This window comes from Variovorax sp. 01T432 (assembly GCF_056398605.1).
Map to the genome: position 1 here is coordinate 54,063 of NZ_JBFTPS010000008.1, position 114,179 is coordinate 168,241.

General features: G+C 63.8%; 100 protein-coding genes and 8 pseudogenes (2 of these 108 cut by a window edge). 64 read left to right on the plus strand and 44 right to left on the minus strand.

The window, feature by feature from the left end; genetic code table 11:
* From AC1DNF_RS08920 to AC1DNF_RS08935, 4 genes and pseudogenes are all read left to right on the plus strand, one after another.
* Positions 1-134, plus strand: partial view of an extracellular solute-binding protein gene (locus tag AC1DNF_RS08920; protein ID WP_478148316.1) — the 3' end only. The gene continues 943 nt to the left of window position 1, outside the view; the window shows 134 of its 1,077 coding nt (coding positions 944-1,077); the start codon falls outside the window, past its left edge; it ends in the stop codon at positions 132-134.
* Between the two features lie 6 nt (positions 135-140).
* A pseudogene (locus AC1DNF_RS08925) lies at positions 141-957 on the plus strand (ABC transporter permease).
* Positions 908-1,456: an SLOG cluster 4 domain-containing protein gene (locus tag AC1DNF_RS08930; protein ID WP_478148214.1), complete on the plus strand. Its 549-nt coding sequence runs from the start codon at positions 908-910 to the stop codon at positions 1,454-1,456. The pseudogene AC1DNF_RS08925 and the gene AC1DNF_RS08930 overlap by 50 nt, the downstream one beginning before the upstream one ends.
* Positions 1,457-1,492: 36 nt before the next feature.
* The gene (locus AC1DNF_RS08935) at positions 1,493-1,744 is read left to right on the plus strand and encodes a hypothetical protein (RefSeq protein ID WP_478148215.1); all 252 of its coding nucleotides are present in this window, start codon (positions 1,493-1,495) and stop codon (positions 1,742-1,744) included.
* A 402-nt stretch (positions 1,745-2,146) separates the two neighbouring features.
* Here AC1DNF_RS08935 and AC1DNF_RS08940 read toward each other — a convergent pair whose 3' ends face one another.
* The 3 genes from AC1DNF_RS08940 to AC1DNF_RS08950 form a co-directional block, all read right to left on the minus strand.
* Positions 2,147-5,767, minus strand: a complete 3,621-nt coding sequence (locus AC1DNF_RS08940) for an AAA family ATPase (RefSeq protein ID WP_478148216.1) — start codon at positions 5,765-5,767, stop codon at positions 2,147-2,149.
* A complete protein-coding gene (locus AC1DNF_RS08945; RefSeq protein ID WP_478148217.1) occupies positions 5,751-7,571 on the minus strand; it encodes a hypothetical protein in 1,821 nt (606 codons plus the stop codon). The genes AC1DNF_RS08940 and AC1DNF_RS08945 overlap by 17 nt, the downstream gene beginning before the upstream one ends.
* Positions 7,572-8,083: 512 nt before the next feature.
* The gene (locus AC1DNF_RS08950; RefSeq protein ID WP_478148218.1) at positions 8,084-8,287 is read right to left on the minus strand and encodes a hypothetical protein; all 204 of its coding nucleotides are present in this window, start codon (positions 8,285-8,287) and stop codon (positions 8,084-8,086) included.
* 10 nt (positions 8,288-8,297) lie between these two features.
* Here AC1DNF_RS08950 and AC1DNF_RS08955 point away from each other — a divergent pair, with 10 nt between their 5' ends.
* Positions 8,298-13,307: a RecQ family ATP-dependent DNA helicase gene (locus AC1DNF_RS08955; protein ID WP_478148219.1), complete on the plus strand. Its 5,010-nt coding sequence runs from the start codon at positions 8,298-8,300 to the stop codon at positions 13,305-13,307.
* A 162-nt stretch (positions 13,308-13,469) separates the two neighbouring features.
* A complete protein-coding gene (locus AC1DNF_RS08960; protein ID WP_478148220.1) occupies positions 13,470-14,225 on the plus strand; it encodes an NYN domain-containing protein in 756 nt (251 codons plus the stop codon).
* A 33-nt stretch (positions 14,226-14,258) separates the two neighbouring features.
* Here the strand turns inward: AC1DNF_RS08960 and AC1DNF_RS08965 are convergent, their stop codons facing one another.
* The 6 genes from AC1DNF_RS08965 to AC1DNF_RS08990 form a co-directional block, all read right to left on the minus strand.
* Positions 14,259-14,645, minus strand: a complete 387-nt coding sequence (locus AC1DNF_RS08965; RefSeq protein WP_478148221.1) for a restriction endonuclease — start codon at positions 14,643-14,645, stop codon at positions 14,259-14,261.
* A 55-nt stretch (positions 14,646-14,700) separates the two neighbouring features.
* Positions 14,701-15,639 carry a hypothetical protein gene (locus AC1DNF_RS08970; RefSeq protein ID WP_478148222.1) on the minus strand — a complete coding sequence of 313 codons (939 nt, stop codon included), beginning with the start codon at positions 15,637-15,639 and terminating at the stop codon, positions 14,701-14,703.
* A complete protein-coding gene (locus AC1DNF_RS08975; RefSeq protein WP_478148223.1) occupies positions 15,639-17,507 on the minus strand; it encodes an ORC-CDC6 family AAA ATPase in 1,869 nt (622 codons plus the stop codon). The genes AC1DNF_RS08970 and AC1DNF_RS08975 overlap by 1 nt, the downstream gene beginning before the upstream one ends.
* Positions 17,508-17,511: 4 nt before the next feature.
* On the minus strand, positions 17,512-18,765 hold the full coding sequence (locus AC1DNF_RS08980; RefSeq protein ID WP_478148317.1) for a metallophosphoesterase family protein: 1,254 nt from the start codon (positions 18,763-18,765) through the stop codon (positions 17,512-17,514).
* A gap of 1 nt (position 18,766) precedes the next feature.
* Positions 18,767-19,681 (minus strand): DNA adenine methylase, encoded by a 915-nt coding sequence (locus AC1DNF_RS08985; RefSeq protein ID WP_478148224.1) that lies wholly within the window; start codon positions 19,679-19,681, stop codon positions 18,767-18,769.
* Positions 19,682-19,862: 181 nt separating this feature from the next.
* Positions 19,863-20,897: a site-specific integrase gene (locus AC1DNF_RS08990; RefSeq protein WP_478148318.1), complete on the minus strand. Its 1,035-nt coding sequence runs from the start codon at positions 20,895-20,897 to the stop codon at positions 19,863-19,865.
* A gap of 318 nt (positions 20,898-21,215) precedes the next feature.
* Here AC1DNF_RS08990 and AC1DNF_RS08995 point away from each other — a divergent pair, with 318 nt between their 5' ends.
* From AC1DNF_RS08995 to AC1DNF_RS09050, 12 genes and pseudogenes are all read left to right on the plus strand, one after another.
* Complete coding sequence (locus tag AC1DNF_RS08995; RefSeq protein ID WP_478148225.1) at positions 21,216-21,458, plus strand: hypothetical protein; 243 nt, start codon at positions 21,216-21,218, stop codon at positions 21,456-21,458.
* A gap of 147 nt (positions 21,459-21,605) precedes the next feature.
* Positions 21,606-22,319, plus strand: coding sequence for a hypothetical protein (locus AC1DNF_RS09000; protein ID WP_478148226.1), 714 nt, complete (start codon positions 21,606-21,608; stop codon positions 22,317-22,319).
* A complete protein-coding gene (locus tag AC1DNF_RS09005; RefSeq protein ID WP_478148227.1) occupies positions 22,316-24,277 on the plus strand; it encodes a hypothetical protein in 1,962 nt (653 codons plus the stop codon). The genes AC1DNF_RS09000 and AC1DNF_RS09005 overlap by 4 nt, the downstream gene beginning before the upstream one ends.
* Positions 24,235-25,230, plus strand: a complete 996-nt coding sequence (locus tag AC1DNF_RS09010) for an ATP-binding protein (protein WP_478148228.1) — start codon at positions 24,235-24,237, stop codon at positions 25,228-25,230. The genes AC1DNF_RS09005 and AC1DNF_RS09010 overlap by 43 nt, the downstream gene beginning before the upstream one ends.
* Entirely contained in the window at positions 25,227-26,666 is a 1,440-nt protein-coding gene (locus AC1DNF_RS09015; protein ID WP_478148229.1) for a hypothetical protein, read from the plus strand. Before AC1DNF_RS09010 ends, AC1DNF_RS09015 begins: the two co-directional genes overlap by 4 nt.
* Before the next feature lie 42 nt (positions 26,667-26,708).
* Positions 26,709-27,008: pseudogene (locus tag AC1DNF_RS09020) on the plus strand (copper chaperone PCu(A)C); the annotation flags it as partial.
* Between the two features lie 35 nt (positions 27,009-27,043).
* Positions 27,044-27,400 (plus strand): DUF2946 family protein, encoded by a 357-nt coding sequence (locus tag AC1DNF_RS09025; protein ID WP_478148230.1) that lies wholly within the window; start codon positions 27,044-27,046, stop codon positions 27,398-27,400.
* A gap of 136 nt (positions 27,401-27,536) precedes the next feature.
* Positions 27,537-29,750, plus strand: coding sequence for a TonB-dependent receptor (locus AC1DNF_RS09030; RefSeq protein ID WP_478148231.1), 2,214 nt, complete (start codon positions 27,537-27,539; stop codon positions 29,748-29,750).
* A 10-nt stretch (positions 29,751-29,760) separates the two neighbouring features.
* Positions 29,761-31,353 (plus strand): PepSY domain-containing protein, encoded by a 1,593-nt coding sequence (locus tag AC1DNF_RS09035; RefSeq protein WP_478148232.1) that lies wholly within the window; start codon positions 29,761-29,763, stop codon positions 31,351-31,353.
* 156 nt (positions 31,354-31,509) lie between these two features.
* Positions 31,510-31,863 (plus strand): hypothetical protein, encoded by a 354-nt coding sequence (locus AC1DNF_RS09040; protein WP_478148233.1) that lies wholly within the window; start codon positions 31,510-31,512, stop codon positions 31,861-31,863.
* Between the two features lie 237 nt (positions 31,864-32,100).
* Entirely contained in the window at positions 32,101-32,451 is a 351-nt protein-coding gene (locus tag AC1DNF_RS09045) for a hypothetical protein (RefSeq protein WP_478148234.1), read from the plus strand.
* 270 nt (positions 32,452-32,721) lie between these two features.
* On the plus strand, positions 32,722-33,435 hold the full coding sequence (locus tag AC1DNF_RS09050; protein ID WP_478148235.1) for a MotA/TolQ/ExbB proton channel family protein: 714 nt from the start codon (positions 32,722-32,724) through the stop codon (positions 33,433-33,435).
* A 150-nt stretch (positions 33,436-33,585) separates the two neighbouring features.
* Here the strand turns inward: AC1DNF_RS09050 and AC1DNF_RS09055 are convergent, their stop codons facing one another.
* The 3 genes from AC1DNF_RS09055 to AC1DNF_RS09065 all read right to left on the minus strand — a co-directional run bounded on the left by AC1DNF_RS09055 (position 33,586) and on the right by AC1DNF_RS09065 (position 36,679).
* Entirely contained in the window at positions 33,586-34,425 is an 840-nt protein-coding gene (locus AC1DNF_RS09055) for a DUF4198 domain-containing protein (RefSeq protein ID WP_478148236.1), read from the minus strand.
* A gap of 102 nt (positions 34,426-34,527) precedes the next feature.
* Positions 34,528-35,667 carry a trans-sulfuration enzyme family protein gene (locus AC1DNF_RS09060; RefSeq protein WP_478148237.1) on the minus strand — a complete coding sequence of 380 codons (1,140 nt, stop codon included), beginning with the start codon at positions 35,665-35,667 and terminating at the stop codon, positions 34,528-34,530.
* A gap of 49 nt (positions 35,668-35,716) precedes the next feature.
* A complete protein-coding gene (locus AC1DNF_RS09065) occupies positions 35,717-36,679 on the minus strand; it encodes a tripartite tricarboxylate transporter substrate-binding protein (RefSeq protein ID WP_478148238.1) in 963 nt (320 codons plus the stop codon).
* Positions 36,680-36,822: 143 nt separating this feature from the next.
* Between AC1DNF_RS09065 and AC1DNF_RS09070 the strand changes: the two genes are divergently transcribed.
* The gene (locus tag AC1DNF_RS09070) at positions 36,823-37,725 is read left to right on the plus strand and encodes a LysR substrate-binding domain-containing protein (protein WP_478148239.1); all 903 of its coding nucleotides are present in this window, start codon (positions 36,823-36,825) and stop codon (positions 37,723-37,725) included.
* Positions 37,726-38,139: 414 nt separating this feature from the next.
* Here AC1DNF_RS09070 and AC1DNF_RS09075 read toward each other — a convergent pair whose 3' ends face one another.
* Positions 38,140-39,024 carry a LysR family transcriptional regulator gene (locus AC1DNF_RS09075; RefSeq protein ID WP_478148240.1) on the minus strand — a complete coding sequence of 295 codons (885 nt, stop codon included), beginning with the start codon at positions 39,022-39,024 and terminating at the stop codon, positions 38,140-38,142.
* A gap of 75 nt (positions 39,025-39,099) precedes the next feature.
* Here AC1DNF_RS09075 and AC1DNF_RS09080 point away from each other — a divergent pair, with 75 nt between their 5' ends.
* Genes AC1DNF_RS09080 through AC1DNF_RS09090 form a run of 3 tightly spaced genes read left to right on the plus strand, consistent with a single transcriptional unit; the run spans position 39,100 to position 42,193 of the window.
* Entirely contained in the window at positions 39,100-40,167 is a 1,068-nt protein-coding gene (locus tag AC1DNF_RS09080; protein ID WP_478148241.1) for a four-carbon acid sugar kinase family protein, read from the plus strand.
* 29 nt (positions 40,168-40,196) lie between these two features.
* Complete coding sequence (pdxA, locus tag AC1DNF_RS09085; RefSeq protein ID WP_478148319.1) at positions 40,197-41,159, plus strand: 4-hydroxythreonine-4-phosphate dehydrogenase PdxA; 963 nt, start codon at positions 40,197-40,199, stop codon at positions 41,157-41,159.
* Between the two features lie 20 nt (positions 41,160-41,179).
* Positions 41,180-42,193: a cupin domain-containing protein gene (locus AC1DNF_RS09090; protein ID WP_478148242.1), complete on the plus strand. Its 1,014-nt coding sequence runs from the start codon at positions 41,180-41,182 to the stop codon at positions 42,191-42,193.
* Positions 42,194-42,351: 158 nt separating this feature from the next.
* On the opposite strand, the gene AC1DNF_RS09095 is transcribed toward AC1DNF_RS09090, so the two are convergent.
* From AC1DNF_RS09095 to AC1DNF_RS09110, 4 genes are all read right to left on the minus strand, one after another.
* Positions 42,352-43,293 carry a tripartite tricarboxylate transporter substrate binding protein gene (locus AC1DNF_RS09095; protein ID WP_478148243.1) on the minus strand — a complete coding sequence of 314 codons (942 nt, stop codon included), beginning with the start codon at positions 43,291-43,293 and terminating at the stop codon, positions 42,352-42,354.
* 245 nt (positions 43,294-43,538) lie between these two features.
* Complete coding sequence (locus AC1DNF_RS09100) at positions 43,539-44,708, minus strand: NAD(P)/FAD-dependent oxidoreductase (protein WP_478148244.1); 1,170 nt, start codon at positions 44,706-44,708, stop codon at positions 43,539-43,541.
* Positions 44,705-46,087, minus strand: coding sequence for an FAD/NAD(P)-dependent oxidoreductase (locus AC1DNF_RS09105; RefSeq protein WP_478148245.1), 1,383 nt, complete (start codon positions 46,085-46,087; stop codon positions 44,705-44,707). The genes AC1DNF_RS09100 and AC1DNF_RS09105 overlap by 4 nt, the downstream gene beginning before the upstream one ends.
* Positions 46,069-46,386, minus strand: coding sequence for a (2Fe-2S)-binding protein (locus AC1DNF_RS09110; protein ID WP_478148246.1), 318 nt, complete (start codon positions 46,384-46,386; stop codon positions 46,069-46,071). Before AC1DNF_RS09110 ends, AC1DNF_RS09105 begins: the two co-directional genes overlap by 19 nt.
* A gap of 167 nt (positions 46,387-46,553) precedes the next feature.
* On the opposite strand from AC1DNF_RS09110, the gene AC1DNF_RS09115 reads away from it, so the two are divergent.
* On the plus strand, positions 46,554-47,471 hold the full coding sequence (locus AC1DNF_RS09115) for a LysR substrate-binding domain-containing protein (protein ID WP_478148247.1): 918 nt from the start codon (positions 46,554-46,556) through the stop codon (positions 47,469-47,471).
* Here AC1DNF_RS09115 and AC1DNF_RS09120 read toward each other — a convergent pair.
* On the minus strand, positions 47,452-48,333 hold the full coding sequence (locus tag AC1DNF_RS09120; protein ID WP_478148248.1) for a GNAT family N-acetyltransferase: 882 nt from the start codon (positions 48,331-48,333) through the stop codon (positions 47,452-47,454). The genes AC1DNF_RS09115 and AC1DNF_RS09120 overlap by 20 nt on opposite strands.
* Entirely contained in the window at positions 48,330-48,734 is a 405-nt protein-coding gene (locus tag AC1DNF_RS09125) for a RidA family protein (RefSeq protein ID WP_478148249.1), read from the minus strand. Before AC1DNF_RS09125 ends, AC1DNF_RS09120 begins: the two co-directional genes overlap by 4 nt.
* 348 nt (positions 48,735-49,082) lie before the next feature.
* Here AC1DNF_RS09125 and AC1DNF_RS09130 point away from each other — a divergent pair, with 348 nt between their 5' ends.
* From AC1DNF_RS09130 to AC1DNF_RS09220, 19 genes are all read left to right on the plus strand, one after another.
* A complete protein-coding gene (locus AC1DNF_RS09130) occupies positions 49,083-50,216 on the plus strand; it encodes a DSD1 family PLP-dependent enzyme (RefSeq protein WP_478148250.1) in 1,134 nt (377 codons plus the stop codon).
* Between the two features lie 4 nt (positions 50,217-50,220).
* A complete protein-coding gene (locus AC1DNF_RS09135; RefSeq protein WP_478148251.1) occupies positions 50,221-51,741 on the plus strand; it encodes an aldehyde dehydrogenase family protein in 1,521 nt (506 codons plus the stop codon).
* The gene (locus AC1DNF_RS09140; RefSeq protein WP_478148252.1) at positions 51,738-52,457 is read left to right on the plus strand and encodes a cupin domain-containing protein; all 720 of its coding nucleotides are present in this window, start codon (positions 51,738-51,740) and stop codon (positions 52,455-52,457) included. The genes AC1DNF_RS09135 and AC1DNF_RS09140 overlap by 4 nt, the downstream gene beginning before the upstream one ends.
* 19 nt (positions 52,458-52,476) lie before the next feature.
* On the plus strand, positions 52,477-53,802 hold the full coding sequence (locus tag AC1DNF_RS09145; protein ID WP_478148253.1) for an NAD(P)/FAD-dependent oxidoreductase: 1,326 nt from the start codon (positions 52,477-52,479) through the stop codon (positions 53,800-53,802).
* Positions 53,803-53,822: 20 nt separating this feature from the next.
* Entirely contained in the window at positions 53,823-55,532 is a 1,710-nt protein-coding gene (locus AC1DNF_RS09150) for a peptide ABC transporter substrate-binding protein (RefSeq protein ID WP_478148254.1), read from the plus strand.
* 2 nt (positions 55,533-55,534) lie between these two features.
* The gene (locus tag AC1DNF_RS09155) at positions 55,535-56,491 is read left to right on the plus strand and encodes an ABC transporter permease (protein ID WP_478148255.1); all 957 of its coding nucleotides are present in this window, start codon (positions 55,535-55,537) and stop codon (positions 56,489-56,491) included.
* The gene (locus AC1DNF_RS09160; RefSeq protein WP_478148256.1) at positions 56,488-57,375 is read left to right on the plus strand and encodes an ABC transporter permease; all 888 of its coding nucleotides are present in this window, start codon (positions 56,488-56,490) and stop codon (positions 57,373-57,375) included. Before AC1DNF_RS09155 ends, AC1DNF_RS09160 begins: the two co-directional genes overlap by 4 nt.
* Position 57,376: 1 nt before the next feature.
* The gene (locus tag AC1DNF_RS09165) at positions 57,377-58,447 is read left to right on the plus strand and encodes an ABC transporter ATP-binding protein (RefSeq protein WP_478148257.1); all 1,071 of its coding nucleotides are present in this window, start codon (positions 57,377-57,379) and stop codon (positions 58,445-58,447) included.
* A complete protein-coding gene (locus tag AC1DNF_RS09170) occupies positions 58,447-59,439 on the plus strand; it encodes an ABC transporter ATP-binding protein (protein WP_478148258.1) in 993 nt (330 codons plus the stop codon). The genes AC1DNF_RS09165 and AC1DNF_RS09170 overlap by 1 nt, the downstream gene beginning before the upstream one ends.
* Before the next feature lie 9 nt (positions 59,440-59,448).
* Entirely contained in the window at positions 59,449-60,777 is a 1,329-nt protein-coding gene (locus tag AC1DNF_RS09175) for an NAD(P)/FAD-dependent oxidoreductase (protein ID WP_478148259.1), read from the plus strand.
* Between the two features lie 62 nt (positions 60,778-60,839).
* Positions 60,840-61,193, plus strand: coding sequence for a cupin domain-containing protein (locus AC1DNF_RS09180; RefSeq protein ID WP_478148260.1), 354 nt, complete (start codon positions 60,840-60,842; stop codon positions 61,191-61,193).
* A 5-nt stretch (positions 61,194-61,198) separates the two neighbouring features.
* Complete coding sequence (locus AC1DNF_RS09185) at positions 61,199-62,125, plus strand: 2-hydroxyacid dehydrogenase (protein WP_478148261.1); 927 nt, start codon at positions 61,199-61,201, stop codon at positions 62,123-62,125.
* A 4-nt stretch (positions 62,126-62,129) separates the two neighbouring features.
* On the plus strand, positions 62,130-63,281 hold the full coding sequence (locus AC1DNF_RS09190) for an amidohydrolase (RefSeq protein ID WP_478148262.1): 1,152 nt from the start codon (positions 62,130-62,132) through the stop codon (positions 63,279-63,281).
* 31 nt (positions 63,282-63,312) lie between these two features.
* Complete coding sequence (gene thrC / locus AC1DNF_RS09195) at positions 63,313-64,728, plus strand: threonine synthase (RefSeq protein WP_478148263.1); 1,416 nt, start codon at positions 63,313-63,315, stop codon at positions 64,726-64,728.
* Between the two features lie 7 nt (positions 64,729-64,735).
* Entirely contained in the window at positions 64,736-65,695 is a 960-nt protein-coding gene (locus AC1DNF_RS09200) for a homoserine kinase (RefSeq protein WP_478148264.1), read from the plus strand.
* A 37-nt stretch (positions 65,696-65,732) separates the two neighbouring features.
* Entirely contained in the window at positions 65,733-66,935 is a 1,203-nt protein-coding gene (gene kbl / locus AC1DNF_RS09205) for a glycine C-acetyltransferase (RefSeq protein WP_478148265.1), read from the plus strand.
* Positions 66,932-67,912, plus strand: a complete 981-nt coding sequence (locus AC1DNF_RS09210) for an NAD-dependent epimerase/dehydratase family protein (protein WP_478148266.1) — start codon at positions 66,932-66,934, stop codon at positions 67,910-67,912. The genes kbl and AC1DNF_RS09210 overlap by 4 nt, the downstream gene beginning before the upstream one ends.
* Before the next feature lie 43 nt (positions 67,913-67,955).
* Positions 67,956-69,425 carry an NAD-dependent succinate-semialdehyde dehydrogenase gene (locus tag AC1DNF_RS09215; protein WP_478148267.1) on the plus strand — a complete coding sequence of 490 codons (1,470 nt, stop codon included), beginning with the start codon at positions 67,956-67,958 and terminating at the stop codon, positions 69,423-69,425.
* A 639-nt stretch (positions 69,426-70,064) separates the two neighbouring features.
* Positions 70,065-71,486, plus strand: a complete 1,422-nt coding sequence (locus tag AC1DNF_RS09220) for an aspartate ammonia-lyase (RefSeq protein ID WP_478148268.1) — start codon at positions 70,065-70,067, stop codon at positions 71,484-71,486.
* Between the two features lie 297 nt (positions 71,487-71,783).
* Here the strand turns inward: AC1DNF_RS09220 and AC1DNF_RS09225 are convergent, their stop codons facing one another.
* Entirely contained in the window at positions 71,784-72,029 is a 246-nt protein-coding gene (locus AC1DNF_RS09225; protein WP_478148269.1) for a hypothetical protein, read from the minus strand.
* A 284-nt stretch (positions 72,030-72,313) separates the two neighbouring features.
* On the opposite strand from AC1DNF_RS09225, the gene tnpA reads away from it, so the two are divergent.
* The 4 genes from tnpA (at position 72,314) to AC1DNF_RS09245 (ending at position 75,084) form a co-directional block, all read left to right on the plus strand.
* Entirely contained in the window at positions 72,314-72,742 is a 429-nt protein-coding gene (gene tnpA, locus AC1DNF_RS09230) for an IS66-like element accessory protein TnpA (protein WP_478148270.1), read from the plus strand.
* Positions 72,718-73,068 carry an IS66 family insertion sequence element accessory protein TnpB gene (gene tnpB, locus AC1DNF_RS09235; RefSeq protein ID WP_028250660.1) on the plus strand — a complete coding sequence of 117 codons (351 nt, stop codon included), beginning with the start codon at positions 72,718-72,720 and terminating at the stop codon, positions 73,066-73,068. The genes tnpA and tnpB overlap by 25 nt, the downstream gene beginning before the upstream one ends.
* Before the next feature lie 104 nt (positions 73,069-73,172).
* Entirely contained in the window at positions 73,173-74,738 is a 1,566-nt protein-coding gene (tnpC, locus tag AC1DNF_RS09240; RefSeq protein WP_478148271.1) for an IS66 family transposase, read from the plus strand.
* A gap of 28 nt (positions 74,739-74,766) precedes the next feature.
* The gene (locus tag AC1DNF_RS09245; RefSeq protein ID WP_478148272.1) at positions 74,767-75,084 is read left to right on the plus strand and encodes a calcium-binding protein; all 318 of its coding nucleotides are present in this window, start codon (positions 74,767-74,769) and stop codon (positions 75,082-75,084) included.
* Between the two features lie 220 nt (positions 75,085-75,304).
* On the opposite strand, the pseudogene AC1DNF_RS09250 reads toward AC1DNF_RS09245, so the two are convergent.
* Together AC1DNF_RS09250 and AC1DNF_RS09255 are read right to left on the minus strand one after the other, a co-directional pair.
* Positions 75,305-75,409: pseudogene (locus tag AC1DNF_RS09250) on the minus strand (IS30 family transposase); the annotation flags it as partial.
* 162 nt (positions 75,410-75,571) lie between these two features.
* Positions 75,572-76,039, minus strand: a pseudogene (locus AC1DNF_RS09255) (winged helix-turn-helix transcriptional regulator).
* Between the two features lie 52 nt (positions 76,040-76,091).
* Between AC1DNF_RS09255 and AC1DNF_RS09260 the strand changes: the two are divergent.
* From AC1DNF_RS09260 to AC1DNF_RS09280, 5 genes and pseudogenes are all read left to right on the plus strand, one after another.
* On the plus strand, positions 76,092-77,468 hold the full coding sequence (locus AC1DNF_RS09260) for a D-amino acid dehydrogenase (protein ID WP_478148273.1): 1,377 nt from the start codon (positions 76,092-76,094) through the stop codon (positions 77,466-77,468).
* Positions 77,465-78,628 carry an alanine racemase gene (alr, locus tag AC1DNF_RS09265; RefSeq protein ID WP_478148274.1) on the plus strand — a complete coding sequence of 388 codons (1,164 nt, stop codon included), beginning with the start codon at positions 77,465-77,467 and terminating at the stop codon, positions 78,626-78,628. Before AC1DNF_RS09260 ends, alr begins: the two co-directional genes overlap by 4 nt.
* Positions 78,629-78,705: 77 nt before the next feature.
* A pseudogene (locus AC1DNF_RS09270) lies at positions 78,706-78,858 on the plus strand (HAD family hydrolase); the annotation flags it as partial.
* A 20-nt stretch (positions 78,859-78,878) separates the two neighbouring features.
* Complete coding sequence (locus tag AC1DNF_RS09275) at positions 78,879-80,060, plus strand: M20 aminoacylase family protein (RefSeq protein ID WP_478148275.1); 1,182 nt, start codon at positions 78,879-78,881, stop codon at positions 80,058-80,060.
* 27 nt (positions 80,061-80,087) lie between these two features.
* Positions 80,088-80,438, plus strand: a complete 351-nt coding sequence (locus tag AC1DNF_RS09280) for a hypothetical protein (RefSeq protein WP_478148276.1) — start codon at positions 80,088-80,090, stop codon at positions 80,436-80,438.
* A 51-nt stretch (positions 80,439-80,489) separates the two neighbouring features.
* On the opposite strand, the gene AC1DNF_RS09285 is transcribed toward AC1DNF_RS09280, so the two are convergent.
* The gene (locus tag AC1DNF_RS09285) at positions 80,490-81,470 is read right to left on the minus strand and encodes a threonine ammonia-lyase (protein ID WP_478148277.1); all 981 of its coding nucleotides are present in this window, start codon (positions 81,468-81,470) and stop codon (positions 80,490-80,492) included.
* Positions 81,467-82,462, minus strand: coding sequence for an ornithine cyclodeaminase family protein (locus tag AC1DNF_RS09290; RefSeq protein ID WP_478148278.1), 996 nt, complete (start codon positions 82,460-82,462; stop codon positions 81,467-81,469). Before AC1DNF_RS09290 ends, AC1DNF_RS09285 begins: the two co-directional genes overlap by 4 nt.
* Before the next feature lie 990 nt (positions 82,463-83,452).
* Here AC1DNF_RS09290 and AC1DNF_RS09295 point away from each other — a divergent pair.
* Positions 83,453-83,992: pseudogene (locus AC1DNF_RS09295) on the plus strand (class II aldolase/adducin family protein).
* A 133-nt stretch (positions 83,993-84,125) separates the two neighbouring features.
* On the opposite strand, the gene AC1DNF_RS09300 reads toward AC1DNF_RS09295, so the two are convergent.
* The 17 genes and pseudogenes from AC1DNF_RS09300 to AC1DNF_RS09380 all read right to left on the minus strand — a co-directional run bounded on the left by AC1DNF_RS09300 (position 84,126) and on the right by AC1DNF_RS09380 (position 97,499).
* Positions 84,126-84,665 carry an Lrp/AsnC family transcriptional regulator gene (locus AC1DNF_RS09300; protein WP_478148279.1) on the minus strand — a complete coding sequence of 180 codons (540 nt, stop codon included), beginning with the start codon at positions 84,663-84,665 and terminating at the stop codon, positions 84,126-84,128.
* A gap of 78 nt (positions 84,666-84,743) precedes the next feature.
* A complete protein-coding gene (locus AC1DNF_RS09305) occupies positions 84,744-86,096 on the minus strand; it encodes an aspartate aminotransferase family protein (protein ID WP_478148280.1) in 1,353 nt (450 codons plus the stop codon).
* A complete protein-coding gene (locus tag AC1DNF_RS09310) occupies positions 86,093-87,133 on the minus strand; it encodes a phosphotransferase (RefSeq protein ID WP_478148281.1) in 1,041 nt (346 codons plus the stop codon). Before AC1DNF_RS09310 ends, AC1DNF_RS09305 begins: the two co-directional genes overlap by 4 nt.
* On the minus strand, positions 87,130-87,795 hold the full coding sequence (locus AC1DNF_RS09315) for a haloacid dehalogenase type II (RefSeq protein WP_478148282.1): 666 nt from the start codon (positions 87,793-87,795) through the stop codon (positions 87,130-87,132). Before AC1DNF_RS09315 ends, AC1DNF_RS09310 begins: the two co-directional genes overlap by 4 nt.
* A gap of 174 nt (positions 87,796-87,969) precedes the next feature.
* Positions 87,970-88,362: pseudogene (locus AC1DNF_RS09320) on the minus strand (class II aldolase/adducin family protein); the annotation flags it as partial.
* 24 nt (positions 88,363-88,386) lie between these two features.
* Positions 88,387-88,733 (minus strand): annotated as a pseudogene (locus AC1DNF_RS09325) (four-carbon acid sugar kinase family protein); the annotation flags it as partial.
* Positions 88,730-89,029, minus strand: a complete 300-nt coding sequence (locus tag AC1DNF_RS09330) for a hypothetical protein (RefSeq protein ID WP_478148283.1) — start codon at positions 89,027-89,029, stop codon at positions 88,730-88,732. The pseudogene AC1DNF_RS09325 and the gene AC1DNF_RS09330, both read right to left, overlap by 4 nt.
* Positions 89,030-89,063: 34 nt before the next feature.
* A complete protein-coding gene (locus AC1DNF_RS09335; RefSeq protein WP_478148284.1) occupies positions 89,064-90,389 on the minus strand; it encodes an NAD(P)/FAD-dependent oxidoreductase in 1,326 nt (441 codons plus the stop codon).
* Between the two features lie 21 nt (positions 90,390-90,410).
* Entirely contained in the window at positions 90,411-91,130 is a 720-nt protein-coding gene (locus tag AC1DNF_RS09340) for a cupin domain-containing protein (protein ID WP_478148285.1), read from the minus strand.
* A gap of 46 nt (positions 91,131-91,176) precedes the next feature.
* On the minus strand, positions 91,177-92,658 hold the full coding sequence (locus AC1DNF_RS09345; protein WP_478148286.1) for an aldehyde dehydrogenase family protein: 1,482 nt from the start codon (positions 92,656-92,658) through the stop codon (positions 91,177-91,179).
* Positions 92,659-92,800: 142 nt separating this feature from the next.
* Entirely contained in the window at positions 92,801-93,295 is a 495-nt protein-coding gene (locus tag AC1DNF_RS09350) for an Lrp/AsnC family transcriptional regulator (protein WP_478148287.1), read from the minus strand.
* A 77-nt stretch (positions 93,296-93,372) separates the two neighbouring features.
* Positions 93,373-94,776, minus strand: coding sequence for an aminotransferase class III-fold pyridoxal phosphate-dependent enzyme (locus tag AC1DNF_RS09355; RefSeq protein ID WP_478148288.1), 1,404 nt, complete (start codon positions 94,774-94,776; stop codon positions 93,373-93,375).
* Between the two features lie 170 nt (positions 94,777-94,946).
* Positions 94,947-95,105, minus strand: a complete 159-nt coding sequence (locus AC1DNF_RS09360; RefSeq protein WP_478148289.1) for a hypothetical protein — start codon at positions 95,103-95,105, stop codon at positions 94,947-94,949.
* Entirely contained in the window at positions 95,102-95,239 is a 138-nt protein-coding gene (locus AC1DNF_RS09365; RefSeq protein WP_478148290.1) for a hypothetical protein, read from the minus strand. Before AC1DNF_RS09365 ends, AC1DNF_RS09360 begins: the two co-directional genes overlap by 4 nt.
* Positions 95,240-95,290: 51 nt before the next feature.
* Positions 95,291-95,485: a hypothetical protein gene (locus AC1DNF_RS09370; protein ID WP_478148291.1), complete on the minus strand. Its 195-nt coding sequence runs from the start codon at positions 95,483-95,485 to the stop codon at positions 95,291-95,293.
* Between the two features lie 182 nt (positions 95,486-95,667).
* Positions 95,668-96,603: a 2-hydroxyacid dehydrogenase gene (locus tag AC1DNF_RS09375; RefSeq protein ID WP_478148292.1), complete on the minus strand. Its 936-nt coding sequence runs from the start codon at positions 96,601-96,603 to the stop codon at positions 95,668-95,670.
* A 5-nt stretch (positions 96,604-96,608) separates the two neighbouring features.
* A complete protein-coding gene (locus AC1DNF_RS09380) occupies positions 96,609-97,499 on the minus strand; it encodes a GNAT family N-acetyltransferase (protein WP_478148293.1) in 891 nt (296 codons plus the stop codon).
* Positions 97,500-98,133: 634 nt separating this feature from the next.
* Between AC1DNF_RS09380 and AC1DNF_RS09385 the strand changes: the two genes are divergently transcribed.
* The 11 genes from AC1DNF_RS09385 (at position 98,134) to AC1DNF_RS09435 (ending at position 110,869) form a co-directional block, all read left to right on the plus strand.
* The gene (locus tag AC1DNF_RS09385; protein WP_478148294.1) at positions 98,134-98,490 is read left to right on the plus strand and encodes a cupin domain-containing protein; all 357 of its coding nucleotides are present in this window, start codon (positions 98,134-98,136) and stop codon (positions 98,488-98,490) included.
* 198 nt (positions 98,491-98,688) lie between these two features.
* The gene (locus AC1DNF_RS09390) at positions 98,689-99,354 is read left to right on the plus strand and encodes a haloacid dehalogenase type II (RefSeq protein WP_478148295.1); all 666 of its coding nucleotides are present in this window, start codon (positions 98,689-98,691) and stop codon (positions 99,352-99,354) included.
* Positions 99,355-99,385: 31 nt separating this feature from the next.
* Entirely contained in the window at positions 99,386-100,678 is a 1,293-nt protein-coding gene (locus AC1DNF_RS09395) for an NAD(P)/FAD-dependent oxidoreductase (RefSeq protein WP_478148296.1), read from the plus strand.
* Positions 100,679-100,730: 52 nt separating this feature from the next.
* Positions 100,731-102,350, plus strand: coding sequence for an ABC transporter substrate-binding protein (locus AC1DNF_RS09400; RefSeq protein WP_478148297.1), 1,620 nt, complete (start codon positions 100,731-100,733; stop codon positions 102,348-102,350).
* A gap of 16 nt (positions 102,351-102,366) precedes the next feature.
* Positions 102,367-103,323, plus strand: a complete 957-nt coding sequence (locus AC1DNF_RS09405) for an ABC transporter permease (protein WP_478148298.1) — start codon at positions 102,367-102,369, stop codon at positions 103,321-103,323.
* A gap of 11 nt (positions 103,324-103,334) precedes the next feature.
* The gene (locus AC1DNF_RS09410; RefSeq protein ID WP_478148299.1) at positions 103,335-104,210 is read left to right on the plus strand and encodes an ABC transporter permease; all 876 of its coding nucleotides are present in this window, start codon (positions 103,335-103,337) and stop codon (positions 104,208-104,210) included.
* Between the two features lies 1 nt (position 104,211).
* Positions 104,212-105,840: an ABC transporter ATP-binding protein gene (locus AC1DNF_RS09415; protein ID WP_478148300.1), complete on the plus strand. Its 1,629-nt coding sequence runs from the start codon at positions 104,212-104,214 to the stop codon at positions 105,838-105,840.
* Between the two features lie 13 nt (positions 105,841-105,853).
* Positions 105,854-106,942, plus strand: coding sequence for a tartrate dehydrogenase (locus AC1DNF_RS09420; RefSeq protein WP_478148301.1), 1,089 nt, complete (start codon positions 105,854-105,856; stop codon positions 106,940-106,942).
* A gap of 23 nt (positions 106,943-106,965) precedes the next feature.
* Positions 106,966-108,435: an NAD-dependent succinate-semialdehyde dehydrogenase gene (locus AC1DNF_RS09425; RefSeq protein WP_478148302.1), complete on the plus strand. Its 1,470-nt coding sequence runs from the start codon at positions 106,966-106,968 to the stop codon at positions 108,433-108,435.
* A 124-nt stretch (positions 108,436-108,559) separates the two neighbouring features.
* Entirely contained in the window at positions 108,560-109,894 is a 1,335-nt protein-coding gene (locus tag AC1DNF_RS09430; RefSeq protein WP_478148303.1) for an NAD(P)/FAD-dependent oxidoreductase, read from the plus strand.
* A 297-nt stretch (positions 109,895-110,191) separates the two neighbouring features.
* Positions 110,192-110,869: a response regulator gene (locus AC1DNF_RS09435; RefSeq protein WP_478148304.1), complete on the plus strand. Its 678-nt coding sequence runs from the start codon at positions 110,192-110,194 to the stop codon at positions 110,867-110,869.
* 558 nt (positions 110,870-111,427) lie between these two features.
* On the opposite strand, the gene AC1DNF_RS09440 is transcribed toward AC1DNF_RS09435, so the two are convergent.
* From AC1DNF_RS09440 to AC1DNF_RS09450, 3 genes are read right to left on the minus strand one after another with little or no spacing between them, the layout of a single operon-like run.
* Complete coding sequence (locus AC1DNF_RS09440; RefSeq protein ID WP_478148305.1) at positions 111,428-111,847, minus strand: hypothetical protein; 420 nt, start codon at positions 111,845-111,847, stop codon at positions 111,428-111,430.
* Positions 111,844-112,455, minus strand: a complete 612-nt coding sequence (locus tag AC1DNF_RS09445; protein WP_478148306.1) for a hypothetical protein — start codon at positions 112,453-112,455, stop codon at positions 111,844-111,846. The genes AC1DNF_RS09440 and AC1DNF_RS09445 overlap by 4 nt, the downstream gene beginning before the upstream one ends.
* 1 nt (position 112,456) lies before the next feature.
* On the minus strand, positions 112,457-112,762 hold the full coding sequence (locus tag AC1DNF_RS09450; RefSeq protein ID WP_478148307.1) for a DUF4258 domain-containing protein: 306 nt from the start codon (positions 112,760-112,762) through the stop codon (positions 112,457-112,459).
* A gap of 979 nt (positions 112,763-113,741) precedes the next feature.
* Here AC1DNF_RS09450 and AC1DNF_RS09455 point away from each other — a divergent pair.
* Positions 113,742-114,179 carry the 5' end (the start) of a DNA-binding protein gene (locus tag AC1DNF_RS09455; RefSeq protein WP_478148308.1) on the plus strand. It continues 699 nt past the right edge of the window, so 438 of the gene's 1,137 nt are visible here — the first part of the coding sequence; it begins with the start codon at positions 113,742-113,744; the stop codon falls past the right edge of the window.

A 114,179-nucleotide genomic window follows, 5' to 3' on the forward strand; every position in this document is an offset into this window, starting at 1 on the left:
CGCCGCTCGGCGCCGACGTCGCGGCCAAGATGCCATCGGCGCCGCAGATTCGCCCGCTCGACGTGTTGAAGGCCTCGGAGCGCAAGGCCGAGGTGGACCGCCTCTGGGCCCAGGCTGCGCTGGGCAGCAGGTAAGCCGCCATGCCACGCTTTGGGGCCTGGCCTGCCTGGGCTTTCATGGCGCTGTTCTTCGCGGCACCGCTGGCGGCGCTGCTGCCCGAGGCCTTCAGGGGGGGGCGGCAGCGCCTTCGACCGGCTGTTCGGCAACCCGCTGTTCTTCGGCGCGCTGCGCAACACGTTGGCGCTCGGGCTGGCCGCAGGCGCGGTGTCGGCGCTGTTGGGCACCTGCATCGCAATCGAGCTCGCGCGCCAGCCTACGGCGCGGCGCCAATGGATGATGACGCTGCTGGGCCTGCCACTGGCCTTCTCGGGCCTGGTGATCGCCTACGGCTTCATCCTGGCCTTTGGGCGCGCGGGCTTCGTGACGCAGCTACTCGCGGGGCTGGGTGCCGACCCCGCAGCTATCGGCAGCTGGATCTACAGCGTGTCGGGCCTGGGGTTCGCCTATGCCTACTACCTGATTCCGCGCGTGGCGCTCTCGCTGTACCCAGTGTTCGCCAACCTCGACCTGCGCCCGGCACAGGCGGCGCGCACGCTGGGCGCGTCGAGGGCGCGCGCTTTCTGGGACACGGTGGTGCCCGAGGTGGTGCCCTCGGTGCTGTCGAACGCCTGCATGGTGGCCGCGATCGCGATGGGCACATACGGCACGGCGCTGGTGGGCACGCAGCTCAACATCCTGCCGCTGATGCTGCTCGCGCAGGTGGGCGACGGCGGTTCCGATTTCGCGGTGGCAGCGGCCTTGTCGCTGGTGCTGATGGTGGTTTGTGTGATCGTGATGGGAGTGGGCGATGTCGTTACGCGAGAGCGCGAGCGCGGTGCTGTCGGCGCCGGTCATTGAGGCGCTGGCGCGCCTCGCGCAGAAGCAACGCGGGCCGGCGCGCCATCGTCAGCCGGTGGCCATCCTCGGCCCCGGGGACGGCGGACCGGCCGAATGCGCGGCCGCCCATGCGGTGGCGCATGCGCTGGCCGGCGCCGGCATGGCAATGGTCTGCGGCGGCCGCGGCGGCGCGATGGCCGCGGCCTCGCGCGGCGCCACCGAGGCGGGCGGCATCGCCGTCGGCATCCTCCCCGAGGATGACGACCGCAATGCCAACCGCCGGCTCAGCGTAGCCGTCCCCACGGGCATGGGCGAGATGCGCAACGCCATCATCGCGCGCAGCGGGGTGTGCCTGATTGCCATCGGCGGCAACATGGGCACGCTGTCGGAAATGGCGCTCGGGCTCAAGTGGGGTAAGCCGGTGTTTGTGATGCATGGGGATGTGGAACTTCCGGGGGCGGTGCAGGCCGTCGGCGTGGACGACATGCTGGCGAAGGTGCTGGCCACGCTACTCGACTGAGTCGCGTTCGCGCGCGCGTCAAAATTTCACAACGAGATGGTCGAACACGATCATCGAGGGGTGAATTCGCGTATCGAGCTCATGCCGGGCTTCAAGGTCTTCGTCCGCGCGGCGATGACGATCGCTGGCGTCGAGTTGCTGCATCGCGTAGGCGAGGGACGATTCAATCTTCGTCGACTGCGCCCTCAAAAGCCAAGCCTCCCCTGCGATCTGGAGAGCGATGCCTTCGTCCTGACCGACCCCACGTATTCCCGACGCGGTCCCGCCGACGACGGCCCGGCAGGCTAGCGCGCCGACAGGGGGACCAAAGCCGGAGATGGAGCGCGATGGTGTCGGTTGAGGCTACTGCTTAGCCGCCTTGTGTCGGCAGGGCTACGTTCTCAGCGTCGGAGGCTCGCCAACCACTTGGTCCGCTAGCACCGCCTCTCGCAATTTGTCAAAGGCGTCGCACGAATTCTCGCCATGGCGGTGGCGTGTCGATGTCAATGCTGCTCTCAAACGTCGCAATTGAAGAGCAAGCACAATTATGTAAAACGGCATAGGGAACGCCGCGACTGCCGCGCGAGGAGGGCGATCGGCATTTCCATCATAGACAAGAGGACCGCTGTGCGGGTGCGGATTCAACCGGTCGATGCAGCGATTTGACTGAACATCTCCAGCCGAAGTGCAACTGCAGCCGGGGTCAGCGGGCTATGCCGAGAGCTCCGAGACCATTGGCCCGTCTGCTCCGATGGCTTGGAAGCGATAGAATTTGGCCGCGGACCCAAGATGCCGGAGCTTGTGCCGAGCGAGCTGCAGCAGCTTTTCATCGCACGTTGAGATGACGAACTGACGCTCACCTTCCGACGAACTCTGCAGACCAAGAATTAGATCGAGGAGGGCATAGGTGTTGAGGTCATCGAAGTGGGTGACCGGGTCGTCCATCATGATGGACGAGAACCCCGACCAGGTTTGCGAGCTGCACGCCGTGAGAAACAGGCCCAGGATGAGCGTTTGCACCTGCGATTGGCTGAAGTAGTCCGCGGGGCGGAGCCTCTCGGCCTTGCGCTGGACACTGATGCTGATAGTCTTGTCCTTGCTCGTAAGTTCAATTCCATCGAATCCGTAGACGGGACGGAGTCGCTGTTGGATGACGGCGGTCCGGGGCCCGTACTCATCGATGAAATGGTCGGTGGCAGAGGACTGCTGCGTGCTGAGAAGCTTCGTGACTTCGGTGAAGTATCCGACCCAAGGCTGGACGCTTTGAGCGCGGACCGTCGCCTCTTGAACTCGTTGCTCGTGCTCCTGAATACGTTGACGGATGCTCTGGAACGCAGCGGACGTCGCGGCGGTGTCAACAGCTACCTCAAGTTCGGCGACTCGGTCCCGTAGGGCCAGCGCCGACACCCCTCGTATCGTCGAGACCTCCATCCATTGCCGAAGCTCGTCCTGCGTCACCGAAGTGGAGAACTTCGCAGCCGCCAGTTGCGACAAGATGGACTGCACCTGGGTCTCATGCGAAGTCCACGCCTGGCTTGCCTGCTGGTGGGCTGCACGAGAGGCTGCGGTTACTGCCTTCGCGGCGGCGTGCGCAGTCTTATGTTGCGTCACTTGCTCCTCGGCGCCAATCGAGGCAGCATTTGTTGAAGCTCGCTGGGCTTCAGCTGCGTCTCTCGCGTTCGTCAATTCCTGTAAGGAACTTTCAAGGGTCAACGAGCCTCGATTGGCCTCCTTGACCAACTCACTCAAGCGCTGCCTCGCCGCGGTTAATGCCACATCGGTTGTCTGATGCAGGTCCTGGATTGCCTGCAGTCCCGCTTGAGCGCCGGCAACCACAGTCTCCGCAGATGCCAAGGATTGCCGCGCCGTGCCCACGGCCGCAGCAGCTAGCAATTCATCCTCATGCACTTTGTCGCTCAGGCTTTGTAGCTGGGCGGACGTCTCGTCGGGCAACGAGAGTCCGACCGAGTTCAGCGACGCCGCATAGTTCGCCTGCTGCCGCTCGAAGAGAGCGCGCTGAGCTTGAGCTTGTTCGAGACTCTGCTCCCCCTGCCTTGCTCGCTCAGAGAGTGCTGCCTTCTGGGTGACGAGTGTCTGATGAGCAAGGCGCTCTCTCGCTGCCGCCTCACTCAGCTGAAGTAAACGGCCGCCTTGATTTAAGCGTTGGTCGATGGCCGAGAGCAAGGCTTCAATGGTTCCATGGTCATGTCCACACAACTGGCAGCTAGGACCATCCACATGCCCGCGAAGTTCGGAGATGAGCGCTTTCAGCCTGGAGTCGTTGCTCTTCGCCGCCTCCAGTTCGCGCTCCGCTTGTGCCAACCGAAGCTCTTGAGCTTGCACCGCCTGTTGGCTATTGCTCAACTGCCCTCGCAAGGTCTCCAGAGACGACTGAAGCTGAACTTCGGTAACCAGGACCTGGGCGAACGTCGAGGCGGATTGCTCCCAAAGGGCGGCGACATCCTTCACCGCCTGAACGCGGGAACGCATGTCCGATGCCGCTTTAAGCGCCGCTTCAGAAGTCTGCAATGTCGAAGCCGCCTGACGTTGTGTCGCCTGAGCCTGCTCGAGAACGGTACGCTGTTGAGTTGCCCGTGGAGCGAGGGCGCTTAGGGCTGCCGAGAGTTGCTTCGCCTCCTCATTCAGCCGTGCGTACTCGGGTTGAACCGACACCGCCCAGGTGAACCACTCCAGTCGGTTCTGGAACGAGCCCTCTTGAGACTTGAGCTCAGCGAGTTGTGTCGACTGGCTGTTGAACTGGTTCAGCGCCGTTGTTTCCGCCGCCTGCGCCTGCTGAAGACCCGCTTTGCGCTCGGTCAGTTGGGTTCGTAGAGGCTCGAGTTGCTGGTGAAGCGACGCGAGCGAGGCGACCTGGTCGATTGCGCGCGCCAAGCTGTTTCGCCATGTGACCGTTTGGGCTGCCGAGGACTCAAGCATGGCCCTGACACCTCTGGTGTCGCGAAGTTCAACGCCGGCAAGCTCGAATCCGGCAGACAAAATATCTTGCCTTAAAGCATCGAAGCGAGCCTCTAGTGCCTCAGGCGACGTGTCCACCGCAGCCAAGCCCTGAAGGCGTTCAAGCTCGGCGCGTTCTTGCGCAATGGCACTCTTAGAAGCTGCGATTTTGTCCACAGCAACTGCGTGTTCTTGCGTAGCTAGCTTGAGTACATCCTCGGCCTTCTTGAGACCACGCGCGTAGTCTTCGAACGCGAGCATCTTCGTAACGAGCCCGTGCGAAAGCTCGCTCTTCGAGGCTACGTCTCGTGTCAGCTCTTGGTCTTCCTGGCTGAACAAGTGTGTCGCGCGGAAAAGGTCGACCATGCTATTCACGTGGTCTGCATCAGGCGTCGCTCCGCCGGTCATCAAGCTCAGCACCTCCTTGCGCTGAAGAGATTTGCCGTCCACCGTCGCGTGGTTTTGGTTCGCAAGATTGCGCGTGACTATATGCTCTTTGCCATCGCGCACAAGCGTCAATGCAACTTCGGTTGTGTCGTCCTCGCAGTCCAGATGCTTCGCAAGCTGAACCAGACCGGAACTCGCCTTCTTCAATCTGCCGATGCCGCCGGTGACGACGAAGTCGATGGCATCGAAGAACGACGTCTTCCCGAATCCGTTGGGGCCATATAGGACCGTCACTGCAGAGCCGAGCTCGAACTCCTTCTTCTTGCGATACGCACGGAAGTTCTGAATGGAAATCGACTTCAGCTTGGTTTGAACGCGGTCGTCATTTGGCAAGGGTGACGATGGAGCCGCAGCCGTTGTCTCCAGTGAATGAGGAGGACCGTAGTTGTTTGCCAAGCAGGCCGTCAAGATTGTTGCCGCGCTGCTCTTTTGCGGAAGGACGAGCGCAGTGGCGAGCTCCGCTTTGAGGTTGCGCTGGCGAAGAAGCGTTTGAGCCGTCGGTGGCCTTACCTGCACACCAGGGGCGATAGGAGCCAGGGGAAGGAACGGGAGCCTAGCCAGACTCGCGCCCATGTTGCCGTCCAAGCGGACCGCGTACTTCCTGCAAAAGTACACATCGACTTCTACTTGGGAACAGAACTCAGGGGAAACCTCGACACCTTCTGGGATGCAGTAGACGAACGCGAGGTCCTTCGCTGACCACTGTGCGCTGTGCTTCAGATAGTGCTTCTTGAAGGCCTCGTACAGCGGGCGGTAGTCCTCTTGGTCTCCGACAGCAAAAGCCGTTATTGCGTGCGGGCGTTGCATAAGAACGACCGGCACGCGCGCCTCACTAAGCACTTCCTCGGTGAAGGTCACACCTTCGAGCAAGTCTGCCAAAGTTGCTTGAAGGTCTATCAGCAACTCGAGCGTTTCAGGAGAGCTTTGCATCGAGTGCCTCCCTCAACTCAGCTTTGTTGGCTGCGCTGCGATAAGCGTCCATCACGTCTCTGTAGCCTAGGCGCACGATGGCGCTCGTCGGTTCGGTGAACCTCGACTCCGCCGAGGGCTCGTCGGGGACCTGATCGTAGATACGCTGGAGTCGTGCGTCCCACGGCGTGTTCTCTTCATCTCGACTCACCAGTAGCAGGCGCCCCTTGTGATCCGGCAGGCGTGCGAGAACATGCTTATCGCAGTCTTCGTGGCTGAGACCGGAGACTGCGATGACCTCCATGCTGGAGTCACCTCTGACGACAGTTGCTTGCGAGCCTAGCCCGTGAAAGGTCGGTGGGTACTGAGCCACGTCCAAAATCGCGAAGGTGTGTAGGACGTGCTTGAGAGCCCGGCCCTCACCCATGTCCCATTCATCAGGGCTCCGCCTTTTGGCCTTCGGATTCTCGATTCGAGCCGTCGCGATTCGGACCGTTGCGTCGAGACCATTGTCCTTTAGCTTTCGAAGCTCGTTGACGGTTCGCACATGAGCTGCGCTGGCCACCGCCCTAAGCGGTGCATGTGAGTGAGTGGAGGCCAGCGATTTTGAAGGATCATCGAGCTCATCGTTCACCCACTTAACGACCGCGGGGACGGTACCTCCTGGCGCTCGAGGGTCAACCACGCCATTTAGCGGGTGCACCATCGCTTCGCGCAGGGGGAATCGATGCCCAGCAGACCCGATTGGGAGCGAGGATGGATGCGTGACTAGGAACGAGTGAATACAGGCGCCACTCTCCCTAAACAGGGCATCGCGCAAATTCTCTAGCGGCGCTCCTGGACGCCCCTGCGGTCCGCCGTTGCAATAGGTCGGCATGCAATCGGGCACCGAGAAGCGATTCGGCATAACGATGACGGCCGACTGCCCGAAACGATTGGCCCTGCCCGGGGCAGCTTTCCCGGCGACGTTCGCCATCACAAGGCACGTCTCATCCCGATTCACTTGCGGATAACTGTCCTGCTCAAAGAACGCGGGGACCTGACCCATGAATGAAGCATGGGAGGGGGCGGCGTTGCACTGTGCGACGAACAGCCATGTGAGAGGAATCTGCCCGCCATTCGGGCCTGCGACTGTAGTCAACCCTTCGAACAGCCATTCCCAGACGCGCTTTTCCTCAGTCTTCGCAATCCAGTCAAAGCAAAGGAGTGTTGCGAATCGATACCAGGCAGCGACGTTGGAATAGCGCCCCTTGAACACGTAGACGGAGCGCCCTCGGTACATCGACATGTACGTGACGTCCAACTCAATGCGGGCGGGAGAGAGTTTCGGCTGCACCCAACTGCGCACCTCTCCTGAGGGGAGCTTTGCCCATGTCACGGAGCAGTTCACCCAGTGTTGGTCGTGAATGAGGTCTAGCCGGTTGTTCACCGCATCATGAGTGATGTTGGGGCGCTGTACCAATTCGACGAAATGGTCCTTGGTTAGTCCGTCAATACCGCCGATGACGACCGTCCCGACGGGCCACGCTTCTGCCTGCATAGCTTGCGTGACGCGGTCCACTCCTTCCAGCCCCGGCAGCATGCACTCTGGGAACACTGTGAAGTGCGTCTTTCCGGCCCCCTGTGGAGCCTTCAACGACACAGCCAAGGTGGCGTCGATGCACTCAAAAGCTCGCGCCTTAGACTGTTCGGTCCAAGTAAAGGGCTCCTCGTGGATGAAGTCCGCTTCAATGTCCACGAATGGCTGTGCGACCACCATGGCCACCTCACCGCGCGGGAAATGGACGCCGAGGGCGCCCAAGTCGATTTCAATAGTCGCAACCATCCGCTCCACCTGTTTTTTGGGGCGATTCTGACACGGTTGGTAACAGGATCTCATCCTGGAGATTACTTTCCCTGAATTGCGCGGGAAACAGGCATGGGATGTCAGGGTGGTCATCGCTGCCGGACAAGTCTGTTCTGGTTTTGGAGGCGGCCATAGCAAGCGAAATCAATGAGATGTCGTTCCAGACCAGAAGGAGTTCGTGCGCAAGGCGACGGAGAACCGGCCAAGCTCTCTCCCCTGGTTCTCGGGGCGCCGCCGCACGCGCGGGCCAGCGGCAGCTGGCGCCGGCGCGGTCTCGGCCTGTACTTGGTCCGTCCGCGCCTGCGGCGCCGGGGCGACCTCCTGCAGCCAACTCGAGCGTGACTTCCGTCATGGATTACGTGCCGGGGACCTGTTGGGTTCTCGGTCGCGCTGACCTGACAGCGAGATCTGCCAAGTCGTCAGGGGACAGTTGCAGCCAAAAAAGAATACTTGCGTAATAGTGTCACTTTCGGTTACAAGTGACCACTTCCTCACTCTTGGCAGCCTGCCTCGCCTTCGTTGGAAACGCCCGTCGTCGATTCCTTGCGCGAACGTGCCAGGCGCATCGCCGCCGACGGCCGATTCGTTTCCGTCGATGTCGAAGCCCATCCGGAGAAGGGCGAGCGGATCTTCGCGGTCGGCGCCGTCCGCTCGGACAGCGCGGACGCTTTCAACAGCGCCTGCTCGCCAGCCAAGGCGCCCTCGGTGGCCGCCTCTCTCAACAACTTCGCCCGCGAGGGCAGGGTGCTGTTGGGCCACAACCTCCGGCGCCACGACATTCCCTTGTTGAGAGATCAACTCCCTCAACTCGAATGCTTGAGCTGGCCCGTGCTCGACACCCTGGAGCTGTCGGCACTCGCCTTCCCCAGCAATCCCTACCACCGGCTGGTCAAGGGCTACAAGCTGCTCACCGACGAGCGCAACAACCCGACCAAGGATGCTCGGGTGGCGCTGAACGTGCTCGAAGAGTCCGTAGAAGCGCTTCTAGAGACAAATGAGCAGGAGCCCTGGTGGCCGGCACTCCTGCATTTCTTGCTCCGCGACGACGAGGGCATAGCCATGCTGCTGTCCCAAGTCCGGGAGCAGACGGCGCCGGGCAGCGAAGCGGCCGGGCACATCGTCGCGAGCCGCTTCGCTGGGCGCTGTTGCGCCACCCACTTGCGCGATCTGGCGTATGACGTCTCAAGGGCGGTCGACAACCATGATCCTTGGTCGGTTGCGTTCGCCCTCGGTTGGATCCGGGTCTCCGGCGGGAACTCGATCCTCCCTCATTGGGTTTTTCATGAGCTGCCCGCCGTCCGGCAGTTGATCGCCGACCTGCGGGAGATCGACTGCGGACACCCCGCCTGCCTGTACTGTCGCTCGAATCATCACGCCGAATCGCTGCTGTCGATGCTGTTCGGCAAGCCGAGCTTTCGGCCGCTGCCGGCGGCGCCCGATGGCAGTTCCCTGCAGCGCGCCATCGTCAGCGCAGGTCTGGCGCGCGAGAGCCTGCTGGCCGTGCTGCCGACCGGCGGCGGCAAGTCCATCTGCTACCAGCTCCCTGCGCTCGTCCACTACCGCCGCTCGGGTCGATTGACCGTGGTCATCTCCCCGCTTCAATCGCTGATGCGCGACCAGGTGGACAACCTCATGAAGGCCGACATCCAGTGTGCAGCTACGGTCAACGGGATGCTTACCCCCTTGGAGCGTCGGGATGTCCTGGATCGCATCCGTCTAGGCGACATCGGCATCGTGCTGGTCTCGCCCGAACAGTTCCGCAGCCGAACCTTCGTCGAGGCGATCCGCATGCGGGAGATCGCCGCCTGGGTGTTCGACGAAGCGCATTGCCTGTCCAAATGGGGCCACGACTTCCGAACGGACTACCTGTACGTTTCCCGCTTCATCCGAGAGCAGTTTCCGGGTCAGGCACCTGTCGCCTGCTTCACCGCCACCGCCAAGCCCGACGTCATCGAAGACCTGTGCCGCCACTTTCAGGAGGGCCTTCAGATCGAGCTGAAGACTTTCCTCGGTGGGCACGAACGGACAAACCTGTCCTACGCGGTCGTGCCCACCTTGGGCGGAGAGAAGCCGCAGCGCATCGTCGAGCTGCTGCGCGATGGCCTGCGCCGGGAGGACGCGGCCGTGGTGTTCTGCGCCACACGCAAGAACGCCGAGACCCTCGCCCAGATCGTCGCGCAACAAGGCATCTCCTGCGGCTGCTACCACGGGGGACTCACCGCGGACCTGCGCAAGGAGGCCCAGCGGCAGTTCCTCGACGGCGAACTGCAGGTGATCGCGGCCACCAATGCCTTTGGCATGGGTGTGGACAAGCCCAACGTGCGCCTAGTCATTCACGCGGACATTCCTGGCTCCCTGGAGAACTACCTGCAGGAGGCGGGCAGGGCAGGGCGCGACGGCGAGGAAGCCCGGTGCGTCCTGCTGTTCGACCCGCAGGACGTGGAGACCCAGTTCAAGCTTTCCTCCAGCTCACAGCTCTCGAAGCGGGATTTCAGCGGCCTGCTGCGCGCCCTGCGGGACCAAGCGAAGAAGCTCGGCAAGGACGAGATCGTGGTGTCGGCCAAGGAACTCCTTGCGCAGAGCAGCGGGACCGGCATCGACGTCGATGCGCCAGACGCCTCCACCAAGGTGACCACCGCCATCGCCTGGCTCGAGCGAAACGACTTTCTCAAGCGCAACGAGAACGCAACCAAGGTGTTTCCCGCAAGCCTGCGGGTGGCCTCCCTGCAGGAAGCCAAGGAGCGGATCGACAAGGCGAACCTGCCGGCCAGCAAGCAGCAGAAGTTCCTGGCCGTCGCGATCGCGCTGTTTCGCTCCGACACGCCGGAGGGCCTGAGCACGGACGAGCTCATGCTCGATGCCGGCATCCAACCAGAAGAATGCTTCCGCATCGTCCACCAACTGGCCAAGCTCGGGATTCTCGTCAACGACCTCGGGTTGACGGTGCGCCTGGTGCGTGGCGTGCGAGGTGCCTCTCCCACTCGCCTGGAATTCCTGTGCGTCCTGGAAAAGGAACTCCTGGACCTGATGTCGGAGCACGCACCCGACGCCGATCAGGAGGAGTCGCACCAGCACCTGAATCTGCGGGCAGTCTGCACCGAACTGCGCACGCGGCTCATGGGAGACGGCGAGACTGTGCAGGTGGATCCGACGCAGGTGCGGGCCTGCCTGCGATCGATGGCCGACGGGTTCGGCTCGGGCAATGACAAGCGCAGCATGATCCAGCTGCAGCCCTTGGGCGACGACACCCTGCGCGTGACCTTGCGCCGCTCGTGGGCCCAGATCCGCAGGATCTGCGAGCTGCGACGCGCCGTGGCGCAAGTCACGCTCGATCGCCTGCTTGCAGAGGTGCCCGAGGGCGTCAAAGGCGCCTGCATGGTGGAATGCAAGGCCCAGGCGCTGATCGACGCGCTGAACGACGACCTGGTCCTGAAAACACAGCTGCGGGAACCCGAGGTCGCTCTCGAGCATGCGCTCTTGTACCTGCACCAGACCCGGGTGCTCGAGCTGGACAAGGGGCGCTCGGTGTTCCGCTCCGCGATGACCATCCAGATGCAAGGCGAAACCTCCAGGCAGTTCACCGTGGCCGCCTTCGCGCCGCTAGAGGAGTTCTACAAGGAGCGGACCCTGCAGACTCATGTCATGCACGAGTACGCCAAGCTCGGCGCGGAAGATCCGGCCAAGGCGCAGGACCTGGTCAAGGCGTATTTCACGCTGCCGCACAAGCAGTTCATCAAGGAGTTCTTCCGCGGCCGCACGGACCTGCTGGAGCGCAAAACCACCGATGAGTCCTATCGGCGCATCGTCGACGATCTTCAGCACCCGGTGCAGGAGGCGCTCGTCACTCAAAAGAAATCGGGCAATTACTTGGTCCTGGCGGGGCCCGGATCAGGCAAGACACGGGTGATCGTGCACCGCATCGCCTACCTGTTGCGCGTGCTTCGCGTCAGCCCGGGCCGCATCATCGCGATGGCCTACAACAGGAGCGCTGCGGTCCAGCTGCGCCGACGCCTCCAGGCCTTGGCCGGGGACGACGGCAGGGGGGTGCTGGTGATGACCTACCACGCCATGGCGCTTCGCTTGACCGGCACCAGCCTGGCGGGGGCCGAGCGCGCGGCCAGCGCGGTCGACTTCAAGCAGATGCTCCAGGATGCGATCGATCTGCTCGAAGGCAGGAGTTCGGCGCTGACCGATGCGGACGAAATCCGTGATCGGCTGCTGCAGGGGTATGAATACATCTTCGTCGACGAGTACCAGGACATCGACGAGCAGCAGTACGCCCTGGTCAGCGCCTTGGCCGGCCGACGGCGCGTCGATGCGGACAGCAAGCTGAGCATCATGGCGGTCGGGGACGACGACCAGAACATCTACTCGTTCAAGGGCGCGAACGTCGAATTCATCCGGCGCTTCCGGGCTGACTACGAAGGCGAGCTCACGTACCTGGTCGAGAATTTCCGCTCCACCCAGAACATCATCTCGGCGGCCAACCATGTGATCCAGCGCGGCGCTGACCGGATGAAGGTCGATCATCCGATCCGGATCGACGCCCGGCGGAAGGACGATCCGCACGGGGGGCGATGGGCCGAGGTGGACCCAGAGAGTCACGGTGCGGTGCGGCTCCTCACTAGCCCGACCAGCCCGAACCTTCAGGCCCAACTGGTCTATGCAGAGATCCAGCGCATTCGGCGCATCGACCCTGCCGTGAAGCTGTCGGAGATCGCGGTGCTTTGTCGCACGCACGCCCCGCTGGAGAAGATGCGTGCCATCTGTGATGTCGAGGGGTTGCCCTGCGAGATCACGGGGCCTGAGGCGGCAAAGGGGCAGATCTCGCTGATGCGAACGCGTGAGGGTTGGGCACTTGCCCAAGCACTTCGCCGGCGCCAGGTGCGCATGGTCCGCCTTGACGCGTTGCGTAGGCAGTTGAATCGGCAACGGCGCGCGCAACCACGGAACGCCGCGCTGCAGGACCTGCAGGAGATCGTCGAGGACATTGCCTCGACGCTTCAGGCGGACGTCGTTCCCGCGGCCGAGGTGTTGGAGCTTTTCTATGAGGCCGCGGGGGAGATGCGACGCGACGGCCGGGATAGCGCCATCAAGCTGATGACAGGGCACGCCGCCAAGGGCCTGGAGTTCGACCACGTCATCGTGATGGATTGCGCCGACTGGCGCTGGGACCATGAGGACGAGAGGCGGCTGCTCTACGTTGCCTTGACACGCGCGCGCCAGACGCTCACCTTGATGCGGGCAGAAGGCGGGCGCAATCCCTATCTGGTCGATCTCGGAACAGTTGGCGGGGTGCAGGACTGCTTTCCGGCCAGCCGGCCTCAACATCGCGCGGACCTCGAGCGCCGGTACCTCATGCTCGGGGCAGCCAACATGGACATTGGGTTTGCCGGGCGAAGCCCGCCTGGTCATCCGATCCATCGGGCGATCGCAGCCCTACGTCCCGGGGATTCGGTTGAACTGAGAGACCGATTCGTTCATTCGACTAATGGCCCAATCGTTGGGAGGCTGGCCGCGAGCGTCGATGAAGTCCCATTGCAAGGGGGCGCCGCCGCGGTGGTGGCAATCATGGTGCGCACGCGATTCCAGACGTCCGAGAAGTACTGGCCTTCCTTGCAAGCGGATCACTGGGAGACGCCACTCGTGGAGGTCCAGCTGGGCAGCATGGATGCGCGCAAAGCCCAAACGCAAGGCATTGAGCCAAAGGTCTGACGAAGGTCCGCAGACTATCCACGGCCACACTCGAAACAATGGAGGACATCGTGCTTTCGAAAACCGCATCCGCGCATCAACTGAATCATTCGCCAGGCGTTGCGTTCAACCCAGTGCTGACCGCGCTCACCCACCACGCCGGGTGGCAGACAGGAGCATTTGATGGCGCAGTTTGACACTGGCCCTGACTCCAAGGTTGCGGTCTTGGTGGACTGCGACAACACGACACCCGAAACCCTGGAATACGCCCTTCGTGTCGTAGCTCAGTTCGGTCGGGTGGTGCTGCGTCGCGGTTACGGGAACCACGGCACGCTGGCCAACAAATGGCAAGAGGCGCTGGTCCGCCTTGCCTTCACCCCGTGTCTGCAGTACCAGTACGCCGCCGGCAAGAACACTTCGGACATCGCGCTCGCACTCGACGCACTGGAAGCCTTGTTCGATGAGCGCGCCGACACCTTCTGCCTGGTCACGAGCGATTCAGATTTTGCGTACCTGTGCCGCAAGCTGCGCGAGCGCAACGCGACCGTGCATATCGTCGGCGAGGCCAAGACACCGGATGCATTGCGAAACGCGAGCGATCAGTTTTTCGAGTGGACTTCGCCCGAACCTACGTTGCCAGCAAGCGCTATCGCTCAGGCGGCGAAAGCCGCACCGCTCTCGAAACCCAAGCTCCGGCCCAAGACCGTTGTCAACGCGGTGAAGTTGATGGCTGCCGACACACCGGATGGCCGCGTCCACGTGGGCTCACTCGGTTCGTACTTGCGTCGGACGGATCCTGCGTTTTCGCCGGTGACCTATGGGCACTCGGGCCTTGTGAGCATGCTCAAGACATACGATCTGCTAAGTCTTCGCCAAGAGACTGGCGGCCATTGGACCGTGGCACTTTCTGCCACGAGAGAATCTGTCGCAGCGAATTGAGTGGACTCGGATTTGACGTCTTCCCCGAGACAATCAAACCACAATCCGCGCCGCAGTCCCCGCGTGCTCACGCAAGAGATATAGCAGCCCGCCGCCGTCGATCAGTTCAATCGGCTTGTCTTTCGAAAAGTTATACGCATCGGGGCCGTAGCCGCTGGTGCAAACCAGGATGCCCTTGTTGGCGCCCTCGTTGAGCATGGTTCCGTACAGATCTCTGTCGACCATGTCGAATTCAACGATCGGCTTAGCCGCCTGTAGCTCGTCCGGACGGGTGGACACCTGAGCGCCGAGATTTCGCAAACAGGCAACCTTGTCCACCTTATCCAGCTGCAGGCCCAGAAACTCCATCTTGGGTGCTCGGACCGACACGACCGGCACTCGAACTTCGCGCCCGCTGGCCGGGTCGTGCGAGTCCACCATGCTTTACGGAAAGACTCGGCAATTTCACTGAGCCTTGAGTCCTACTCGTACCGAGTCAGAGATAATTCAAACGGCATCCGACGAATGTCCCCGAAGCGGAGACTGGAACCGGAGTCGCACGAACTCCACGTGCATGAAGGCACGATACTTTTGGCATTACCTGAGATAAGATAAGACTCGCAAGAACATGAGGTTTCGGGCCCATTGGCACCGCTACAAGTTCGTTGTCTTCGCCGTACAACGAGGCGTATTCGTGCATGACACGAAAGGCGTCGCCAACGCGCCCCAATGGAAGAGCCACCGGCTCAGTGCCCGCCATTTCGATAATTTCGCGATTCGCGTCAGCAACGTGCTCGGCTTTCTCATCGTTAGGAGATTCTTTCGCGATAAAACAGACGATTGAATCCGGTTCGATTTGGTCCACTACTGCAAGCGTCGCGTATCTGTCGTAGCCAAGTCCCAACAGAGCAATGGATCGACGAGCCCCAGACGAATGCCCTTCGAATCCCGGGACGGAACATAGCTCACGAATATGCAATGGTTCGAAATCACGTTCGTAAATACCGAACGAATAGTAAAGATCCATCGAAATCTTTGGATGCAGGCCCGCATATTTAGCCCAAGTGAGCAGATATCCGTACCAACTTCGAGTCATCGTAGAGTAGTCCACGAATACCTTGAGTGTCCGCGCTGTCCCAACTTCTTGCGATACGGAAACGAGTCGAGAGCGCAGAAGCTCTTCGTAAGCCGAGACGTCGGCGCACATGATCACATCTAACCCTGCAGCTCTAAAGATTGCGTCATTTTTCGGCCGACTGAGCGTATTCAAGTTGTCCGAAAATCCTAAAACGAGGCAACGCTCAGGCGGCGGATTTATGCGCTCGAAAATTGCAGTGCTCCGTTCTTCGAACCCCGAAGAAAACACGTATAGGTCGTACTCATGCTGCTCAGGCGGCCATTGAAGCTGAACAACATCTCGCAAGACGATACTCATCAGAGTAAACTCCGCTGCACGCTAGTATCTGTGATTTGTTCACTGTGAGATAGCACCCTAGGCAATCTCACCGAATCGTTACGTCGCGGAAGAATTCTGAAGTATGGCGCAAACAGAAATGCCAAATGAAATGTTCCGACACAATCTTGATTGCCCACACTAAATGGCACCGCCTTTGCCGGTATCATAAGTGACAACTGAATGGCTTGTTTAATAAATTGTTGCGCTCGTGGACCATCTTCGCTGCGAATTTCCACCGAAGTAACTTGATCGGTTCCAATGCGACGATGGCTGCTTGAAAAATTCCAGCGCATAAATGCCCCGATGGCACTCAGAAAGGCATGTGTAATTTGGCCTTCTGGCGGTTCGCTCTGAGTACGATTGAGTGTGTCGCGCGCTATCCTCTCCAGCACTTCATTCTGCGCTGCTGGCTCGATTGGTATTAGAGCGACACCACGCCTTTCATCAAACACCATTTTCTGAATGAGCGCGTTGATGATACGCATCAACCTGCGAGGATTTCCATCTGAGCAGCGAACAACTAGCAGTTCGCCGCTGTACACTCTCATGCGAGAGTTCCCATGTGAGCCATCAATCGCATCTCTGAGGAACAATGCCCCGTTCATCTTGCGAACGATCTCACTCTTGAATTTTTCTGAGTTTTGGAGTCGTTCAGCACGAGTGACGGTAGCGGGATTTGCGTGTCGTCGAAGTAACTGCATGAATTTTTCACGGTCTCCCGCAAATTGTGTCGGTCTATCATCAATCAGCGGGGAGGGGCCGAGCAGGTCCTTCAAAGTTAAGGAGCCAAGCTTTGGTGCGCGTGACGCGATTCGGTGCTGGAATAGCTCACGTGCGAAACGCAGGAAGTCGCTCTCCGCCTGATTTCCACGGCTGTCGATAGCTTCGTGGTCGACATAAACGTATTCGAAGTCATTTCCTTCACGAACAGGGTCGCCGATATTTGTTGCCAAGGTATGATGAGCAAACGGCATTGTTGCAAGTTTAAAAACCAAATTGCCACTTGCTGTTCGGATTTGAGTATTGAGGATGCGGTGGTGCAATGGAGTCAGATACTCTACCTCATCCAAACAGACCATCCAAACCGCGCCTTCTGGCACACTTAGTCGCTCTGAAATGACTTGTATAGCGTACTTTAATGGCTCAAGCAGGTCTACGCTGAAGTAGTCGACGTGGGGCTCGGCGTCCGCATTTCCTACGGTGCGTTTCCGCAGCGCCAACTGATGGGCCATCTCCACACTTGACAGTCTGAGACGCAAGCCCTGCGGAGTAGAAGCTGGATCTCGGTCGCTCCCATCCCACTGGGCAGATAGCGCATGACATATGTCCAACACTGCCTCTAGACGCGCCGCGCGATTTTCAACATATTGTTCTACGCAACTCTCAATAATATGCGTGAGTGCCGAGCAACTATGCAAATTCAAACGCCAGACAAAATATTCCTCTTGCTCCTGTTCGGTTTGCCAAGGCTTATTTTTAAGATCACCCGCGAATGCCGCACTGGCAGGAATATAGATGCCAATCAGATTGTCCCGCAAAGCATCTCGCGCATAGCTAAATCGCGTATTGGAATTTTTGGCTGCCAGTTTGACATGATCATGCGCCATCATACGGATCCAAGTCGTTTTTCCAGATCCGCGTGACCCAAGAAGTATATGATTCTTCGCGCTAAAAAGCTGAGCAAAGTTTTGTTGCGGGATAAAATACTTAACAGCGTCTGATCGAGGAAGTTGCTTCGCGTTGTCAATGCCAAAGACGGACTTTACCTCGCGCACAACGTCATTTGAGTACATCTCTTCCGGAGTCGACGCGGATTTCGTCTGACGGGCAACTTGGCGGCGTGTCATGCTATCAAGCGCTCCTTTGAAAAACTGCCCAATGCTCTTCGGAAGTCTCCGGATCGCCAATCATTTTCAGCTTTTGCTCGTCACTAATTGATTTTAGAGCGTTGAAAAGAGAACTTCGCCTAACGTGCTTTAGGCTTGCGTCTGCGCTCTCGATATCCGCGATGCTACAAACTGGGTCCACCTTGAGTCGCTCCAGGACAGCTCCGCGAACCCTTGTTTCGATCTCATTTGGCGCGTAATTCGTTCCAAAAACTTCTATGTGAGGCATGCCCACCTTATGATGACTTTTTTGCCATTTATCCCGAGGGTTATACATCCAAGTTTGAACGCTTCCTTCGATGCCATTCGTGTCCGCATTTCGTCCACGCACGTTTACAATGTGGAAGAGATTAGACAGCGATCCATAATAAGTTGGAGACAATGTAGCTGAGAAGCTGCCCGCGCCAAGTGTGACGTAAGGCTGCGAGTTGTTTCCACTGTGGGTGTTCAGGCGGGGATGATGTTTGTGGCCATGCAACAGAAGGTCGAATCGGAAATCCGTCAGAACAGATAGTAGATTTTCGGCGTTGGTAACAATGCTGACGTCCTGCGCGTCCGGGGTGGGCTCTGAATATTGAATTGGATGATGATGAATTAAGCAGAGTCTCAAACGCTGGTCATCTTGCCTAAGAGACGTCTCCAAGCTGGATTTAAGGGCCTCCACGCTGGCTTGTTTAACAATACCCGAATGATTTTTCACCTCCGGTCCGTCGTAAGCCGCAGAATTGATCGCGACGACAAAAACCTTTGTATTCTCCCAAAGCACAAAATGCGGATGCTCGTCGAAGGCGCCACTCGTTTTTCGCGCGAGATGCTTTGCAAGTTTAAGATTATTTTGCAGTAGTGGCGCATATTTCATTCGCTCCCAAAAAGCCGTTGGCTCTAGCTTCATCACAGGCCAATGGATGTCGTGATTTCCAGGAACAAAAAAAACTCCATCATCGGGCACACCCAATCTCGCAGCAACTCTCGAGATGATTTCATCAGCCATTCTGAATTCGTCGACGTGACCACCGTTACTGATATCGCCTGTGATGCAGAGTAGGTCGATCGGGCCGCGATCCTTAGTTTCGGTTCCGTCTAGAAAATTATCAAAGGAATCCATGTAGTTGGATTCCTTGGCGACTTTTTCGGAATCGGACAATGGATGAGGACACATGTCCAAGCCGCGCGCATGCTTACCGACATGCAGATCGCTCATAAACGCTATACGCAACATATTAAATATTTGTGATGAGAAGCTCCGTGGCGCGGCCACGGTGGCTTGCGCTAGCGGCGATCGTCCGCCTTACGGACACCTGCTCGTAGTTCCAACCCTCGGCAAGGCTACTCGCCTCTGGGCAATCGGCATATGAAATCACAAACTTCGCCCCTACGCGATCGATGTGATGAACCAGGGCGCTCAAGCGCTCGAGATCTCTAAGACCAAATACATCTGGGCCGTACTGATTGTCTAAATCCGCATTGCGCATGGCATAGGGTGGATCCAAATATACAAAATCAGTCTTTTGAATACGCGGCAGCAAGAGTTGCTCGAAATCACCGCAAAGCAATTCAGTAGCCTGAAGAATTGAAGATGCAGACCTCAATTCCAGAAGATTAGGAAGCCTTCCATTTTTTTGCCCACCAAATGGCACGTTGAACTTGCCGGCCCGGTTAGTCCTATAAAGTCCATTGAAGCAGAATCTATTGAGATAGATAAAATGAGCCGCCCTCTTTTCAGCCGTAAATTTTGAATCGTCGAGTTGGCGAATTTTGTAGTATGTGGACTCGTCGCCCCTAAGCGGACGCAGGTATCCAAAAACACGTTCAGGGTCTTGCTTGACGGCACTCATGCACTCATGCAGGCGACTGTTGACGTCGACCAGAAGGGCGTGGCGCGGCCGAAGCTCAAAGCACAGCGCCGCTGAGCCAGCGAACGCTTCGACGTACCTAGTCGCGCCGGTCAACCGGGCTGCGTGCCAACAGTGAACTAGGGTGTCGACTAGTTGGACCTTGCTACCGGCCCATCTCAGAAACTTCATTCGTGGACGATCTTGCGCGCAGCGCGCAGAGTTACGGGACCGTAAATTGTTACACGCTGGCCGCTGTGTGAGTGCTTTTTCCGACATGCAAGACGCACGTGTGGATCCCATTCTCGGCGTGCGGGCGCCGGCGCGGCGAGTGAGTGGGCGGCAAGTGGGCCGCCTTGCACCTCCCTCGCTGTTTCACGCCTCCGACGATGGGTCGGAGGCATCGCCTTCGGGCTGATGAGTCAACCGGGCTGCATTGACTGCAACGTGTAGGTTGCGCACCTTGCCTGACGGCGGTTCAGTCTCAAGCCTTTGTTGGCCCATGGCCTATTGAATCCATCATCCGAGCCACCTCGCTGACCTGGGCGGCCCCGGCTCTGAAATACCCCCCGATCGTCTCCACACTCCGATGCCCCGTCATCGCCATCGTTTCCTGAAGTGGCATGTTCTGCCGTCCCGCTTCGGTCACGAACCCCGACCGCAGCGAATGCGCCGAGAAATCCTCCCCCACGCCCGCAGCCGCACAGCGCGCCTTCACGATGTCCCGCACCGCCGTCCCCGAGAGCCCGTCGGTGCCCAGTTTCCCGTTCTTGAGGATGCGACGGAAGAGGGGCCCCGAGGTGATCCCGCTGGCCTTGAGCCAGGCCTCCAGCGCTTCGGCCGCCGACCCCACCACCGGTTTCACGTCTTCCGGGCGGATCTTCCCGTTGTGGTTCGTCTTCGAACTCGCCAGCGTGTACAGATAGGCGCCTTCATCCCCGAGGTGCAGGTTCTCGAACACAGCCTCTGAGACCTCCGAGCGCCGGCGCCCGCCCGAGGCCCAGGCGAAGAGGAGAAGGGCGCGATCGCGTTTCCCCTTGAGTGAGTCGTCGCAGGTTTCCAAAACCGCCTCGAGCGGCTCCTTGGTCAGCGCGCGCTGCTTGTGAGGCAGGGCGTTGCGCTTGGCGTAGGCCTTTCTCGTCTTGCTCAGCAGCGCCTTGACCGCCGGATCCACACACGGATTGGGCTGCTTAGAGACGTGGTGCGCCATCGAGAGCACCGAGACCCGGTGCACCAGGGTGTTCAACGCCGGCGCGCCGAGCTTTCCCTTGAATCCGGCTTCCACCAGCGCCTGGTCGATCTCGGGCGGCAACTGGTGGTCGAGGCCTGCCTTGGTCGAGCGCTGCGCATGGTCGACGATGAACTGCACGACCACGGGGACGGCCACCGGCAGCGCCATCTGCTGGCCATAGCGCGCGCCGAACCATGCGGCCCAGTAGCGCATGGCGGCCCGGTACGCGAGACGGGTGTTGTCCGACTCGCCCTCGGCCATCAAGTCGTGCGCGGCTTCCTCAGCCATTCCGGACAGCTGAGTGGGATCGAGCAGCGCGTGATCGCTTTTCAGAGGCACCAAGGCCTTGGACACCTTGGATGGCGACACTTTCTCAGCAGACTTCATGGACGATCTCCAGCGGCATTGGCTTGACGGACGAGGATGGATGTAGTTCTAGTAATTCGTTTGACATTTCGCATCGGTCCAAGACTTTCCCCTCGAGGGGAATCAGTGCGGTCAGAAGTTGCTGTCAACAAAATTTCCTGAAATTAGTCAAGGTAATGTCTTTGTCAAACTAAAACTTGAAGGCAATTTCTTTGGCAAACATCAAAAACAATTGAAGGCATGGTCACCGAGAAGTCGGGACTGCGCTCCATCGATAGGTCGTGGCGATGTTCGCTGTTGGCACGCTACCGTCATGACGGCGCAGGGCACACAGAACGCAAGGTGAGCGATCCACATGCGCTGAAAGCCGTGTGCCGACCGAGCGAGGTTCGCGTTGCCGAGATCGAACACGACAAGACTTGCCAAATCGTGGGGCGTCGCCTATTTTTATTTTTTTCGAAAGGCTCGGTCATGCTGACGTAGACGAAAACTGAGAGGGGCAGCTCGATTGCGGCGAGCTGCCCCTTTTTGCCTCAGAAGCTTTCCTGGACGGAATGCGCTGTAAATATAGCGCAGAGGGAAGCCTTTTTCCAGTTTTCTCAACGACGTGAGCATGGTCGTGAATGCGCCATGGATGCAGCGACCATCAAATCTGCTCGCGGACGCTCTCCGCTCAAGGCTGCAAGTACTGTTCGCGCCGAAGTACAGAAGCGGGGAAAACGGCCCGGCAACCTCTGCTACTTTTACGGTGCGAAGGTAGATCGGGATTGGGTGGCAAGAAGCTCGCTCGAGCTCGCGGCCATGCTGCACGCCGAGGCCTCCCAGGACATCCTCACGTACAGCTGCGACCTCGATCTGATCTGGTCCGAGCTGTCTTCGGGAGGCTTCCGGGGTTCCAAGCCGGACATGCGGCTTCAGCGCCGCGGAGGTCCGCCCGAGTTGTGGTCAGTGGGCCATCAAGGTGACACGGGCAACGACCCTTGCGTCGAAAAGCAAAGGGAAACGCAGGAAGGTCACGCAAAGGCCGTCGGCTACGCCTGGAAGCGGTACACGGCGGCCGATGCAATGCGAGAGCAGGTGATGCTGATGAACTGGCTCAGCGTCAATCCGGTCCTCCTTCAGTTTCGCCACCTCGAGGTTGACGCGCTGCGCGAGGAGATCTCCAGGCTGGTGATCGCCCGCGATGGCACGACGGTCCGCGACGTCTATGCCGAGATCAGCATGCCACGGGCCCATATCTTCGTCGCATTGATGCGCGCTCATCACCAACGATCGCTCACCGTCGAAATCACCAAGAGAGCGTTTGGCCTGTCCACGGCTGTCATCCCTTGGAGGGACAAATGAGACACACCGCAAGCCGGGAGATCCGCCTCGAAGAGCTGGACCTGCAGCACGCGCCCCTGCCCGACACCGAGATACTGACGCCCAGCAAGAGAGCGAAGTACCACAAGCTTCGGTCCGCCCTGGAGGCTTACTGGGGTGGTATGCCACCCAGGGAGGTGCTGCGTATTCACGGGGTCAGCCGTCAGCGACTCAGCTACCACGAGGATCGCTTTTTCCTGCCGCACGCCGATGGACGCGTCTGGGGGTTCCGCGCGCTGATTTCGGGCACCCGAATCAAGCAGTACGACCGCGAGCAGCCATCGAACGGAGAGACGATCAACGACGGCGCTGGTGCTGCAGGCAGCTTCACCCAGCTTCTGAAAGCCTATCCAACCGCCAAGGCAGTCCTCGACAAGGCAATCGCCAGGCAAGAGGGGAGGGAGCCTGAATCCATCGCGCTCAATCTGGCTGCGCTGCATCGAACGTTCTTAGGCGTACTGCGCCATGAGGGGGTGGGGCCGACCCAGTATCCCCTTTGCACTGTCACATGTGCCTATCAGGCCATGCGCAGCTACGTCCTGGACGGAATCCGAGACCGAGGCACCGGCGCTGCGCGCAATGGGCTTTTTGGACAGGAGGCGAATGATGGTTTGGACGGCGGCAGTGGCAAGACCGGCTGGCTTCAGCCGCTCTTGCCCTGCGACATCGCCTGCTACGACGAGCAACAACTCCCGGCCATCGGCACGGTCACGTTCGAGCACGAAGGCCACCGGTTTGTCCTTCCCATGGAACGCATGTCGCTGTGCGTGCTGGTCTCCCAGCACCCGAAATGCGTCCTTGCATATCACCTCTCCCATCGTTCCCGCGTGTCATCGGCGGATTTCCTCGAGACATTCAACAACCTCTTGACCCCATGGAGCCCGAGGGAGTTCAAGGCGCTGCCAAAGCTCGTTTACAAGGACGGTGCAGGCCTCCCGAACGGCTTGGTCCCGGGCTTTCTCGAGGGTTTACGCATTGCCCTGATCAGGCTGGACAACGATCTAACGCACTACGCCGATGCGATCCTCGTGTACCTGCGGGAGTTGCTGGGCGCCGCGATCGAGTTTGGGAAGGTCGGACGCTGGCTGACAAGGTACGCGGTAGAACAGGTCTTCGCGGCGCTTCAGAAGGAAATATCGCGACTCCCATCGACCACCGGCAGCGGCCCTGCGGATCGCCACGTTCATGACCCGGTCGGCAATGCCGTGAAGTGGAACATCTCGCTCGAGGAACTGTCCGAGCTGGTCGAGGTCATCGTCGCCAACTTCAACGGCGCCCCGCGAAGGGAGTTGTACGGCGCGACGCCCATCGAAGCTCTGCGACGTGAATGGGCGGGCAGGCACGCCGAAGGAAGCGCCATTCCCGGCTACCTGCCGACTTTGGCAGAACACATCCCCTTGCCGGTGGGCATCTGCAAGGTCACGATCCGCGGCAGCGAGAAGAAGGGCGTTCCTCCATACATCGAACTGGATCATGCCAAGTACACGAGCGACCTGCTCCATTGTGCCTGGCACCTGATCGGCACGCCGATGATCGCCCTGCTTCAGAGGGATCATCGCCTGATTCAGATCAGGTACCGCAATGGCTCAAGCTTCGGCCCCGTCAATGTCACAGGACACTGGTCGCACAGCTTTCACGATCGCGCGACGCGACAGGAAATCGTTCGGCTTCACAAGCAGCGGACCATTCAGTACGCTGGCTCGGACGATCCAATCGAAGTCTTTAAGGCCCACAAGATGGAGCAGATGCGCGCCCATGCCAACAGGAACCCAGGCAAGGTCGTGCGGGGGTCCAACAAGGTCCTTTCCACACTGAGCGGCGGCACGCCGATCGGCCCGATTTCGAGCGCGCCCGCGGCACCCGTCGCACCCGCTCACGCTCCGGACACGACCGATCTTTGGACCAGCACTCGGCTGGCAGCGCAGGAGAGTCTGAAATGATCGAGGAACTTGCCTACCGTCAGGCCCACCAGGCCAAACATCCGATCGCCAGACGCAACGGTTATCTGCTCTCGACGACGATGCTCGAAGTCGCCAGGAAGCTCATCTTCACCTGGGTCGAGCTCGGCAAAAGTGGCCTCGCTTTCGCCGGCTCATCGCGGGCGGGGAAGTCGACAGCGCTGCGTGCCATCTCGGCTGCGCTGCGCGACGCATTCCCGGACCTTCTGTTCGTGGACTTCAGTTCCGAAACGCAGACCCCGATGGACCGCTATGAGCGCCTGTTCACCCAGTTCATGGAGCAGCTTGCCAAAGGCAGTTCCCTGCGGCGACGCACCCAAGACTGCCACGCCTTGGCCAATTGCCTGATGTCGATGTGTCGCGACAGCGGTGCCGCCCACTGCGTCGTTCTACTCGACGAGGCCCAGAGGCTGGGCGTGCACCAATGGGAAGCACTCTCCATCCTGTGGAACCGCCTGGAGATGAACAACTTCGGGATGTGCGTCTTCTCCTTCGGCAGCGAGGAACTGCGCCACAAGTCCAAGCTCATCCAGGATGGAGCGGGCTCGCAGGGGGTGGCCGGACGCATCTTCGTGAAGGTGTTCGACTTCGATGGCTTGCGCTCGCGCGACGAGCTCAAGCTGCTTCTGGCGCAATTCGACGAGAAGCTCCAGTTTCCGGATGCGCAATGGCCGTTCACGCGGTATTTCGCTCAGGCGGCTTACGACGGAGGTTGGCGCCTGGCCTGCGAGGCAGACTCGTACTGGCAGGCACTATGCACCCACTCGTGCATTGACAACCTTGGAAACGGACGGGGCATCTGCATGGAGTGGGTGGTCGATCCGATCCACTTTGTCCTGAAAGACTGCCTGAACAACCCGAACTGCATACCCGGAACCACTCCACTGAACTGGGCCCGAGGCCTGGAGTTGCTGTGCCCCAAGAAGATCTATTGAAGCGTTCGATCTGGATCTGGCCAAACTCATACTGGCGGCCTGCGGAAAGCGCCTGGCTGACGGCGCACAAGTTCGGCTTCCTGAACGGGATCGACGGAAGGGTCCTCGGTCGCGTCTTGGCGAGCGTCGACCCAAGCGGGGAGCAAGTACCAAGGAGCGCGCCGGTACGGCTGTTCAACCGCATCGCCGAAGAACGACGATACGGCAACAGGCCCGGCGGGCGGTACGATGTGCTACGGGCTCATACGCTGGACGAGGTCTTCGGGCCACATCGGCGCGAGATCTGCGCGCCCTACCTGCGACTTTGTCCTGTATGCATCGAAAAGTGGTTTCATTCGAGCATCCATCAGATCGAGGGACTGCGAACTTGCCCGCTTCACGGTGTCGACCTCGTTTCGTCCTGTCCAGGCTGCGGAATGAAGATCTTTCTGGACGATACACCCGAGTGCCTGCGGCATCCTCTCTGCTGCCATAGGTGCGGGCGACCCTTCGCGGGCCGCGAGCCCCTGTTTTCAGACCTTTTTGCCGCTGATGAGGACAAGGCTTCGAAGTCGGCAGCTTGCATCCAGAAAGAGATCGCGAGCATCTGTCGATCAAGGTCCGTGTCCGGCGTGGATGCGAGCAGAGCACTCCCAGGGGGCGATGCCGCTTACTTCGAAGTCCTGTTTGCTGGAACGCCTGTACGGCAACGGCTGGAAACGGCGAATGATTCGAGATGGCTAAAGGTTCAAGTGCATGAGGTGCCCTTGCTGCCCGTCCGACGAGCGACCTTGAGATCCGACTTCGCTGCAGCCGTCGCCTGGCTTCGTTCGATCGGGCGGCATCTCGCAAGGCGAGTGCAAGGTCACTGCGGGCATCGTCAGCCGAAGCCACTTCTCATCGATCGCGGTGAATGTGAATTTGTCGAACCTTGCTGGCTCAGCACCGGCGTCCCGATCGGCTCCGCGACGGGAAAGCCCGGTCTTTGCGCATGCTGCCTCGTACTGGCGCGCTGGCGCGTTTCGTTCTCGCTCGTCTTCCACATGTATGAAAGATATCGGACAGGTGCTTGGATGGGCGCGGATGAAGCGAAAGCGTGCCTTGAAGAGGCGTCGACTGCGCTGGCGGTGTTCTCGCTTTGTGTGGTTCAGACTGCCCATGCGATCGGGCTGGATCTTTCGGCCGCAGGCAATCCCGATGGCCGCGTGCAGAACGACGAATTGACGGACTGTCTTCAAGTCTGGCCACCTCTTTCCTGGTCCATCCCGCGCAGGGAGGACAAACAAGTCCTTCACGTCGCAGGGTACAGCGCCGCTCGGGTAGATGATCTTCTAGCCAGACTGGCGAGGGTCAGCCTGCGGCCACAAGCCCTCCAATTGACGATCTCCCTTGGATCGACATTGACTTCTACGTGGGGGCAGTGCATTGCGGAACACAAGTTGAAGCTCACTCGTTGAACGCTCAGCAAGGCGCTGGGGTCCTCTTCATCGTGTCGCGGCGCCTCCCCGATCACGCCCGTCGTCGAAGTCCACGAGATGGCCATGCAGGACAACGTCATGAAGATGCGTCAGATCCGCGCCGTGGAACTGCCTGCCGGAAAGACGGTCGAGTTCAAGCCGGGCGGCTACCACGTCATGCTCATGGACCTCAAGGAGCAGGTCAAGGCCGGCGATACGATCCCCATGACCCTGGTGTTCGAGGGCAAGAACGGCAAGCGTCAGTCGATGGAGGTCAAGGCCCTCGTTCGGCCGCTGGGTGCAAATGGCGACAAGCCTGCAGCAGATTCACGCAAGCATTGACGTCGAGACGCGGTTGATCCGGCGATAATTCCGAGATGCCCTCCTTGCGCCGCATCCACCTCCTGCATCGACTGGTGCTCGCGTGGTTCATGCTGTCGCTGGGCGTCGCCATCGCGTCTCCGATGGTTCACCCGAAGTCGATGCAGTTCGTCTGTTCGGCCAGCGGTGCCGTGATGGTCAGCTTTCAGGCCGACGATGGCGACCGCGAGACGCAGTTCTCTGCGGCCGACTGCCCGCTGTGCGCTGCAGTGGGCGCACCGCCGCCCGTGGCGGCCAGCAAGATCTCCATGCCGCTGCCGCTGGGCCGCGCGCTCCAATCGATTCCGGCGGCTCGGCTAGCCGCCGCGACGGCCTCGCCCTTGCCCGCGCGCGGGCCGCCCGCTCTTCTCTGATTCTGTCCCCCTTGTAGTTCTTCGCTCGGGCCGCCGGTCCGAGTGGAGCCGTCATCGACAGCGCCGCATGCGCCCGCCATCCAGCGTGGCCCCCGGCGGCACAGGTGTCCTTTCGGATGCCGTTCAAGAGAGATCCATGTTCCATCGCCCCCGTCTCGCGCGTGCAACGCGCGTCAAGAATCCGCCCTTCACGCTCTCTGGCGCGACCCTCGGCGTCCTTTCCCTTCTGCTTGCAGCCTCAGGCACGGCGAGCGCCCAGAACGCCTCGGGGACGTTGACCCAGGTCGATGTCGTCGAGGAGGCGACTTCGGCCAACGGGCGCCTCGACCTCGACACGCCCGCCGAAACAGGCAGTCGCCTCGGGCTCACGCCGCGCGAGACGCCCGGATCGATCACCATCGTGGACCGTGCCGCGATCGACGCTCGCGGCGCGCAAGACACGCAGGAAATCCTGCGTGGTGTCCCGGGCATCACCGCGCACAACGCGCCGGGCAACATCGGCGTGAGCTACCGCGGGTTCGGAACCGGCTCGATCAGCCAGCTGTTCAATGGCATCAACGTCCAGTACTCGATTGCGGCGCGGCCGGTGGACAGCTGGATCTACGACCGTGTCGAAGTCCTTGGCGGGCCGTCGAGCTTCCTGTTCGGCTCGGGCGCCGTGGGCGGCTCGATCAACTACATCACCAAGCTTGCCCAGCGTGCCGACATCAGCGAGGCACAGCTTCGCGTGGGCACCGAGAACCTCGTGGAAGGCTCCGTCGGGCTGAACCGGCGCATCGCGGGCGACGGCGGCGCGGGCAGCCACTACTTGCGCATCGACGCGAACCACCGCGACAGCGACGGCTGGACCGACGGTACCGGCTCCAAGTCGACGCAGGTCGCCACGTCGCTGCTGTCCGACTTCGGTGGCGGGTTCACCCACACGCTGGCCTACGAGTACCAGAAGGAAAAGGTCGATCGGCCCTATTGGGGGACGCCGGTACTCAACCCGATCGCCGGCACCCAGCGCGTCGATCCCGGCATCCGCTTCAAGAACTACAACAGCGCGGACGGCCTCTACGAGCAGGAAGTCCAGTGGCTGCGCTCGATCGCCGATTGGCGCATCAACGATGCCTTCCAGATTCGCAACACCTTCTACGCCTACGACGCGCTGCGCGACTACCGCAACGTCGAGACCTACCGGTACAACCCCACGAACACGGCGGTGATCCGCTCGAGCGCACTCCTGCAGCGCCATGACCAGGACCTGGTCGGGGACCGCATCGAAGGCATCTATCGAGGCCAGCTCGGCGGCACGCGCAGCGACTGGTCGTTCGGCCTGGACTACAGCGTCAACAAGCAGACGCGCTTCCCGAACAGCGGGACCACCACGGTCAGCACGGTGAACCCGTATTTCTTCACGACCGGCAACTTCACCCAGGAGACCGGCATTCCTCGCATCTTCGTTCCGGACCGCGACAACGAGGTCACGACCACGGCTGTGTTCGTCGAGAACCGCACGGCGCTGGTGCCGACGGTCAACCTCGTGACGGCCTTGCGCCATGAGCGCATCGACCTCGACCTGACCAATCGCCGCGCGGTGACAGCGGCCAACCCGGCCAGCTTCAGCCGCAGCTACGAGCCGACGACGGGTCGGATCGGCGTCGTCTGGGATGTCGCGCCCGGCGCCAATCTGTATGCGCAGTACGCCACCGCGGCCGACCCGCCTTCGGGCATCCTGACCACGGCCTCATTCGCAGACGTTCGCAACAACAGCGAACTGACGACCGGCCGCCAGGTGGAGATCGGCAGCAAGCTCGACTTCTGGGAGAAGAAGGGCAACGCGACCCTGGCGCTCTACAACATCGAGCGCCAGAACATCGCCACGCAGGACCCGAACAACAGCGCGCTGACGGTGCTGGTCGGCGAGCAGTCCTCCAAGGGGGTCGAGTTGGCCGTCGGACTGCAGCCGACGCCGCAATGGTCGATCCAGGCGAATGCGGCCTATGTTGACGCCCAGTACGATCGGTTCAACCAGGGCGGCGTCTCGCTGGCGGGCAAGACACCCACCAACACGCCGTCCACTGTGGCCAACCTCTGGGTTTCCTACGCGTTCACCCCCAAGCTGGAAGGCAGCGTCGGCCTGCGCTATGTGGGGCAGGTCTACGCGGACGCGGCCAACACCCTGACCTGGCCCTCCTACACGCTGGTCGACCTGGCGCTGAGCTGGCAGGTCAACAAGTCGGTGGCGCTGATCGGCCGCGTGCGCAACGCGACCGACAAGCTGTATGCCTCCAACATCGCCAGCGCGACCCAGGTGTACCTGGGCGCGCCGCGCACGGCCGACGTCACGCTGCGCGTCGCCTTCTGAGGGCGCTCCCATGCTGCACGCCAAGCGATGGCTGTTCCTGATCCACCGCTGGCTCGGGATCGTCGTCTGCGCCTTCTTCGCGATGTGGTTCGTCTCGGGCGTGGTGATGATGTACGTGGGCTATCCCAAGCTCACGGCCGCCGAGCGGCTGGAACATCTGCCGCCGCTGGATCCGGCAGCGGCTCTTCTCGGCCCACGGGAGGCACTCGACGCCGCCGGCCTCCATGGCCCACTGCAAGAGTTCCGACTGGCGGCAGCGAGCGGGGGGAGACCGGTGTACCTGGCGGTTCCGCTGCCCGACAAAGCCGCAGTCCAGGCCGGTCAGCGGCGACGCTCGCCGGGCGCCGGGACGGTGGTCATCGACGCTGGCTCGGGCGTGGTGCTGAACGGCGTCGACAGCGCCCGCGCCCTGGCGAGCGCCGTGGCGTTCGCCGGGCCGGGCATTTCGATGGCCTACGAGGGCACCATCGGCGAGGACGCCTTCACCCATTCGAGGGGGCTCGACAGCCACCGGCCGCTGCACCGGGTGCAGCTGGACGACCCCGCCGGGACCCTGCTCTACGTGTCGGGTACGACGGGCGAGGTGGTCCGCGATGCGCCGCGTGCCGAGCGCCTTTGGAACTACGCGGGCGCGTGGATCCACTGGCTGTATCCGTTCCGGGGCAACTTCTTCGACCCCTTCTGGGCCGACATCGTCAACTGGCTGTCGATCGTCGGCATCGCGGTCACGCTCACCGGGACCGTCGTCGGCATCATGCGCTGGCGCTTCAAGGGCACGTACAAGCGGGGGTCGCACTCTCCCTATCAGGGCTTCATGATGCGGTGGCATCACATCACGGGATTGCTGTTCGCGGCCATCACGCTGACCTGGATCTTCAGCGGCCTGATGTCGATGAACCCCTGGCGGATCTTTGACAACGGCGCGCCCGCGCTGCGTACAGAAGCGATGGCAGGGGGGAGCTTGGTGATTGACTCCGATGCCGCGCCGCCGGCGGCGTTGATGGCCGACTTGCCGCGCGGGGTCCGCGAGCTACGCTGGACGATGGCCGAAGGGCGCAACTTCGTCCTGGCAAGCGGCCCGACTGGCAGGCCGGCGGTACTTGATGCAGTCAACGGCCACGCCCATGCGATCGACACCGGGCAGCTCGGCGCCGCCGTCGCGCGCCTGCTGCCGGACCCAGTCGCACGAATCGAAGTTTTGAACGCCTACGACACCTACTACTACGAGCGGGACGCCCACACGATGACCGGTGGCGGCGAGAAGCCGTTGCCGGTCTGGCGCGTGGTCTTTGCGGACGCGCATGACACCTGGGTGCACGTTGATCCGCATACCGGGGCGGTGCTGGGTCGCACCGACAGCGGTCGCCGCTGGAGCCGCTGGCTGTTCGCGATGCTGCACAGCTGGGACTGGCTGCCGCTGCTGGAGCGGCGTCCGCTGTGGGACATCGTCCTCGTCGTCCTGAGCATCGGCGGCGCCGCACTCAGCCTCACTGGCGTAGTCATCGGCTGGCGACGACTCGGGCGCAAACTGCGGACGACACGCCGCTCGTCTCGCGCAAGGCCGTTCGGGCACTTTTCTGAACGCCCACATTCGAATCGTTGATCGTGTCTGACTGCTTTTCCCCGCCGTCATCGACCGCTGCGCCGCGCCGGCGACCTGGCCATCTCGGTCGGGATCCTCAGCGAGACGATCCAGCGATTCGAATATGTTCTTGGCAATGCGTTGCGCAGCGGCGCTGAGCGGCGGGATAATTGCCGCATGTTGATCCTGCGCCGCGCTCGCAGCTTCGCCAGTCTTGTACTGGCTTGGTTCGTGCTGTCGCTCGGGGTCGCGGCGGCTTCGCCAATCCTTCATCCGCATGCTGCGGAACTGGTCTGCGCCGGCGGTGAAATCAAGGTGGTCGTGCAAACCGACGACGGTTTCCAGGAGATCGACGCCGCACACCCGACTTGCCCACTCTGCATGCCGTCCGCCGCGCTGCCCCTCATGGCCGCCGTCACCATGCCGGCAGTCCTTCCGCTAGCCCATGCGGTGCACCCCATCCCGGCGGCGCGTATCGCCGCGGCCACTGCAGCGCCCTTGCCAGCGCGCGGGCCCCCGCACCTCCTCTGAGCTTCTGTCATTGAGCTCGCCTTGCGCCCGCCACGGGCATTGGCGTTGATCTCGTCTGGCGATTCAGCGGCGCCCTTGGGCGGCGCTGAGTGGCGCTGACCCAATCACCACACGACCGTGCTGTCGCTCGCCCCGGCGCTGGCAAAACTGACCCGACTGTCGGTTGCTTGCCTCCAGCGGAAGACGCATGCCTGGCCCACAGACGTTGATCAAAGAGATCAACTTGGAGATCTGACCATGAACCACACGAATAGAAGAAAAGAGTCCACCGCCTGGCATCAGCAATTGCAGTGCCAGTGCTCCATCGATGATCCGGACAATTGGCCGATTGAATCGGACAGGCTTCACACCATTGCGTGCTCCATCATCCTGGAAGCTCTGACGACCAACGACCTTGAGATTCCCGGTGAAGCGGCATTCGTCTGCCGTGAAGGCCACCGCTTTCTGCTGTTGCTCGGCAGGGACGACGAACAGGTGTTCGCCGTCTTCGAGTTGAACTTTGCGGCAAGGGACAGATGCACCGCGCGCTCGCTGTCGGCGCAGGAAACGCACGCGGTTTTCTTTGACGCCGAAGAGTACCTTCACTAGATCGGCAGATCTGTGTCGCGCGAGCCCGTTGGCGATACGAAGATCGTATGCGACGGGCGGCGTTGTCATCATCTCGGCGCGATCTCGTGGACCGAAGGGCGCACGCGCCGAGATTCAATACGGCGAGTAGACACGCTTGCGGACGACGCCTGGTACGGGCAAGCGGTGAACGAGAAGCCAAGGTCGCTGATCGCTTCGCAGCGGCGGTAGCCCTGCGGCATGGCCCACAGCAAGGGGTAGAGGCGCGCAGATTCACTGGAGTAGCTTCGAATGGAATCCCAACTCGGCCTGATTCAGGTATGGCAACAGGGCGACTTCGTCACCAGGGCCGTGGCGTTGCTGCTGATCGGCATGTCGCTCGCTTCCTGGATCGTGATCCTGATCAAGGCAATCGACCTCATCCGATACAAGCGGTTCGCCCGGCAATCGCAGGATTTCTGGCACAACTCGGACTTCGCCGCCGCCCTCGACAAGCTCGGCAAGGACGAGGGCAACCCGTTTCGCGTACTGGCCCTGGAGGGTCGCGAAGCGGCGGCACACTATCGCAGCATCAAGACTCAGCTGCACGATGCGCTCGACGTCAGCGACTGGATCACCCGCGCGCTGCGCAACGGCATCGACGAGTTCACCGCGCGCTTGCAGACCGGTCTGGCGATCCTCGCATCGGTTGGTTCAACCGCGCCTTTCATCGGCCTGTTCGGCACCGTCTGGGGCATCTACCACGCGCTCATGAGCATCGGTTCCGCCGGTCAGGCGACCATCGACAAGGTGGCCGGCCCGATCGGCGAGGCGCTGATCATGACCGCGCTCGGCCTGGCGGTCGCCATTCCCGCGGTGCTGGGCTACAACGCGCTGGTGCGTGGCAACAAGTTCGTGCTGACCAAGCTCAACAGCTTCGCGCACGACCTGCATGCCTACTTCGTGACCGGCGCCCGCGTCCAGAGCGGCGGCGAAGCCACCGTCGTTCCGCTCAAGAAAGTCTGACCGTCCATGGCATTCTGAACACAGGACGCACCTCACGCGGCCACGCGGTCATGAACGCGTGGCGAAGGCGATGTCGGCGGCCCGCGAAGCCTGCGTGCGCAACATCGGCTTCGTAACCGGGCCGGACTTGAGGTGGCTTGCTGGCCTGGATCAGCGCGAGACCGGAATCTCGAAGACGAGCGTCGAGAACTGGCTTTCCCAGTCGCCCTTGGACGCATCGACCGCTACCAGGTCGGTTGCGCTCAACATCCATCGACCTGCCTGAGGAGACTTGAAGATCGCGCGCCCGCTCGCATCGGTGCGCTGGCGTTGGATCGGCCCGTCGTGCTCGCCCGTGAGCGCGATCGAGAGCCCCTCCCGCGGCTTGCCATCGAACAACACGAGCACGGGCAGTGATCCGTCCGAGGGTGTCGCAGTCGGATCCTTCAAGACCACCAGCTCGAGTTTCAGGCCGACGGGTGCTGCCGCAGTGCTGGGACCCTCCTTGAGCGTGCCGGGCACCATCACCTTGGCGTTCTTGGTGTAGGTCTCGCTCCATCGCCGCGGGGGCTTGGCAGCTGCCCAGGCGCCTCGCACCGTTGACGAGGCGTCGATCTCGTCCAGGTAGTGCGCCACGGTCGACTCGTCCAACTCCAGCGTGCGTGACTCGAGTTGCACCCAGCAGGTGACCGGATCGCTCGTCGGAGTCTTCGTGATCAGACGCAATGCCTTCGGCTCGCGCTTGGCATGCTTGAGCGGGATGATGTCTGCTCCTTGTCGACAGGCCGAAGTCTCGATCCGGCGGGGGGCGATCAAGGATCCCAGAGTCGGAAAGCGCTCGCCCGATGTCATCAGAAATTCGAGCGAAGTGCCCGCCCGCACCGCTCGTTGCTCGGCCGCCAGCCAGGTGTCGTGTGCCCATACAGCCATGCTCGAAAGCGCCAAGCTGATGGCCGCTGCCACCCTGAGCACACGCCGCTGCACACTCTTCGGTCCCGTTCCAATATCCATGCACAATCCTTGAAGCCGACATTTGAAGCGTGCATTAGACCAAGTCCGCTCGGACGACGCCGCGGACTTTGGCGCAGGGTACAGCTCGGCGGCCGTGACGAATCAGGCAGGCATTTCGGCCGAAGCAAGGGCCTGCTCGAGATCTGCGACAAGCTGATCCACGGGCTCGACCCCTACCGACAGCCGCACGATGCCGCCGACGATCTGGCAAAACTGCCGCCTGGCCTGTTCGGCCTCTGGGTAATAGGCGGCCAGGCTATGCACCCCGCCCCAGCTCGCGCCGATCTGGAACACCTCGAGGGCGCCGAAGAAGCGGCTGATCTGCTCCGTCGACTGGAACTGCGGTACGAAAGAAAGGACGCACCCACCCCCCTGGAACGAGGCCGCCCAGCGGTTGTGACCGCGATCACCTGGCCGGGGAGGGAACAGGACGGCTTCGACCCGTTCATCGGCGGACAGATGCGAGGCGATCTCGAGGGCGGAGGCGCATTGATGTGCGTAGCGCAGCTGCAAGGTTTCCAGGCCCCGCAGGGCAAGAAAGCAATCGTCGGGACTCACGGCCTGGCCCAGCACGCTCTGGGCGGTCCGAAATTTCTCGTACAGGCCGCGGCTGTCGGTGGCGATGGAGCCAAGGAGCAGGTCCGAGTGACCGCTGAGAAGCTTGGAGGCCGCTTCCACCACTACGTCGACACCGGCCGGTACACCCTGGAAGCCGAGCGGCGAAGCCCAGCTGTTGTCGAGCACGGTCAGGATGCCTGCGGTCCGAGCGACCTTCACGATGGCTGGAATATCCTGCATCTCCATGGTGATCGACCCAGGCGATTCCATGAAGATCACCTTGGTGTTGGGCTTGACCAGCGATGCGATCTCCTCGCCCGTCGCCGGGTCGTAGGTTTCGGACTCGATGCCGAAACGCTGCAGGTAGTCGCGCGCAAAGGTGCGCAGCGGACCGTAGGCGGAGTCGGCAATCAGCACGTGGTCGCCAGCGCTCAGAAGCGCGAGACCTACGAGGCAAAGGGCCGCCTGGCCGGATGGCGCCGCGACACAGAAGCTGGCGCCCTCCAGTGCCGCGATGCGTTCCTCCAATGCGCGTGTCGTCGGCGTGCCTGTGACGCCGTAGGTGTAGCCGTCGAACAGGCGCTCCTTGCGCGTCGTGAAGTCTGCGATGTTGTCGAACAGCACCGTCGACGCACGCCACACGGCCGGAGACAGGCTCCGGAATCCATCGATTCCCTTGTCCAAAGTTCAGCTCCTTTTTCTCTTGTTTGCTCTACTCTGTCGGCGCCCGCAATCACTCGGGCTTGATACCGAGCTCAGCTGTGACCCTGGCCCACTTCGCCACCTCGGCGCGCACGAATGCCATGGTGTCGTCCGGCGCCTTGCTGCCCAGGTTGATGGCGAGGCTGGAGATGCGGTCTTGCACACGTTTGTCGTTCAAGGACGCGGCAGTGGCGCGGTTCAGGGCGTCGATGATCGGCTTGGGCGTCTTGGCCGGAACCACCAGCGCCCACCATTGCCCGAAATCCATGCGGTTGAGCCGCAGTTCGCTCGCGCACGGCGTGTTGGGCAGTTGGGGAATGCGGCGATTGCCCGAGACCATGAGCGGCACGATCTTTCCTGCGCCGAGCAGGGCGCTTCCACTTGCGAGGGTGCAGAAATGCCCCCTGACGATCCTCGATGCGACATCCGTGAGCGCCGGGGCGGACCCCTTGTAGGGAATCAGGTCGAGCGGGATTCTTGTTTCCTTCGAGAACAGGCCGGCTGCCAGGTGGCTGATGCTGCCATTGCCGCTGGTGGCGATGGCGAACGGCTCTGGAGATTTCTGCGCATCGGAGATGAACTTCTGAAATTGCCCTTCCTTGTAGGTCTCGGCATCGACAAAAAGAATCAACGGCGATTCACCCAGCATCGATATGGCGGCGGTGTCGTTCAGGATGTCATACGACATCTTTTGGAAGACCGAGGGCGCGATGGCATGCGCCAACTCGATGACGGCGGCGGTATAGCCGTCCGCGGGCGATTTGGTCATGGCCTCGATACCCAATCGACCCGACGCGCCCGGCCGGTTATCGACAACCACCGGCTTTCCAAGAGCTTCTCCGAGATTTTGTCCCACGGCGCGTGCGAGAAGATCGGTGCTGCCGCCGGCCGACCAGGGAACGATGAGTTTGATCGCCCGGTCCGGATAGGGCGCGTTCGCCCACGTCAGACCCTGCGGCACCAGCGCGCCGAGAGCGGCGCCACCGAGGCCCATCAGTACTTTTCGGCGGTGAAGAGGTTCATTCATTTGAGATCCGTTGGTGGAAGTGTTTCGGTTGGATGGCCGAAACTTTAGAATCCCAATCGATAAGAATCAATGATCTGGCTGCCAGACTCCATGCACAAACCTTATAGGCTATGAACTTCCGTCAAGTCGAAGCTTTCCATGCGGTGATGATCACGGGCTCGGCCTCACGCGCTGCCGATCTTCTGCAGGTCACCCAACCGGCAATCAGCCGCAGCATCCTGGAGCTTGAGAAGACGAACGGCTTCAAGTTGTTCGACAGGGTGCGCGGACGCCTGGTGCCGACCGCGGAAGGACAACTGTTCTTCCGGGACGTGGAGAGCACATTCCAGGGTCTGGAGAGGCTGCGTATCAGCGCCGCACGCATCAGGGACTTCGGTACGGGTGATATTCGTGTCGCCAGCCTGGCCGCCATGGGCTCCACGCTGGTGCCGCACGCGTTGCGCCTTTTTCGCAGGACCCACCCGTCCATCGCGGTGACCCTGCAGGTCGGGGCGTCGTCAACGGTTCGGGAACTGGTGATGAGCAGCCGCTTCGACGTGGGCCTGGCCGCTGATGAAATCGATGTTGCCGGGCTGGAGCATCAGCTCTTCGCCACCCCGAAGGCGGTGTGCGCCATGGCCAACGGCCACCGGCTTTGCGAGCGGAAGGTCATCACACCCGAGGATCTGCAGGACGAAGCATTCATCGCCCTCTCGCCGGAAGACACGGTGCGGCGGAATCTCGAGAAAGTCTTCCAGGCGAACAGCGTGCGGCCCAAGGTGGTGGCTGAAACCCCAAACTCATCCACTGTGTGCGCGCTCGCCATGGAGGGCCTGGGAGTAGGCCTGGTCAACCCGTACGCGACAGACGGCTACGCAGCGCGCGGCGTCACCTTCAGACCGTTCTCAGCCGCGGTCCACTTTCGCACCCTGCTCATCTTTCGCCCCGACCTGCCCAAGTCACGCATCGTTCGTGACCTGGCGGCATGTCTACTCGAAGCGCGCAACGCCCGCGCCGAGAGATTGGGGGGTTAGGGACCCACACCGTGGCAAGACCGCCTAGGTCGGAGTAAGCGTCGGTTTTTCGAGAAACACGTCGCTCTCGTGATTGACGTCGTACTCGCGCCCGCAGGATCTGATGCAGCAGGGCGATGCTGGTAGCACCTTGCACCATAGGGTGCAGCTAGATCAGCAGGGCAGGCTGATACCGCGCAGCGCAGCACAACGCGCAGTTGCAGGACCAAGAAATGGATGCCCTCCGATTTGGCTGTCGAGCCGAGGCACGTGACTCATCGCCGCAGCACGTGCATCTCGTCATTGGTCGCGCTTCTGGTAGATCCCAGGCACGCTGCTAGGCTTTCGCTCGGGGTCCGCTGTCGAGCTCTCGAGGCCGTGTGAATTGCCGAGCTTTGCGACCTGCGCAAATGCGCGCGAACGCGTGCTATTTCATCAGGATTCTGAGCTTAGTTGGCTGAACTGCGATTGAAGCCACTCTACTAGTTCAAGCTCTACACCCTGCAGTTCACTCGACCCCAGCCATATCAACCCATATTGACTGCCGTCAGGGTCGAAGCCAGCAGGGGCAGCCAAGCTTCCTCGTTCCACATCGTCAACGGCGAGCACGAGCGGACTGAGGGCTACACCCAGCCCTGCAGACGCAGCCTCGACAATCAGGGAGTGATGGTCGTAGTAACGGATCTCTGTGGGTCGACGCGCCGACGGATGGGTCTTCAGCCATCGGGCCCACGCGTCAGGTCGAGTCTTCGACCCGAGAGCGAGATAGTCGCTGTGTTCGAACCTCGGCACCAGTTCCGGCCTCATGACAGGCCCAACCTTTTCGGGGAATAGGGTCCGGACGTTCCACGTCTCGGGCACAGCGAAGTCCAGCCGCCGAATTGCGAGATCGACGTGATTCTTGCGAAAGTCCACCAAGCCGCCACCCACGGAGAGGTGGAGGGCAATGTTCGGATGCGCGACTTGAAATCCCCCCAGCCGCGGAATGAGCCAGCGCATCGCAACAGAAGGCTCGCAGGAGAGCACCAGAGCCGTCTTGCCAGCACGGGTGGCACGCAGGCTTTGCACGGTGGCGGCCAACTCACCGAAGAACCTGCCGAGGGTAAGGTTGAGTGTCTCGCCGGCCGGTGTGAGCCGCAGGCCTCTCCCACTCTTTTCAAACAACCCGACCCCAATGTCATTGGCAAGTTTGGTGATGCGGCGGCTGACCGCGCCGTGCGTGAGCGCAAGCGAGTCTGCCGCGAGGCGGACCGAGCCCAGCCGCGCTGTGGCTTCGAACGCTCGCAGGTCATCGAGCGAAGGTATGTCTGAGCGATCCATCGGTGACAATATATCACCTGTATCCCTCAGAAACTATCGCTTTTCATACGGCGATGAGGTTTTGATAATTGATGCATGCGCACCAATAATCAGCCCAGCATAGCGGTCCTCGCCGATGACCTGACGAGCGCGGCAGATGGCGCGGCACCTTTCGTTGCCCGCGGCCTGACTGCGTCGATCGGAAGGGGTCAGCTTCCGCGCCAGGCAGCAGCGGTGGTCGCAGTCGATAGCAGTTCGCGGTCTGCTACTTCGTCGCAAGCATTCGAGCGCGTCGCTCGATTGACCACCCAGCTTGCCAGCCGTGCTGTGCTCTACAAAACAGTGGACTCCACATTGCGCGGCCACATTGCGGAAGAGCTTGAGGCATGCTTTGCGGCGAGCGGCCGCACATCCCTGGTGTTTGCACCGGCGTTCCCCCAAGCCGGGCGCACGACGGTGGGAGGCATTCAGCTCGTTGACAGCATCCCGGTTTCGGAGAGCGCGTATGGCCATGACCCCGTGCATCCCGCGCGGCATTCCGCGCTGGTCGACCTGGTTCCGAGCAGCATCAAGAATGTCACCTTCCTCGATGCGGTAACGCAGGAAGAACTCGACTCGCGCATTGCGTCCATCGAGGATCCAGAGTCGATCCTGTGGGTGGGCTCTCCCGGCATGGCTGCAGCCCTGTCGCGGCGTTTTGTGCCGCAGAAGTCCTCACCGTCATCGGTCGATGGCATCAGCAACGATGTGCTGGTCGCCGTTGGAAGCGCGAATCTGCGCAGTCACATACAGGCCGATCAACTCCGGGAGGCCAGCGGCGTCATGCTGCTGCGCGGACCCAAGGCGCGAGAGCAGGATCCGGCGGCGGTGCTGCGCCGCATCACGGAGGACGCAGCGCGAGAGCTTCGGGACCCACGCTTCGGCGCGTTGATCGCCACCGGCGGCGACACGATGGAAGCGATCCTGGATCTTCTCAACGTCCGTGAATTCGAGATTCTGCAAGAACTCGATCCCGGATTTCCCCTGGGTCGCGCCAGGCTTGGCGATGGACGCTTGCTCCTGCTCGCCATGAAGGCCGGCGGCTTTGGTAGTGACGCCGCTCTGAAGCGCGCTGTCGCGCGCATACGCGGAGCAACTCAACCCTTGCGAACGGATTCACAGTGAAGAACATTGCTCCCCCGCTTGCCCTGACCATGGGTGATGCATCCGGCATTGGGCCGGAGATCGTGGCGAAGGTACTTGCGAAGGGCGGCGAACGCGTCGTCGTGTTCGGCAGTCATGTCGTCATGCAGGACATCGTGCGCCGGCTCGGATTGAACATCGAGGTGCGACGCATCGATGCACCCGACGCGGCCCAGTTCCAACCGCAGACAATTGAAGTCATCGAGACCACCCGGATTGCCGAGCTTCCACCCATCGGGCAGATCAGCGCGGTCTCCGGGCAGGCCGCCTTCGATGCCATTGTTGCGGCGATCGCAGCAGCGAAGTCCGGAGAGGTAAGCGGTATCGTCACCGCGCCGATCAACAAAGAGGCGATGGCCAGCGCGGGAATCCGCTACCCCGGCCATACGGAAATCCTGGCCGACTACGGCGGCGCCAAGCGCGTGGCGATGATGCTTGCGAACAACGACATCCGCACGGTGCTTGTCACGATCCATACGTCGCTGCGAAAAGCAATTGAACAGGGTGATTTCGACGCCCAGATGTCCGCCATCCGGCTTGCCCACGAGGGTGGAAAGGCTCTGGGCTTCGCGGCCCCGCGTGTCGCCGTAGCGGGTCTCAACCCGCACGCAGGTGAAGGCGGCCTCTTCGGGGATGAGGAAGTCAGGATCATCCGACCTGCAATTGACGCGGCCCGAGCCGAAGGCATCGATGCCAGCGGCCCTCATCCGGGCGATACGGTCTTCATGCAAGCGCGGCTTGGTCGATTCGATGTTGTGGTAGCGCAGTACCACGATCAAGGCCTGATCCCTGTGAAGTACCTCGGGTTGGAAAAAGGCGTGAACATCACGCTGGGCCTGCCGTTCGTGCGCACCAGCCCGGATCACGGCACGGCGTTCGACATCGCGGGCCTTGGGACTGCAGATCACGCGAGCCTGGAAACGGCGCTTGCCTACGCAAAGCGCCTTGTCGCTGCGCAAACCACGACGAACTAGCTTCGAAAGGAACCACCATCATGGGCCTACGTTTCATCTTCATGCTTACGCGCAACGACCGCACGGTTCCGGACGCGTCGCAGCAACTCCAAACTGCGCTCGGCCTCGGCGTGCGGCACATCGGGTTCAAGGACATCGGCTTGCCGCTCGAGCAGCTGAAGGGTCTCAATGCGGCGATCAAGGCCGGCGGTGCAACCTCCTACCTGGAAGTGGTATCGCTGGACCGTGAAAGCGAAATTGTTTCAGCAAAGGCAGCCGCCGAAATCGGCGTTGATGTTCTTCTGGGTGGCACGCGGGTCGATGACGTGCTGCCAATCATCAAGGACACCGGCATCCAATACTTCCCGTTCCCTGGCCGGATTACCGGCCACCCGAGCGTGCTTGAGGGCACCATCGAGGAAATTGTCGAAAGCGCCAAGACGATTGCAGGGCGTGATGGGGTGCATGGCCTGGACCTGCTGGCATATCGTTCGGCGGAGAACGTGCCCAAGTTGATGAAGGCCGTCTGCGCTGCAGTCTCCAAGCCCGTCTACATTGCAGGCTCGATCGCCACCCCTGAACGAATTGCGATCGTCCAGAGTGCCGGTGCAGCTGGTTTTACGATTGGGACTGCGGCACTGGACGGCAAATACCCGGCCAATGGGAATGACGTGCCCAGCCAACTCGCAGCAATCATTCGCGACGTCGCTGCCCTGAACAAGCACCTTTCGAACATTCCCAAAAAGAATTTGTCGAGTGCGTTTGCCGGCCAAGTCGAGGGGCAGGGCGAAAACGTGCAAATCAAGGTCGCCAAGTTCGAGGGAGCCTCTCGCTGGTCCTTCAGTCAGCGCGACGATGAACTGTTCTTTGTTCATCGGGGACGCCTGCTTATGAAATTCCGTGACCGTGAAGAGACCGTCGAACCGGGAGAGTTCATTGTCGTACCGCATGGTGTCGAGCACTGTGCGTTGGCGTTGAGCGAGGGATGTGAAGTCTTGCTAGCAACCACAACCGCGCCATCTGCCCAGCCTGGGAAATGTACCCCCGCACAGTGACCAATCTCGATAGGCGGTCGCGCAACGCGAATGCGACCCCTGTTATATGCCCCGTGATTCTGGAACCTTCCGCTGAAGGGCTTCGAAGCCACGCGGCCGGCCGCGCAGACTGCCATCGACGGCCGCGCCGCACGAGGAAAACCGCCTCGCGGTGGACATTATTCGTCCTTGATTCCGCTCTCGCGAACGATCTTTTCAAACTTTTCTGCTTCGTTGCGAATGAACGTTGCCACCTCGGCTGGCGTCATCATCGACTCAGCCTCGATGCCGAGCTTCAACATCTTCTCACGCAACTCCGGTGTAGCGAGCGCCTCGCGGATTGCCTTGTTAAGACGGGCCACGATCGGTGGCGGTGTTCCCGCCGGCGCCTGGATCGCTTCCCAGCCCACCAGTTCGAAATCTGGCACACCGGATTCGGCAATCGTCGGGACGCCGGGCAAGGCAGAAGCCCTCACCTTTCTAGTAACCGCGAGGGCTCGTATTTTTTCCTCTTTGACCAAAGTCAGCGCGGAGGCAACGGTGGACATCATCATCGTCACGCGCCCACCCATCACGTCCACCAGCCCTGCCGCGCCGCCCTTGTATGGCACGTGAACCATGCTCACGCCAGCCATCGAAAGCAGCAGTTCTGAGGCCAGATGCCCGGCGCTGCCAGTGCCATAGCTGGCGTAGGCCAATTTGTGCGGTTGCGCCTTGGCCAAGGCGATCAGTTCCATGACCGATTTCGCCGGCACTTCGTTCGGCGTGACCAGCAACAACGGTGTGATGCCCAAAAGCGCCACCGGCGTGAAATCCTTTTTGATATCGTAGTTTTGCTGTTTGAGTGCCGGGTTGATGGCGAATGAGGACGACGCAGACAGAAGGGTGTAGCCGTCTGCCGGCTGGCTCCGTGCAATCTGGGTGGCGACTATCGTGTTGGCCCCCGGCTTGTTGTCCACCACCACTGGCTGCCCGAGATTTTCGCTGAGGGCGGCTCCGAGCATTCGCGCCATTGCGTCGGAGCTTCCACCCGGAGGAAAGCCCACGATCAACCTGATAGGGCGATTCGGATAGTCTTTCACCTGTGCCTGCGCGCAAGCGACCGCGACCAGGGCGCTCACCGCTAACCCCGCCATGGCACAAGAACGGGCAATCCTATTGGAACGTGCGGTGTGCACTGTGCCAATTCTGGCAAAGACTGGGGCGAGAGTTCCTATGACTGGGATGCAAGTTCTCATTCTTAGTGTTTTGATATGTCTTTGAAGACCCGGGGCCACTTGTTGCTGACAAGTTCCTGGCTCCATCCCGAATCTGGCCGGAGATCGCGATCGACATGCGACATCGACATTGATCTCTTCTTCCCCTGTCAGGCGCCGGCGAGTTCCGCCCGGGGTGCCGCGCTGGTGGTTGCGAAGCGGTGGATGCTGTAGGGTTTCAGGTCGATGGTGGTCGAACCTTGGGCGATGAGTTCGGCCATCACGTCGCCGACGCCAGGGCCCGTCTGGAAACCGTGGCCGCAGAAGCCAAAGGCGTAATAGAGGCCACTCACACGCTTGCTGGGGCCAATGACCGGCAGGTCGTCGGCGAAGTAGCCTTCGACTCCGCTCCAAGTCCGCAGAACGTGGACATTCGTCAAGGCCGGCGCGATGCGCCGCAGGTGAGGCAACTGCTGCAGTGTGAAGCCAGGCAGGGGGTGCGCACGGCGCTCGTCAAGATACGCCTTGCCGCGCATGCTTCCGCCGAACACGATGTTGCCTCGCTTGACTTGGCGGAAGTACATGATCTCGGCGGGATTCGAGCTCGTGACGCCGACCACTGGCACGATGCCATACGGCACGGGTTCGGTTACGCCCATGATTGGGCCATGCGTCTCCATGGGGACCGGCTCCCCAAAGGCCGAGCTCAGCTTGCCGGCCCAGGCACCTGCGCAAATTAGCGCGACGGGGGCCGTCACCGTTGTGCCGTCCTTTGCCGTCACGCGGAAGTCGAGAGCGTCCTTGTGAATGTCCACAACCTCGCAGTTCTCCAGTACCGTGGCGCCGGCCTTGAGGGCCGCTCGGCCGAACGCTGGAGCGGCCAAGCGCGGATTGGCATGGCCGTCGTTCGGCGAGAATGAGCCGGCAATCACGTCCGGGCCCAGGAACGGAAAGCGCTTGCGAATTGCGGCCTGGCTCAGGATCTCCAGGTCGAGTCCCCAGGGCCGCGCGTCTCCCGCGTACTTCTCGATGGTGGCAACGCTCTTCTCGTCGTACACCACCCGGATGTGGCCGGTCACGATGAACTCCGCATCGTGCCCGATCAACTCCGGCAGGCGCCCCCAGATGTCGCGCGAGCGGTGCGCCAGCGGCAGCTGCGGCAGGTATCGGCCTTGCCGTCGCACGTTGGCGAAGCTCACGCCGCTCGCCTGCTGGCCCACCAGGCCGCGTTCCATCAGCACCACCGAGAGGCCGCGCTTGCGCAGAAAGAAGGCGCTAGCCGCGCCTACGATGCCCCCCCCGACGATCACGACGTCGGCGGCCAGTTGCTTGTTGCTCATTGGGCACCTCGGACAGTGATCGCCGATATGGGGAAGGGCTTGACTGGGCCTTGGCCGCGGATGCGGCCGACTTGCTCCACCGGAATCTTGGCGGCATGCGCCACGATCTCGGCGGCTGCGTGTCCGCAGTAGCGGCCTTGGCAACGTCCCATCCCGACCCGGCACAGGGCCTTCGCGCGGTTGATCTCGCACCCGCCGAGATCGCTCACGGTCGTGCGCAGTTCACCCGCTGTGACAACTTCGCATCGGCAGACAACGGCGCTGTCCGGCAGTTCGGCCGCTGCTTCATGCGGCCATGGAAACGCCTGCAACAGGCCTTGGCGAAAGCGCTCCATGGTCCGCAGCTTGGCGCGCAGTTCGGCAACCTCCGGTTGGCTGCAAGACATGTTTAGGTCCGTCATGCACGCCAGTGCGGCCAAGCGCCCAGAGGCCTCCGCGCCGTCTGCCCCAGCCAAGCGCACGCCGTCGCCCGCCAAGTAGATCCCACGGACACTGCTGCGACCATCCTCATCGATGCGCGGCAGCCATTGGCGCGATCCTGCGTCGAAGTGGAATTCGCACTTGGCGATGTCGGCGATCTGAGCCTCGGACCGAAGGTGGTAGCCCAGGGCCACAGCATCGCATTTGAAGACGTGTTCCCGTCCGCGCCCATCGCACACGCGGATGCCGGTCACGCCACCTCGGGGCGAGCCGGTGATCTCCACGGGTTTGACCCCTGTCATCAAGCGCACACCCGCCAACCGCAGGGACGCAACGAGCTTCAAGCCGTTCAGCAAGACTGCGGGCCGGGCGGCGAGCCGGGGTAGTGCGCGCACGCGCAGCGACGAGGCAGAAGTGTCGAGAACCGCCTCCACTTGCGCGCCGGCGGCCACATACTGGGAAGCGACCAGGTAGAGCAGGGGGCCGGTTCCCATGAACACGACGCGCTGGCCGATCGAGCACGCCTGCGACTTGAGGGAGATTTGCGCCGCGCCCATGCTATAGCAGCCGGCTAGGTCCCAGCCTGGCACTGGCATCAGCCGGTCGGTGGCGCCGCTGCAGACGATGAGCGCGTCGAAGGGGAGTACCTGGGCCTGGCCGGCCTGGACCACATGCAGCCGATTGGGCTCGACGTTCCAGGCCAGCGTCTCGGCATGCCAGTCGATGCGGTCGCGCAGAAGCTCGAAACTGCGGTGCAGGGCTTCGGCCTTGTCCGCTTCGCTACCGTACAGCTTCGTGTAGGCGCGCCTGAATCCCTCTGGCTGGCGGCGGTAGATCTGGCCCCCGTCGCGGCGGCTCTCGTCCACCACGACGGGTCGGATGCCCATTTCCACCAGAGCTTGCGCAGCGCGAACGCCGGCAGGGCCTGCGCCAACGATGACTATGCGAGGTTGGCCCATCCGGCCTCCTGGGCAGAAGTGAGGATGCGCATGCCGTCGTGGGCCGGCGTGCTGCAGGCCCGCAGCCGCTGCCCTTGCTCGTCGCGCACCCAACAGTCTTGGCACGCTCCCATCAGGCAGAAGCCGGACCGCACGCCGTCCGAGAACTCGGAATGGCGCAGATGGCCGGTATTCGAGAGCAGCGCGACGAGCAGCGTGTCGCCCTCGAGCGCATTTGTGGGGCGTCCGTCGATCCAGACTCGGATTTCGCGTCGCTGGATTTCGCTGAGCCGCACAAAGCGGCGTACAGGCGTGCTCATACGGTTCCTTCGTTGATGTGGGCCGCGGCGAAAAAGGCAGGGATTAGGCGCATTCGATTCATGCGAAGTCTTGTTGCGGTCACATGGAAGTACAGGATTCCCGCAGTATCGGAACGCCGATCCATGCGGTCAAATACAAGTTTTGGCACTCTTGATACATCACTGATATGAACTTCCGCCAAGTCGAGTGCTTCCGCGCGGTAATGCACACAGGCTCGATGACGCTTGCTGCCGCGCAGTTGCATACGTCTCAACCGAACGTGAGCCGCGCCATCGCGCTGCTGCAGCGCGAGACGCAGCTCCAGCTGTTCGAACGTGTCGGGCAGCGCGTGGTCCCCACGCCTGAAGCGCATGCGCTGCTGAAGGAGGTGGATCGCGTGTACGTGGGCCTGCAATCAATCGGCGACGCAGCGGACCGCATCCGCACGTTGGGGGTCGAAGGCTTGCGGATCGCCGTAACGCCCGGCCTCGGCATCAGCCCGGTGCCGCGCATCCTGCAGGTCTTCCGCGGACTGCGCCCGCGCGTGCCGGTTGTGGTCCATACCGCCGACTCCGCGACTATCTGCAAGTGGGTGTCGTCCGGGTATTACGAGCTCGGCCTGGCTGCTTACATCGCGCTGCCGCAAGAGGTCGACACCGCGCTCGTGCATTCGGAGCGCGCCGTGTGCATCGTGCCGCGGGGGCATCGCCTGGCCCGCAAGCGCAAGGTCGTTCCTTCGGACCTGGCCGGCGAGTCGTTCATCTCGCTATCGCCTCCCGATGTGGCGCGCGCGGCCATAGACCGCGTCTTCGAGCCTGAGGTGCGAAGCCTGGAGATCGAGACTTCGCTGGGCACGACGATCTGCGCCATGGTGGCGCGAGGCCTGGGAGTCAGCATTGTGAATCCGGCGGTGCTCAGCGAGCTTGCGCTCACGGGCGTGCATGCGCTGGCATTCGACCCGGCGATCTACTTCGATTGCCACGTGGTGCGTGCGCGCCAGCAACCGGCTCAAGCGCTCGTGGCGGACTTCCTCGAGGCCGTGCGCATCGTGGTGGGCGGCCCCGAAAACACCGCTTTCAAGAAGGTCAGCCGATCGCCTGGCTGACCAGTGCCCAGCCACCGTGAGCATGCCCGCGTTCCGGTACGCGGCCGCGGACCATGATGGTCACACCGCCCGAGCGCAGCAGCCCCAGGCTCTCCAGCCATTGCGGCAAGCCGCTGGTGGCGTCCACGTCGAGGCGCAGGAATCCCTCGGCGTGGCGGCAGCAATCGGCGATCAGCAGGCGCGCGGCATCGAGATCGGGCGCCGCCACCGGCCCGACGGCATGGCCGTGGCCGAAGCGGCGGAGCACGGCGAAGCCGGCGGTCTGGCCGCCGCGCTCAAGAACAAAGGTCTTCTCCTCGGCGAACAACCGGCGGAGCAGCTCCCCGCGATGCATGCCAGCACCGCGGGCGTCTATCGCGATCAGGGATTCGACGTCTGCAGCTGCTAGCGGCCGCAGGCGGTCGCCCTCGCGTCCCGCCAGCGCCGGCAAGCTCGCAAGCACGCCCCGATGCTGCTCGATCTCACCAGTGGCGACAAATCCCAGGCGTTCATACAGGCCGCGCCCTGCCACCGTCGCGTGCAGCAGCACATCGCGCGTGGCCAAGCGATCGAGCAAGGCCTCCATCATGCGGTTGCCCAGGCGCTGTCCCTGCAGCTCTGGGGCGACGATCACAAGGCCGATGGTGGCGTAGTTCGCGCCATATTCCCACGATAGCGCGGTGCCCAGTACTTTCCCGTCGCGTTCGGCGACCACGCCGTGGCCGAGCGACTGCGCGAATCGCCAGTCTTCGATCCGGTGCGGCCACTTCAGGGCGCTGGACAACGCGTGCGCCGCCGGCACGTCGCCGGGCTCGAACAGGCGCAGGCGCACGTCATCGGCCGTCGCGGGATCGGGTGTGATTTGGATCGAGGCGAGTTTCATTCGGATTTCCCCTTGCGTCGCACGGCGACTGCGTCGATTTCGATGAGATAGCCGTAGTGCAGCGCAGGCACTGGAACCACGGCGCGCGCGGGCCGGGCCTGTCCCATGGCTTCGGCATAGACCTTGTTCAGGCGCGGCCAGTTGGCCACGTCGACGACATAGGCCGTCACCTTTAGAAGGTCTTCGGGACCCGAGCCGGCAGCTTCGAGCACCGTGAGCACGTTCCGCAGCGCCTGCCGCGCCTGCTCTTCGAACTCGCAGTCCGCTGTGTGCGATCCGTTTGGCCGGATCCCAAGTTGTCCGGAAACGAAGAGCAGATCGCCGTAGCCCACACCGTGGCTGTAGTGACCACCCGGTGGCGCCGCCCCGGGCGGTTCGACGATGTAAATGTCCTTTGGCATGCCTGTCATCCTTTCCGACGGCTGCCCGAGCCGACGACGTTGGTTTTGCTGAATCTGTCACTGACGAAGACCCGTCTGCTGCGAGTATCGGCATAGCTATCCATGCAGTCCAATACAAGTTCATTGGTTATAGATTCAGTATTGATATACATGTTACGACTGCGACGCTACAGGAGCGGCAAGCGGCAACGTTCCCGTGTGCATCGCCGTGCGGAACTCGATCCTCGATAGTCCATATCCGAAGTGAATGAATATCGCCAAAACTTGTATTTGACGGCATGAATCGTCGTTCTGATACTGCGGGCATCAAGTCGTTCCGCCACTTCCCATTACCTGACTCCCCGATCCATGACCTCTCTTGAGCAATTAACCACTCCTGCCGCTCTGGTCGACGTCGCCCAGATGCAGCGCAACATCGATCGCATGCAGTTGCGCATGAACGAACTGGGCGTGAAGTTCCGGCCCCATGTGAAGACCACCAAGTGCGTCGAGATCGTCCGGGCGCAAGCGGCTGCGGGGGCGCAGGGAATTACGGTCTCGACGCTGAAGGAGGCTGAGCAGTTCTTCGCGACCGGATTCAGCGACATCCTTTATGCCGTGGGCGTTGTGCCGAACAAGTTCGCCCAGGCGCTGGCATTGCGGCAGCGGGGCTGCGACCTGAAGCTGATCACCGACAACGTTGACATGGCGCTCGCATTGGGCCGCTTCGGCAAGGAGCACGATCACCGTTTCGAGCTGTGGATCGAGATCGATTGCGACGGTCACCGCTCGGGCATCCCACCCGAAGCAAAGTTGCTGATTGAGGTGGGAGACGCCGTGCTCGAAGGAGGCAGCGTGCTGGGCGGGGTCATGACACATGCCGGATCCAGCTATGACCTCGATACGCGCGAGGCACATGTGGCCATGGCCGAACAGGAGCGGGCCGGCTGCGTGCGCGCGGCTGAACGCCTGCGCGCTCAAGGCTGGGCCTGTCCCGTGGTGAGTGTCGGTTCCACGCCCACCGCCTTGGCCGCGAGCGCTCTGCCCGGCGTCACGGAAGTCCGGGCCGGCGTGTATGTCCTTTTCGATCTCGTGATGGCCAACATCACCGTGTGCCGGCCGCAGGACGTCGCACTGTCCGTGTTGACGACGGTCGTTGGCCATCAAGCGGAAAAAGGTTGGGCGATCGTCGATGCAGGCTGGATGGCCATGAGCCGGGACCGCGGCACCCAGCGCCAGAAGCACGATTACGGCTATGGCCAGGTCTGCAGCGTCGATGGCGAACTGCTGGATGGCTATGTGCTCAGCGGCGCGAACCAGGAGCACGGAATCCTGTCACGCGCCGGCGAGCCTGACCGCGAGATCACGCAGCGGTTTCCAGTTGGCATGCAATTGCGCATCCTGCCGAACCACGCCTGCGCCACGGGCGCGCAGTTCCCGCGCTACGAAGCGCTGGCCCCCGATGGCACGATGAGTTCGTGGCCCCGCTTTTATGGATGGTAAGACCATGGGCCATTCGACCATCATCGAACGCCTCAGGAACGCCGGCCGTCTGGACCGCGTGTTCATCGACGGCGAGTGGGCACTGCCCCACGGACAGGCCCGCGTGTCGGTCATCGACCCGTCGACCGAGGAGCCGGTCGCGGAGATCGCGTTGGGAAGCGCGCAAGACGTCGCAGCGGCGGTGACTGCGGCGCGGCGCGCTTTCGCTACCTGGTCCGTGAGTTCCACCCAGGGCAGGGCCCAGCTTCTCGAACGCGTCCACGCCCTGATCCTCGAGCGAGCCGAACTGTTCGCTCAGGCGATATCGCAGGAGATGGGCGCTGCCATCGGCTTTGCGCGCACGACACAGGTGCCGGTCGCGGCGGAGCACATCCGCGTGGCTCGGGACAATCTGGCCAGCTATCCGTTCCTCACCCATCGGGGAGGGGGCGTGGCCATCATGCGCGAGGCCATCGGCGTGTGCGGCCTGATCACGCCCTGGAACTGGCCGCTCTACCAGATCACCGCCAAGGTCGGCGCCGCCCTGGCGGCGGGATGCACGGTCGTTCTGAAGCCCAGCGAGCTGTCACCCCTGAGCGCCTTGCTCTTTGCCGAAGTGATGCACGACGCCGGCATTCCGCCGGGTGTGTTCAACCTGGTGAACGGCAACGGGCCGGAGGTCGGCGCCGCGCTCTCGGCGCATCCGGACATCGACATGATCTCGATCACCGGTTCGACGAGGGCTGGCGTGCTGGTTGCCCAAGCCGCCGCCCCGACGGTCAAGCGCGTGGCCCAGGAACTCGGCGGGAAATCGCCCAACGTGATCCTGCCGGATGCGGACCTCGCGCGTGCCGTATCGGCAGGCGTGGCGGCCGCCTTCCGCAACGTCGGCCAATCCTGCAGTGCGCCCACGCGCATGATCGTGCCCCGCGCGCGCCTGCAGGAGGTTGAACGGCTCGCGTTCGAAGCGGCAGCCAACTTCGTCGTGGGCGATCCGCGTTCGCCGCAGACTACGCACGGCCCGGTGGCCAATCGCGCCCAGTTCAATCGGGTGCAGGAAATGATCGGCATCGGCATCGCCGAAGGCGCGCGACTGCTGTGCGGCGGCCCGGGCCGGCCGGAGGGCTTGAACCGCGGCTTCTACTGCCGCCCGACCATCTTCTCCGCGGTGCATCCTCGCATGCAGATCGCGCAGGAGGAGATCTTCGGGCCGGTGCTCGCGATCATTCCCTACGGCAGCGTGGACGAGGCGGTGGACATTGCCAACGACACCGTCTATGGCCTGGGCGCCCATGTGCAAGGCAAAGACCTTGCCGCAGCGCGCGCCGTCGCGGCGCGCATCCGCTCCGGGCAGGTGCACATCAACTATCCGGCCTGGAATCCGCAGGCCCCCTTCGGTGGCTACAAGCGCTCGGGGAATGGCCGCGAATACGGAATCGAAGGTCTCGAGGAGTACCTGGAAACCAAAGCCATTCTTGGCTTCCAGGTTGCCGACAACCCCAGTACGACAGTTCAATCATCGCGCAACGCGCAGGAGCAATCATGACCGTGGCCCTCGTGCTGCATCGCGCCGACGGCGCACCCGTTTCAACCTCTTTCCGCAAGGCGGCGTTCGGCAAGGACGATCCTTTTGCGCAGTATCGCGAGATCGCCTGGGAAGGGCCCGACTCGATGATCGCGGGCCGTACCAGCTTCATCGGCGAGCTGGATGTCGCGAGCTTCCCCCACATCGAAACCATCGTCGTGTCGGAAGGCGAGTTGACGCTGACAGCGGCCGGCTCCGCTCCGCTGGTGCTCGGTCCGCAAACAGGTGCTGTGATCGGCTGCGGCACCGCGCTTCGTATCCAGGCCGGATCCCACGTGCGGTTTTCGTTCTGCGCGGCCGCTTGCGACAAGCCGACCAAGAGCGGTCTCCTCCCCCTGCGCGCCGACGCCGACTTCAAGCCGTCCCGTTCGCTACCGGCGGAGGTGCTCCTGGGTCCGGCCCCGGAGTGCCGCAGCGACAACGTCTTCACCGACGACGGCGCGGGTTACAGCGCAGGCACCTGGGATTCGACGCCCTACCACCGGATCGTTCGCCCGCATCGCCAGAATGAGTTCATGCATCTCGTGGCCGGTAGCGTGCGCTTCGCGGCCCCCGATGGCAGCGTGCTGTCGATGGGCACGGGCGATGCGCTCTTCGTGCCTCAGGGCGCGGCGGTCGGATGGGAAAGCAGCGAGCGCGTGGCGAAGTTCTTCGTAGTCCAGGCCGTCCAGGCTTGAGCGGGCGAACAGATTCATCATGTCCCCTCCGCTGATCCAAATCCAGACTTCCCCGACGCCGCCGGCCTCGGCCGATGTCGTCGTGATCGGGGGCGGCATCGTCGGTGTCTTTGCTGCCTACTACCTGGCCCAGCGCGGCGTGTCGGTCGCGTTGGTGGAAAAGGGCAGCATCGGCGCAGAGCAGTCGAGCCGCAATTGGGGCTGGTGCCGGCGGCAGAACCGCGACGCCCGCGAATTACCCTTGGCGAGCAAGAGCCTCGACCTGTGGGAACAGTTTGCCGCCGAGAGCGGCGAAGACACAGGCTTTCGCCGCTGCGGGCTCTTGTTTCTCAGTAACAACGAGGCTGAATTGTCCGGCTGGGCCAGCTGGCGCGATTTTGCGAAGACTGCCGGCATCACGAGCCACATGCTGAGCAGCCGCGAGGCCGCCGAGCGCGGACAGGCAACCGGCCGCGCCTGGAAAGGCGGCGTCTTTTCGCCCAGCGACGGCACGGCTGATCCTGCCAAGGCTGCGCCGGCCGTGGCCGCTGCGCTTATCAAGCTCGGGGGCAGCGTCCACCAGAATTGTGCCGCGCGTGGCATCGAGACGGAAGGCGGACGGGTCAGCGGCGTCATCACGGAAGCCGGCGTCATCAAGACCCGGACGGTCGTGATGGCGGGTGGCGCCTGGGCCTCCTCGTTCTGCCGGCAGCTGGGCGTCCGTTTTCCACAAGCCTCGATCCGCCAATCCATCCTGAGCGTGTCCCCTGTGGAGCATCGCCTGCCGGATGCCCTGGTGATGGCGGGTGTGTCCGCCACGCGCCGCAACGACGGACGTTACGCACTGGCCATCAGCGGCCGTGCGCGTGTGGATCCGACAGGGCAGTTCCTGCGCTTCGCTCCGCAGTTCGTGCCCATGTTCGCCAAGCGCTGGCGCAGCCTTCTGCCGGGAGGCCTGCAAGGCATTCGGGGTGGCCACGAAACGCTGAAGCGGTGGCGGCTCGATGCCCCGACGCCCATGGAGCAGGTGCGCATCCTCGATCCGAAGCCCTGTTTGACCACGATCAATGAAACCCACCGCCGCGCCGTCGAGCTGCTGCCCCAGCTTCGCGGGGCAAAGATCACGCACGCTTGGGCCGGCTTCGTCGACAGCACGCCGGACGGTGTTCCCGGCATCGGCGAAGTGCCGGGTCTGCCGGGCTTCATTCTTGCCGCAGGCTTTTCCGGGCACGGCTTTGGCATCGGCCCCGGCGCGGGCCACCTCATCGCGGACCTGGCGACCGGCGCAGAACCGATCGTGGATCCGGCACCGTTTCGGCCCGGCCGATTCAGCGGCATCGCGTGGGGCAAGGTCGCTGATTTCTAAACCCTAAACAGGAGACAACCATGAATGATCACAGCAGCGAACTGAAAGGTGGCGACATGAAGCGGACGAACAAGATGGGCGATGCCCCCATGGGCAAACTGACACGGCGCGACGCCGTATTTGCAGGCGCAGCTACCTTTGCCCTGGGTTCCCTGGGTCTGGCGGCGAGTGCTGACGCTGCCGCGCCGGCCACCAAGCCGACGGGCCAGGCCATCCTCGGGTTCTCGCAGGAGGTGACCGTCCTGCATCCGCTGATGACCGCCAACGAGGTGGACCAGGGCGTCTGGTGGAACCTCTTCAGTCCGCTGTGGATGCTCGACGCGGAGGGGGCGATCGTGCCCATGCTGGCGAAGGCGGCTCCGACTGTCGAGAACGGCGGCATCTCGGCCGACGGGCTGAACTGGCGTGTTGAGTTGCGGCGCGATGTGAAGTGGCATGACGGCAAGCCGATGACGTCGGAGGACGTCAAGTATTCGATCGGCCTGATGAAGAACCCGGCCTTCCGCGCCCGTAACCGTACCGCCTTCGACAACATTGCCTCCGTGGGCGTCGAGGGTGACCATGTGATCACGTGGAAGCTCAAGGAGCCATTCGCGCCGATGACTTCCGCGCTGAGCTGGACCTTCATCGTGCCCGCGCACATTCTTTCGAAGGACCCCGACCCAAACTCGACGCAGTTCGCCGCCGCGCCCGTCGGCACGGGGCCGTATCGGTTCGTCAGCCGCAAGACTGGCGACCACGTGATCCTCGAAGCCAACTTGGAATACTTCGGCAAAGCTCCGTCCCTGAACCGGCTCATCTTCAAGTACGTGCCGGACCTGAACGCGATGTACACGCAGTTCAAGACCGGGGAGATTGACTTCGTCGGCCTGCAGGGCATTCCTGCCAACTTCTACAAGGAAGCGACTGCGCTGCGCGGCCGCCGCGTCTACGCCGCGCCCCGCGCCGCGGTGGAGAACCTGACGCTCAACCTTGCACACCCGGTCCTCGCGGACAAGGCGGTACGCAAGGCGCTGAACATTGCAATCGACCGGCAGTCGATCTGTGACCTCGTCTACTACGGCTTGCCCAAGCCGGCGAACAGCCTCCTGACCCCCAAGCACTGGGCTTTCAACCCGAACCTGCCCAAACCCGAGTACGACCCGAAAAAGGCCGCCGCGATGCTGGACCAAGCCGGCTGGGTGCGGGGTACGGACGGCATTCGTGCAAGAAACGGCGTGCGACTGTCCTTCACGAATTCGACGGTCACGGGCAACCAGTTGCGCGCGCAGACGCAACAGCTCATCGCCGACGACTTCAAGAAGATCGGCGTCGAGATGCTGATCAAGAACCTGGTGGCGGCGGTGCTGTGGGCCGACTTCTGGAGGAACTCCGAGTTCGACAGCCTGATGACTGCGGTGACCTACACGATCGCCTCCGACCCGGATGTCACGCACCGCTTCGGCTCCGGCGCCATCCCGAAGGAGACCAAGTCGGGTTCGAACGTGAGCCAGTACAAGAGCGCCGGAGTGGATGCGCTGCTCGCCCGGGGCCGCCAGGAATACAACCTTGGCAAGCGCAAGGAGATCTACGCCAAAGTCCAGGAGCTGATCATGGATGACCTGCCATTCCTGCCGCTGTTCAACGCGGTGGAGGTCGAGGGAACGAAGGCCGGCCTGGACGGCTACGCCGCCAACGTGAACGTGCTGGCGAACAGCTGGAACGCTGCCAACTGGCGCTGGACGGCCTGATCATGGGACGCTACCTACTGCGCCGCTTGCTGCAGTCACTGCTGCTGCTGGCGCTAGTCTCGATGATCGCCTTCGCGATCCTGCATCTCGCGCCCGGGGGGCCGCTAGCCCAGTTCGTGGCCACCGGTGATCTGGGCCAGGAAGACGTCGACCGGCTGATGGCCCAGTATGGACTGAACCGACCCGTGCCGATCCAGTACCTCGACTGGGCCGGGAGCCTCGCCACCGGCGACTGGGGCGTCTCGTACCGCGACCAGTTGCCGGTGCTGACGAAGATCGGCATGCACATCGGGCCCACGCTCGAGCTCATGGTCGCCTCGACGCTGCTCGCCATGTTCATCGGCGGCATGATCGGCATCCTGGGTGCTGTGCGGCGCTATTCGTTCTTTGACCACCTGGCCACGGTTGGGGCGATGGTCGCCCTGTCGATTCCCACATTCTGGTTCGGGCTGGCGGTCATCTATGTGTTCTCCGTGAACCTGGGTTGGCTGCCGGCAGGTAACCGCGAAAACATCGGAGACGGCTCCTTCGTTGACCGGCTGAGCCACCTGGTGGCGCCGTGCATCGTGTTGGCGCTCGTCTCCACTGCGGTCTGGAGCCGCTACATGCGCTCGTCGATGCTCGATGTCATCAACCAGGACTACATCCGTACCGCCAAGTCTAAAGGCGTGCCTGCCATGCGGATCTTGCTGCACCACGCGCTGCGCAATGCGCTACTGCCCATGATCACGATCACCGGCCTGCATGTGTCCACGCTGCTGAGCGGCGCGCTGGTCACGGAAACCGTGTTCACCTGGCCGGGAATGGGCCGGCTGTTCCTCGACAGTGTCAGCAATCGGGACTACCCCGTGGTGATGGGGATGCTGATGTTCACGGCGTGCATGGTGCTGCTGGGTAGCCTGCTCGCGGACCTTCTGTACTCCGTCGCAGACCCACGCATCAAAGGAGCGTCGAAATGAGCGCCGTTCAGACCGTATCGATAGTCCCGCCGCGCCGGACGCTCGCCGAGCGCTATCCAGCCCTGAGGCGCTTCCTGCGCCACCGGGTGGCGCTCCTGGGCGTAGGCGTCGTGCTGTTCATGACGCTCTTCAGCTTCGTGGGCCCCTGGCTGATCCCGTTCAACGACACCGACACCGACATCCGCGCGAGGTTGACGGAGCCGTTCGCGGGCCCGCACGTGTTCGGAACCGATCCGCTGGGCCGCGACGTCTTGGCTCGCCTGATGTATGCCGGCCGTATCTCCCTGTCAATCGGCTTCGCGGCCACCGCACTGTCCGTTGTGGTGGGCGTTTTGGTCGGTCTGGTGGCGGGCTTCTACCGCGGCGCGATCGGTGCCATGCTCATGCGATTCGTGGATGCCATGCTCTGCTTCCCGACCATCTTTCTGCTGCTGGCCGTCGCGGCCCTCATCGAGCCATCGGTCACCTCCATCGTGGTGCTGATCGCCCTCGCAAGCTGGATGGAGGTGGCGCGCGTCGTGGAAGGGCAGATCCGGTCGCTCCGCGAACGAGATTTCGCGCTCGCCGCGGAATCGCTCGGCGCCAGCGACAGCCGCATCATGTTCCGCGAGCTGCTGCCCAACGCCGTCGCGCCCATCGTGGTGGCTGCAACGCTGAATATCGCGCACGCCATACTGGCGGAGTCGTACATCAGCTTCCTTGGCTTCGGCATCCAGCCGCCGACGCCGAGCTGGGGAAACATGCTGGAGAACGCGCAGAGCTATCTGACCAACGCGCCATGGCTCGCAATCGTGCCGGGGCTGGCCATCACGCTGACCGTCACGAGCTTCAACTTCATTGGTGACGGCCTGCGCGACGCGCTGGACGCGAAACTGGATCGATGAAATGCTTGATATGAACCGTTTTGAACCGATTCCCGCCCAGCATGACGAAGCCGCCGTCCAAGGGGAGAAGATCCTGGACGTGCGAGATCTGAACGTCGCATTCCGCACAGGGGCTGGAATCGTGCATGCTGTGCGCGACGTCAGCTTCTCGGTGCGCCGCGGCGAGACACTGGCGCTGGTGGGGGAAACCAGTTCCGGTAAGAGCGTTACCTGCCTGGGGCTGCTCGGCCTCACGCCGCCCGCGCCGTACTGCACGATCAGCGGGTCGGCGCGGCTTGCGGCGCGCGATGGCAAGACGTACGAGCTGGTTGGAACCCCCGAGCGCGTGATGCGCCGGGTGCGAGGAGGCGCCGCCTCGGTGATCTTCCAGGAGCCGATGACGTCGCTGAACCCGGTGCACACCGTCGGCGCTCAGATCTGCGAGAGCTTGCGAATCCACCTCGGTATGAGCACGCGTGCTGCCATGGACCGCGCTGCCGAACTCTTGAACCAGGTTGGCATTTCGGATCCGAAGCGCCGCCTCGCGAACTATCCGCACGAGCTGTCCGGTGGCATGCGGCAGCGCGTGATGATCGCTATGGCGATTGCGTGCGAACCTTCGCTGTTGATCGCGGACGAGCCCACCACCGCGCTGGATGTGACCATTCAGGCGCAGATCCTCGAACTGCTGCAGAAGCTGCAGTCGCAGACTCGGATGGCGATGATCTACATCACGCACAACCTTGGCACGGTGGCGGAGATTGCCGATCGCGTGATGGTGATGTATGCGGGCCGGATCGTCGAGCAGGCCGATGTCGTTGAGCTGTTCACGCAGCCGCGGCATCCCTATAGCCGAGGCCTGATCCACTCGGTGCCGCGACTGCATTCGAATCTTGCCCGCAAAACACCGCTGTTCGCGATTCCGGGCAACGTGCCCGATCCGGCCGCGCACCCGCCCGGCTGCACCTTCGGGCCGCGCTGCAGCCATTTCGAGCCGGGTCGCTGCGATGCCGCAGTGCCGGGCCTGGAGCACGCGGAGCCGGGTCATCTGGTGCGGTGCGTCCGTTGGACGGAACTTGAAGGAGCCGCGTAATGCAGCAGCAACAACAATCTCATCCCGTCCTGATGCAAGTCGAGGGCTTGCGCAAGTGGTACCCGCTAGGTGGCGGCTGGCTTGGCAAGCCAGCGCAGAACGTGAAGGCCGTCGACGGCGTCAGTTTCGAGATTCGCCGAGGCGAGGTGCTGAGCCTGGTGGGCGAAAGCGGCTCGGGCAAAAGCACGATCGGCCGCGCCATCCTGAACCTGGACGCGCCAACGGCAGGGCAGGTGCACTTCGACGGCAAGCCCCTGGTGGGCCTCACGCGGCGCCAGATGCGGCCGCTGCGGCGTGCCATGCAGATGGTGTTCCAGGACCCGTACTCGTCCCTGAACCCGAAGCACACGGTCGAGCAACTGCTCTCGGCGCCGCTGGAAATCCACATGCCCAAGATCACTGTGCAGGAGCGGCGGGATCGGATCGATGCCGTTCTGAAGACGGTCGGGCTGAACCCGGCGCACCGTTCGCGCTATCCGCACGAGTTCTCCGGCGGCCAGCGCCAGCGCATTGGCATTGCCCGTGCGCTCATGACGCAACCGCAACTGCTGGTGGCCGACGAACCGGTGTCTTCCCTCGACGTGTCCGTGCAGGCGCAGGTGATCAACCTGCTGCTGGAGCTCAAGCAGCGGCTCGGCCTCACGATGCTGTTCATCAGCCATGACCTAGCAGTCGTGGGCCATATCTCGGACCGCATCGCTGTGATGTATCTCGGCCGTCTGGTGGAGATCGCCGACGCCGACTCGTTGTTGAACAACCCGCGCCATCCCTACACACGCGCCCTGATGGCGGCCGTGCCGAACATCGATCCGCGGCAGCGGCGCGCGCGCGAACTGCTCAAGGGCGACATTCCGAGCCCACTGGCGCCCCCGTCGGGCTGCGCGTTCCGCACGCGCTGCCCGCACGCCCAACCCGCGTGCGCGAACGGATTGCCCGAACTCAGGTTCGTGGACCGGAATCACGCCACCGCATGCATCCGCGACGACATCTAACGCAAGCTCATGTCTCCATCCATTCTTCGCATCCGCAGCGATGACAAGCTGCCCGACCGAGCCGATGCCGTGGTGATCGGCGGTGGCATCGTCGGCGTTTCCACGGCCTATTTCCTGGCCAAGCGCGGCCTCTCCGTAGCGCTTCTCGAAAAGGGCTACATCGGGGCGGAGCAGTCCAGCCGCAACTGGGGCTGGTGCCGCCAGCAGAATCGCGACGCGCGCGAACTGCCTCTCTCAGCGCTGGCACTTCGCCTCTGGGAGGAGATGAAGCGCGATATCGGTCGTGACCTCGGTTTCCGTCGCTGCGGCCTGTACTACGCATCAGACAATGCGAAGCAAATCGCTACCTGGGAAGAGTGGGGCAGGAAGCATGGGCGACCTTTCGGCGTTCGTACCCGCATGCTCAGTGCTTCGGAGGCTGCGAGCGTCATGAAAGGTAGCGGCACCCGGAAGTGGCTGGGCGGCGTGCACTCGATGGACGACGGCACGGCAGATCCTTCGCTCTCTGCTCCGGTGATCGCGCAAGGGGCACAGGCTTTGGGTGCCACGATCCATCAGGACTGTGCAGCCCGTGGTCTCGACATCACCAACGGCGCGGTCAGTGGCGTGATCACCGAACGAGGTGTGATCCAAACCGACGCCGTCGTGTGTTCCGGCGGTGCCTGGGCGTCCGCGTTCTGCCGCCGGCACGGCATTTCCTTCCCGCAGGCGAGCGTGCGCGCATCCGTCCTGCGAACCGATCCCATCGAAGGCTTGCCGCCGGCGCTGTCGACACCGGAATGCACGCTGACGCGCCGCCTCGATGGCGGCTACATCGTGGCGATCAGCGGCCGGGGGACGCTCGAGTTCACTCCCCAGGCACTGCGGTACGCACGCGAGTTCATGCCGATGTTCATGAAGCGGATCAGGGCGGTGGAATTCGGCATCGGGCGTTCGTTTTTTCGCGGGCCTGAAGCGCTCGGGAGCTGGGACTTCGACGAGGAGTCGCCGTTCGAGCAAATCCGCGTTCTCGATCCGGCGCCCGACCAAGGGGCGATCCGCCACCTGCTCGACTGCGTGAAGCGCCTCTATCCCGCGTTGAAGGAAGTAAAGGTGTGGGACGCATGGGGCGCGTACATCGATAGCACCCCCGACGCCGTGCCGGTCATTTCGCCCGTCGATCAGATCAAGGGCTTCGTGCTCGCCGCTGGGTTCAGCGGCCATGGTTTCGGCACCGGTCCTGGCGCGGGGCACCTTGCCGCGAGCCTGGTCACCGGCGAGCGGCCAGCGGTAGATCCCACGCCGTTCCGCTTCTCGCGCTTCGGTGACGGCTCCAAGGTCACCGTCGGTGCCATCTAACGACTTCTCGGCTGCGGCCTGACCCCATTCACTTTTCTCTATTCAACTAAGGACCATTTCTCATGAGCAATCTCACCTTCTTCAAATATGACGATCTGGGCACCGCGCGCGAAGGCGGTCCGCTGCCGGAACGCGTCATCGACGGAGACGCGAAATTCAAGAATTGGGACGTCGATCAGTCCTCCGATGGAAAGGTGCGCGCCGGCGTCTGGGAGACGACGCCCGGCACCTTCCGGTCCATCAAGGGCGGCACCATGGAGTTCTGCCACATCCTCTCGGGCGTCTCGGAAGTGACCGAGGACGGAAAGCCGCCGGTGCGGGTACAGGCAGGTGACGCGTTCGTGATGAAGCCCGACTTCACAGGCGTGTGGCGCTGCATCGAGACCACGCGGAAGATCTGGGTCGTCTACCAGTAAGCGGCATGTCTTTCGTATACAAGGCCGACCCCGTGCGCGGGGCGGAGTGGTCGCGCCTGTTCGCCACCAAGGCGCCCGACATTCCGTTTCACATCTGGCCCGAAACCGGAACGGCGGGCGACGTGCGCTATCTTGCCGCATGGGTGCCGCCGCAGCACATTGAGCGGCAGTTCCCCAACCTGGAACTGTTCTTTTCGACGGGCGCCGGAATCGACCAGTTCGACCTCGCCGCACTCCCGCCGGAATTGCCGTTGGTGCGCATGGCGGAACCTGGCATTGTCGCGGGCATGGTGGAGTACGCCACGATGGCCGTGCTAGCGCTTCACCGGGACCTGCCAACCTACATCCAGCAGCAGCGCGAGGCCCGCTGGGCGGCGCACCGCGTCTTTCCCGCATCGAAGCGGCGTGTGAGCGTCCTCGGCCTGGGCGTGCTCGGATGCGCTGTGTTGGACCAGTTGCGCACGCTCGGCTTCCAGGTCGCCGGCTGGAGCCGGACGCGCCGCGAGATTGAAGGTGTCGCGTGCTACGCAGGGCAGGCGGAGCTGCCTGCGATGCTGGCCAGCACCGACATCCTCGTGTGTCTGCTGCCCCTTACCCAGGAGACGCGCGGCATCCTCGACTCGACCCTGTTTCAGCATCTGCCGCGCGGCGCATCGCTGGTGCATGTCGGCCGCGGGGCGCACCTCGACCACCAAGCGCTGCTCGATGCGCTCGAGACAGGCTGGCTGTCGGGCGCGGTTGTCGATGTCACCGATCCAGAGCCGCTGACGGCGGATCACCCTTTCTGGGTGCACCCGAAGATCCTGCTCACACCGCACATCGCGAGCATGACGCAGCCGGAGTCGGCCGTGGAACAGGTGCTCGACAACATCCGCCGCCACCAGGCGGGCACACCGCTGATCGGGCTGGTCGATCGTTCGCGGGGGTATTGAGACCATGAACAAAGACATCGAAGACTTGCTGCCGGCCCTGGTCGCGCTGCGGCGCGACCTGCATGCGCACCCCGAGCTGGCATTCGAGGAGCGTCGCACTTCCGGCGTGGTCGCTGCTGCGCTGCGCGAATGCGGCCTTGAGGTGCACGAGGGCATCGGCGGAACCGGCGTGGTCGGCGTTCTGCGCAGGGGCAATTCGACGCGCATGGTGGGCTTGCGCGCAGACATGGACGCGCTTCCGATGCGGGAGGACGCCGAGCGTATCTACGTCAGCCGCCACCCCGGTGTCCACCACGGCTGCGGTCACGATGGCCATACAGCCATGCTGCTGGGGGCGGCTCGGCAGTTGACGCGGGCCGGCAGCTTCGATGGAAGCATTGCCTTCATCTTCCAGCCCGCCGAAGAGGGGCGGGCAGGGGCACGCGAGATGGTGCGCGACGGCCTGTTCGAGCGCTTTGGGTGCGAATCCGTGTTCGCTCTGCACAACTGGCCCGACCTGCCCGCGGGCACGGCCGCCACAAGGCCGGGACCGATCATGGCCGCGGCGGATCGCTTCGACATCGTCGTGCGCGGGCGGGGCGGCCACGCAGCACAACCCGATCTGACACCGGACGCGGTGCTTGCCGCGAGCCAGTTCGTCGCGCAGATGCATACCATCGTGTCGCGGCGGATCCCTCCCACGCAGAACGCTGTTTTGTCGGTGACGCGCATCAGCGGTGGCCAATCGCACAACGTCCTGCCGGCGGCCGTGGAGTTGACCGGCACCGTGCGCAGCTTCGACCCCGCCGTGCAGAACGCGATCGAGCAGGCGATCCGCGACGTTGCGGCGGGTGTCGCAAGCGGAAGCGGCACCACGATCGAGGTCGAGTACACGCGCTACTACCCTGCGACGATCAACAGCCCTGCGCATGCGCAGCTCGCACTCGAGGCAGCGCGCAACGCCGGCCTGGAAGTACAAGTGGCCGCGGCGCCGGCTTTCACGTCAGAAGACTTCGCATTCATGCTCCAGCAGCGCCCTGGGGCTTACCTTTGGCTCGGGCAACGAAGCGAAGACCACAAGGCCCCACTGCATCACCCTTCCTACGACTTCAACGACGACGTTCTGGCGTGCGGCGTGCGCTGGTTCGCAGCCGTCGCGCAGATGGCCCTGCGTTGAACGCAACCTTCGCCAAGAAATGAAATCTACGATGCTGTACTTGTCCACCCGCGGCCATCCCGACCGCAAGCACTTCTGCGAAATCCTGCTGGAGGGCCTTGCGCCCGATGGCGGCTTGTATCTGCCGGAGCAATACCCGCAGGTTACTCCCGAGCAGCTTTCAAGGTGGCGCGACCTGCCGTATGCGGACCTGGCCTTTGAAGTCCTCTCGCTCTATATCGACGACATCCCGGCGGAGGACCTGCGCGCAATCTGCCGCAAGACCTACGCAGAGGAAGTCTTCGGCACGAAGGAGATAGTTCCGCTCAAGAAGCTGGAAGAGGGTGTGTACCTCCAAGCCCTTTCCAACGGCCCCACGCTGGCCTTCAAGGATATGGCGATGCAGCTCCTGGGCAACCTGTTCGAGTACGAGCTGGGCCGACGCGGCGAGGAGCTGAACATCCTGGGCGCCACCTCCGGCGACACCGGCAGCGCTGCTGAATACGCGATGAAGGGCAAGAAGGGTGTGCGCGTCTTCATGACATCGCCGCATGGCCGCATGAGCCCGTTCCAGCAGGCCCAAATGTTCAGCCTGCAGGACGCCAACATCCACAACCTGGCGATCGAGGGCGTGTTCGACGATTGCCAGGACATCGTCAAGGCGGTGTCCAACGACCTCGACTTCAAGCGCAAGTACAAGATCGGCACGGTCAACTCGATCAATTGGGCACGGCTCTTGGCACAGGCGGTGTACTACTTCGCCGGCTACTTCCAAGCCACAAAGTCCAACACCGAACAGGTGAGCTTCACCGTGCCATCGGGCAACTTCGGGAACATCTGCGCCGGCCATGTGGCGCGCATGATGGGCCTGCCGATCGACAAGCTCGTTCTCGCTACCAACGAGAACGACGTGCTGGACGAGTTCTTCCGCACCGGCGTTTATCGGGTGCGCAGCAGCGCCGACACCTACGAAACCTCCAGTCCGTCGATGGACATTTCCAAGGCCAGCAACTTCGAGCGTTTCGCGTTCGACCTGTTGGGCCGCGACGCGGGCACAGTCAGGCGTCTGTTCGGCGAGGAGCTCTCGACGAAGGGCCGCTTCGATCTGAGCGCCGACCCCGTGTTCGCGCTGGCCAGCCCGCGCTACGGGATTGTCAGCGGCAAGAGCATGCACGCCGACCGCCTGACGACGATCCGTGACACGCACCAGCGCTTCGGCGTGACGATAGATACCCACACGGCCGACGGCCTGAAGGTGGCGCGCAACTTCTTGCAGCCCGGTGTGCCGATGATCGTGCTGGAGACGGCGCTGCCGATCAAGTTTGCCGCGACCATCGTCGAAGCCTTGGGTCACGAGCCCGACCGGCCCCCGCGGTTCCAGGGCATCGAAGACCTGCCCACGCGCGTGACGGTGCTCCCGGCCGACGTGGCGCAGGTGAAGGCATTCGTCACCGCGCATCTGTCCTGATCGCAGCATGGCTGTCTTTACCGACGTTCCGTTCGAAGAGGCTGCGGCGTTGTTGCGCCGGTTAGGGCTGGGCGAGCTACGGGCCATGGCCGCCTGCCATGGCGGCATCGAGAACACCAACTTCTTCGTGGACACGGATCGCGGCGAGTACGTCCTGACGCTGTTCGAGCGCCTGACATGGGAACAATTGCCGTTCTACCTGCACCTGATGCAGCATCTGGCCAGTCGCGGCGTCCCGGTGCCCAGACCGGCGCCAGATGCAGAGGGGCGCATCCTCCATCGTCTCGAGGGCAAGCCGGCGGCAGTGGTGGGTAGGTTGCGCGGAAAGAGCGAACTGGCGCCCGACGCCCAGCATTGCAGCGCAGTGGGCGACATGCTGGCGCGAATGCACCTGGCCGGCAAGGACTATGAACGCCACCAGCCCAATCTGCGCGGGCTGCAATGGTGGAGGGAAACTGTGCCGGTTCTGCTGCCATACGTCGGCAAGCACCAGCGCATGCTGCTGCTGGACGAGCTGGCCTTCCAGACACGGGTCAGCTCGTCGCCCAACTACGCAGCCCTTCCGCGCGGACCGGTACATGCCGACCTTTTCCGCGACAACGCGATGTTCGAAGGCACCTGCCTGAGCGGCCTTCTCGATTTTTATTTTGCGGGTTGCGACACCTTCCTCTTCGACATCGGGGTCTGTCTCAACGACTGGTGCGTGGATCTGGACACCGGACGTGCCGACGGCGTACGGAGGGCATCATTTCTGACAGCCTACGAGTCGGTGCGCCCGCTTTTGCCTGAAGAACGTCGTCTGTTGTCAGCCCTTCAGCGAGCTGCGGCCTTGCGATTCTGGATCTCACGACTGTGGGATTGCTACATACCTCGCGAAGCCGCCGTTCTGAACGCCCATGACCCCAGCCACTTCGAACGCGTTCTGCGCCAGCGCGTGAGCGAAGCCGCCGGCGCAGACATTTTCTAGAAAGGACTTGGGCCGACCTGGGCCCTGATGATCGACCATGAGAAGCACCGAAGATTTCTATGCCTCGTTGAGAAACGAACTCGAGGAAATACAGGCCAGCGGCCTGTTCAAGCTCGAACGCCCCATCCAATCGCCACAAGGAAGCCAGATCGCCGCCGCCGATGGACGGGAAGTGATCAATCTCTGCGCGAACAACTATCTGGGCCTGTCATCTCACCCCAGCGTCATCGAGGCCGCCCATGACGCACTGGCTGCGCGCGGGTTCGGTCTGAGTTCCGTCAGGTTCATCTGCGGAACCCAGGATTTTCACAAAACACTCGAAGCGCGCCTCTCGCAATTTTTGGGTACGGAGGACACCATCCTGTACGGGTCGGCATTCGATGCCAATGGCGGCTTGTTCGAGACACTGCTCGGACCCGACGATGCCGTGATCAGCGATGAGCTCAATCACGCGTCCATCATCGACGGCATCCGCTTGTGCAAGGCCAAGCGATACCGCTATCGGCACAACGACGTGATGGCTCTGCGCGAGCAACTGAAAGCGGCGGATGAAGCGGGAGCCCGGTACAAGCTGGTGTTCACCGACGGGGTCTTCTCGATGGACGGGACCATCGCCCGCCTGGACGAAATCCGGAATGTCTGCGACGAGTTCGGTGCCTTGCTGGGCGTTGACGACTCGCACGCTACCGGTTTTCTCGGCAAGCGAGGGCGCGGCACCCATGAATACCGGGGTGTCTTCGGCAAGGTCGACATCATCACGGGCACTCTCGGCAAGGCGCTCGGCGGTGCATCCGGCGGGTTCACGAGCGCAAAAGCGGACGTCGTTCAGTTGCTGCGCCAGCGCTCGCGACCCTATCTGTTCTCGAACAGCCTGGCACCGGTGATCGTCGGCGCGACCTTGAAGGTGCTCGACCTGCTGGAAGCCGACACGAACCTGCGCGACAGTCTGGAGGACAACACGCAGCACTTCCGCGCCGGACTTGCGGCACGCGGTTTCGAACTGAAGCCAGGCGAACACCCCATCATCCCGGTGATGCTCCATGACGCGGACCTTTCCCAGAGATTGGCCCATCGGCTGCTGGAGCTGGGGGTCTACGTGACTGGCTTCTTCTACCCGGTCGTACCCAAGGGCCAAGCTCGCATCCGAATCCAGATCAGTGCGCAGCACACCCGCGCGCAACTGGACGCTGCATTGAGCGCCTTCGCGCAGGCGGGCAAAGAGCTGGGGGTGCTGGCATGACCGGATCGCCTCGCATTCTGGTTATCGGCGCCAATGGGCAACTGGGCACTGAACTCTCTGCTGCTCTGGCGGATCGCTACGGCGCGGACAACGTCGTGGGTAGCGACCGTCTGGAGGAGGGTCGACACGCCAGTCTCCGCTATGAGATGCTGGATGCCACGGACGCAGGCCAGCTCACGCAGGTGGTCGAGAAGCATCGCATTACCCAGATCTATCATCTCGCGGCGGCCTTGTCGGCGACGGGCGAAACTGCACCGGAGTGGGCTTGGAAACTCAACATGGGCAGCCTGTTGAACGTCCTGGAGCTTGCGCGGCACCGCAAGCTGGACAAGGTTTTCTGGCCGAGCTCCATCGCTGCCTTTGGTCCGACAACACCCGCCGAGGCCACGCCTCAACGGACGGTCATGGAGCCTAGCACTGTTTACGGAATTTCGAAGCTGGCCGGCGAGGGCTGGTGCCGCTGGTACCACGAGAACCATGGCGTGGATGTTCGCGGCCTGCGCTATCCCGGACTGATTTCCTACAAGGTGAGTCCCGGGGGCGGAACAACCGACTATGCGATCGACATCTTCCACGCGGCCCTCAAAGGAGAGCGCTACACCTGCTTCCTCGCCGAAGATGAACCCCTGCCCATGCTCTACATGGACGATGCGGTGCGCGGGACCCTGGAGTTGATGGAAGCTCCCAGTTCGGCTATCACCGAACGCGGCAGCTACAACCTAGCCGGCGTGAGCTTCACGCCTCGCGAGATCGCGCAGGAAATACGCAAGTACTTGCCCGACTTCGAGATTGCATATGAGCCGGATTTCCGCCAGGCGATCGCCAGCGGGTGGCCCGATTCCATCGACGACAGCTGTGCGCGGCGCGACTGGGACTGGGCTCCGAGGTACGACCTTTCGGCGACTGTTCGCGACATGCTGCAGAACCTGTCTTCCGGGTTGAAGCCACGCACGGAGAAGGCAGCCGCTGCAATGTGAGAAATTCCGACGGGAACGAGCAACTGGAGATAGGACAAACACCATGACACTGACCCTCGAACGCACGGACCTGATGCCCGGCGCCCACCTCATCGGCGGCGAATGGCGCGAAGCGAGTGACACGCGCCGCTTCGACGTCACCGACCCGGCGACCGGCGCCGCCTTCGCCAGCGTGCCCGACGGCACGGCCGCCGACGCACGCGCCGCGGTCGATGCCGCGCACGCCGCCTTCCCGGCCTGGCGCGCCGTGCCGGCCAAGCATCGCGCCCAGATCATCAAGCGCTGGAACGACCTGGTGATGGCGCACCAGGAGGATCTCGGCCGGCTGATCTCGCGCGAGCAGGGCAAGCCGCTGGCCGAGGGCCGAGGCGAGGTGGCCTATGCCGCCAGCTACATCGAGTGGTTCGCCGAGGAGGCCACGCGCGCCAATGGCGACGTGATTCCCGCGCCGGTGCCGGGACGGCGCATGTTCGCGCTGAAGGAGCCGGTGGGCGTGGTCGCCACCATCACGCCGTGGAACTTCCCGGCCGCCATGATCGCGCGCAAAATCGCGCCGGCGCTCGCGACCGGGTGCACCGTGGTGTGCAAGCCGCCCGAGGACACGCCGCTGACGTCGCTGGCCCTGGTCAAGCTGGCCCAGGAGGCCGGGGTGCCGGCGGGGGTGATCAACATCGTGACCGCCTCGCGCGAGCGCACGCCCGAGGTGGTGGACGTGTGGCTGGACGATGCGCGCGTGCGCAAGATCAGCTTCACCGGCTCGACGCCGGTGGGCCAGCACCTGGCGCGCCGCTCGGCCGACACGCTGAAGAAGCTGTCGCTCGAGCTCGGTGGCAACGCGCCCTTCATCGTGTTCGAGGACGCTGACATCGACGCCGCGGTCGAAGGCCTGATGGCCGCCAAGTTCCGCAACGGCGGGCAGACCTGCGTCTCCCCGAACCGCGTGTTCGTGCAAGCGAAGGTGCACGACGCCTTCGTCGACAAGCTGGCCAGGCGGGTCGGCGCGCTCCAAGTGGGCCCGGCGACCGAGCCCGGCTCGCAGATCGGTCCGATGATCAATGCGCGCGCGGTCGAGAAGATCGAGCGCCATGTGCAGGACGCAATCGAAAGAGGCGCCAAGGTGCTCACCGGCGGAAAGCGCCTTGTGGATCTGGGCCCGAACTATTACGCGCCCACGGTGCTGGTGAATGTCGACGCCACAATGGCGTGCAGCTGCGAGGAGACCTTCGGGCCGGTGGTGCCAATCACGCGCTTCGACAGCGAGGCCGAGGTGATCGCCGCGGCCAACGACACGCCCTTCGGCCTCGCGGCCTACTTCTACGCCAGCGATGTGCGCAGGATCTGGCGAGTGGCCGAGGCGCTGGAGACAGGCATCGTCGGTATCAACGAAGGCGCGCTCGCGGCAGAGGCCGCGCCCTTCGGCGGTGTGAAGGCATCCGGCTACGGCCGAGAAGGCTCAGTGCACGGTCTGGACGACTACATGCACATCAAGTATCTGTGCCAGGGGCAGCTGTAGAAGCGCGAGGTCCCAGCCTGGAATCCTGGTGCGCCTCCAGCAAAGTGGACGTGCCTGGCGAAATGATCGGTCGTCGTGGCCCAGCCGTGCGGAAGCAATCAACCGTCTGTAGGGGTGAACGTACTTATCTTGCGAATCGGTGCGCTGGGTCGCAAACTCGTTGTGCGACAGGGACTTACGAACTCGAAACCTCTGCGCACGATCTGAATTCATAAGTCGTTGATTTCAATGGGAAAACTCGGGACTACCGTGTCATTCCGCACCAAAAGTACGAGCATCCCAAGCCGCAATCGAAGCGCTTGCCGAGCTGCGCTCCGCAGTTCGAATCAACGCTTCAGGCGAAGTGTTCTTGCCTCATGCTCGACGAATCGCAGTCGCGAGCGTCGCGCAAGGAATTTAGTTCTTGCGGCACACCTTGCTGTCCAGGGTTGCCACAACGGCAGTTTGCGTGGAGTCAGTCCTCCAATTCGGAACCGAAGCGCGTGGGATCGATGCTGCAATCAGCGACGATGAACATTCAAAAGGTTTCTGCATCGCCCGCCTCAGTCCAGCTCGACGCGATCTCGCGCTGCTTCTTCATTTGCCGCGCCTGGGTGGAACCAGACGGCCGCATCCAATCCCATCCCTCGAGAATCACTGATGAATGAATTGAACTACCGCCTAGAGACCGACTTCCTCGGATCAAAGCATATTCCGTCGCACGCCTACTGGGGCGTGCACACGGCCCGCGCCGTAGACAACTTCCCGATCACGGGACAGACCGTCTCCCAGATGCCGGAATTGGTTCGGGCATTGGCGCATGTCAAGAAAGCTGCAGCCGCCGCAAACGCCCGGCTCGGCATCATCGATGCGGCCAGGGCCGCAGCCATTAACGACGCCTGCGACGATCTCATCGCCGGTCAGATGCATGACCAGTTCATCGTTGACGTGATTCAGGGTGGAGCGGGCACATCGACCAACATGAATGCCAACGAGGTGATCGCGAACCGGGCCCTTGAGCATATGGGCGCAGATCCGGGCTCCTACGACCTGATCCATCCCAACGATCATGTGAACGCTTCGCAAAGCACAAACGACGTGTACCCAACGGCGCTGCGACTGGCCGCCTGGAACGGCATCGAGCAGCTTCTCGCCGCAATGGCCGACCTGCGCGCGTCGTTCGAGCGCAAGGCCGAGGAGTTCCGCGCGGTACTCAAGATTGGCCGAACCCAGTTGCAGGACGCTGTGCCGATGACGCTGGGCCAGGAATTCGCGACCTTCGCAATCATGATCGGCGAAGACGAGGCTCGGTTGCGCGAAGCTAGGGAGTTGATCACCGAGGTGAACCTGGGCGCCACCGCGATCGGCACGGGTATCAATGCCCCGGCTGGATACAGCGAAATCGTCATTCCCCTGCTGGCCGAATTCAGCGGCATTCCGGTCGTGCGCGCGGCTAACCTGGTCGAGGCGACGCAGGACACTGGTGCGTTTGTCCAATTGTCAGGCGTGCTCAAGCGCGTCGCCTGCAAGTTGTCAAAGGTATGCAACGATTTGCGCCTGCTGTCTTCCGGCCCGCAGGCCGGCTTCGGTGACATCCTCCTGCCGGCGCGCCAGGCGGGCTCCTCGATCATGCCCGGCAAGGTCAACCCGGTTATCCCCGAGGTGATGAACCAAGTGGCGTTCGAGGTGATTGGCAACGACCTGATGATCACGATGGCATCCGAGGCCGGTCAACTGCAACTCAATGCCTTCGAGCCGATCATGGGATGGGCGCTGTTCAAGAGCACCAAGCATCTCGCAAACGCCTGCAAAACGCTCCAAGTCAACTGCGTGGAGGGTATCCAAGCCAACCATTCAGTTCTGTCAAAGCGGGTGGCAGAGTCGGTGACCCTCGTCACGGCCCTGAATCCGATCATCGGCTACGAGAAGGCCGCCAAGATCGCCAAGTCGGCACTGACCACCGGCAACACAATCGCCGCCACGGCCGAGCAACTGGGGATCATGAGCTCCGCGGAAATGACCGCATTGCTCGTCCCGGAGAACCTGACGCAGCCAATCCGGCTTGTGACCCCGAACCGTTGAAAAAGCCCGCGCGGCCCTTGTTGGAGTCCGCCCTGTCGTCAACTTGAGCATCAGGTCATGGCGGCTTGCAGAACCAAGGGGCTTCCAGGATTCAGGAGGCGGTCACGCTTCGCATCCTGGATGAGGTTGGATCGCGCTTAGATCGAAAGACGTCCTTGGATTGCGAAGCCCACGCGGTTCGTTTTGGTGGCATCTGAGCACTGTGGCAATGTGATTGGCAGAGTTCTTGCCGCAGCGCAGCTTCGCGGCGCAACCTCTTTCGACCGCGGCGAGCCGAACAGCTGCGCTGTGGAGCAGTTACTGAGCGGGAATTGTGGAATCGCACGGACAGATGACCGGGAATGCGTAGTCGCGTCCCATCAGAGCCCGGGCGAACAGGTAGGTGTTCCGCGCGCGGTCGCCGAGTGAGTCGAGATCCACGCGCCCGGCGGCGTCGCAGGGAAAGGTCAGGCACTGCATGCTTTCCGTAATCGGAAGGAAGCGCAATTCACGAGTGAAGCTCATGTAAGGGGCTGCGTTCACAGTGTGATGCTGGGATGCCATGATGTCTCTCCGTGGAGTTTTCTCTTTATAGGCGCAGCTTCGCGGTGACCGGTGCCGTTGTGGCCGCTGCAGCAGCAGATCATTGGGGATCGAAGTGCCTTTTCAACAGGAGATAGTCACAGATGTGCGAGGCGAATGCCGGAGCTTCAGAGGTCCCGTTCAAGCTTGGCCAAGATGCTGCGTTTGGCGCCAGAATCGCCGTAAGCGCGCAATAAACCACGCCCTTCCTTCGAGCGCGACGAAGTGTCAGGCTACGTACCCATGTACAAGAGCGTGGGCACGTAATGTCAGAGTTGATTTCGAATTTGGCCAAGCGCTTGGTGGTCGGGCACAAGCGTGATGGTCGCAGCATCTACGACGAGCAGGCCAAGCGCGAGTTGGTCCTAGCGTGTCGTGAGCCCGGGGTATCGATAGCGAAGCTGGCTCGCGATTGCGGCGTCAACGCGAACCAGGTGAACAGCTGGGTGCGCTTGTATGAGCGACAACTGGCCAAGAGCACGGCGCCGAGCGTGGACGTTGTCGATGCGAAGACGCCGGCATTCGTGGCGCTCGAAGTCGCAGCGGCGCGCCAGGAAGAGACGTCATCCATGGATGTGCAGGCACGCCTTCCCAACGGAGTTGTGGTCGACTTGCGTGGTTGCGACATGCAGCAGGCGTCGGCGATGATCGAGGCGCTCGGGAGACTGCGGTGTTCCGCTTCGACGAAGGGTTGAAGGTCTACCTGCATCGCGAGGCCATCGACTTCCGGGTCGGTCTCAACGGTCTGGCGATCCTGGTCGAGCAAGCCCTCGGGTTGGATCCGTTTGCCGAGGCGCTGTACGTCTTTAGGAATCGGCGACGTGATCGCGTAAAGATTCTGGGCTGGCAGCGAAACGGCTTTTGGATGTTGATGAAGCGTCTCGAGCAGGACAGGTTCATCTGGCCCGATGTCGCCACCGTGCCCACGTTGACGGTGGAGCAACTGCACTGGTTGCTCGATGGAATTGATCTCGCGGTGGTCCAGAAGCACCCCCGTCGCTTCTACGAGCGAGTGGCCTGAACGCTCACTGGCAGCTTGCAAAAATAGTTGCCGAATCTTCCTCGACAATGCGATGTTCGAGGAACGCCTGCACGTCATGTTGATCGAAGCAGGCAATGGTTGAGATGCCCACCGCCGAAGAATTCGCAGCCCTGCAGCAAGCCCTGGCCGAGGCCACTCGGCGCAGCGAATCTCTCGTCGGTGAACTGCGCGTGGTGACCACCGAGCGAGACCTGGCACTGGAGCGGCTGCGTGCGTTGCAGCGTCAGTTGTTCGCCGCCAAGAGCGAGGCCCGCAGCACCGACCAGAAGGACCTGTTCCTCAACGAGGCTGAGGCGCTCGCGCCGACCGCGCAAACACTGCCGGCCGAAATCGATGATGAGGACTCGACGCCGGTCGCTGGCCACCAGCGTAAGAAGCGCGGCCGCAAGCCGTTGGATCCTGCATTGCCGCGCGACATCGTGCGTCACGAGTTGCCAGAGTCCGAGCGTGTCTGCGCCCACGACGGCCACGCGTTGGTCGAGATCGGCGCCGAGGTCAGCGAGCAGATGCACGTCATCCCCGAGCAGGTGCGTGTGCTCCAGCACCACCGCATCAAGTACGCCTGCCCCTGCTGCGACAAGAGCCTGAAGGTCGCGCCGACACCAGCTCGCATCATCCCGCGAGGTCTCCTCACCGAGGAGGCACAGGCCTGGGTCATCACGGGCAAGTACCAGTTCGGCATGCCGCTGTATCGCACGGCCGTTCTGTTGCGCCGCTTCGGCGGCGACATCGTGAGCAACACGCTGGCCGCGGGTGTGGTGCGCATCGGCCAGGCCGTGCAGCCCATCATCAACCTGCTGGGTGACCACCTGCTGGACTCGGACCTGATCTACGGAGACGAGACGACCGTGCAGGTGCTCAAGGAGCCCGGTCGGCAGGCGCAGAGCAAAAGCTTCATGTGGGCTCAGATGAACGGCAGCGGACCGCCAGTTCGACTGTTCGCATATGCGCCGGGTCGCGGTACCGTGCACGCGCAGAAGCTCTATGCCGGCATCCGGCGCGGCGCCACGCTCGTGACCGACGGGTATCAGGTCTACGACGGCATCGCCGCGGACCATGGCCTGACGCACCTTGGATGCTGGGTGCACGCGCGCCGACCGCTGATCAAGGCCGAGGAGGCGATCCCGAAGGCAGCCCGGTCACCGGACCAGCTGGCAACACGGTTCATTAAGCTCATCGGCAAGCTCTACCGAGCGGAGGCGCTGGGCAAGGACTGGACGTCAGAGCGCCGTCATCGGCTGCGCCAGCGCTACAGCGCTGCAGTGGTCAAGCAGATCGAACAGTTGCTGCTCGCGCACCTGCACGCCGTCGCGCCCTCAAGCCTGCTGGGCGAGGCGCTGCACTACCTTCACGGTCAGTGGCCCAAACTCATCCGCTTCCTGGACAACGGGACGTGGCCGCTGGACTCCAACCCGGTGGAAAACGCCATCAGGCCGTTCGTCGTTGGACGACGTTCATGGTTGTTTGCCGACACCGTTGGAGGGGCGAACGCCAGCGCCAATCTCTACTCACTCATCGAGACTGCCCGCGCCAACGGTGTCGAGCCGTATCGCTATCTCGTCGCCCTGTTCAAGAAGCTGCCGCTGGCGCAGACGGCCGACGACTACGAGGCGCTACTGCCCTGGAACATCGCGCTGCCAACCTCGTAGCCCAACCCCTGCACATTGACGGCCTACCATGAAGCTGTCCCGCGCCAAGCTTCGGAAACTGATCGAGGACGCGACCGTCGACGCGTACAACGACTCCGAGCAGCGTGTCGGCTTCCTGACCATGATCCAGGAAAACCTCCAATTGCCGTTCAAGACCTATGTGCTCGGTATCGAGGTGCTCGTCGAACGGGTCGACATGACCGCGAGCGAGCAAATCGTCGCGGTGTGCCGCAACGGGCGGACGCGGCAGCGAATTGCGATTCTCGACCTACCACTTCCGAGTCCATTGCCCCGTGGCGTCGAGTGGATCGAGGCCTACCGTCATTGGGACCGCAGCGTCAACTAGACCCCTTCGCCAGGCGGCGCAAGGACGGGGTTCACTGATCGCTTACGAATCGCCGGCCAGTGGTGCCTGAACGCGGGCTATGGACAGGAGAGCGTGGTGGCGGCCGCGGCCGAGCAGATGCGCCGGCTGTGCTATGCCACGGGTTACTTGGCGCTTTCAAGTCTGAGGCGCAACAGGTTGAGTCAGTGGATTGAAGCTGGCAGTTGGTTAGAGACGGGCCGAGTGTTCGGGCGAACACCTCCATGGGCGCGTGCCATGCGTGCGTAGCGCGAGGACGGTTGTTCATGCTGTCGGCGATCCCATCGAGCTCGTCCTGGCTGAACAAGTCGTTCCAGCATGCTCATCGTGACAGTTGCCGCGTTCGATGCCATGGCCGCTCCCCCACACCCCAGGAGTGCGGATGAATTCGTCAGAAAGAGGCCGGGGCAACAACCAGGAAGCCGCCCGATCAGCAATTTCCGCAGCTCGACCGAGAAGCCGCTCGAATTCAGCGGTCAGTGCGCAGCAATAGCGATTCCTTGAGTCCTTCCATCACCACATAGCTGTTGGACTGTGCGATCACCGGCAGCTTCTTCAGGATGTCCCCCAGCAGGCTGCGGAATTCCTCAATGCCGCTCAGGCGCGCCTTGACAAGGTAGTCGAAGGTGCCCGAGACGAGGTGGCACTCCTGCACGTCGGGAACATGCAGCAGTTCCTTGCGCACCTTGTCGAAGACTTCGCCCTATTTGGCCGCCAGCGTGATCTCGACGAACACCAGCAGCTTTTTGCCTAGCGCATTCGGTGCCACGCGCGCGTGGTATCCCGTGATCACGCCCTCGCGCTCCATGCGCTTGACCCGTTCCGAGCAGGGAGAAGTGGACAGGCCGATCTGTTGGGTGAGTTCGTTCGTCGCGATGCGCCCGTTTCGCTGAAGGATGTCGAGGATTTTGCGGTCGGTTTGGTCAATGGCGCGCATTTCACTTCGCGCGTGGCGTTTAGGCCAGGCCGGGAAGGGAGATTCACTGCGGATGTACTTAAGAACCATCAAATCCTCTGGTTCTCAGCGAATAAAGTTGACAAGTTACTCACCAATCTTTGAATTTGCCATGAAAGTCATTGTCCTGGGCGGAGGCGTCATTGGAACGAGCACCGCGTACTATCTCGCCAAGTCCGGCGCCGAGGTCACGCTGCTAGACCGCCAACCCGGGCCAGCGCTCGAGACCAGTTTCGCCAATGCTGGTCAGGTGTCGCCGGGCTACTCCACGCCGTGGGCCGCTCCCGGCATTCCGCTGAAGGCGATCAAGTGGATGTTCCAGAAGCATTCACCCCTGGCGATCCGGCTCGACGGCAGCCTGTTCCAGCTGCAGTGGATGGCCAGGATGCTGCGCAACTGCTCACCCGACCGGTACGCGATCAACAAGGAACGCATGATGCGCGTCGCCGAATACAGCCGCGCGTGCCTGCAGCAGCTGCGCGCAGACACAGGTATCGAGTACGAGCAGCGCTCCGGGGGAACGCTTCAACTGTTCCGCACTCAGGCACAGCTCGACGCGGTCCAGCGCGATATCGCCGTGCTGGAGGAATGCAACGTCGCGTACGAACTTCTCAACGCAGACCAACTCGCCCTGATCGAGCCCAGCCTGGCCCAAGCGCGCGAACGGCTCGCCGGCGGGCTGCGCCTGCCCACGGACGAAACCGGTGATTGCCACCGCTTCACCAATGCGCTGTGCCAGCGCGCGCGCGACCTTGGAGTCGATTTTCGCTTCGAACGAACGGTAAACGGTCTCGTGACCGAAGGCGGGCGGGTCATTGGTGTCCGGGCCGGTGGGGAGCTGTTGAAGGCCGATCGCTTCGTGCTCGCTTTCGGCAGCTACTCGCGCAGCTTCCTGCAGCCGCTCGGTCTGGACCTGCCCGTGTATCCCGTGAAAGGCTACTCGCTCACCGTTCCACTGGTCGATCCGGCCTTCGCGCCTCAGTCGACGGTGCTCGACGAGACCTACAAGATCGCGGTCAGGCGCTTGGACGACCGCATCCGGGTCGGCGGCATGGCCGAACTCGGCGGCTTCGATCTGCGGCTCGACCCGCGCCGTCGCGCCACGCTCGAACTGGTCGTCAACGATCTGTTCCCCGGCGGCGACCTGACCCGTGCCACCTTCTGGACAGGCCTACGACCGATGACGCCCGACAGCACGCCGGTGATCGGCGCGACGAAGTACCCGAACCTCTACCTGAATACTGGACACGGCACGCTTGGCTGGACCATGGCCTGCGGTTCGGCCAAGCTGATCTCGGACATGGTGATGGGCCAGCGCACGGAGATCAGCGCGAGTGGATTGGGTATCGATCGCTATACGCCGAGCGCCGCGCGTGGTCGCTTGAAGCGGCCCGCCGGCGCAATCACATGACACGACCATCGCGCGCCCGCGTCGACCTGGACGCGCTGCGTCACAACTATTCATTGGCACGACGGATGCACGGCGGACGAGCACTCGCGGTGATCAAAGCCAATGCCTACGGACATGGCGCTGTGCGCTGCGCCCAGGCGCTGCTGGACCACGCCGATGGTTTCGCCGTGGCTTTTCTCGAAGAAGCGGCGGCACTGCGGGCAGCGGGCATTGGAGGTCCCATCCTGGTGCTCGAGGGGTTGTTCGACGCCGGTGAACTGAAGGCAGCACGAACTCTGAATCTATGGATCGTCGTGCACCAAGAAGCCCAGCTTCGCATGATCGAAAACGACCGCGCTTCCGGCCATCTGGAAGTCTGGCTGAAAGCCGACTCTGGCATGGGCAGGGCCGGGTTTGCACTCGCCGACGTGCCGAGCGCCCATGCTCGACTGCAAGCGACCGGCAGGGTGTCGAACATCACGCTCATGACGCATTTCGCCAGGGCCGACGAGCCAGGCAGCGATGCGACATCCCGGCAAGTGGCGGCGTTCGATGCCGCAACGGCAGCGTTGCCAGGGGATCGCAGTCTGAGCAATTCGGCCGGCATCCTCCAATGGCCCTCGGCCCGGCGCGACTGGGCCCGGCCTGGCATCCTGTTGTACGGTGCAAATCCCGTGCCGCAGCGAGGCGCAGGGGAGGGCGGCGATGAGCAATTGCGCCCCGTGATGACTCTCGAAAGCGAAGTCTTCGCAGTTCGCACGCTCCAATCGGGCGACGCCCTGGGATACGGCGGAGGCTTCGTCGCGACGGAACCGACGAGGATCGGGCTGGTCGCGATCGGCTATGCCGATGGCTATCCACGCCTTGCGACGACTGGCACGCCCGTAGCGGTGGACGGCACGATCACCCGCGTGGTCGGCCGCGTCTCGATGGACATGCTGACCATCGATCTGAGCAACCATCCTGGATGCGGGATCGGAAGCCGCGTCGAACTGTGGGGCCGGAACGTGTCGGTCAATGAAGTAGCCCGTCGTGCAGGCACGATCTCCTACGAGTTACTCTGCAACGTGAAACGAGTGCCCATTATTTATGAGACGGGCATAGACAAGGTATGGGACCGTTCCGCTGCCAAAGAAGATGCTGGTAACGCGTCAATAACGAAACGCCGTGCCGCAGCGTAGACCCAATTCGGTACCGACCTGCGAGGCGCGCACTTATGCTCAAGTTCACTCTCATCCGCTATTTCCGGAGATTTTGCATGTCCGTGCTGGATTTCAAGGACTTCACTGTCGACGTGGTTGGCACGCTGATCGATTTCGGGGGCGACATGCTCGCCTGCCTGCGCTCAGCCGTGCCTAAGGCTGGCGAAACGGATGAGTACTTCCTCGCCGCCTACCGCCATTCGCGTGCTGACGCCGTGGAGGCCGGGCGATGAGCCCGGACGCGATCGCCACGCCGGTCGCCGACCTGCTGCCCGAACTGGTCGCGCTGCGCCGCGACCTGCACGCGCATCCGGAGCTCGCGTTCGAGGAGCGGCGCACCGCCGGCGTGGCGGCCCAGGCGCTGCGCCTGCTCGGCCTCGAAGTCCATGAAGGGCTGGGCGCCACCGGCGTGGTCGGCACGCTGCGCTGCGGCAGCGGTGCGCGAAGCGTGGGCCTGCGGGCCGACATGGACGCTCTGCCCATGGTCGAGCTGGGGCGTACCGCCCATGCCAGCCGCACGCAAGGCGTTCACCACGGCTGCGGGCACGACGGCCACACCAGCATGCTGATCGGCGCCGCGCGTCAGCTGACACGCACGCGGCGCTTCGACGGCACGGTGCACTTCATCTTCCAGCCGGCAGAGGAAGGCAAGGGGGGCGCCCGCGCCATGATCGAGGACGGCCTGTTCGATCGCTTCCCCTGCGACAGCGTCTACGCGCTGCACAACTGGCCCGACCTGCCGCTGGGCCGGGCGCAGACGCGGGTCGGGCCGATCATGGCGGCGGCCGACCGCTTCGACATCGTGCTGCGCGGCCGCGGCGGCCACGCGGCGCAGCCGCACCACACCCCCGACGCCATCCTCGCCGCGAGCCAGCTCGTCGCGCAGCTGCACACCATCGTCTCGCGACGCATCGATCCGGGCGAATCGGCGGTGCTCTCGGTCACGCGCATCGAAGGCGGTCACAGCCACAACGTGCTGCCGGCGGAGGTTTCGATCACCGGCACCGTGCGCAGCTTCGACCTCGCTTCGCAAGACCGCATCGAGGCCGCGCTGCGCGCCACCGTCGACGGCGTGGCGCTGGCGAGCGGCGTCCAGGCCGAGGTGCGCTACGTGCGCTACTACCCCGCCACCCTCAACACGCCCGAAGAAGCGGCGCTCGCGATCGACGCGGCCCAAGCCGTCGGCCTGCAGGCCGACATGGCGCCGCGTGCGGCCTTCACCTCGGAAGACTTCGCCTTCATGCTGCAGCGCGTTCCGGGCGCCTACTTGTGGCTCGGCCAGGGCCGCGCCGACCCGGGGCCGGACGGGGAGCGCGCGTTGCACCACCCCTGCTACGACTTCAACGACGACGCGCTGCCGCTGGGCGTGCGCTGGCTGTGCGAAGTCGCCGAGCGGGCACTGGCGGGATGAGGTGTTCATCAGCTTCCACACCCGACCATGAGCATCACCGCACTGCACCAATCCGCCACCGGCCTGCAAGACCAGGGCACGCCTGCGCGGCCGCTGAGCGATCCGTCCTGCCGCCTGCGCGGCATCGACGTCGAGCTGCCGGGCGCCGGCGGCAACAAGAGCGGCATCTGCGAATGCGGGGCCGGGCGCTTCGGGCGGCCGTTGCCCAACGCCGAGGTCATGCACATCCTTGCAGGGTCTGCACCTTCACGCCGACCGGCGGCGAAGCGCTTCAGATTCGCGCAGCCGACACCTTGCTCTTTCCGGCGCAAACCACGGGCGAATGGCATGTGCGCGAGCCGCGCTTCATGTGGTTGTGAAGCGCGTCTCGGCAGATGATGCTTTGGCGGCGCTGCCTTCCCATCGCGGGCGCCCCCAACTCGAGAGCGATCAATTGCCGCGTTGAAAGACTTCGGCAAGGTCGCACAGATCCCAGTTGCCGCCTGTCAACAACACACAGACCTTTTCCTTCGGCGTCACTTTGAGTCCGTTCGCCAGCAGCGCGCCAATGCCGATCGAGGCAGCCGGCTCTGCGATCAGCTTGGCGTCCTTGGCCAACATGCGCATGCCCTCAATGATGTGTTCGTCCTCCACCAGCACGATCTCGTCGACGTACCTTTCGATGATGGGATAGGGGTTCTGGCCCGGCACACTGATACGCAAACCGTCGGCGATCGTGTTCTTCAGCGGCAGCGAAGTGCGCTCCTTGTTGATACGGCTCTGAAAGTACTTGGGCGTCAGCGCTGGTTCCGCGCCCACCACACGCACGGAGGGTTTGGTTTCCTTGATGGCGGTGGCAATGCCGGAGATGAGACCCCCGCCGCCCATGGGAATGATGACAGTGTCCACGTCGGCCAGGTCTTCCAGGATTTCGCATCCAATGGTTCCCTGGCCCGCCATGACCATTGGGTCCTCGAATGCGTGCACTACGGCGTAGTGGTTTGCTGCCGCGATTTCGTAGACCCGTTTCCATCGCGCCGCGGTGTCGCCGTCAAACAGAATCACCTCCGCGCCGAGCGCCCGGGTGTTCTCCACCTTGATTTTCGGGGTGGTGACGGGCACCACCAGAAGCGCCTTGACACCCAGCATCCGCGCTGCGTAGGCCAGCCCCTGGGCATGGTTACCTGAAGACGTGGCGATGATGCCGTTGGCAATGGCCTCGCGGGGCAGCGACAGGGCCTTGTTCAGCGCGCCCCGGATCTTGAAGGCCCCGGTGATCTGCAGCATCTCGGGTTTAAGGTACACCTCGCACCCGAGTGTGGTCTCCATCTTCTCGGCGCGCAGCAAGGGCGTGTGACGGATGTGCGGTTTCAGCCGCTCCCGTGCTTGGTGGATGTCGTGGAGAGTGGGGTGCTCGAGCAGAGGCGTCATGATCGAATGAACTCAAAGGCCGTGCCGGTATTGCTGGCGATGGCGTTGCGATAGATCAGGTTCGAGGTCGTGTTGTCCTGGATGGCCATGCCCGTCGAATCGAAGATCGTGATCTCGTCGTCGGACTCGCGCCCCGGCTTATTGCCCAGCAAGATCTCGCCGATCTCGGCGTGGATGTCGTGCTTGCTGATGATGTTCTCGTTCAACGGGTGCCAGGTTTCGCCCTTCTCGACGCACTGCGCGATCGAATCGTTGACGATCTTGGCGTTGCGGAAGATCTCCGGCTCCAGCTCCTGCTTGCCTTGCGTGTCCGTGCCGATGGCGACGATGTGAGTGCCGGGCCGAACCCAGTCAGCTTCCACCAGCGAGCCTTTGCCGCGGGTGGTGGTCACGAGGATGTCCGCCTGTTCCACTGCGTCTTGCTTGGAGCGGGCCATCACCACCGGGATGCCGAACTCGCGCTCGATATCGGCCTTGAATTGGGCGAGTGTCTGGGGTTGGTGGTCCCACGCATGGATGGTTTCGATCGTCATCACCTCCCGGATCGCCCTGATCTGCATCCGGGCCTGATTGCCGGTCCCGATGGAGGTGATAGTCCTCGCGTTCTTGCGTGCCAGCGCCTTCACCGAAACGGCTCCGGCGGCGCCTGTTCTCAAGCCGGTGATGAGGCTGCCATCCATCACGCAGATGAGCGCGCAGGTTCTGGCGTCGAACAGGAGGATGGTTCCCATGCCGCTGGGCACGCCGTGCTCGGTAGGGTTGTTCGGGAATCCCCCGGACGAGGCTTTCATCGAGATGATCTCGTTGGCCTCGCAGTATCCCAATTTGAAGTCGATTTCGCCCCGGGGTGGCGGAAGGTGGATGCATGTATAGGCCGGCTGAATCACCTGGCCGCTGTTGAAGGCCTTGTACGCCTCCGCCACCGTCCCGATGACTTCCTTCATGGAAATCAGGCTTCCTACATCGTCTTTGTTCAGCAACAGTGTCTTCATCGGTGTGATCTCTCCATGAATCAAGGGCTCGGGCGGACTGCCCTCGGTGGCGCCGCGCGTGGTCGGCCAGCAGGACCTTCGGCGTGCCCAGCCGCTTCCGGTGCCGCGATCATGCTGACGAGATTACATGTACGCCGCCGCAGCGTGATGCTGCAATTCGGGCTCGATGCCGAGGTTCGTGTTGTTTTCGAGCGGGCCCAGGCAGATGATGCTTTTGCGATGCGGGCCTGCCCACTTCGGCCTCTAGGGGGCCGCGTGACAGCATCAAGCCGCTCGCTCGGGGAACAGCTTCTCGATCGGGCCATGCGTCTTGACTCGATGCCGATATTGCGCTCCAGCAGCCCTTGGACCACGACGCGAGGATTTCCTTCGCTTCGAGGCCGCGATCTGCGACGTGACCGCGGTGAACACGGTCAGCGTGTCGCCCAACAGGACGTGACCAGCTGCTGCTGGCGCACAAACTGGAGCCCCGGCCGCTAGACATCGTGCGTCGCGAAGGTGCCTGGCTGATCGACCCGTAGGGGCGACGCTATCTCGACGCAACAACGTCAGGTCGCTCGGGCATTGCCACCCGGGGGTGACCGGGGCGATCTGCCGGCAGGTCCAGACCATGGCCACCAATACGCGCTACCTGCACGATTCGATTCTCGAGCGGCAGAGCGCCTGCTCGCGAGCGTGTCGCAGACGGGCTGGCTCACCTGATGTTGACCTCCACGGGCAGTGAGGCCAACGACCTCGTCTATCGCATTGTGAAGGGTCCGCGCGCCCGTGGCACCGGCGTGATCGTGACCGACACCGCTCTCGAAATTTTCGCCCTCGCTGGGTGCGACCGTCGATCGGGCCAGCGTGTGCGAGTGGTACCGGCTCGCGCCTGTATCACGCCGAGGGTGCAGTCCTTGCCGAGCGCTTCGGGTGTAGGTGCGGTTCTCGGGGTAAAGCGCGGCGTGCCATTCGGAGATCTGCGCCGTGATGAAGTGGCGTGTCGCCTCAATGAGCGCGACATCGCACGACGAAGCCACCGCGCGTTCGCAGACCTGCCACGTCCGCCGCAGCTTGCTCGATCGGGGCTACGTGCACGCGACGGCTGGCAACATCATCAGCGCGCGCCTGGCCGACGGCTTCCTGATCACCCCCGACGGATGCGTGCCTCGGTTCCCTGGACCCAGACCGGCTGGTTCGGCTGGACGCCGACGGACGCCAAACCGCAGGTGACCGTGCCAGCAAGACGATCACGCTGCACCAGCGCAGGTCGGCCGCATTCCGCACATTTCCTACCGACGCCCCGGCGCCGATGAGGGCGCCGCGAGGGTGGCGCAGGCCGTTGCGCGCAACGCCGCCGACGCCCGGAAACTGTGTGCCGTGATGCTGGCGCGCTTGGGTCCGAACGTCTGGCACGACACCCCGGCAGCCGCGGTGGCGGTGCTCGAGGAACTCGAGGAGACCGCGCGGCTTTGGCTGCTGACGCGGCTGCCACCACGTGACGAGGCGCAGATCGCCGAACTGTGCAGCGTGTCCGGCGCGACGTGGTAGCCGGTGCATCAGCTACTCGCGCAGTGCCCATTGGGAAACCTCTGCCAGCGGGCCGGCAAGGCGGCGACCGTGCATCTCTTCGCGCAGCGGCGATCGGCGCCGGAATCAACGTGGGTTGTTCGAAGTCTCGTGCTTATGGTTCACCGGGTGCTTGGGCTGACGATACCTCCGACCCGATGCCGCCGCGCGGCTCTGCGATGAGGCTAAGCGGATAGATGCGCTTGTTGGCCGACTTTCGCAATACGATCCGGTTCGTGAACTTCTCGATGCCGATATCGCTTTGCAGCAGGCTCTCCATCAGCTTCTGAAAAAAGGCAACACTCGGCACCACGATGTTCAACAAGTAGTCGTAGCCACCGCTGACGTTGTACCACTCGACGATTTCGCGGTGCTGACCCACAACCTCTTCGAACTTGCGAAAGTCGTTGCGCCGATGGCTGCTGATGGTCACCTCGGAAAAGACGATCACGCTCGTGCCCAGCTTCTCCAGCGCGATGTCAGCGCCATAGCCGCGAATCACCCCGATTTCCTGCAGCCGCTTCGTCCGCACGAGGCACGGACTCTGGCTCAGGCCGACGGCATCAGCCAACTCGACATTCGAACAGCGACCCTCGCGCTGAAGGTGCGCAAGGATCTTGAGGTCGAACTTGTCGAGTGAGACTGCCGAAGACATGGGTGAAATCGTAGCGCCAGTGTCGATGTGCCGCCAGAACCTGTTCACACGACCCGACACCAAGGCTGGACGCCGTGGCTAGTCAGCGCGAGCCCTCTGCGCTTCACGCAGGGATTCGTCGACCGCCTGAATGACGAGACCCGCCTGATCCGCTGACAGCACAAGCGGCGGTCGGATCTTGAGCACATTGTGTCCCATCGCGCAGGCGCTGATCAGCACGCCCTTGTCGCGCATCCGATTGACCACCTGGCTCGTGAGGCTGCGATCGGGCGTTCGCGCTGCGCGATCGGAGACGAGCTCGACCCCGACGAACATGCCCGCGCCGCGCACGTCACCGATGGCCTCGTGCCGGCCGGCCAGAGCGGCGATGCCGTCGCGCAGGATCTTCCCGACCGTGGCAGCGTGCTGCACCAGTCGGTCGCGCTCGATCGTGTCGATGACCGCCAATGCGGCCGCGCACGAGACGGTATTGCCCGCAAAGGTGTTGAAGTAGCGCGAGCTCTTGCCGAACTCCGCCAGCGCGTCAGCGGTCGCCAACAATCCTGCAATCGGTTGACCGTTGCCCATCGGCTTGCCCATCGTCACGATGTCGGGCAGCACGCCATGGCGCTGAAAACCCCAAAGGTGCTCGCCGGTGCGGCCGAAACCGGGCTGGACCTCGTCGGCAATGAAGAGGCCGCCTGCCCGCTTGATGGCATCGACCGCACCCTTCAAGAATCCCTCTGGGCCAGGGAGGATGCCGTCGCTGGTGAACAGCGAATCAACAATCAGCGCGGCCGGCTTGATGCCATGACGGCGCAGGTCCGCGATCGCCGCCTCGACGTCGCGTGTGAAGCGCTCGGACAGGTCGGCGCCTTCGGCGTGATAGAGGCGTGGCGCCGGAACCAGGCGCACGTGCTCGCCGAGATCGACGGTCACGCCCAGTGAGGGCGAGAATTTCGACACCGCGTCGGTGATGCCGTGATAAGCCGTGTCGGTCACTATCACGCCGGTGCCACCGGTGCGGACCTTTGCAATGCGATAGGCGAGGTCGTTGGCCTCGCTGCCGGTGCAGGTCAGCATCAGGTGGGCAAGCTCGGTCTCAGGCACGCTCGCAAGCAGGCGTTCCGCCAGTTCGAGAATCGTGTCGTGGAGATAGCGCGTATTGGTCGCCAGCGTTTGTACCTGCCGACAGATCGCCTCGGTCACCGCTGGATGGCAATGTCCGAGCGACGTGACGTTGTTGTAGGCGTCGAGGTAGCGGCGCCCTTCCGGGTCGATGAGCCAGGCGCCTTCGCCTCGTACGATGTGAAGCGGCCGCTCGTACATCAGGCGGTAGGCCGGGCCAAGCAAGGCGTCGCGACGCGAGATCATCGTGGCGGTGGCAGGGCCCACGTCGGCGCGGCCGGGGATGTAGGCGTTGACCATGTTGAGGTCGGTCGTGCTCTTCATTGATGGGCTCCAGTGTGCAGGCCAGCCAGCAGCCGGTCACGTGCGGTGTTTCGAGAAAGGTCCGCCATCTGGGACAGGGCCTCCCATGCTGCGGGGTTGTGACGCATGATGTAGGCGCGGTTCTCGGGGTAGCGCGCGGCGCGCCATTCGGAGATCAGCACCGTGATGAGGTGGCGCGTTGCCATGAGATCGGCGACGACCTCCTGTTCGGCGTCGGTCAGCGGCAAGGCGGCGTGATAGGCGGCCACGAACTGGGCCGGCCCCTCGAATGGATCAGCGCTGCCGGCCATGTGGAAGGCGGCGGCTGTTGCGACTTCGCCGACGAGCGGCGCGTGCACCATGTCGCCGAAATCGATGACCCCCACGATGCGCGCATGATCGTCGGGTGCGACCAGCACGTTGTAGAGGTGGTAGTCGTTGTGGATCACCTGCGACCGTAGCGCCGCCAGGCGCGGCAGCACGTGTTCGGTGAAGCGCGTCATGAACGCCTGGGCCAGCGCGCGGCGGTTCTCATCGACGATGCCATCGAGCTTTTCGGCCAGCCGGTGTGCCGTTGCGACGTTCCACAGCAGGTCGTGCGCGGCGCCCGGATGCGCAAAGCCGTGCAGTGCGCGGTTCAACTCAGCAAGTCCTGTCCCCATGGCCCGACGCTGAGCGACGGTGCGCACGGTCTCGCGAATCTGGATGCCGTCCAGGTAAGTCAGCATCCGCACGCGTGTGGGAAGGCCCTCAGGTAGCGCTATGTTGCCGTGCGTGCGTCCTTCCAGTGTCCGCACGACGCGCGGCACCGGCTGGTCCGGCGACACGCGGGCAATGTGGTCGAGCGCCGCGATCTGGAAGTCGACGACCGAGGCCGGCTCGGATGGATTGCTGATCTTGAAGACGTAGCGACAGCCGTCCGACGCCTGCACCAGACAGTTCTGGTCACGTTCGCCCGCCAGCGGCCGGGTGGAACCCTCGATGCCGTAGAGGCGATGGACCAATGCCTCCACCGCCGCGGGCGCGAGGTCTGGCGCGGTGGTGCTCAACGCGGTCATAGGCCGAGCAGGCCGGGAAGCTGGCGGACGTCGGTCAAGCGGCTGACACCGTAGCCCTCGCGAGCCGGCTCATGCGCACGATCGATGTATGCCTTGGCCATGAAGCCCAGGTCGGAGGCCGTCATCAGGTCGTACCGGAAGCTCGACGAGACATGCATCATCTGGTCCGGCGGGCATCCGAGCTGGTCGAACATGTACTCGAAGGTCTGGAAGCGCGGCTTGTACGCGCGTGCTTCCTCGGCGGTGTAGACGGCGTGAAACTTTGCCTTGAGATGGGCGACGCTCGCCGGGATCAGGTCGACCATCGAGTTCGAGAGGATCACCAGGGGCACGTGCGGTGCGATCGCCTCCAGAACCTCGACGACGTTCGGATGCGGTTGCCACGTTGGGATGGCGTCGTACAGCGCTGCGGCGTCCGACGACCTGTAGTCCACGCCGTGCGCCTTGCAGGCGCGCCGGATCGAGTTCTCCACGACGTCGAAAAAGGGCTTCCACTCGCCCATGACTTCGTCCAGGCGATAGGCCCGAAAGCTGTCCAGGAAGGCAGGCATCCGATCGGTCGGGACGCGGTCCTTGAACAAGACGTTCGCGGTCGGACCCATCTCGAAGTTGATGAGGGTGCCGTAGCAGTCGAAACTGATGAATTTGGGTTTGAAGGTCATCGACAAGTCCACTGGTTGGGGTGGCTATAAGTCTATGAATCCGGCGGCTGAGGAAATGCCGCATTCATGTGTGACGCAAGTGGAATCCGTTTCAATCGCGACACTTGCCGAAACTTTGCTTGGTCCTGACTCGCGGCGCCGCTTGCGCAGTGCCTGCTGGAAATCAGCCTCCGGCTACCACTTGGCGCCGAACACGCTGCGGAGTTCGGCAAGCTGCGCCTCATCCAGTGGAGTAGGCTCGCGCCAGCAGCCAAAGCCGCGCGGTCTCCTCGAGTTCCTCGAGCACCGCCATCGCGGCGACCGGGTTGTCGTGCCAGATGTTCGGCCCAGGCGCGCCAGCATCACGGCACGCGTTGCCGGCTGTCGGCAGCATGGCGCGTTATGGCCTGCGCCACCGCCTCGGAGGCCTGGTCGGCGCCGGGGCGTCGGTAGGGATGTGCGGGACGCGGCCGACCTTCATCACGAGGTACGGCGTGGCAGCAAGTCCGCTTCTCCATCCAAGCTTCCCTTCGCTTCGAATGCCTTCAAAGAGCACGCGACCAGCGAGGTGCTGTGCGTGTGGATCACCGACCCGGCCGGTTGTCCACTCGCGGTAGTGATGGTGAAGTCGCAGCCCAGCGCTTCCATCAGCGCTTCCATCAGCACCTCCGTCACCGGACCGATGTTGTCCGCGGGCGTGCTGCCGAAGGTGGAACAGTACTTGAGGTAGATCTGCCGCGCCCCCTGCGCCTGCAGCCAGCGCAGCGCTTGCGCCGCAGCTTCCGCTGGCGCCATGGTGCGCGACTGAGCGCCACCACCACCGCATCGACTTCGCTGTCCAGGGGCCCAGCGGGCACGCCGATGGTCTGCACCACGCGCATGCCGACGCGCACCAGGTTGTTGGCGAGGGCGGTGGCTCCGGTGAAGTCGTCGGCGATGCAGCCGAGCAGGATGGTCATGGCTTGTCCTTGTTGCTAGGCCGAATCCCGCCCAGGGCAACCACCTCCTGCACCAACAGTTCCGGGCTCGCGAACACCGGTAGCCCCAGTTGACCGGCGAGCGGTTCGGCCAGATGCGCCAACGAGGCCTGCGCCAGGACGATGCGATCGACGCGTGGCCCGAACTCGGCCGCAGCCTTGCTCACGAGGCGATCGTGCAGGTCACGCCGGCCGCTGGTGAGGGCGTCGAATGCCGCCGCGCACAGCACGCTTTCCACCGGGATGACCCGGGCGGCGCTCTGCGCGTACGCAGCCACCAGGGCCCGGCTCGGTCCCAAACCTGGAACAGGTCTAGAAATCAGCCACCTTGCCCCACATCGACTCCTTGAACCGTGCGGGATCGAAAGGCGCGGGATCGAAGATCGGCTTGGCCCCAGACACCAGGTCGGCAATCAGGTGGCCAGCGCCGGGGCCGATGCCGAAGCCGTGTCCCGAGAAACCTGCAGCCAGGATGAGACCGGGAACCTGCGGCAGCTCGCCGATGCCCGGCACGCCGTCGGGCGTGCTGTCGATGTAGCCCGCCCAGGTGTTGACGATGCGGGCTTCGCGCAGCACAGGCAACAGATCGACGGCACGGCGGTGGATTTCGCGGACACCCGCGGGGTCGGGCGTCGGGTCGAGGATGCGCGCCCGTTCCATCGGTGTGGGAGCGTCCAGCTTCCATCGAGCGCGGGTTTCGTGGCCCCATCGGATGCCTTCCAGGCCGCCGGGAAACACGTTGCGCCAGCGCTTGGCGAACATCGGCAAGAACTGCGGGGCGAAGCGCACCAGTTGGGCGGTGGGGTCGGCGCGCCCACGGCCGCTGATGGCCAGGATGTAGTGGCCGTCGGGCCGGCGGGTGATGGCCACTCGCGGGCTGGTGAGGGCTCCCGGCAGTTGCTGCTCGACCGGTGCCAGACGGACCATCGATTGGCGAATCGTGGCGACCGGAAACTGCACGCCAAGCTGGTTGCAGAACGAGGACGCCCACGCACCACCTGCGAGCACGGCGGTACGGGTCTTGATGGTCCCCGATTCGGTCACCACGCCGCTGAGCCGGCCACCTTCCATCTCGATGCCACGTGCGGCGCAGTTCTGGTGGACGGTGCCGCCCAGTTTCATGAGCGCGGCGGCGACGGCCGGCGCCGCCTTGGCCGGATCGGCCGTGCCGTCGCTGGGTGAGAAGACGCCGCCTTTCCACGCGCGGCCGGTCGCCTGGCCGCGCTCCGAGGCCTCGCGGCCGCTGAGCATGTGCGTGGTCACGCCAACCGTCGTCGCAAACTCGCGCCATTTGGCCCAGCCGGCAATCTGGGCCTCGTCGTTGCTGAGGTACAGCAAGCCGCAGCGCTTGAAGCCCGTGTCTTCGCCGCTGTCTGCGGCAAACTGATCCCACAGCTCCAGGCTCCGGGTGGACATGGGCAGTTCGCGCGCGTCGCGGTTCTGCTGGCGGCACCAGCCCCAGTTGCGGCTCGATTGTTCGGCGCCGATGCGGCCCTTTTCGACCACGGCGACCGACAGCCCGCGCTGGGCCAGGTAGTAGGCGGTGAAGACACCGATGATCCCGCCGCCGATCACGACGACGTCGGCACGGGCTGGCAGGTGGGGCGAGGTCTCAACGAGACGCAGTGGCTGGGACATGGCTGGGGCTCGATCGTCGCCTCAGGCTGCAACGCTTTGGCACACGTAGAACTTCGCCACGCGATCGCTGCTCTCCCAGCCGATCGGTGCGCCCTGCGGCACGAACAGCGCATCGCCGGTGACGGCAGACAGCACGCTGCCATCAGGGGCTGCAAACCGTACGCCGCCGGCCAACAGGAACATGAACTCGTTGAGGCGATGGGCCCGGACGATCCGGTGATACGGGGTCGAATCCCAGGTGCCCGCGAGGTACTGCGCGCCGTCGTCGGTGAACACGTTGTCGCTGCGGCATTGCGGCGTAGGGCCCAGCAGCGTCTCGGCCGGCGGCGGATTGGACGGCTTGAAGTTGGCGTCGGCGCGCAGTGCAGTGACGCCGCGCTGGGTCGGCTTCTCGCAAGCGGCCGCGCAAAAGACGAACCGCGTGCGCGCTGCAGCCTGGATGTGAAGTGCCGTGCCGCATCCGATGACCGCGCCCGCTTGCGGGCCGAGCACCAGCGGGGCCTCTCCGGCCACCGTCAGGGTCAGTTCGCCCTCCACCACCACAAGGGTCTCGATGTGGGGAAAGCGCGCGACATCGAGGTCACCGGTGAAGCTGACGCGGCCGGCGCTCATCTCGCCCGGCCCTTCCCAGGCGATTTCTCGGTTGCGCGCAAAGGGATCGGCCGGGCCGAAGGCAGCCCTGCAGAAAGAGGTCGTTGGCGATGCACCATCGGTGCGGTGCAGCAGCAGGGCCACGGTCATGGTCGTTGTTCCTTTGAGTTGCGGGTATTCATCAGCGTTGGCCTCCTCATGCGGCAGCAGGCGCCCGGCCTTCCAGGTAGCCAAGGATGGCCTTGGTCTCAAGGTATTCCTCCAGGCCTTCGACACCGTATTCGCGTCCGTTGCCCGAGCGCTTGTAGCCGCCAAAGGGCGCATCGGGGCTCCAGGGCGGGTTGTTGATGTGGACCTGCCCGGCGCGGATGCGCAAGGCCACCGCGCGCGCGGCCGCCAGGTCGCGGCCCTGCACGTGCGCGCCGAGGCCGTATTCGGTGTCGTTGGCGATGGCCACCGCCTCGTCCACGCTGTCGTAGGCGATGATCACCAGCACCGGGCCGAAGATCTCTTCCTGCGCGATCCGCATCTGCGGCTGCACGTCAGAGAAAAGTGTCGGGCGCACGTAGCAGCCACGCTCCAGCCCCTGCGGCCGGCCGGGGCCGCCACAGACGAGGCGCGCGCCTTCGGCCGTGCCGACACCGATCATCTCCTGCACGCGATCGAACTGCGCGCGGTTGGCTACCGGACCATGCGTGGTCTGCGGCGAACGCGGATCGCCCACGACGAATGCAGAGGCCGTCTCGCATGCGAGCCGCTCGACCTCCGCGAGGCGTACGCGCGGCACGAGGATGCGGGTGGGCGCACTGCAGGACTGGCCAACATTGCGCATACCGGCCGCCACCGCAGCCGGTATGGCGCGTGCGAAATCAGCATCGGGCAGGATGACGTTGGGCGACTTACCGCCGAGTTCCTGGGCCACGCGCTTGACAGTTGGTGCGGCCGCCTGCGCCACCAGCACGCCGGCCCGGGTGGAGCCGGTGATGGAGATCATGTCGACATCCGGGTGCGCAGCCAGAGCGGCGCCAACCTCTGGCCCTTGGCCGTTGACCAGGTTGAACACACCCGCCGGAGCGCCGGCGTCGTGCATCACTTCCGCGAACAGCAACGCGCTTAGCGGCGACAGCTCGCTGGGCTTCAGAACGACCGTGCATCCCGCCGCCAAGGCGGGGCCGACCTTGGCGGTGATCTGGTAGAGCGGCCAGTTCCAGGGCGTGATCAGGCCGCACACCCCGATGGCTTCTCGCACGATGGCCGTGTCGCCCCGATGGGTGAGGAAGGGATAGCTGCCCGCAATGTCCCGGGCCACGCGGATGTGCTCCGCCGCAATGGGCACCTGAGTGCTACGCGCGATGCCGATTGCCGCGCCCATCTCCAGCGAGATGGCCTGGGCAAACAACTCCGCGCGCTCGAGAATCAGACTGTGCACGCGATCGAGAAGCGAGGCCCTGCTGTGCGGGGAACTCACGGACCAGGTCACGAAAGCGCGCTGCGCCGCAGCCACCGCGGCAGCAATGTCACTTGCACTTCCCAGCGCAATATCCGCGACGGGCTCCTCCGTCGATGGGTCGACGACGGCGCTGCGATCCTGCGTTTCCGGCACGACCCATTCGCCGCCAACGTACATGCGGTCCAGGTGGCCAGCGCTCCTGAGGTGTTCGATGATTGGGGAGTACATGGCAAAAAGTTTAGGCTGCGTGCCCCTCGCGCCGGTGCTGTAATGAGGGTCTTGCACAAAGGAGGCTGCGGTTGTCCGAGTCGCTGCAAGCAGATCCTGCCGTCAGCCACCAGCAGCCGGGAATGGGCTGAACGCAAGCGCCTCAGCGCGGATGCGGGAACAGCCGCTCGATCGGACTGTGCGTCTTGATGAAAGGCGACTTGATCACGATGTAGCTGAAGTACTTCGCGATGCCGATATTGCGTTCGAGCAGTTCCTCGATCACTTCCTGGTAATGGTTGACGCCGCGCGTCAGGAATCGCAGCAGGTAGTCGTAGCCGCCGCTCACCAGATGGCACTCGAGCACTTCGTCGACCCCCTGCACGGCGGTCTCGAAGCGCACGAAGTCCTCGCGATGGTGGTCTTGCAGCGTGACCTCGGTGAACACCGTTAGCGTGTCGCCCAGCTTCTCCAGCCGCAGGTGCGCGCCATAGCCGGCGATGTAGCCGGCCTGCTCCAGCCGCTTCACGCGGATCAGGCAGGGGCTGGGCGACAGCCCCACCGCATCGGCCAGGTCGACGTTGGTCATGCGGCCGTTCCTCTGCAGTTGGGCGAGGATGCGCAGGTCGAGCCGGTCGATCTTGAATGCTTCGGACATGGGTAGTGATGGTAAACGCGGAGTACTCGATTCTGCGGCCGCGGCACGTTGCGTCCGGGTTCTCCCGGGGGGCCGCTTCAGCCCGCCAGCGCGCCTCGGACGTCGGGCGCCTGCAGCACCTCGTCGAGCGTCTTCTTGAGCCGCACGAACATCTGCGCGAACTCGTCCTCGGTGAAGGTAAGCGCCGGCGCGAAGCCAAGGATGTGATCGCCGAAAGAGCGGAACACCAGCCCGTTGCGGTAGCCCGCGGCGAAGATGCGGTCCGGCAGCCCGAGCGACGCGTCGAAGCCCTGCTTGCTCGCCTTGTCGCTCACCAGCTCCAGCGCGCCCAGCAAGCCGCGGTGGCGCGCATCGCCGACCAGCGGGTGCGCGCGCAGCGACTCGAGGCCGGCCGCGAAATGCGCCGCACCGCGCTGGCCGTTGGCCAGCACGCCGCCCTCTTCGTAGAGCCGCAGCACCTCGAGCGCAACCGCAGCGCTGACAGGGTGCCCCGAATAAGTGGCGCCATGCCCAACCGCTGCGCCAGCCGGCGCACCATCGGCAATTCCCGCATAGACCTGCTCCGACATCAGCGTCGCGCCCATCGGCACATAACCGGCGGTCAGACCCTTGGCCACGGTCATCAGGTCGGGCTCCACGCCCTCGGCCTCGCACGCGAACATGGGCCCGGTGCGGCCGAAGCCGGTGATGACCTCGTCCACCACGAAAAGGATATCAAGCTCACGCGCGGCCTCGCGCATGGCTTTAAGCCAGCCCTTGGGCGGCACGATCACGCCGCCCGAGCCCTGGATCGGCTCGCAGAAGAAAGCCGCCACGTTGGTTGCGCCCAGTTCCTCGACCTTGGCGCGCAGCGACGCCACCGAGGCAGCGATCAGCGCCTGCGGATCGGCGCCGTCGGCATGGCGGTACGGGTTGGGCGACGGGATGTAGTGCTGCGTGGGCAGTGGCAGATCGAAGCCGCGGTGGAACACCGGCAGCGCGGTCAGCCCGGCACCGGTGGACGAGGAGCCGTGGTAGCCGCGCTCCAGCGCGATGAACTGCTTCTTCGACGGTTTGCCGATCGCGTTGTAGTACTGCACGATGAAGCGCACCGCGGCATCGACCGACTCGGAGCCGCCGAGCGTGAGGTACACGCGGGTCAGCGATGCGGGCGCGATCTGCACCAGCTTCTCGGCCAGGCGAATGGCCGGCTCGCTGCTGAAATGAAAGTAACCCGTGGCGTAGGGCAGCCGGCGCATCTGCTCGGCCGCGGCCTGCACCACGCTCTCTTGCCCATAGCCCACGTTCACGCACCAAAGGCCGGCGAAGGCGTCGAGCAGTTCGTGGCCGTTGGCATCGGTCAGCCACGCGCCGCGGCCCGAGGCGAGCACGGTCGGCCCGCGCTCTTCGTGCACGCGCCAGGGCGAGACGGGATGGATGAGGTGGGCGCGGTCGATGGCGTCGAGCGCGGCCTTGTTGGGCAATGCGGCGGGGTGTGTCATGTGGGGCAAAAGTTGGGCCTTTGGATGTCCCAAAGCTTAGGCCGCATGCCCCTCGTGCGGGTGCTGCATTGGGGGCCCTGTGCGAAGGCAGGCTGCGGTTGTACGCTTCGCCACAGCAGATCGTGCCGTGAGACTTCCGCGGCAAGGAAGCGCCCGCATCGGATGCGGTTCTAGCCGAGCACGCGGTCCAGCGCTTCCACGAAGCGCTTCACCTCGGTTTTCCGAATGTAGACATGCGGCGAAACTCTCAAGCCCTCGATCGGCCCCATGCGGCGGTACTTCGCATGCATCCGGTGCCTGTCGCGCAATTCCTGCTCGACATGCCTCATGCGCCACCGGCAATCGAGAACAGGCTGACCGCTGCGAGCCGCTCGTCGTCGAGCGGCGTGTGCTTCCTGAAACCTCGAATGTCACGAGCCAGTGCCATCCAATAGCGGGTCAACTCGCGCAGGCGAGCGCGCATGGCATGAACGCTGATTTCGCGATGGATCTTGATGGCGGGAGCGATGCTCGGCTACAGCGCGGCGTTGTAGGTCCCAAGGTTCCAGTGGTCGAATTTTTCGATGCGGTGCAGCACGTCTTCGAACGGTGCCATGAGGGGCCACGTGGATGCTCTGGATTGAAGGCAGGTTCGCATCGAGTCGGCCACATGTTTGACGTCCGGATTGCGGCTGACCAGACGAAAGGCCTCGATCGCCGCCTGCTCCACGACCCGTGGTGGCGGGCTGACGGCCGCGTTGTTCAGGTTGAGCAGTGGTTACTGCGCCGGATAGTGTCTGCGTTCATCTGCCCACAGCGCTGCTCGTTGTCGAGTTGACACATCCGTCGATTGGCTCCTGTGGTTGATGCTGAGTGAGCGCCTCGGGCAATGCAGCACACTGCTTGTGCGCCTCAGTAGCCTCGCGCGCGATCGACGAGACCGACCATCGGCTCGCCATCCTCGTAGCGCTGCAGGTTGTCGAGCACCACCTCCGCAGCACTCAGCGGCTGCGTCACGCTCGCGATGTGCGGTGTGAGCTGGATGTTCGGATGGCGCCAGAAGCCATGCTCCGGCGGCAGCGGCTCGGGGTCGGTCACGTCCAGCACGGCGTCGCCGATCTGCCCACTGGCGATGGCAGCCAGCAGATCGGCCTCTACCAGCTGCGGACCGCGGCCGACGTGCACCAGGCCCGCGCCCCGCGCAAGCATCGAGAACAAGCGAGCATCGAGAAAGCCGCGCGTCGAATCGGTCAGCGGCAGCAGGCACACAAGGATGTCGGTGCGCGCGAGAAAGGCCGGCAACTCGTCGGCGCCGGCATGGCAGACCACGCCATCGACAGCATGCCGGGAGCGGCTCCAGCCTGCGCAGTCGAAGCCCAGGCCCACGAGCTGCGCCAGCACCGCCTGACCCAGCGAGCCAAGCCCCAGCACGCCCACGCGGCACACGCTGGCCGGCCGCACCGGCAGCGGACGCCACTGGCCCCCCAGCTGCTGGCGCCGGTAGCGCGGCATGTCGCGATGCAGGTCGAGCACCGCATGCGTCACGTACTCGACCATGCCTTGCACGATGCCGGGCTCGACCATGCGCACCACCGGCAAGTCCGGCGGCAGCGCCGCGAAGTCGAACTGGTCGACGCCGGCGCCGGAAGAGAACAACACCTTCAGGTTGGGGAAGCGCTCGGCCAGATTTGGCGGTGGCTCCCAGGCCGCGAGGAAGCGCACCTGCGCCGGGTCGCCAATATCGGGCCAGATGCGAAAGTCGATCGCCGGCGCGCAGCGCTGGAACACCTCGGCCCACTGGCGGCCGCGAACCGGGTCGGACTTGTAGAGGAAGGTGGTTCTGCTCATCGTGATCAGCCCGTGGCCTGCGTAACGATTGCGAACAGGGACGACCCGCCGGGCGGCCGACCGGGCGGCACGGCGAGCGGCGCGCCGCGCATCATCGTCGTCAGCGTGTCCACGCGCAGCAGGCCGATGCTCTCGAGCCATTCGGCCAGGCCGCTGGCGAAGTCGATATCGATGCGCGTGAAGTTGCCGGCGTTCATCCCGGCAAGGTGCGCGATCAATGCCTTCGCGCCTTCGGCATCGGGCGCCACCACCGGACCGATCGCGTGCCCGCGTCCGAAGCGGCGCAGCATGGCAAAGCCGCGCGGTGCGTTGTCGTGGTCGAGCACCACGCAAGCATCGGACGCGGCGAGCAAGTCTGCGATCAGCGCATCGCGCGGCATGCCGCGTGCCGCGGTGTCGAGCGCCTGCAGCGATGCGACCTCGCTCTGGCCGGCAGGCCGCAGACGCCAGCCCGTCGGCAGAGCGACCAGCGGCGCCGGCTGGGCCGCGCCCTGATGCTGCCGAAGCTCGCCGGTGCGCACGAAGCCCAGGCGTTCGTAAAGGCCTCGCCCTTCGGCGGTGGCGTGCAGCAGGACCGTGCAACCCTCGAGCTCTTCGAGCAGCGCGCTCATCAGCCGGTGGCCGAGACGGCGCCCCTGGCACGCCGGCGACACGACCACCAGGCCGATGGTGGCGTGGTGCTCGCCCCAGCGCCAACGCAGCGCGGTGCCGACCAGCTCGCCATCGCGCTCGGCGACGATGCCCTCGGCGTGGGCGAAAACCTGTGCCAAATCCGCGGGGCGGTGCGGCCAGCGCAGCTCGGCGGTCAATGCATGCGCGCGCGGCAAGTCGGCAGCGGTCATCGGTCGCAGCACCATGCCGTCGAGAGTGGGTGCGTTCGGTGTCTGGACGGGCATCGGAAGTCTTCGTGCGAGCAAAAGGACAGCTCATCTTGAACGACATCCGCGCCTTTCGCCAGACCGAAGTCGCGCTCTTTCGCAACTCGCAAGCTTCTCCTGCAAAAGGTCCCTGTTTCGCAATTCGCTGCGGCAGCGGGCCTGCTTACGCAACCAAATGCTGAGCCAATCTCCGTCGCATAGATCGCCATGCAAAAGCTTCGACGCGGACTTGCACGTGCTTGATTTCGATCTCAACAGGACCTCCTTTTCCGAATGAACACTTCATCGGGGGTGTGTTGGTCATGACGAGGGCGAGGTGCTGGAGCTTCGTCGTCCATCCGTTGGGAAGTTCTATGCCGAGGTACCGATCGCTGCTGCAGCCATCGTCGACCGTGCGTTGAGCAGCGCGCAACCGCATTTGGACTTCCCATCGCGCAGGCCGTCACCAAGATCGGTTGGCATTGGCGGCAGGCAACGACTTCTCCAACTGATCGCGGCAGTCTCACGCATTCCGCCACGCAAAGCAGATTGCGCTGTGCCGGCAGCCAATCGCGCATTTGCCCCCGTTTTGGGCATCGGCTTCAGCACGCACTCGGGAGCGGCCAAACATAGTATTTGGTTCGTGTTCCACCCTCCTGAGAGACCACTTTTCATGTCAAAGAATCTGCTCATAAACTTTAACTTCGACCAGCTAGGCGAAGCGCGGGAGTATCGGCCGCCGGCCGAACGCGTCATCGAAGGCGACATCGTGTGCCGCAACTGGGACGTCGACAGCGCCAAGGACGAAAAGGTGCGCGCCGGCGTGTGGGAGTCGACGCCTGGTATCAACCGCTCCATCAAGGGCGAGACCTGGGAGTTCTGCCTGATTCTGTCCGGCGTGGTCGAGCTCACCGAGGACGGACAGTCCCCAATGGTCTACAAGGCCGGGGACTGCTTCATCATGAAACCCGGCTACACCGGCACCTGGCGCACTCTCGAAACCGTGCGCAAGGTGTGGATCATGGCCTGAGCATGAAGGCGCCGCTGCCGCTGCAAAGGAGTGCACACGTGAGTGGCAGACCGCACGGCATGCCGCCGCACCCCCTTCAAACCGCAGCTTCCGCGCGTCACGTGCCGCATTTCCATACATCCTCGACGCTGTCGCGTGCTGCAATCGCTTCGTCATGAGTTTGTCGTGTTTGTTTTTTCATTCCAAGGAATAGAGACCATGAGCTTCCGTCCCAAATACATCACCTTCGACTGCTACGGCACCCTCACGCGCTTTCGCATGGGCGAGCTGACGCGCGACATTTTTGGCGACCGCGTTCCGGCCGAGCAGATGGAGCAGTTCATCGCCGACTTCAGTGCCTACCGCTTCGACGAAGTGCTCGGCGACTGGCAACCCTACGAAGTGGTGTTGAAGAACGCCGTTCGGCGCCTGTGCAGGAAATGGAAGCATCAGTACCTCGACAGCGACGCGCAGAAGTACTGCGACGCGGTGCCCACCTGGGGCCCGCACGCAGACGTGCCGGCCGGCCTGGCCAAGATCGCCAACGAGATCCCGCTGGTGATCCTGTCCAACGCCATGGACAGCCAGATCCAGCAAAACGTCGCCCAGCTTGGCGCGCCGTTTCACCGCGTCTACACGGCGCAGCAGGCCCAGGCCTACAAGCCGCGCCTGAAGGCCTTCGAGTTCATGTTCGACTCGCTGGGCTGCAACCCGGAAGACGTGCTGCACGTGTCTTCCAGCCTGCGCTACGACCTGATGTCGGCGGACGACATCGGTATCGTCAACAAGGTGTTCGTCAATCGCGGCCACGGTCCGGGCAATCCGGCCTACCGCTACGTCGAGATCAAGGACATCGGCGGCCTGCCCGGCGTCGTCGGCCTCTGATTTCCCTGGCCCACCCAACCCGCCCCACGCCATGAAGCTCGACTCCTACTGGACCGATTCCGCGACCGCGTTCGTGCCCGACGCGCACGAACTGCCGGCGCAGGTCGACGTGGCGATCGTCGGCGGCGGCTTCACTGGCCTGTCGGCGGCGATGGCGCTGGCACGGCGCGGCGCGAGGGTCGCGGTGCTGGAGGCCGGCGAGCGCGTGGCATCCGAAGCGTCCGGCCGCAATGGCGGCCACGTCAACAACGGGCTGGCGATGGACTATGCCGAGGTTGCGGCCAGGGTCGGCGTCGAACAGGCTCGCGCCTGGTACCGCGCCTACGACGACGCGGTCGACACGGTCGAGCGGCTGGTGCGCGACGAGGCCATCGACTGCGACTTCCTGCGCCACGGCAAGCTCAAGCTCGCCACGCGGCCGAGCCATCTGGCCGCGCTCGAACGCAGCGCCGAGCGCCTGATCGGCGACGGCGTCGACACCGATGTCGAAATCCTGGATGCGGCGCGCGTGCGCACAGAGGTGCAGAGCGAGCGCTTCCATGGCGGCCTGCTCTACAAGCGCAGCGGGCAGATGCACATGGGCCGCTTCGCAAAGGGCCTGGCGGCAGCGGCCGAGCGCAACGGCGCGCAGATCCACACGGGCACGAGCGTGCAGCGCATCGAGCGCCTGGGGCGGGGCCAGGCGCACCGGCTGCATACGGGGCGCGGCACCGTCAGCGCGCAGCAAGTGCTGCTGGCCACAGGCGCCACGCGCCACGGCAGCTACGGCAGCTTCGGCTGGCTGCGCCGCCGGATCGTGCCGATCGGCAGCTTCATCGTCGTCACCGAGCCGCTGGGCGCCGAGCGCGCGCAGGCCTTGCTCGCGGCTCGGCGCACCTACACGACGGTGGCCAACATCCATCACTACTTCCGGCTCACAGCCGACCACCGGCTGGTGTTCGGCGGCCGCGCGCGCTTCTCGGTCTCCAGCCCGCAAGCCGATGCCGCGAGCGGCGAGATCCTGCGCACAGGGCTCGAAGAAACCTTTCCGCAGCTAGGCGGCGTGCGGCTCGACTACTGCTGGGGCGGACTGGTCGATGTGACGCAGGACCGCTTGCCACACGCCGGCGAGCGCGACGGCCTGTTTTATTCCACCGGCTACAGCGGACACGGCACGCAGATGTCGGTGCTGATGGGCGAGCGCATGGCCGCCGTGATGGCGGGCGATGCGTCGGCCAACCCGTGGCGCGGGCGCGAATGGCCCGCGATCCCGGGCCACCTGGGGCCGCCGTGGTTTCTGCCCGCGGTCGGGCTGTATTTCCGCCTGAAGGATCGCCTGGCCTGAAGGCGCTCTACTTTCCTCCACGATGACAACCATTTAACAGGAGCGAGACACCATGACCGATCGCAAATCTATCGACGCACTTGTCGGCCCCGAAGAGAGTCAGCGCCTGTTCGGTGCGCTGCAGCGTGGCGCCACGCGTCGCGACATGCTGGCGATGCTGATGGCCGGCGGCATGCAGGCCACGCTGGCCGGCGGCATGGCGACGCTGGCCAGCACGGCGCACTCGCAGACGCCGCGCAAGGGCGGCCGCATCGCCGTCGCGACCAACGCCTCGGGCGTGAACGACTCGCTCGATCCCGCCAAGGCGTCCAACCAGACGGACTACTGCCGCGGCTTCATGTTCTACAACGGGCTGACGGTGCTGGACGGCAGCCTCACGCCACGGCCCCAGTTGGCCGAGGAGTTCACCACCCAGGACGCCAAGACCTGGGTGTTCAAGCTGCGCAAGGACGTGACCTTCCACGACGGCAAGCCCCTGACGCCGGCCGACGTGGTGTTCTCGATCATGCGGCACAAGGACGCAGCGACCGCATCGAAGGCCAAGGTACTGGCCGACCAGATCGAGTCCGTGACCGCCAGCGGCCCCAACGAGGTGACGTTCCGCCTGACCTCGCCCAATGCCGACCTGCCCGTGATCCTGGGCACCTACCACTTCCATATCGTCAAGGCCGGCACCACCGACTTCAACGCGGGCATCGGCACCGGCCCCTACAAGCTCAAGGAGTTCAAACCCGGCGTGCGCTCGGTCGCCGTGCGCAACGAGAACTACTGGAAACCGAACCGCCCCTACCTGGACGAGATCGAGCTCGTGGGCATCACCGACGAGTCGGCGCGCGTCAACGCGCTGCTGGCCGGCCAGCTCGACCTGATCCAGGCGGTCTCCCCGCGCTCGATCGACCGTGTCACGGCCGGCGGCCAGCACGCGGTCTTCGAGACCAAATCGGTGTCCTACACCAACCTGATCATGCGGCGCGACAGCAGCCCGGGCAACAACCCGGACTTCGTGATGGCGATGAAGTACCTGTTCAACCGCGAGCAGCTGCTCAAGTCCATCCAGCTCGGCCGCGGGGTGGTGGCCAACGACCAGCCCATCGCCACGAGCAACCGCTTCTACTTCAAGGGCCTGCCGCAGCGCCCGTACGACCCCGAGAAGGCCAAATGGCATCTGCAGAAGGCCAACCTGGGCAGCACCCCGATCCCGATGGTGGTCTCGCCCGCCGCGGCCAACTCGGTCGAGATGGCCCTGGTGATGCAGAATGCGGCCAAGCAGATCGGTCTGAACCTGGATGTCAAGCGCATGCCGGCCGACGGCTACTGGTCGACGCACTGGATGAAGCACCCGGTGGGCTTCGGCAACGTCAATGCGCGCCCCAGCGCCGACCTGGCCCTGACGCTGTTCTTCAAGTCCGATGCGCCGTGGAACGAGGCGGCCTGGAAGAACGAGAAGTTCGACCAGTTGCTGGTGGCCGCGCGCGGCGAAGTCGACCAGGCCAAGCGGGCCCAGCTGTATGCCGACATGCAGGTGCTGGTCCACAACGAAGGCGGCATCGGCATCCCGATGTTCATCTCCAGCCTCGATGGGCACAACAGCAAGCTCAAGGGCCTGTCGCAGGTTCCGATCGGCGGCATGATGGGCTCCAGCTTCGCCGAGCACGTGTGGCTCGAGGCCTGACGCGGGTGCAGCGGCAATGAACGCACTTCTTCTCAAGCTGCTCGTGCAGCGCATCGGCTTGGCATGTCTGTCGCTGCTGGCGGTGTCGGTGCTGGTGTTCGCCATCACCGGCGTGCTGCCCGGCGACGCGGCGCAGGAGCAGCTCGGCCAGGAAGCGACCCCCGAGTCGCTGGCCGCGCTGCGTGCACAGATGGGTCTGGACGTGCCCGCCTACCAGCGCTACCTGGGCTGGCTGGGCGGCCTGGTGCGCGGCGACCTCGGCATCTCTTCGGTGACCCAACTGCCGGTGTCCGAGCTTATCGGCAGCCGGCTGCCCAACTCGCTGCTGCTGGCGGCCGTGACCGCATTGTTCTCGGTGCCGATCGCGCTCACGCTGGGCATTTCGGCGGCGGTGTGGCGCGGCTCATGGTTCGACCGCGCCGCGTCGACCGGCGCGGTGGCCGTCGTCTCGGTGCCCGAGTTCCTGGTCGCCACGCTGGCCGTGCTCCTCTTCGCGGTGCAGCTGAAGTGGCTGCCGGCGCTGTCCTACCTGAGCAGCATCGAATCGCTCGGCCAGTTGCTGCGCGCCTTCGCCATGCCGGTAATGACGCTCACCTGCGTGATCGTGGCGCAGATGATGCGCATGACACGCGCCGCCGTGATCGACCAGCTCGAGGCCCCGTACATCGAGATGGTGCAGTTGAAGGGCGCCTCGCCGCTGCGCACCGTGCTAGCGCACGCGCTGCCGAACGCGGTCGGGCCGATCGCCAACGCTGTCGCCTTGAGCCTGTCGTACCTGCTGGGCGGCGTGATCATCGTCGAGACCATCTTCAACTACCCCGGCATCGCCAAGCTGATGGTCGACGGCGTGACGCAGCGCGACATCCCGCTGGTGCAGGCGTGCGCCATGCTGTTCTGCGCCGGCTACCTGATCCTGGTGACCACGGCTGACCTGTTCGGCATCGTCGCCAACCCGCGTCTGCGGCATCGCTAAAGGAACCTCCCATGACGACCTTGACTCACAGCGGCAGCGTCGGGCGCCCAGCGATGCGCCGCTGGCTCGCGCGGCTCGCGCATTTCGGCGTAACCGGCTGGCTCGGCCTGGCCGTGATCGCCTTCTGGTCTGCGGCCGCCATTTTCGGGCCGGCGCTGCTGTCGCAGAGCGGCGACGCCGGCGGCGGCGACGTGTTCGCACCCATCAGCGCCGCACATTGGCTCGGCACCGACTACCTCGGCCGCGACATGCTGGCCCGGGTGATCGAAGGGGCGCGCTACACCGTGGGCGTGGCCTTCTTCGCCACGCTGCTGGCCAGCGGCAGCGGCACGCTGCTGGCGCTGCTGGCGGCGGCCAGCGGGCGCTGGATCGACAGCACCCTGAGCCGCGTGCTCGACACGCTGACCGCGATCCCGAGCAAGATGTTCGCGCTGCTGATCGTGGCCGGCTTCGGCTCGTCGATCCCCGTGCTCGTCGTGACCGCGGGGGTCATCTACCTGCCCGGCTCCTACCGCATGTCGCGCGCGCTGGCGGTGAACATCAACGCGCTCGACTACGTGACGGTGGCGCGCGCCCGCGGCGAAGGCACCGGCTACGTGATGCTGCAGGAGATCCTGCCCAACATCACCGGGCCGATGCTGGCCGACTTCGGGCTTCGCTTCGTCTACGTGGTGCTACTTCTGGCCAGCTTGAGCTTCCTCGGCCTTGGCATCCAGCCGCCCGAGGCGGACTGGGGCTCGCTGGTGCGCGAGAACATCGAGACCCTGGCCAGCGGCGGTGCCGCGGTCATCGCACCTTCGATCGCCATTGCTAGCCTGACGATTGCCGTCAACCTGGTTATCGACAACCTGCCGGGCCGTGCGGCCCGCGAACGAGGAGGGCGCTGACATGGGTGCACTGGTCGTCATTGACAAGCTCAGCGTCAGCGCCGGAAGCGCCACGCTGGTCGATGCATTGAGCTTCACCATCCGTCCGGGCGAAGTACTGGCGCTGATCGGCGAGTCGGGCTCAGGCAAGACCACCACGGCGCTCGCGCTGATGGGCCACGCACGTCGCGGCTGCCGCATCAGCGGCGGCAGCGTGCGCATCGGCGACGTGGACGTGCTCTCGCTGGGTGCACGGCAGCTTCGCGCTTTGCGCGGACGCACCGTGTCCTACATCGCGCAGAGCGCGGCGGCGTCGTTCGACCCTTCGCGCTCCATCCTCGACCAGGTGGTCGAACCCGCCTGCCTGCACGGCACACTCCCGCGGGGCGAGGCCGAATTAAAGGCGATAGCGCTCTTCCGCGAGCTGGCGTTGCCGGAGCCGGAGACCATCGGCCAGCGCTACCCGCACCAGGTCTCGGGCGGTCAGTTGCAACGGCTGATGGCGGCAATGGCGCTGATCACCGACCCCGAAGTGGTGATCCTCGACGAGCCCACCACCGCGCTCGACGTGACGACCCAGGTGGAGGTACTGCGTGCCTTCCGCCGTGTGGTGCGCGAGCGCAAGGTGACGGCGGTGTACGTCAGCCACGACCTGGCGGTGGTGGCGCAGATGGCCGACCACATCCTGGTGCTGCGCGACGGCCGCATGCGCGAGGTGGGCACCACCGAGCGCCTGCTCGCTGCGCCGCAGAACGATTACACGCAGAGCTTGCTCGCCGCGGCGAGGCCCGCCACGCGCACCGCCGGCACCGCAGGCGCAGGCGCCGAGGTGCTACTGCGCGTGAAGGGGCTCAGCGCCGGCTACGGTCCGCGCGGCCCCGACGGCAAGCCGGCGATAGCCATCCTCGAGGATATCGACCTGGAGCTCAGGCGTGGCCAGGCAATTGGCGTCATTGGCGAATCGGGTTCGGGCAAGACGACGCTGGCGCGTGTGGTCGCCGGATTGCTGCCGCCCAGCACGGGCACGATGGAGTTCGACGGCCGCGCGCTGCCGCCGGCGCTCAGGCAACGCAGCCGCGAGGACCTGCGCCGCATCCAGATCGTCTTCCAGTCGGCCGACACGGCTCTCAACCCGTCGCAGACGATCGAGCGCATCCTGGCACGGCCGCTGCAGTTTTATCGCGGGTTGAAGGGCGAGCCGCTGCGAAGGCGCATCGATGAATTGCTGGACCTGGTGAAGCTGCCGCGCACGCTGGCCGATCGGCTGCCCGGTGGGCTGTCGGGTGGGCAGAAGCAGCGTGTGAACCTGGCTCGCGCGCTGGCCGCCGAACCCGAACTCATCCTCTGCGACGAGGTGACTTCGGCGCTGGACACCGTGGTCGGCGCCGCGGTGCTGGACCTGATCGCCGAACTGCGGCGCGAGCTCGGCGTGTCCTACCTGTTCATCAGCCACGACCTGCACACCGTGCGCGCAGTGTGCGACGAGATTGTCGTCATGCGCCACGGCCGCAAGCTGGCGCAGGTGGCGCGCGCCGACTACGAGCGCGGGCCGCATCACCCGTACTACGAAGAACTCGCGCGCGCCGTGCCGGAGCTGCGTCGCGGCTGGCTGGACGAACTGGACCGGGCGCGGCCTGCGCTGGTGGCTTGAAGGAGTGAACAATATGACACCCACATTTCGCATCGCGGCGATCGCCGGCGACGGCATCGGCAAGGAAGTGCTGCCCGAGGGCCTGCGCGTGGTGCAGGCCGCAGCGGCGCGCTTCGATTTCGAGCTCGACTGCCGCACCATCGACTGGGCCAGCAGCGACTACTACGCCGTCCACGGCCAGATGATGCCGGACGACTGGAAGGATCAACTCCAGGGCGTGGACGCGCTGTATTTCGGCGCCGTCGGCTGGCCTGCCACGGTGCCCGACCACGTGTCGCTGTGGGGTTCGCTGCTCAAGTTCCGCCGCGAGTTCGACCAGTACATCAACCTGCGCCCGGTGCGCCTGTTCGAAGGTGTACCCTGCCCGCTGGCCGGTCGCAAGCCCGGCGACATCGACTACTTCGTCGTGCGCGAGAACACCGAGGGCGAATACACCTCGCTCGGCGGCGTGATGTACCAAGGCACCGAGCGCGAGATCGTGATTCAGGAATCGGTCTTCTCGCGCCATGGCACCGATCGCGTGCTGCGCTATGCCTATGAGCTCGCCAACAGCCGCGCGCGCAAACATCTCACGGTGGCCACCAAGAGCAACGGCATCGCGATCAGCATGCCCTGGTGGGACGGCCGCGCCGATGCCATCGGCCGCGACTACCCCGGGGTGACGGTCGACAAGCAGCACATCGATATCCTGTCGGCGCGCTTCGTGCTGCAGCCCACGCGCTTCGACGTGGTGGTGGCGAGCAACCTGTTCGGCGACATCCTGTCCGACCTGGGCCCCGCGACCACCGGCACCATCGGCCTGGCGCCATCGGCCAATCTCAATCCGGAGCGCAAGTTCCCGTCGCTGTTCGAGCCGGTGCACGGTTCTGCACCCGACATCTACGGCCAGAACATCGCCAACCCGATTGCCATGATCTGGTCGGGCGCGCTGATGCTGGACTTCCTGACGCAGGGACAGGGCGCGGGCCGAGCGGCGCACGATGCCATCCTTGCCGCGATCGAGGCGGTGTTGCGCGAAGGGCCGCGCACGCGCGACCTCGGCGGCACGGCCTCCACCTCCGAACTGGGCATCGCGATCGCCGATCGCGTAGCCGCCGCCTGACAACCTACACACGAGTAAAAATCATGACATTGACCCTCGAGCGCCTGGACCTGATGTCTGGGCAACAGCTGATCGGCACCGAGTGGCGCGACGCTAGCGACACGCGCCGCCTCGACGTGACCGACCCCGCAACCAACGCCGTGTTCGCAAGCGTGCCCGACGGCACCTCGGCTGATGCGCACGCGGCCGTCGATGCTGCGCATGCCGCCTTTGCGTCCTGGCGCGTCGTGCCGGCCAAAGAGCGCGCCCGCATCCTCAAGCGCTGGAATGACCTGGTGATGGCGCACCAGGAGGACCTCGGCCGACTGATTTCGCGCGAGCAGGGCAAGCCGCTGGCCGAGGGCCGCGGCGAGGTGGCCTATGCCGCCAGTTACATCGAGTGGTTTGCCGAGGAAGCCACTCGCGCCAATGGCGACATCATTCCCGCGCCGGTTCCGGGCCGGCGCATGTTCGCCTTGAAGGAACCAGTGGGCGTGGTTGGCGTCATTACGCCCTGGAACTTCCCGGCCGCGATGATCGCCCGCAAGATTGCCCCGGCGCTCGCCGCCGGCTGCACCGTGGTGTGCAAGCCGGCGGAGGACACGCCGCTGACCTCGCTGGCCCTGGTCAAGCTGGCGCAGGAGGCCGGCGTGCCGCCGGGCGTGATCAACATCGTGACCGCCTCGCGCGAACGCACGCCCGAGGTGGTGGATGTCTGGCTGGACGACGCACGCGTGCGCAAGATCAGCTTCACCGGCTCCACGCCGGTGGGCCAGCACCTGGCGCGCCGTTCGGCCGACACCTTGAAGAAGCTCTCGCTCGAGCTGGGCGGCAATGCGCCCTTCATCGTGTTCGACGATGCTGATCTCGATGCCGCGGTCGATGGCCTGATGGCCGCCAAATTTCGCAACGGCGGGCAGACTTGCGTGTCGCCGAATCGCGTCTTCGTGCACGAGCGCTTGCACGATGCTTTTGCCGACAAGCTGGCCGGGCGTGTCGGCGCGCTCAAGGTGGGCCCGGCGAGCGACCCGGGCTCGCAGATCGGTCCGATGATCAACGCTCGGGCGGTCGAGAAGATCGAGCGCCACGTGCAGGACGCGGTTGCCAAGGGCGCCAAAGTGCTGACGGGCGGGAAGCGCCTTGTCGGTCTGGGCCCGAACTATTACGCGCCCACGGTGCTCGTGAATGCCGACGCCACCATGGCCTGCAGCTGCGAGGAGACCTTCGGGCCTGTGGTGCCGATCACGCGCTTCAGCGATGAGGCCGAGGTGATCGCCGCGGCCAACGACACACCCTTCGGGCTCGCGGCGTATTTCTACTCGACCGATGTTCGGCAGATCTGGAGAGTGACCGAGGCGCTGGAGACCGGTATCGTCGGTATCAACGAAGGCGCGCTCGCCGCGGAGGCTGCCCCCTTCGGCGGCGTGAAGGCCTCAGGCTACGGACGCGAGGGCTCGGTGCGCGGGCTCGACGACTACCTGCACATCAAGTACGTGTGCCAAGGGCAGTTGTAGCGGCACAAGGCCTCCAGCTGGAATGCTGGTGCGCTTCAACGAAGCGGCCTTGCCCGGCGGACTGCCGGGGCGTCATGGCCCAGCCGCAGCGCTGAAGCGCTCCAACATCTGTACGAGCGCCACCATGAAGAATAAGTTGTCCAAGCACCGAGTCGTCATCGTCGGCGGTGGCGCTGGCGGGCTGGAGCTGGCCACGCGCCTGGGCGATACGCTGGGCAAACGCGGCTTGGCGGACATTGCGCTGATCGACAAGCACCGCACCCACGTATGGAAGCCCAAGCTGCATGAGATCGCCGCGGGCAGCATGGACATGAGCGCGCACGAGGTCGACTACCTCGCCCAGGCGCACTGGCACCGCTTTCGCTTCCGTCTCGGAGAGCTGACCGGCATCGACCGCGAGCGGCGCGAGGTACATGTCGCGCCCTACCTGGACGACGAAGGCCGGCTGGTCACGGCCGCGCGCGCCTTCGCCTACGACACGCTGGTCGTCGCCATCGGCAGCCTCAGCAACGACTTCGGCACGCCCGGCGTGCGCGAGCATGCGATGCGGCTCGAGTCGAAGGCGGATGCACAGCGCTTTCACCAGCGCATGCTCAATGCCTGCATCCGCGCCCATGCGCAGACCTCGCCGCTGCGGCCCGAGCAGCTGCACGTGGCGATCATCGGCGCAGGCGCGACTGGTGTCGAGTTGGCGGCCGAGCTGCATCGCACCACGCGCGAGGTTGTCGCCTACGGCCTGGACGGGGTGGATGCCGAGAAGGACATCCAGGTCAGTGTGATCGAGGCAGCAGACCGTGTGCTGCCCGCGCTGCCGCCTCGCATCTCGGTCGCCACCGAGGCACTGCTTCGCAAACTGGGCGTGGACGTGCACACGTCCGCCAAGGTTGCCGAGGTGCTTCCCCAAGGCGTGCGCCTGGCCGACGGCCGCACGCTGCCGGCCGAGTTGATTGTGTGGGCCGCGGGCGTGAAGGCGGCGGATTTCATGAAGGACATCTCGGGGCTGGAGACCAACCGCAGCAACCAGCTCGCGGTCCTGTCGACCCTGCAGACCACGCGCGACCCCGACATCTTCGCCATAGGCGACTGCGCCGCATGCGATTGGCCTGAAGCCAATGGTGGCAAGGGTGGCTTGGTGCCGCCGCGTGCGCAGGCCGCGCACCAGCAGGCTTCGCACGTCGCGGCACAGATCCGCCGGCGCATGTCGGGCACTGCGCTCAAGCACTACCGATACCGCGACTTCGGCTCGCTCGTGTCGCTCGGCGAGTTCAGCACCGTGGGCAACATGATGGGCGGCCTGATCGGCGGCAGCTTGATGATCGAAGGGCTGTTCGCTCGAATCATGTACATCTCGCTCTACAAGATGCACGAACTGGCACTGCACGGCGTCATGAAGGTCTCGCTCGATACGCTCGCGCGCCTCATCACGAGGCGCACCGAACCTCACGTCAAGTTGCATTGAGATGTCGCGATCATCACGGCGCGCCGTATCTCGGCAAAGGTGGCTCGAGACCGAGCCGCTGGTATTGCACAGCCGCGCCCGGCAAGACCTCGAAAGGCGCCTCTGTTGGCCCGGTCCGACCACTTGCGGCTTGAGCCCTGAGAGGATTAAAGACCGAGGCCAGACACGACTCGGTTCTCGAGGCGAGACGAGCCGCCGCAAACTCCGCGATAGAAGCGGAGGCGCTGTCCGGCACTTGGTTGCCGGGTTGTGCAGCTCCGTAGGCTGTGGGGCAGGGCATCGACGAAGGAGGCCACCATGAAAATTCTCGTCGCGGAGGACGATAAAGTTCTGGCGGCTGTGCTCCTGCGCAGCCTGCGCGCCTCGGGCGCCGTGGTTGATCACGTGGCCACCGGCTCGGATGCCGACGCGACGCTCGTCACGCACAGCGAGTTCGATCTTCTGATCCTTGAGCTCGATCTGCCGATCGTGCAAGGGCTCGAGATCCTCAAGCGCTTGCGTGCCCGCGGGTCGCACCTTCCGGTGCTTGTGCTTGTCGGGACAGACAGCGTGGAGGACCGCGTGAAGAGCCTGGACAACGGCGCAGACGACTGCATGGCGAAGCCCTTTAGCTTGGACGAACTCAAAGCGCGCGTGCGCGCGCTCTCGCGGCGCGGCGTGAGCATCTCGGGCAATGCGATCAGGCATGGCCCACTGGTTTACGACAAGGCCAGCCGATTGACCACGCTGGATGGCAAGACGGTCGACCTGTCGGCGCGGGAGTTGAGTGTGCTCGAAGTGCTGCTGCAGCGCGCTGGACGGCCGGTCAGCAAGGACCAGTTGGCGGACCGACTGTGCGAGTGGGGCGCAGAGGTGAGCCTCAATGCGATCGAGGTGTACATCCATCGCCTGCGCAAGAAGATCGAAAAGGGGCCTGTGCGCGTGGCAACGGTTCGCGGGCTCGGCTGCTATTACCTGGAGAAGATTGCGGCCTGAGTTGCAGGGGCAAACCGATCCGTGCAAAACGAAAAGCGTTGGTTAGTCGCAGTTTGTTGGCATGCACTGTTGGCGCCGGCCGAAATTTTCCCACGGTCAAAATTGAACCGGCCCGACACTTCCGCCACGCTGATCGGCGTGATGCGGACTGCTCGTAGTCTCGTAGCACTGCTTCGGAAATCGACAACTTTCTCGGAAGTGAGCCGAGCAATGTCGATTTAACATAAATCGCATTGTATTTTCTAAGTCGTTGATTTCAAAGAATTTTTTAGTCAAGGGTAGGCCGCCTCCGGCCTGATTTTGACGCTCGAATCGTACTTCCGCCACGTCGGCCCAAGCATTTCAAAGGCGCACGCCGCCCGGCTCGGTCGGCATGGTGAACACGTGCCGGTCGCGCTCGCGGCGATGTCGATCCACATCGGGAACGCGACTCTACGCTGGCCTGCACCTCCGTCCAAACGGTGGCGTCCTGGTCGACTCGTGCAGACCCCAGTGGAAGTGCGCGAGATCGGGTTCGTCGACGAACACGCCGATGTGGCGCAGGTGGCTCATTCGGCGCTAATTCTTGGGGGGCCAGATCTTCTTGCCGGCCGCCTTCGCCGCCGGTGGCTTACGAGCGGACGTCGGCGCCACGGTGCCGGCTGGAACTGGTGCGCAGCGGTTGCCGGCGTCGAAAACCAGATCGCCTCCATGATCGCTCGCGAACAGCGCCAGTCCGTTTAGACCAACTAGGGCGGTGGGCGCCGCAGGCGCGTTATGTTCCTGGCCAAGCTCGCCCATACGGGCAGTGATCGCCGCAAATTGCAATTGCGCGCCGACGCGCCACCAACCGGTCGTGATGCCCTTCGACTGGATAAGGGCGGCGGCAATCTCGGGCCAGCCGAAGACGTGGTCCGGGGGGCCAGGGGCAATGAACACCGGCACTGCTGGGTCTTGCGCAGCCGAAGCCCGGCTGACTTTTCGGGGGGCGGTGGTCACGTGAACAATTCCTTTGACGCGCCGGCGACGACTGTTGCGCTCCCCGGAACGATATCCAGGGCAACGGCTTCCGTTGTGTAGTGATGCTCGACCGGCTGACCCGCCATCGCGCGCGCGATCACTGCCTGAGTGTGGGCCAGGGCCTCCTCGCGGGCCATTGCTCGCGCCGCTTCGATATCTTCTGACCAACCCGCGCCATCGACGTGGCGCAGGACATAGGGGCAAGGGGTCGCCTGGCCGTCTCCGTCGGCAATCGCGCTGACGGCATCAGCGAGGGCACGCATGCGCCTAGTATTGCGGGCGAGCCAGATCAGCCGGAGAAGATTGCCTTCGGCGAGCGGGACGGCTGCGGTGCCCTTCTCCCACTTCGCCGCCATCTGACCGCCCTTGCCACCGAGCGCGCCGACAGCGTCCTGAGTCATTTTCAGTCGCTTTCGAAGAAAGCGCAGTTCGGCGGGCGTGAGCGGCGTCACGCGCGAGGCGATCGCGCCAGCGAGGGCAACGTAGAGGCCGTCTAGATCGCGGTACGCCATCGCCCCGTCTGGATGCTCGACCACGCCGTCGATCAGAAACACGTTGGGCAGTCCGGTCCCCTTCATCTTTCTCATTTCAGTCTGTCCTTATGACGGTTGCTACGGTGACTTTTTCCAGGGCGGTCCAGTCCTGGCCGCCCGCTTGGAGACCTCCGACCGCAACGCGGATGTGCAGTCCCAGGTGAACGACATTGCACGTATCGCCTTCCGGCCCGTAGGCCGTGCCCCGGCGCAAACAGGTGAGCACCTCATCATGGTCAAAGCCGCGTTCATCCATTCGGTCTTCGGCGTGCCCGGAGAAGATCACGTTGGCAGATTCACGGGCGACGCGCTTTATGGCCTTCGTGAGCTTCGGATTCGGATCGCCAAACGTTAAGGCCATTCTATACAAAGTATAGGTTTGCCCTTGCTGCCGGAAGGCTCAGGCAGCGTGAGGGAATACCCGGGAGGGCGGGAAATGTGAGGCGCATGGAGTGGCGCGCATAGTAGCCGAGCCTTGCTTCACGGCTCGCGGCGGACACGGGACGCCGAGTTGGAGCGCCACGGCGATCTTGGCGAACATGGCAGGCCGGCCCCGGTCATCCCAAGGCTCAGTTTCCTGTGCAGCGGATCGGGAGCGGGAGCCACAGGCTCCGGCCCTTGCGGGCATGCGCGAAATCAACGCTGTGGCCGATAGAGGGCGGGCCACCATCTCGCGCTCCATCGGCCGCTGCGCGCCCTGATCGGGCTGGCGCATGCCCCCTGGACCGGTTCGTACCGCTGGCCACTGTCGAGCCATCTCCTCGCCCGCTGCTGCGCTTCGGCTGCGGCTCGGTCGCGCACCGGCGGAAGCGATGGTGGCGTGCCACGGCCCGCTCCCATCACGGCCGGCGGCCCGACGCAGCCAGCAACCCCAAGGCCACCGCCCTGCGCAGCGGCCGCCCCTCGCAGCCCGCGTCGACCAACGCCAGCAGGGCGCGGCCGACGTCGAACATGGGTTGATGGCGGGCGCGTCGATCCTGCGCAGCCGGGCCTTCGCGCTCTCGATTGACGCCGGGACTGCATTTGTTCGCAGCGGTGGGCACCACCTGACCCCGGCGGCGAACGTGATGCGCCTACCGCCCTCCCTCCGACCGCACCGTCCTGCTAGGGCTGCGGCCATCGCGGCCGTCCATGCCGCGCCGGGCGAGACGCAGCACCCCTGCAAAGGAGTTGCCTGAACTTTGTCAAACGAATTACTAGAACCACATGATGGCGCAATCCATCCGGCTTCGTCTTTCTGTTATTTATCACACATGACATGTATGATATCTAACGTACATTCTACATAGTTTCCGATAATCTATTATTATCGCAAGTAAAACAGGACCCGGGAGCAGGGCATGGATCTGAAAAGTTCGAGCGACAACATTCACCCGATTCGCGGCGGCCGCGGCATCCAGGAGGCCCAGGTCTGGGAAGCCGCCGACATGCTGCTGCAAGAGGGCCTGCGCCCGACGATCGAGCGCGTGCGCCAGAAGATCGGCAGCGGCTCGCCCAACACCGTGAGCCCCATGCTGGAACGATGGTTCGCCACACTCGGCAAGCGCCTGGAGGGTCGCGGCGGCAGCCTGGCCAATAGCCTGGCGAACAACGAGGCGCAGCAGCTCCCCCTGGCCATCGTCCAGGCCGCCCAGCGGCTCTGGGACGTTGCGCGGCGCGAAGCCGACCAGGTGCAGGTCCAGAAGTCGGAGGCGGCCCGCCGTGCGCTCGAGCTGGAACTCAGCGCCCTGACCCAGAAGGAATCCGAGCTCCAGCAGCGTGAGGTCTCGTTCGAGCAG

Coding starts and splice junctions, on each gene's coding strand:
- AC1DNF_RS09365 (WP_478148290.1), bottom strand. CDS start 95,239: ATGCGCGCTCGCCTGCGCGAGTTGACCCGCTATTGGATGGCACTGGCT.
- AC1DNF_RS09140 (WP_478148252.1), top strand. CDS start 51,738: ATGACCGTGGCCCTCGTGCTGCATCGCGCCGACGGCGCACCCGTTTCA.
- AC1DNF_RS09030 (WP_478148231.1), top strand. CDS start 27,537: ATGTTCCATCGCCCCCGTCTCGCGCGTGCAACGCGCGTCAAGAATCCG.
- AC1DNF_RS09120 (WP_478148248.1), bottom strand. CDS start 48,333: ATGAAACTCGCCTCGATCCAAATCACACCCGATCCCGCGACGGCCGAT.
- AC1DNF_RS09145 (WP_478148253.1), top strand. CDS start 52,477: ATGTCCCCTCCGCTGATCCAAATCCAGACTTCCCCGACGCCGCCGGCC.
- AC1DNF_RS09080 (WP_478148241.1), top strand. CDS start 39,100: ATGCGCACCAATAATCAGCCCAGCATAGCGGTCCTCGCCGATGACCTG.
- AC1DNF_RS09335 (WP_478148284.1), bottom strand. CDS start 90,389: ATGTCCCAGCCACTGCGTCTCGTTGAGACCTCGCCCCACCTGCCAGCC.
- AC1DNF_RS09045 (WP_478148234.1), top strand. CDS start 32,101: ATGAACCACACGAATAGAAGAAAAGAGTCCACCGCCTGGCATCAGCAA.
- AC1DNF_RS09245 (WP_478148272.1), top strand. CDS start 74,767: ATGAAGCTGTCCCGCGCCAAGCTTCGGAAACTGATCGAGGACGCGACC.
- AC1DNF_RS09350 (WP_478148287.1), bottom strand. CDS start 93,295: ATGTCCGAAGCATTCAAGATCGACCGGCTCGACCTGCGCATCCTCGCC.
- AC1DNF_RS09280 (WP_478148276.1), top strand. CDS start 80,088: ATGAGCATCACCGCACTGCACCAATCCGCCACCGGCCTGCAAGACCAG.
- AC1DNF_RS09070 (WP_478148239.1), top strand. CDS start 36,823: ATGAACTTCCGTCAAGTCGAAGCTTTCCATGCGGTGATGATCACGGGC.
- pdxA (WP_478148319.1), top strand. CDS start 40,197: ATGGGTGATGCATCCGGCATTGGGCCGGAGATCGTGGCGAAGGTACTT.
- AC1DNF_RS09315 (WP_478148282.1), bottom strand. CDS start 87,795: ATGACCTTCAAACCCAAATTCATCAGTTTCGACTGCTACGGCACCCTC.
- AC1DNF_RS09160 (WP_478148256.1), top strand. CDS start 56,488: ATGAGCGCCGTTCAGACCGTATCGATAGTCCCGCCGCGCCGGACGCTC.
- AC1DNF_RS09415 (WP_478148300.1), top strand. CDS start 104,212: ATGGGTGCACTGGTCGTCATTGACAAGCTCAGCGTCAGCGCCGGAAGC.
- AC1DNF_RS09055 (WP_478148236.1), bottom strand. CDS start 34,425: ATGGATATTGGAACGGGACCGAAGAGTGTGCAGCGGCGTGTGCTCAGG.
- AC1DNF_RS09110 (WP_478148246.1), bottom strand. CDS start 46,386: ATGAGCACGCCTGTACGCCGCTTTGTGCGGCTCAGCGAAATCCAGCGA.
- AC1DNF_RS08935 (WP_478148215.1), top strand. CDS start 1,493: ATGGTCGAACACGATCATCGAGGGGTGAATTCGCGTATCGAGCTCATG.
- AC1DNF_RS09130 (WP_478148250.1), top strand. CDS start 49,083: ATGACCTCTCTTGAGCAATTAACCACTCCTGCCGCTCTGGTCGACGTC.
- AC1DNF_RS09285 (WP_478148277.1), bottom strand. CDS start 81,470: ATGACGCCTCTGCTCGAGCACCCCACTCTCCACGACATCCACCAAGCA.
- AC1DNF_RS09210 (WP_478148266.1), top strand. CDS start 66,932: ATGACCGGATCGCCTCGCATTCTGGTTATCGGCGCCAATGGGCAACTG.
- AC1DNF_RS09225 (WP_478148269.1), bottom strand. CDS start 72,029: ATGGCATCCCAGCATCACACTGTGAACGCAGCCCCTTACATGAGCTTC.
- AC1DNF_RS09175 (WP_478148259.1), top strand. CDS start 59,449: ATGTCTCCATCCATTCTTCGCATCCGCAGCGATGACAAGCTGCCCGAC.
- AC1DNF_RS09260 (WP_478148273.1), top strand. CDS start 76,092: ATGTACTTAAGAACCATCAAATCCTCTGGTTCTCAGCGAATAAAGTTG.
- AC1DNF_RS09035 (WP_478148232.1), top strand. CDS start 29,761: ATGCTGCACGCCAAGCGATGGCTGTTCCTGATCCACCGCTGGCTCGGG.
- AC1DNF_RS09215 (WP_478148267.1), top strand. CDS start 67,956: ATGACACTGACCCTCGAACGCACGGACCTGATGCCCGGCGCCCACCTC.
- AC1DNF_RS08945 (WP_478148217.1), bottom strand. CDS start 7,571: ATGGTTGCGACTATTGAAATCGACTTGGGCGCCCTCGGCGTCCATTTC.
- AC1DNF_RS09445 (WP_478148306.1), bottom strand. CDS start 112,455: ATGAGAAAGATGAAGGGGACCGGACTGCCCAACGTGTTTCTGATCGAC.
- AC1DNF_RS09150 (WP_478148254.1), top strand. CDS start 53,823: ATGAATGATCACAGCAGCGAACTGAAAGGTGGCGACATGAAGCGGACG.
- AC1DNF_RS09100 (WP_478148244.1), bottom strand. CDS start 44,708: ATGAGCAACAAGCAACTGGCCGCCGACGTCGTGATCGTCGGGGGGGGC.
- AC1DNF_RS09410 (WP_478148299.1), top strand. CDS start 103,335: ATGACGACCTTGACTCACAGCGGCAGCGTCGGGCGCCCAGCGATGCGC.
- thrC (WP_478148263.1), top strand. CDS start 63,313: ATGCTGTACTTGTCCACCCGCGGCCATCCCGACCGCAAGCACTTCTGC.
- AC1DNF_RS08990 (WP_478148318.1), bottom strand. CDS start 20,897: ATGGCTGAGGAAGCCGCGCACGACTTGATGGCCGAGGGCGAGTCGGAC.
- AC1DNF_RS08975 (WP_478148223.1), bottom strand. CDS start 17,507: ATGACACGCCGCCAAGTTGCCCGTCAGACGAAATCCGCGTCGACTCCG.
- AC1DNF_RS09170 (WP_478148258.1), top strand. CDS start 58,447: ATGCAGCAGCAACAACAATCTCATCCCGTCCTGATGCAAGTCGAGGGC.
- AC1DNF_RS09040 (WP_478148233.1), top strand. CDS start 31,510: ATGTTGATCCTGCGCCGCGCTCGCAGCTTCGCCAGTCTTGTACTGGCT.
- AC1DNF_RS09450 (WP_478148307.1), bottom strand. CDS start 112,762: ATGGCCTTAACGTTTGGCGATCCGAATCCGAAGCTCACGAAGGCCATA.
- AC1DNF_RS09300 (WP_478148279.1), bottom strand. CDS start 84,665: ATGTCTTCGGCAGTCTCACTCGACAAGTTCGACCTCAAGATCCTTGCG.
- AC1DNF_RS09380 (WP_478148293.1), bottom strand. CDS start 97,499: ATGCCCGTCCAGACACCGAACGCACCCACTCTCGACGGCATGGTGCTG.
- AC1DNF_RS09005 (WP_478148227.1), top strand. CDS start 22,316: ATGAGACACACCGCAAGCCGGGAGATCCGCCTCGAAGAGCTGGACCTG.
- AC1DNF_RS09105 (WP_478148245.1), bottom strand. CDS start 46,087: ATGGGCCAACCTCGCATAGTCATCGTTGGCGCAGGCCCTGCCGGCGTT.
- AC1DNF_RS09165 (WP_478148257.1), top strand. CDS start 57,377: ATGCTTGATATGAACCGTTTTGAACCGATTCCCGCCCAGCATGACGAA.
- AC1DNF_RS09185 (WP_478148261.1), top strand. CDS start 61,199: ATGTCTTTCGTATACAAGGCCGACCCCGTGCGCGGGGCGGAGTGGTCG.
- AC1DNF_RS09305 (WP_478148280.1), bottom strand. CDS start 86,096: ATGAAGAGCACGACCGACCTCAACATGGTCAACGCCTACATCCCCGGC.
- AC1DNF_RS09425 (WP_478148302.1), top strand. CDS start 106,966: ATGACATTGACCCTCGAGCGCCTGGACCTGATGTCTGGGCAACAGCTG.
- AC1DNF_RS08960 (WP_478148220.1), top strand. CDS start 13,470: ATGGCGCAGTTTGACACTGGCCCTGACTCCAAGGTTGCGGTCTTGGTG.
- AC1DNF_RS08930 (WP_478148214.1), top strand. CDS start 908: ATGTCGTTACGCGAGAGCGCGAGCGCGGTGCTGTCGGCGCCGGTCATT.
- AC1DNF_RS08995 (WP_478148225.1), top strand. CDS start 21,216: ATGGTCACCGAGAAGTCGGGACTGCGCTCCATCGATAGGTCGTGGCGA.
- AC1DNF_RS09310 (WP_478148281.1), bottom strand. CDS start 87,133: ATGACCGCGTTGAGCACCACCGCGCCAGACCTCGCGCCCGCGGCGGTG.
- AC1DNF_RS09275 (WP_478148275.1), top strand. CDS start 78,879: ATGAGCCCGGACGCGATCGCCACGCCGGTCGCCGACCTGCTGCCCGAA.
- AC1DNF_RS09405 (WP_478148298.1), top strand. CDS start 102,367: ATGAACGCACTTCTTCTCAAGCTGCTCGTGCAGCGCATCGGCTTGGCA.
- AC1DNF_RS09430 (WP_478148303.1), top strand. CDS start 108,560: ATGAAGAATAAGTTGTCCAAGCACCGAGTCGTCATCGTCGGCGGTGGC.
- AC1DNF_RS09355 (WP_478148288.1), bottom strand. CDS start 94,776: ATGACACACCCCGCCGCATTGCCCAACAAGGCCGCGCTCGACGCCATC.
- AC1DNF_RS09125 (WP_478148249.1), bottom strand. CDS start 48,734: ATGCCAAAGGACATTTACATCGTCGAACCGCCCGGGGCGGCGCCACCG.
- AC1DNF_RS08980 (WP_478148317.1), bottom strand. CDS start 18,765: ATGTTGCGTATAGCGTTTATGAGCGATCTGCATGTCGGTAAGCATGCG.
- AC1DNF_RS09395 (WP_478148296.1), top strand. CDS start 99,386: ATGAAGCTCGACTCCTACTGGACCGATTCCGCGACCGCGTTCGTGCCC.
- AC1DNF_RS09375 (WP_478148292.1), bottom strand. CDS start 96,603: ATGAGCAGAACCACCTTCCTCTACAAGTCCGACCCGGTTCGCGGCCGC.
- tnpC (WP_478148271.1), top strand. CDS start 73,173: ATGCCCACCGCCGAAGAATTCGCAGCCCTGCAGCAAGCCCTGGCCGAG.
- AC1DNF_RS09200 (WP_478148264.1), top strand. CDS start 64,736: ATGGCTGTCTTTACCGACGTTCCGTTCGAAGAGGCTGCGGCGTTGTTG.
- AC1DNF_RS09025 (WP_478148230.1), top strand. CDS start 27,044: ATGCCCTCCTTGCGCCGCATCCACCTCCTGCATCGACTGGTGCTCGCG.
- AC1DNF_RS09290 (WP_478148278.1), bottom strand. CDS start 82,462: ATGAAGACACTGTTGCTGAACAAAGACGATGTAGGAAGCCTGATTTCC.
- alr (WP_478148274.1), top strand. CDS start 77,465: ATGACACGACCATCGCGCGCCCGCGTCGACCTGGACGCGCTGCGTCAC.
- AC1DNF_RS09340 (WP_478148285.1), bottom strand. CDS start 91,130: ATGACCGTGGCCCTGCTGCTGCACCGCACCGATGGTGCATCGCCAACG.
- AC1DNF_RS09390 (WP_478148295.1), top strand. CDS start 98,689: ATGAGCTTCCGTCCCAAATACATCACCTTCGACTGCTACGGCACCCTC.
- AC1DNF_RS09190 (WP_478148262.1), top strand. CDS start 62,130: ATGAACAAAGACATCGAAGACTTGCTGCCGGCCCTGGTCGCGCTGCGG.
- AC1DNF_RS09180 (WP_478148260.1), top strand. CDS start 60,840: ATGAGCAATCTCACCTTCTTCAAATATGACGATCTGGGCACCGCGCGC.
- AC1DNF_RS08965 (WP_478148221.1), bottom strand. CDS start 14,645: ATGGTGGACTCGCACGACCCGGCCAGCGGGCGCGAAGTTCGAGTGCCG.
- tnpA (WP_478148270.1), top strand. CDS start 72,314: ATGTCAGAGTTGATTTCGAATTTGGCCAAGCGCTTGGTGGTCGGGCAC.
- AC1DNF_RS09420 (WP_478148301.1), top strand. CDS start 105,854: ATGACACCCACATTTCGCATCGCGGCGATCGCCGGCGACGGCATCGGC.
- AC1DNF_RS09155 (WP_478148255.1), top strand. CDS start 55,535: ATGGGACGCTACCTACTGCGCCGCTTGCTGCAGTCACTGCTGCTGCTG.
- kbl (WP_478148265.1), top strand. CDS start 65,733: ATGAGAAGCACCGAAGATTTCTATGCCTCGTTGAGAAACGAACTCGAG.
- AC1DNF_RS09385 (WP_478148294.1), top strand. CDS start 98,134: ATGTCAAAGAATCTGCTCATAAACTTTAACTTCGACCAGCTAGGCGAA.
- AC1DNF_RS08985 (WP_478148224.1), bottom strand. CDS start 19,681: ATGGGATCCACACGTGCGTCTTGCATGTCGGAAAAAGCACTCACACAG.
- AC1DNF_RS09400 (WP_478148297.1), top strand. CDS start 100,731: ATGACCGATCGCAAATCTATCGACGCACTTGTCGGCCCCGAAGAGAGT.
- AC1DNF_RS09115 (WP_478148247.1), top strand. CDS start 46,554: ATGAACTTCCGCCAAGTCGAGTGCTTCCGCGCGGTAATGCACACAGGC.
- AC1DNF_RS09000 (WP_478148226.1), top strand. CDS start 21,606: ATGGATGCAGCGACCATCAAATCTGCTCGCGGACGCTCTCCGCTCAAG.
- AC1DNF_RS09135 (WP_478148251.1), top strand. CDS start 50,221: ATGGGCCATTCGACCATCATCGAACGCCTCAGGAACGCCGGCCGTCTG.
- AC1DNF_RS09065 (WP_478148238.1), bottom strand. CDS start 36,679: ATGGGCCTCGGTGGCGCCGCTCTCGGCGCGCTGGTGCCGCAGGGTCTG.
- AC1DNF_RS08970 (WP_478148222.1), bottom strand. CDS start 15,639: ATGAGTATCGTCTTGCGAGATGTTGTTCAGCTTCAATGGCCGCCTGAG.
- AC1DNF_RS09345 (WP_478148286.1), bottom strand. CDS start 92,658: ATGTACTCCCCAATCATCGAACACCTCAGGAGCGCTGGCCACCTGGAC.
- AC1DNF_RS09050 (WP_478148235.1), top strand. CDS start 32,722: ATGGAATCCCAACTCGGCCTGATTCAGGTATGGCAACAGGGCGACTTC.
- AC1DNF_RS09435 (WP_478148304.1), top strand. CDS start 110,192: ATGAAAATTCTCGTCGCGGAGGACGATAAAGTTCTGGCGGCTGTGCTC.
- AC1DNF_RS09090 (WP_478148242.1), top strand. CDS start 41,180: ATGGGCCTACGTTTCATCTTCATGCTTACGCGCAACGACCGCACGGTT.
- AC1DNF_RS09220 (WP_478148268.1), top strand. CDS start 70,065: ATGAATGAATTGAACTACCGCCTAGAGACCGACTTCCTCGGATCAAAG.
- AC1DNF_RS08940 (WP_478148216.1), bottom strand. CDS start 5,767: ATGCAAAGCTCTCCTGAAACGCTCGAGTTGCTGATAGACCTTCAAGCA.
- AC1DNF_RS09360 (WP_478148289.1), bottom strand. CDS start 95,105: ATGAGGCATGTCGAGCAGGAATTGCGCGACAGGCACCGGATGCATGCG.
- AC1DNF_RS09075 (WP_478148240.1), bottom strand. CDS start 39,024: ATGGATCGCTCAGACATACCTTCGCTCGATGACCTGCGAGCGTTCGAA.